This window comes from Fervidobacterium riparium (assembly GCF_025370035.1).
Taxonomy (GTDB): Bacteria; Thermotogota; Thermotogae; order Thermotogales; family Fervidobacteriaceae; genus Fervidobacterium; species Fervidobacterium gondwanense.
Window position 1 is genome coordinate 1 of the sequence record NZ_CP009277.1, and the last position, 115,343, is coordinate 115,343.

Genomic DNA, 115,343 nt, shown 5'->3' on the forward strand with positions numbered 1-115,343 from the left:
CTTGATTATGCTCAAGTATGCAATTGTATGCTCTGCTTTGCCTGACTTTATATCGTAAATCGAATACGCTATAATTATCTAAGGGGTGGGGTGTATGAAAAGGATTTATATCTCTTTCGATTTCGAAGGACTTGCTGGTATAACAAGCTGGAGCGATGTCGATAAGAGGAGCCCTGATTACAAGAGAAAAGAAATGCTAACTCAATTACGCGCATTTTTAAGTGGGCTTGGTGACTGTGAGATAACGCTTGTAGATTCTCATGCCAGTGGTGACAACATCCCTTGGGAAATAACAGATGAGTTTCCAAATGTAAATCTTGTAAGTGGTGGTATTAGACCTTACTATATGATGTACGGAATTGATAGTTCTTTTGATTTTGCCGTTTTCTTCGGCTATCACGCCGGAATTGGAACGTTGAATGCAAATATGGATCACACTTATTCAAGTTCTTCCATACACAACATATGGATCAACGGAATAGCGATGAACGAAGCTTTAATAAATGCAGCATACGCTGGGCTTTATGGTGTGCCTGTTGGATGTATTGTTGGGGATGACAAAGTTGTTGAGCAAACCAAACCATTGCTGAATAAGACGATTTATATTCAAACCAAGACATCTATTGGACGACACAGCGCTATTATGAAGCCTATGAAGAATCTTCTTCAAGAAATAGAAGAAACAGCAAAGGTACTTTCAAAGAAAGAACGAAGCAACTTTGAGATTTTCACATTCAAATCGCCAGTAGAAATGCTTGTAGAGTTTTCTGACACGCTGAGAGCAGATTTAGTTTCATCAATGCCACTTGTGGAAAGGTTAGATGGCAGAAGAGTAAGAATTATGAATGATGACTACAAGGTAATCTTTGAAGCGCTTCTCGCAATGACGTACATATGTGCTGCTGCTCGAATACTCATTTAACGAAATTATTTGCTAAGACTATACAACTTGGAGGTGTTGTTGAATGCTTAGGAGCCTAAACGACATCATTGAGATGGCAAAGGGCAAGAATAAGGTAATTGCGATCGCTGGTGCTGAAGACAAAGAAGCTATAAAAGCTGTACATGAAGCTAGTGAGCTCGGCGTTTCCGCACTGTTGTTTGGTAAGAAGGAGATTATAGAGAAGAACCTGGCAGAAGTCGGCGCCGATTTTCCAATAATAGACTGCAGAACAGACGAGGAATCTTCAAAAGAAGCTGTGAAAGCTGTTGTCGAAGGAAGAGCGCACATAGTAATGAAAGGGCTCGTAAAGACTTCAACGCTTTTGAAAGCTGTTCTTGACAAAGAATGTGGCTTGAGAACTGATAGGTTGCTCTCACACGTTGCAGTCGTTGAAGTGCCTGGTGTGAATAGGTTGATCTTCATAACCGATGGCGGAATGGTTATTAAACCAACTTTGGAGCAGAAAGTTCAAATCATTGAAAATGCAGTTTCAGTGGCAAAAAAACTTGGATACGAGATGCCGAAAGTCGGGCTCATCGCTGCTGTTGAGACTGTAAACCCAGATATGCCTGAGACACTCGAAGCATCTGTAATTGCGAAGATGAATGAAAGGGGCCAGATTAAGAATTGTAAGATAGATGGGCCTCTCGGAATCGACAACGCTTTGAGTGTCTACGCTGCGGAAGTAAAAGGTGTTAAGGGTGATGTTGCGGGACATGCTGATATATTGGTTGTTCCTGATATACACAGCGGAAACTTCCTCGGAAAATCCGCTGTATATTTTGCAAACGGCAGAATTGCAGGTATAATAGCTGGAGCCAAAGCACCTGTAATCGTCATATCAAGAGCTGATACAAGCGATTCAAAGTTTGCTTCCATAGCTCTTGCTATCGCTCTTTCGTGAACTGATATAATAATCTGATTGATAACCACAGAGTACACGGAGGTGTTTCGATGAAAAAGTTGGCAGTTGTTGCAATAGGTGGTAACGCGGTAAACAGACCTGGTGAAGAAGCTACGGCGGAAAACATGATGAAGAATCTTTCAGAAACGGCGCACTTCTTGGTGTCGATGTTAGATGAATACGATATCGTAATAACTCATGGCAACGGTCCTCAAGTTGGCAATATACTCGTACAACAAGACCTCGCAAAACATGTTATACCACCATTCCCACTTGACGTTAATGATGCGCAAACACAAGGAAGTCTTGGTTACATGATAGCACTGACATTGGGCAACGAGCTTAGGAAAAAGAATATCGAAAGGCAGATTGCTGCAGTAGTAACGCAAATCGTTGTTGACAAGAACGACCCAGGTTTCCAAAAACCAAGTAAGCCGGTGGGACCGTTCTATTCAAAAGAAGAGGCGGAGAAACTCCATCAAGAGAAAGGATGGATAATGAAAGAGGACGCTGGTCGTGGTTGGAGAAGAGTTGTTCCATCTCCAATTCCTCTTGATATAGTAGAGAAAGATGTCATAAAAACGTTGGTCGAAAAAGATGTTATCGTCATCGCAGCTGGTGGCGGAGGTATACCAGTCATTCAAGAAAATGGCGCGCTTAAGGGTGTCGAAGCGGTTATAGACAAAGACAGAGCAAGTGCACTTTTGGCAAAAGAGATCGAAGCGGATATATTGATAATACTTACAGGCGTTGAAAAGGTATGCGTAAACTTCAAAAAGCCAGATCAAAGAGAACTCGACCATCTGACAGTTGAAGAAGCAAAGAAATATCTTGATGAAGGACAGTTCCCATCTGGAAGCATGGGTCCAAAGGTTGAAGCAGCTATCGATTTTGTGACCTCTACAGGTAGAGAATGTCTTATTACCGATATGGCTGTTCTCGATAAGGCTTTGAAAGGTCTTACAGGAACAAGAATAACAAAATAGTATGCTTAAGTAGACATTTTACAACTAAAAGCAGGGCAGGTTAGCACCTCCCTGCTTTTTTGTTTTGTTCATCAAAATACCGTTAATCTCAAATGTAAACATTATGTTAAATTATACTATACTTCAGTATATATCTCATAAATGTCTGAAAATAGCATAAATACTATATTTTCGAACGTATACTCAAATATATGAAAATTGCAATTTGCACACGATTTGTTCTACAATGTAGATAGGTTTTTTCTAATTAGCGGAGCGGAGTTGAGTACAGAAGATATGAATAGGCTGTATAGTGAGCGTCACATCCCGGTTTTGTTGAACGAAGTTGTTGACAACTTAGTGTGGAAGCCGGACGGGGTGTACGTAGATTGTACGGTAGGAGAAGGGGGACACACCCAAGCGATAGCGGAGCGGATAGCAGCAAGTGGTGGTAAAGTTATTGGTTTAGACGTTGATAGCGAAGTGTTGCAGATAGCGGAGCGAAATCTGGAAGCCCACCCGAATGTCCAGCTCTTTAAATTCTCCTACGTTGAATTGCCCGTCTTGCTGAACCTATTGCAAGTCCATAAAGTTGATGGACTTCTTGTTGATTTAGGGGTGTCTACCTACCAGCTTAAAGCAGAAGGTAGAGGTTTTTCGTTTAACCAAGACGAACCTCTCGATATGAGGATGAACCTCGAAAATGACTTGACCGCCTATGATGTTGTTAATACCTACCCGGAAGAAAAATTAGCCGATATTATATATTCATATGGCGAAGAGAATTTTGCGCGCAGGATCGCACGCTCCATTGTGCAGAGTAGGCCTATACATACCACTCGAGAACTTGTTGAAGCGATAAGACGCGCTTTGCCATACAAGGAAATTCATGGTAGAAAAAGGCATTTTGCAACAAAAACATTCCAAGCAATTCGAATAGAAGTGAATAAAGAACTGGAAAATATAACGAAGTTTTTGTCTTTTGCTCCAGACTTTTTGTCACACGGAGGAAAGCTTGCAATAATATCGTTCCATTCACTTGAAGATAGGCTTGTTAAGCATGCGTTTAAGGATGATCCGAGACTAAAACCATTGGGAGATTTCATTGCACCAAGCTTGGAAGAAATATCAGTTAATCCAAGATCCAGGAGTGCAAAACTCAGAATAGCGGAGAGGGTATAGAGGATTATTTCTTAGAAAGCTTTTTGTTTTCTTTTGTTTATTGAGTGTTTAAGATTAAAAAAGAACTTTCAGCGGAGAGGGTGTTTCTGCCATCTTTGTTTTTCGGCAGAGATTTTGGGTACTTAATTAAGGAACATATCAGCGGAGCGAAGGGGGATATGTAGTATGACACTTGTCAGGAGCAAGCGGAGAGAAGAAGCTCTGGAAGGTTTGCGTGAGGAGCGAAGGGTTCTCGTAACTTTCAAACTTGTTTTACCATGGGTTTTACTACTTTCACTTATTGTCGTAACTTATGCTCTAAACGTCAAGACAGCCGAACTTTCGAGGCAGGTTGAGATGTACAGGAAGAACTTAGGCGTTTTAGAAGAACAGACAGAGGCACTTGATGTACAGATCTCGAAATTAATCTTAGGACGTGATGTGGTAAATTGAGCAGACTTCGCTACAAACTCGTATTAGTCTTACTAACAGCATTTATATCGTTCTTAAATCTAAAGGTATATATTAATATCTCGACTAATCAGTATGCCGTTAAGAGCGTTACGCCTGCTCTACGCGGGAGCATTTATGACTCACGTGGCCGATTGTTAGCCACTAGTGAGATAGTGTACACCGCATACCTTGATTTAGATTATCTAAGAAGTTTTGCCGGTAATGGTTTCAAAAAGGATCCGGATTTTGTAAAGATGCTCATGAATTTTGGAATTGCTGAAAAGATTTCCGAACTCGACAGCAGAAAGATCTTGCGCCTTGGAAGTGTCCAAAAAAGGGAAGAGGCTATCAAAAAGATTCCAACCATATATTTAAAATTCGTCTCGATAGAGCCGGAAGAAAGGCGGAACAGTATTTCAGATTTTGGGCTTTCAATGATTATCGGAAAGACAGATCAAAGATATGGAATATCTGGAGTTGAAGCGTACTTTGACAAGATATTGAGACCTGTAAGAAACGGTATAGTCCAGATGAATTACTCAGGTTTCTTGGGTAGAAGAATAAACACTTTGTCCATCGATCCTCAAAATGGAAAGAATGTGCGGATTACAATAGATAGTGGTCTCCAACGCGAACTGTACAAGCTCGCCAGTGATTACAAGGAAAAGAAGAAAGCAACAGAAGTTGGAATACTCATAATGGAAAGTAAGACAGGTAAACTCCGCGTAGCACTCACCACTCAAAGTTGGCCCACATACTACATGGGTTATATAGAACCGGGTTCTACGATAAAACCTATCCTCTTCGCATCAGCTATAGAGCTCGGATTGGTCAGTAGTGATAGTCAGTTCTACTGTCCGGGTTACGTCCAGCCAATTGAAGGTCTTGATCTGAAAATAAAAGACCTCGAAGTGCATAAGGACATTAACCTCTACGATGGTTTAGTCCATTCTTGTAATGTTGCCTCCGTTTTAACGGTTAAGAAGATAGTCGATACGTTTGGTACCGAAAAACTGTACGAAATCCTCTCATCATTCGGCTTTGGAAAAGAAACAGGAATAGAGCTTTCAGGAGAGATACCTGGCAAACTGAATCCACCCGACAAGTGGTACAGAGCTGACTGGGCATTTATTGGTATAGGTCAATCCATAGGTGTTACACCAATTCAGCTGCTCGCAGCTTTTAATACGATCGTAAACGATGGCGAATATGTCCAGCCAACGTTAGACGATGAGAAGGTCCCAAACAAGAAAAGACTCCTTTCGAAAAACACCACTGACATAGTTAAAAATATGCTTTTTGATGTCGTAGAGAAAGGTACAGGTATCAATGCGAGAATTGAGGGAGTCAAGATATTGGGAAAGACGGGAACAGCTCAGAAGAATCAGAAGAAAGACGTTACAGCGATCTTTGTCGGGCAAGTGTATTTAGATATACCCTATACTGTAATGGTATGGGTTGATTCACCGCAGAGCGAAAAGCTAAGCAGTATAGTCGCTGCACCGTTTTTCAAAGATGTGGTACTGAAAATCAAAGAATTTCAGGATAAATATGAGAAGAAAAACATCAGCGATTTTTCCTCTCTTCCGGATATGAAAGGCTGGACACTTAAACATGTAAATGAATTTTTGAAGTCAAGCACAACAACGGACATAGCAGTTCGAATTCATTCGCGTGGCCTATATGTTTCCAACTATACATTATCAACCACGAACGAAGCAACGGTTATCGACCTGTGGTTAACACCCACCCCACCAATAGATTAATAATGACTTCTTGTTCATCAATATCTACGATTTACAAAATAGTTACACAATTTTCACCATGAAAATTCCTTATTTGATAAAATATCCAATGTATATTGCCGTAGATTGCAGGTAAAATAAAGTCCACTAAGGACGCCTGCAGGAGGCACAGAAGGTTGGAACTGCTCAGCACTTCATATAGTGTGGCAGTTTTTGTATCCTTCTGTATGCCTCGAAAAGAGGCATTTTTTATTTCTATGGGAGGTGAAGATGTGCTTAGAAGACCTGAAAAGGAGCAGTTAGTTAGTGAATTGACAGAAGAGTTTAAAGGTGCTTCCTTGGTTCTTTTTACCGATTTCACAGGACTGAGCGTTGCACAGATGACCAAACTTAGAAGAGCTTTAAGAGAGAGGTTCGGAAACGACGCGAGGCTCACAGTTGTAAAGAACACACTTTTGAGAATGGCTCTTAAGGATGCAGAGTACGATGTTGAACACGAAAAAGTATTCTTCGGACCAACAGCTGTACTCTACGTCAAAGCCGGTGACCCCGTTGAAGCTATAAAAGTTTTCTACAACTTCGTAAAAGAGAACAAGGGTACACCTGTCTGCAAGGGATTGTATCTCGAGAAGAAGTTCTTCGCGGGCGAACAGCTTGAAGACCTTTCAAAGCTTCCTTCAAGAGAGCAGCTCCTCGCAATGGTCGTTGGTGGTATCCAAGGTCCAATCAGAGGGCTTGTCAATTCTCTCGCAGGTGTGCTTAGAAGTGTGCTTTACGCTCTTAACGCAATTAAGGAAAAGAAAGAAAATCAGTAAGTGGTAAGAAAAATCAAACCTTAAGGAAGGTTCAAAACTTATAGGAGGTGTATATTATGACATTGGAAGAACTCGTAAAAGCTATTGAGTCTTTGACGGTTGCAGAACTTGCGGAACTCGTTAAGATGCTCGAAGAAAGATTTGGCGTAAGCGCAGCAGCTCCAGTAATGGCAGCAATGCCAGTGGCAGCAGCGGCAGCACCAGCAGCGGCAGTAGAAGAAAAGGATACATTTGACGTTCTCCTCAAGAGCTTCGGTGCAAAGAAAGTCGAAGTCATCAAAGTTGTAAGAGAAATCACAGGACTTGGCCTTAAGGAAGCAAAAGACCTTGTTGAAAAAGCAGGCGCAGCAGATGCATTCATTAAACAGGGTGTAAAGAAGGAAGAAGCAGAAGACATCAAGAAGAAGATTACAGAAGTCGGCGGAGAAGTTGAAATAAAGTAACAGATTTTTCTAAACAAAGAATATTATGTATCAAACCCCGCACAAGACTGTACAGTGCGGGGTTTTTGTGTTTTAATATATAATTGGCATATTATTGACCTCATAATCTGTGATTTCTGCCACAAGTAGTTCAGATATCGCTTAAAAACACAATCCTTGAAATTTGCCGTTCATAAGTAAGGCATTTTTTCTGACGGCTTTTTATTTTTTGAGCAATTCTTTTCCCCCTCAAAATGTAATTGCCAACCACTTACGTATCGACACTAAGGAAGAGGTGATCGTGTTGAAAACCTATCAAGTTGGTAAGAGAACAAGGTATTCCTTCGGCAGGGTAGATGAGATTATTGAAGTCCCCGACCTCGTGGAAATCCAGCACAAATCCTTCAAGGAGCTCTTAGACAAGGGCATTTTGCGCATTCTCAAGAAGTTCAGTCCCATCACATCAGCAAAGACAGAAGGTCGACGCGAAAAAGGTTTTAGTCTCGAATTCGTTGGATTTCGTGTGGGAGAACCACTTCACTCTGTTGAGGAATGTAAACAGAGACTTTTAACATATGTTGCCCCATTCTATGCAACAGTCCGCGTGACAGATCTTTCAACCGGTGAAATGCGTGAAGAGGAAGTTAGTCTCGGTAATTATCCAATCATGACCCAAAACCAAACATTTGTTATAAATGGTGTTGAAAGAGTTGTGGTGAGCCAGCTCGTCAGGAGTCCTGGCGTGTACTTTGTAGAAGAGCCTACAAAGAACATCGGTTCGAAACCAATATATTTAGCTCACTTCTTGCCGGTAAGAGGTGTTTGGCTCGAAATATTACTCAACCTCAACGATGAAACGCTATACGCTCGAATAGATAGAAGAAAGAAACTGAATCTTTTCTTGGTTTTGAAGACCTTAGGTTACCAAAATGACTTGGATATTCTTTCGTTGTTCCCAAGCTACATAGATGTTGAAGATGACTATACTTTAAAACATTCCGAAGGAATAATCATTTTGGAAAATGTTGTTTCCAAATCAGGTGACATCCTTGCGGAAAAAGGTTCTATACTTACCCCTACACTTATAGATGTGTTGCGTGAACATGGAATAGATAAGATAAAAGTTGTTAACAAGTACATTTTTAAGACATATGCGAAACTGAAAGAACGCCTGAAAATGCCGTTAGAGGAAAATATAAGCGAGCTGAGGGCGTATATGGAAATATACAAGGAACTGCGCCCTGGCGAAGTATTCAGATACAATGCAGCCAAGTCTTACTGGAACAACCTTTACTTCAACGATGAGCGCTTTGAGTTGACAGAAGTCGGACGTTATAAGATGAACAAGAAACTTACAAATAGCTACAGAAAGTTCCTTGTAGAAATTGAAAATAGATCCCCGAAGAGCGTTGAGAATATAGAGTACAACGAGAACTCCAATGCCTTGACACCGATGGATATAGTACTCGTTGTAAGAATGCTTCTTGATGTAGAGAAACATCCAGAAACTCTTGATACGAAAGACCATTTGGCAAATAAGAGAGTTAAAGATGTCGGTGAACTGATAGGCTCTGAATTTGAAAGAGCGTTCTCTAAGTCGGTCCACCAGATACAAGAAAAGCTTGCAACTTACACAAGCTTAGATAAGATTTCTATTCCAAGTCTTATAAACCTTAGAAATGTAATCGCTTCTTTGAACAGTTTCTTTGCCACGAATCCGCTGTCTCAGTTCATGGACCAAGTAAACCCGATCGCTGAATTGACACACAAAAGAAGGCTTACGGCTGTTGGTCCTGGCGGTTTGAAGAGAGAAAGGGCGAGGTTCGAAGTTCGTGACGTTCACCACTCGCATTATGGAAGAATGTGTCCGATCGAAACGCCAGAAGGTGGAAATATAGGTCTTATTACATCGCTTTCTGTTTATGCGACAACCGATAAGTTTGGTTTCTTGGTAACACCGTACAGACGCGTTGTGAACGGTAAGATTACAAATGAAGTTGTCTATCTCGCAGCGGACGAAGAAGAAAATTACAAAATTGCATCATCAACAATTGCAAGAAATGATGAAGGCAACATTCTCCAAGAGAGAGTGCCGGTCAGGTACCTCGAAAAGATTGTCTACGTGCATAGAGACGAGGTTGAATTCGTCGATATTTCACCAAAACAAATCGTCAGCGTCACAACTGCTCTTATTCCGTTCCTTGAACACGATGACGCTAACCGTGCCCTTATGGGTTCAAACATGCAAAGGCAGGCTGTTCCTCTCATAAAACCGCAAGCACCTCTCGTAGGAACTGGAATGGAATATCCTGCAGCTATCTACTCAGGACATGTGGTACTGGCGAAAAACGATGGAATAGTTAAAAAAGTCGACGGAAGGAAAATAATTGTCCACAGAACGGATGAAAACGGTAACCCAATGTACGATAGAAACGGTAACCCGGTTATAGATGAGTACACATTGTTGAAGTACGTGAGATCTAACCAAGACACATGCATCAACCAAAAACCTATAGTAGACGCTGGAGAGTTCGTCAAGAAGGGCACGCCGATAGCCGATGGCCCAGCGACAGATAACGGAGAACTTGCACTCGGTAGGAACGTGTTAGTCGCGTTCTTGCCATGGGAAGGCTACAACTTTGAAGACGCTATACTCGTAAGCGAAGAGCTCCTTGAAGACGATGCATTCACATCTGTACACGTTGAAGTTTACGAAACAACGGCACGCGAAACGCGAGTCGGTCCAGAGGAAATAACCTCAGAAATACCCAACGTTTCAAAAGAAAACCTCAGAAATCTCGATGAGAACGGAATAATAAGGATAGGTGCTTACGTTGGTAAGCAGAAATACTTTACATCGCAAGACATCCTTGTTGGTAAAGTAACACCAAAAGGTGAAAGCGACGCAAGTCCTGAAGAAAAGATAATGAGATCCGTCTTCGGTGAAAAAGGTAAAGACGTTAAAGATTCTTCATTGAGAGTCCCACACGGCGTTGAAGGAAGAATCATTGGCGTTCACGTGTTCCATAAGGAAGAAGTTGGAGACTTAGGACCTGGTGTGAATACGCTTGTTAGAGTCTATCTGGCAACTAGGAAACCGCTTGACGTTGGTGATAAGCTCGCAGGTAGGCACGGTAACAAAGGTGTTGTATCGATGATATTACCGAAAGAAGACATGCCGTTCTTACCAGACGGAACTCCGGTCCAAATAGTGCTCAGTCCACTTGGCGTTCCATCACGTATGAACATCGGTCAGGTGCTTGAGACATCTCTCGGTTGGCTTGCCAAGTTGACGAACAGGCACTTCGCGACGCCAGTGTTTGACGGTGCAAAAGAAGATCAAATTTTGCCTGAACTGTACAAAGTAAGGGAACAGCTCAACTTGCACCATGGTGATGATCCAGCAAATCCTACGGGTAAGGTGATTTTGAGAGATGGAAGGACGGGTAAAGAATTCGATTCACCTGTGCTCGTCGGCTATATGTACATTATGAAGCTCATACACATAGCAAGAGACAAGATACACGCACGCGCAACAGGTCCATACTCACTTATTCACCAACAACCACTCGGTGGTAAGGCTCAATTCGGTGGTCAAAGGTTCGGTGAAATGGAAGTTTGGGCACTTGAAGCTTACGGAGCATCCTACACGCTGAATGAAATGCTCACGGTAAAAAGTGATGATATCAGAGGTCGTACAGAAGTTTACAAGGCAATCATGAAAGGCAAGAACTTGCCAGAACCAGGATTGCCAGAAAGCTTCAAAGTTCTTGTCAGAGAATTGAAAGGTCTTGCTTTGGATGTGCGTGTCTACGATGAGCATGGAAATGAAATAGATGTCGAAAAGCTATAATATATTGTTCAAAACACGAGTCTTTTAAAAGGCGCTTGTAAATAGTAACTTCTTAATCGGAAAGCGAACCGTTTAACTTTTTTACCCGACGTTAAGAGGAGGGAAAATGAATGAGTTCTTCTTTTAAGAGAAAAATCGCAAAAGTGAAAGTTTCCGTAGCATCGCCCGATGTTGTCAGGATATGGTCAAGCGGAGAAGTTAAGAAAGCCGAGACGATCAATTACCGTACCTTTAAGCCAGAAAAAGAAGGTTTGTTCTGTGAAAGGATATTCGGACCTGTAAAAGACTACGAATGTGCTTGTGGAAAGTACAGCGGAAAGAAGTACGAAGGTACGGTTTGTGAAAAGTGTGGTGTAAGGGTCGAGTCAAAAGAAGCAAGAAGGAGAAGATTCGGTCATATAGAGCTTGCTGCACCTGTTACACACGTTTGGTATCTTAAAAACACCCCAAGTGTCATAGCGACACTTTTGGATATGACCGTAAAAGATATTGAAAACATAGTCTACTTTGGCAGCAGGCGTGTGAATGAAAGGGTCGTCATCGTAACCGATCCAAAAAATACGTTATTTGTCAAAGGTTCCATACTGAACCAAACGGAATACGAAATATATGCTAAAAAGTGGGATTTTGAAGTCTCGCCAGCATATATTGTCAAAGAACCAAGGACACCGCTTATCTCTGATATAGACGGGGAAGTCCACCTCAAGCACGTAAGAACGCACACAGACAGGGATTTAACTTGGATCACAGTCAAGAACGTTATGCGAACTGAACTCAGGCTTTACACTGGTATGGAATTGAAAGTAAAAGACGGGGATTTTGTAAACCAAGGTGACGAGATAGTTCCAGAAAAGCACGTTAACGCAATATTTGCACCATTCGACGGAACAGTTGAAGTGGATCAGTTCTCAGAAAGTGTAACGATTAATCCTTTGCCAACGAGTAAGAATACACCAATAACGTTCTCTTTACCTTATGGCGTAAGAGCTCTTGTCAAAAACGGAGATAAGGTAAAGAAAGGGCAGCAATTGACAACGGAAACGATACTGCCAAGGTTGATAGCACCTGTTTCCGGTACTATTAGATACAGTAAGCAACTCAATTTGAGGCCACTGGAAAATGGCTCGTATGAAGTTATAACCACTGGTGAGCTGTACATAGAAAACGTTCAGCATACAAAGACCTATCCCGTCTTTGAAGGTGCTCTTGTCTACGTACAAGACGGTGAAACAGTAAGAGCTGGCGATGTACTGGCTGATAGATTCTTATTTGAAGATGAAAAATTAACGGCAGAGGAGTACAAGCTTTTCAGCCAGCACTACCATGGAATGTTCGTTGTTGAAGAGCAAATCGAAAACGATAAACCAATAATGGTAATTACACAAATAGACTCAGACGTTGCACAAGAAACAGGATTAACGAAAGGGCAGATAATTACTCAACAGGACTACGAAGCATACAGCATGATATACCCTGGGAAGATAGAAGCAGAGACAGGTGCTGCCGCAATTAAGAAATTACTCCAACAGCTCGATCTCGAAGTGATGAAGGCAGAGATAGAGAACGAACTCAACAACATACCAAAGAGCAGTGTTAGGGCTAAGAAGTTATTGAAGAAATTGAAGATAGTGAAGGATCTTATCGACAGTGAAACGAAACCTGAATGGATGGTCCTCGAAGTCTTGCCAGTCGTTCCACCGGAAATCCGTCCGATGATTCAGATCGACGGTGGAAGGTTTGCAACGACTGACCTAAATGACCTTTACAGAAGAGTACTGATGAGAAACAACAGGCTCAGTAGATTGTATGAAATGAACGCACCTGAAGTTATAGTAAGAAACGAAAAGCGTATGCTTCAAGAAGCTGTCGATAATTTGATCTTCAATGGAAAGATAGGTAAGGCTTACGCAGATAGAAATGGCAGACCTTTAAAATCGCTCACAGACTTGATAAGAGGTAAGAAAGGTAGATTCAGAAGAAATCTCTTAGGTAAGCGTGTCGACTACTCCGGACGTGCTGTCATAGTCGTCGGTCCGCACCTCAAGATACATGAGTGTGGTTTGCCAAAGAAGATGGCACTCGAGCTCTTTGAGCCATTTGTGATCGCAGAACTTTCAAAAGAAGAAAACGTTGAAGCAACACAGACAAAAGTCAAGAAATACAGAAAAGAGCTCCAAAGAGAAGACCCGAAGGCTTGGGAAAAGCTCGAAAAAGTTATCCAAGGTAAGGTCGTCCTTCTCAACCGTGCTCCAACACTTCATAGAATGTCAATACAAGCCTTCGAACCGAAATTAATTGAAGGCAATGCTATACAGCTGCATCCGCTTGTATGTCCACCGTTTAACGCAGACTTCGATGGTGACCAGATGGCAGTCCACCTACCACTTTCACCTGCTGCACAAGCGGAAGCAAGGTTATTGATGCTTTCAAGGTACAACATAATCTCTCCAGCGCACGGAAAACCGATATCGATGCCAGGTAAGGATATCGTAGCTGGTGTTTACTACTTAACGATGGTCGGAAAAGACTACGACAAAATTCAACCAGAAGAGATCAAATGGAAATTCGCAAGCTCCGAAGAAGCGGAAATAGCTTATGAATTTGGATATATAAAACTACACGAACCTTTACTAATTAACATCGATGGCAAAGTAATAAAAACAACGTTTGGAAGGGTCATATTCAACGCCATATTGCCAGAAGAACTCAGAGACTACAACAAGACGATTGGTAAGAACGGAATCAAGGATGTCGTGTACAAAACATTCAAAACGCACGGAATCGATAGAACAGCGGACTTGCTCGATGACATAAAAACTCTTGGTTTCCACTACGCAACAGTATCCGGTCTTACTATAAGTTTGAAAGACTTCTTGATTTCGCCTAAGAAAGACGAAATAATAGGCGAAGCTATGAAGAAGATAGAAGAAATAGAAAGGCTCTACGAAGAAGGTCTTCTTAGCGATGATGAAAGATACAAGGAAACGATCAAGATTTGGACGAAGACTACGGATCTTGTCCAGGAAGAAACATACAAATACCTCGGTGAGAATCCGTTCAACCCAGTATACATAATGGTCGATTCTGGAGCAAGAGGTAACAAAGACCAGCTTAAGCAGCTTTCAGGTATGCGCGGTCTTATGGCTGACCCATCAGGAAGAACGATCGAGATTCCAATTATCTCTAACTTCCGCGAAGGATTGTCAGTTCTTGAGTTCTTCATCAGTACGCACGGTGCAAGAAAGGGATCCGCAGACACGGCATTGAGGACAAGTTCTGCAGGATATCTTACAAGAAGGCTCGTGGATGTTGTTCAAAGTGTCGTCGTCTCACAACCTGACTGTGGTACTCACGAAGGCGTTAGAGCTTCCAAGATGAAGAGCTCTGACAACTTCGTAGTTGAAAAGATCGAAGACTTCATATTCGGCAGATTACTCGCAAAACCTGTTTATGATCCAGGTACGGGTGACGTACTCGTTAATCCTGAAACAGGAAAAGTGTATGTCAAAGATACTGTTATCTATGATGAAGATGCTAAGTTCCTTTCAAATTACAAGAAGCGCGTGCCAGTTGCTGAAGAAAGAATCTTAGATTTGACAAAGGTAGAATTGCCTGAGGTATATGCTGAGCTCGCAGAAGATGTCGATCTGGGTTCTGAAACGTTAGTTAGCGAAACAGAAATTGACTGGGAAGTAATAAAGAAACTTAGAGAAGCGAATGTAAAATCCGTAAAGATAAGACTCTATCCAATCGTTGGAAACGTCGTTGCAGAAGAAATCATATGGGATAAAGATAGAAAGAGACAATTAGCTGTTGAAGAGGAACAAATCGATTCGAACCTTGCAAAATTGCTCGCAGAAAACAACATCGAAAGCATAGTTGTTAGGCCGGAGATATACGTCAGGTCACCACTTACATGTGAGTCAGAGCATGGCATTTGTGCTAAGTGTTACGGATTGGACCTTTCAAACCACAAAGTTGTGAACGTTGGCGAATCAGTAGGTATCATCGCTGCACAATCAATCGGTGAACCAGGTACACAGCTCACAATGAGAACTTTCCACACTGGTGGTATCGCAACAACAGCAGACATCACGCAAGGTTTGCCAAGGGTCGAAGAGCTATTCGAAGCTCGAAAGAAGACAAAGGATCCAGAAGGTATATTCTCCAAAGTAAAAGGTACAGTTGTCGACATCTCTCAAGACGAACCAAAGAAGATATACGTACAAGACGAACTTGGATCCATACATGAATACGTTGTACCTTCAAGAGTGAGAATTAACGTAACCGTTGGGCAAAAAGTTCTCCCTGGTCAGTCACTTACAAGCGGCTCACTCAAGGTGAGAAGGATACTTGAAGAACTTGGTGTTGAAGACACAGCAACGTATCTGCTTAAAGAAATCAAGAAGGTTTACGTACAACAAGGTGTCGATATTCACGACAAACACTTTGAGCTTATAATCAAACAGATGCTCAACAAGGTCGAAGTCATCGAGTCCGGTGACACCGACTTCTTGCCAGGTGATCTTGTGCCAATCGCTCTGATCAACAAAGTGAACAAGGAAATCATGGAAAACAACGCAAAGATAGAGCTTAACAGAAAGAGACTCATTGGAAAAACTATAGCAAGGCACATATTAATAAAGAACGAAGAAGGCATTGTCGAAGAAATAGCCAAAGAAGGCGATGAGGTGACGGAAGAACTGCTCGAAAAACTCATCAACTTCGGAGTAAAAGAGGTTGTTGTACTAAACCATGACAAAGAGAAAGAAGTATACCAGATACTTCCAAAAGAAACAGCAAAATACAGAAGGAAATTGCTCAGAATCACACAAGCATCGCTTGAATACGAAGGCTGGCTGAGTGCGGCAAGTTTCCAGCAGACACAACAGGTCCTTACCGATGCGGCAATCAAAGGTGCGTTAGACACGCTAAGAGGTCTCAAAGAAAACGTCATCGTAGGACAGCTGATACCAGCAGGTACAGGATTTGAAATCTTCGCAAACGTCCAGTATGAGGAAACACCAAGACATGCAAAAGAAGAAAAGGAAAAATTAGCATGATTGACACAACAACTTTCGAAGAAATTTTAGAGCAAAAAATTAAAATTAAGCGGTACCCAGCAGGGTACCGCTTTTGCTCATTTTCTATAAATTACAAAAGAAGTTGGCGTTTCCCATAGTCTTATTTCTGAGAGTTTGTACCTTTCATTGCTCAGATGTGGTTCAAGCTTTTTCCATATCCACTCAGCAATATTCTCGGCACTTGGCTGAGGGATTATCTCATTTATGTACGCATGGTCAAGATAGTTCAGCACTTCTCTCTTAACAATTTCCTTAAGCTCGACAAAATCAATTACCATACCCTCTCTGTCTTTTTCACCACACACCATGATTTGAAGTTTGTAAGTATGCCCATGCAATTTCTCACATTTTCCGTGATACTCAACTAAATTATGTGCAGCATCGAAAGTGAATTCTTTAACCACGCACAACATAATGTCCATTCCACCCTTTCATTATGTTCGTATCGAACTCGAACGGGAATTTAACAGGTGCATTCTCAAGTGCCGATTTGTAAATTGCGAGGACTATCTCTACTGCCTTTCTTCCTTCTCTTCCCGGTATTTTCGGTTCCCTATTGTATACAATAGACTCGTAGAAGTCTCTGTAAAGCGGAACGTGTCCTGAACCGTAAACTGTGTCTGGATCGGGTAGTTCCATAAAAGGATGAGAATTTTCATCTGGGAATTTCCAGACTTGTATTCTATTTACAGCGAGCCCGCCTATAACAACGGTACCGTACTCGCCAAAGATAGACAACGTCTCTTCAAGATTGCGCGGGTAGATTGTCGATGTTCCTTCTATGATTCCAACACTGCCATTTTTGAACTTTATGATAGCACCGCCGAAGTCTTCAGCTTCAATGTACGGGTGCTGGAAGTTGCGAATAACACCGTAGACCTCTTCAATTTCACCACCGAGCATCCATTGTAGAAGGTCGATGTTGTGTGTGCATTGATTCATCAGAGAACCGCCATCAAGTTGCCAAGTCCCCCTCCAGTTAGCCTGTTCATAATAATTCTTATCTCTATTCCAGCGTATATTTGCAATACCATAGTTTATCTTCCCAAAAGACCCATTTTCGACCTTTTTCCTCAACTCTTGTATCGGAGGGTTAAACCTATTCTGGAAACACACTCCTAACTTCACATTCTTATTCTGTGCAGTTTCTATCATCTCATCGATGTGCTTTGTCGACAAAGCCATAGGTTTCTCTACAAGTACGTTTATTCCTTTTTTGAGGAACTCCATCGAAATCTCGTAGTGATAACCGCTCTCCGTTGCTATCGCGACAAAATCTATCTCTTCATTATCTAATATCTTTGTATAATCGGTGTATATTCTTGGTTCGTATCCGAGAACATTCTTAACCTTCTCAGCGCACGCTTGCGCTTTTTCGGGTACGATATCACAAAAAGCAACAGCCTCAATGATATCAGCATTTTTCACTATCGCTTCGACATGTTTCGAAGAACCTATCCTTCCGCATCCTATAAGCGCCATCTTTAGCTTTCTCATTACTCCACCTTCCTCCAGTGCATACTCTCAGTGCATCTTTTCACGTTTTTTCATTCACTGAATGAATTGATTAACTAAATTATACCACAAAAGGCGGAGCGTTCAATATTCCAAACTTTGCTTTGAATAGCTCCGCCTTCGATAATTTGTCGATTTTTATTATCTTATCGGTCTTTTTTCTGGAATTCCAACCTTCCTTGGGTATTTCTCCGGAGTCTTATCAAATTTTTCAAACACAATTAGGAATCTGTCCTTACCTTTTATAGTATATTTTCTCACTTCCGAGAGCTTGACGCCAAGTTCCTTCATTGCGTTCACAGATTGACCGAGTTCTTCCGTATACCCTGGACCTTTGTACAGCAATATCTTTCCACCGACTTTTACATACGGAGCTGTTAATTCAAGTACCGTTGCTATTTTCGAGACAGCCCTCGAAACCGCGCTGTCAAAATATTCTCTGTACGGTCCTTTGTCCTTTAGTTCCTCAGCTCTTATGCACAAGAACTCCAAGTTCTCTATCTTTAGTTCTTCACATTTATTCTTTACGTATTCTATTTTCTTGCAGACACTATCTATCAAAAAGCCGGATGCTCCGAATTCTATGGCCAAAAATACACCGGGCACCCCACCACCAGTGCCAACGTCTATGAACTTCTGTCCCAAGTCCTCCGCCTTCATGGGAAGTGTTGAATCTATGTAGAGAAAATGATAAGCCTCTTCAAAATTATCGTACCCAACAAGATTTATTGGCGAACTAATCAATGTTTCTATGTACCGTTTTACAAGCTCCTGCTTTTCCATCGAGGACCACCTTAAAGTAGAATTTCATAACGTCAACGGGAACCCTTGAACGAGAAATAGGCTCTGTGAGCCATCTATAAAACCATTCAAGTCTCATCTTCTGAAAAAAGACTGGTGCACGTTTTTTAACACCAGCAATGACATCAAAGCTTCCGCCAACACCCATTGCCAACTTAAAGGGTAGATGCATGTGCTGTGCAATCCACAATTCTTGCCTCGGTGCCCCCATACCGACGAAGAGCAAGTCTGGCTTCAACTTTTGTATTTCTTTGGCTGGTGTTTGGTCTTCAAAATATCCGTGGTGATATCCTACGATCTTAACTCCGCGCTTTTTTAATATGTCAGCAGCTTTTTTCACAACGTCAGGCTTTGCACCCAGAAGATAAACGGTCCAGTTCCTCTTAACAGCCTCATCGCAAAGGTAATCCATTGTATCTATTCCAGGAATCCTATCACTTTTTATATTGCAGTGTTTCTTAATAGCCCAAACTATTCCAGCACCGTCTGGTAAATGGAAGTCCGCTTTTCTTAAGGCTTTCATGTAATCTGGAATCTGCTCGGCTCTCAAGAATATCTGGCTGTTCAGTGTGACTATGAAGAGCTTTTTACCATTCTCAATTTGTTCAATAAGGTAGTTCCTGACTTCATCAGCTTTTCCACAAAGTATGGGATAGTTGTAGAACTTAATCTCTGTCAAGTTTTCACCACCGCTTATCTATGAAATACTGTAATTTCACAGTTTTTTTAGCCTTTAATACCAGTCTAAGTTATTTTACCATAAATTGTGAATGATTAAAAGAAAAAATAAAAAAGGAGATCAGTTTGTACTGACAGAAAATGAAGCCCCGCAAGCCAATCTCCTTTAGAGGATTGGTAAGGGGCTTAATTAATGAGCAATACCTTTGGTATAATTCTTGTAGAAGGTGAGAACAAGGAATGTCGGAATGCCATGTTAGAACATACAAGTTGGCTGTTCCGTCTGAGCTAAATGCCATCTGTGAAAGACTAAACAAAGAAGCAGCAAGAATATACAACAAAACCATGTCGTTAATCAGAAAAGTTAAAAATAAAAAAGGCTTTTGGCTTTCAGAAGGCACTGTTCAAAAGTATATCCTTAGATGGTACGAAGGCATCGATATGCATACTCACTCAAAGCAAGCTATAATGCAAAGGTATTTCCAAGCTTTGAGGAGCTATTTTGCAAACATCAAATCAAATCCAAATGCTAAACCACCTTACAAACGAAGAAGATACGTTCCATTCGTTTGGAAGTCGACAGCAATCAAGCTATTAGAAGATGGAACACTCAGACTGTCTATGGGCGGGAAAGCTGAGCCATTGGAGATTAAAACAAACCTGTTGCCAAGCACAATTATCAAACAAGCAACGCTTGTGTACGATTCTTGTAGGTATTATCTCCACCTTGCGATAGAGGTGGAGAAGCAAGAGCAGGCAGGCTCGAAGGTAATGGCTGTAGACCTTGGAGTACTCCGTCCCATCACAACTTTCGATGGTGAGCAAGTTGTTATCTACAGCGGTGGTGCACTTAACAGTGTTCTGAGATATCGCAACAAAGAATATGCCAAATTTCAGCAGATGCTCAGTAAATGCAAAGAAGGTTCGAAACGATACAAGAAACTCAACAGAGCTAAAAGGAATATGCTCAGAAAGACAAGCAACCAAATAAAAGACATCATGCACAAAATCACGAGCCATTTCATAGGGATGTGTCTTAAGAAAAACGTTGGAACTATCGTACTTGGCGAATTAACAAATATACGTGAGAATGTAGAAGGAAACGACAATGCGAGGCAAAAGATTCACCAGTGGCAGTTTAGGAAACTAACGCAGATGATTGAGCATAAAGCTGAGTTATTTGGCATCTCAGTTATCAAAATCTCAGAAGCATACACAAGCAAGACATGTCCAGTTTGCGGAACACAGAATAAGCCAAATGGAAGAAACTACAGATGTCAATCTTGTGGCTTTGAATACCATCGGGACGGAGTAGGAGCGATAAATATCTACAAAAGGTATCTGGGAGACATCCCAGTAGTTGAGAGATTGGCCTCCTCCGTGGGTGTAAGATACAATCCACACCTACGTGGCCATGAGTTTAACACGAGCCCATGGAGGGTAGCCATGAGCTACTAAGAATCCCATCCCCTTCAGGGGATTGGGAGTGGGTCAACTCCTGCGCTTGTTCCTCAACTGGTGCCGAGGGCGGGATTTGAACCCGCACGGGAAACCCCACATGATCCTGAGTCATGCGCGTCTGCCAATTCCGCCACCTCGGCATAACCATCGGCATAATCAAAATCTGATTTTTGCACAAGTATTATATCACGAATATCGTTATTTTCAAGTCTTGAATGTATTAACAGCTATAACGTTGTTGATAGCTCTCTAAGGTTCGAGAAGCCCGACAATTATTTTAAAATTCCCTCCATAGTACTGACCTTCTAAGTAAAGTTTGTCTCTCATTTTCATGCCTGGTGGGTCTGGAACATAGAACCTCAACACTGCAAATATACCTTTTGAAATGTCTTGAAATTGAGTAAAATCCGTTAAATAACCAATCTGAGCGAAGATTTGTTTTGTAGTAAAGCCAATAACCGGACCGTAGATGACTGAAAAGTCATTAGCGGAAATGTTGTAAGTTCCAAAGATGAATGGACCTACTTTAAACCCGACTTCTGTGCTGAAGTAAACACCGCCTATGATATTCCATGAGTTATTTATTAGGTAGTCAGCATTTAGCGAAAATGTCTCGTCTTCAATTCCGATCCGAAGTGTCCAGCTGTTTGCCGTTCCGTACACAAAACCTGCACCAAAATTGAAGTATCCAAAACTTAGCGAAGATAGAAGTATTGCGATAAGTAGTGATATAATCTTGAAGTTTCTTACAGCTTTCAATGTTCATCCCCCCGTCAACATCAATTATGCTCCACTTAATTGCTCACGTCGAATTTTGGAAATTCCATAGTTATCTTTTCATCGCTTTTGTCGTTGACTATTTCTATCTTTTTCGGTAGAGATCTTTCTATGTAAAGTTTCACGGTTATGGGCTGGACTCCGAACCTCGCAAGGACTGCAGCGTTCTTCGGCTTGAATTCAATATGTCCTTCCTTTTGCATTGTTTCGAACAGAGGTGATGACAAGAAATCGGTAATTGATGTTAAGAGATCCCCAACTTGCTGTGAACTGAGCGATGCATCTCTCAGCTCTTCAGTCGAAGAGAATTTCTTGTATGAGTACGTGACCTTTTTCGATATGATGTCATAGTTAATTACTATGTCTTCAAATACTTTTGGGCTTTTGATATAAAATGTGAAAATCTCAAGATTTTTCACCTTCAAATCGAAGGTGATTTCAATTTTCTTCCTTTGTTGTCCGTCCTGCACATCAAATGTCAGAATAGTTGAAATGAAGTAGTTTCTGCTACCGGATATTTTCTCTATAAAATCGTAAACACTTATGGATAAATCATTCACAGAACTTTTGGAATTCGTTTGTGCAAAAGCAAACTCAACCATTACGAGAAAAGTTATTGAGATGATAAGAATAGTCACTGTCCTGATGAATTTGATACACATCGCCTAATTAACACCGCCTTATTAATCTACTTTCAGTATGCTTCTTGCACTGGCTTTTCATTTGAGTATTATCAAGAAATCGATTGGAAAGACTATTTTCTTCCCTTGTTTTGTGAGTTCTCCAATTATGGTTATGTATTTACTTACGTATTCGATATTGTTTTCCACGTAGACTACATTGAATTTTTTGTCAGGGAAGACCTGAGAAAGCATTTGGTCAATGTATTCGTCAAGGGATTCTTTTTTTGTTAGCACGAAAACCGTATCTTTTCTAATGTCAACGTCTACGCCTTCGTAGAAAATGTTATTCGGTTGGTATCCTTTTGACTTGAACAGTTCTTCTATCCTCTTGCTTTCACTTGCCGTTCTTTGGGAAGAATTGTTTATCACATAGAAACGGTATTTTTCCTCTAATTTTTTATCACCTGACGAAAAACTTGCTATGTAGTCTTTGTGCTTTGATTCATCGATGTACAAGTTGCCGTCATCACCTATGAAATACGGAAATGGCACGGTGTCTATCTTGAAGTTCGTTTTTACCTTGGAGAATATATAGACGACCTCGCCTATGTCCATGTTAAACTCAGTTCTTTTTCTGATTTCCCTGTAAAGCTCAGTTAACGAGAAAACATTTTTATTCAATGCTTTCTGAGCCAATTTTTCTATGATCACTCTTTGTTTATCTAACCTTCCGATGTCACCTTCCGCCGTTTTTCTAAATCTGAGATAGGCAAGAAGCTCTTTCCCTTTCATTTTGTAGTACCCGGGTGAAAAGTTTATTTCCAATCCTTGTGCGGCATCTTTGTAATACATCGGTCTGTCGACAAAAACCTCGATAGGTCCGAGCTCGTCACCCAGAAATTTGAATATTTCGTAATCTACGATGAAGTGTCTTTTAATTTCTAAACCTGTCAATTTCTCAATTCTTTCAGTAAACTTCTCAATTCCTTCAGATTGATAATAAGCGTTTATTTTCTTACCATCTACGATAAGGTCTCGCGGTATGCTGGACATAAGCATTTTTTTATTCTCGAGATCTATGCTTGCAACAAGTATGACATCGGTCCTTCTTGTTCTCCCAATGTCTTTGTCAAGCCCGAGAACAAGTATATTCACCGGATCTTCCGTTTGGATAAAGAAAATGCGTATGAAGACCTCTATCCAAATCGCCGATACAAAGAGAGCGGCGGCAATACCTGTGAAGATAATAAAGACATAAAGCACGTTCTTCATTTTACTTGATTTCCCCTTTTACCCACCCTATGTAAGGAAGATTTCTGTATTTTTCGTTGTAGTCGAGTCCATAACCGATAACAAATTTATCCTCAATCTCGAATCCAACAAATTCGGGTTTAACCTGCGGATTTCTTCCAAGCTTCTTTAGCAATGTTACTACTTTCAAATCGGCTGGTCTGTATCTTCTCAGGTAATCCAATATGTAAGAGAGTGTAAGTCCAGTGTCGAGGATATCTTCCACAACTATGACGTGCCTTCCTTCTATCGGCTCGTCTATCCAACTCTTCACCCTTATTCTACCCGTTGAAGAAACACCTGAATAGCTCGAAACTTGGATAAAAGAATATTCTACATTCAAGTCTATATTCTGAACAAGCTCACTGAAGAAGTGGATTGAGCCCTTAAGCACACACACTGCATGGAGTGTGTCGGTCTTATCTTTGTAGTAGTCCGTAATTTCTTTACCGAGTTGTTTGATCCGTTCGTTAAGTTGCTCTTTTGATATCATAACTTCTATCAAATAAATCCCCTCCTAAGGATTGATTGATTTCTTTCTCTTCTTTCCCTATTTTTCAATTACCCCAGCGCAGATAACTCTTGGACTATCGTAAAAAACCGCAATCTGACCAGGAGTTACAGCAAAGGCGGGTTCTTCAAATTGGACGTAAAGTTTATCATTTTCTACAGTCACAGTACATTTTATCTCATTAAATTTCTTTCTTATCTTCACCGTTGCCTCGAACTTTTCTGGCAGTTCTTCGTAGGCATTAACGTTTGAAACAACCATATCCTTTTCATAAACCTCATCTAACGGTGTGGCAAGAATAAAGTTTCCTTCCACGTTCTTTGATTTTATGTACAACCTACCCCCTGTGGCAATTCCAAATTTTCTTTGACCAATCGTGTAAAATGGCAGTCCTTCATGCTTTCCAATTATTTTACCATCCGTTGTAATTATATTTCCCGGCTGAACTCTTATACCATTGTCTTCAAAAAAGCCCTTCAAGTCGTTGTCTGGCAGGAAACACAAGTCCTGAGAGTCTATTTTCTGCGCAACATGGATGCCTTGTTCTTGCGCTATTCTTCTTATCTCATCTTTTGAGTAATTGCCATTTGGGAGCAAAATTCTTGAAAGTTTTTCTTTTCTTATAGACGCAAGGAAGTAAGACTGGTCCTTGCTTTCATCAACCGCTTTGTAAAGCTTCCCGTCGATTATCCTTGCATAGTGACCTGAGGCAACGTAGTCCATTCCGTCCGATAATGCAACATCCATCACAGCACCGAATTTTATGTAGTCGTTACAAAAAAAACATGGGTTTGGTGTCTTTCCGGCGAGATTTTCGTTGATGAAATAGTCTATGATCTTCTCTCTGAAAGTGTCCTCTATGTGAACTATCTTAAATGGCACGTTGAATTTTTTCGCAATTAACTGTGCATCGTAAGTATCGGATGGACTGCAGCAGACTTTGTGCTTAATTTGTTTAGTCAAATAGAGTTGATCGCTAACTGTTTTCATGTGGTATGCCGTAACATCAAAGCCTTCTTTTAAAAGCAAGTAGAGTGCTACAGCGCTATCTACACCACCGCTGAGAAGTATACCGACTTTTTTTCCATTGTTTATATTGTTCAAACAAGATTGCACCTCGCTTTGTAATCTTCTATTAGGTTTTTCAACTTAATGCTTTTGAGAGTCCCTTCCATCTGTTCAAGGACAACTTCCCATATTCTATTCACCGTACAAGCTTCTGGTGTTGTTTCATCTTCGTCTACGTTTACAAAACATTTTATCGCATCAGTAGGGTTGTCGACAGCAGCTACTATGTCGTAAACTGTTATATCATCTATGCTTTTCGAAAGTTCGTATCCACCGCCTCTGCCACGATAAGCACGTAATATCCCGTTCCGAGCTAAGTCTGCTAAAATCTTTTCTGCAAATTCGAGTGGCAATTTCGCTCGGCACTTTTTAACAATTTCGCGTGCGTTAACACGCTTGTTTTCAAGGCTTATCAATATCATTATCTTTATAGCGTACTCACTCTTCATTGTGATTGCCATATTCAACCTCCGTGATCACACTTTCTTATCTGTTCGTGACAGGATTAATTACATATACAGGATGTGGGGTTATTCCCTGACTCAACGCAAGTCTAACATCGCTTACGTACACGTCTATCCTATTACCCTTGATCGCACTTCCAGTATCTTCGGCTATAAATACCGTATTTGCAAGTGTCGGTATGTAAACAAGTGAACCGAGCGGTATGACAGCTGGGTCAACTGCTATCGACAAGAATTGCTGAGGTACTCGTCCGTTCCTCGCTATCCTGAACGTTGGGTGCATCGGAACTTTCCCGTCATCCCACTCAGAATAGAATGTGACGGTGAAGACACCTTTATACTCCGTGAATAGCCTTAACGGGTCTCTAGGCTCGCCTTCTATGTATAATTCAAAATGAAATACATCCAGACACTGCCCCAATGGTTTATCGTTTGATATAAATGTTCCTGTCTTGAGCGACGTGTTCACTCCACTGTACACAGCCATAATCATGTTGCCGTGGTCAACTGTCACAGTATTATTCTCAACTTTGAGAACTTTTCCAGGTAATATCGGGTATATATCCTTGCCACGTGCGTAAATGTCCATGCCTATTTGCCTTATTCCGTTCTTATCTTGTCCATGGTACGAGAGAATATCGGCTGGATTAATTTTCACAGGCACTTTCACGTACGATTTCGGATCATTTACGGGAATCTTTACCACCTGTCCAACAGCTAATTTCGATGGGTCGGCAATATTATTTAATTCTACAAGAGAACTCAAATTGACCTTGTAGGCTGATGCAATTGAACTAAGTGTATCACCAGACTTCACAATGTAGTAAATGTAGCCGGTATCAAGTTTTAAAAGTGATACGGGATCTAAGTTTTGAATTGTGGCTTTTATTTCGCTGATTTGCTGCTGGAGCTGTTTCAAAAATTCTACGTCGCTTTGATTGATCTGCGTTGGGATACTCTGCTGTACGTTCCTCAACTGCGAACTGAGAGCATCTAAATCTTTACGAACAACATCGATTTGCTTTAATTGACTCTCCAACGTCGCAACTTTGTTCTGTATCGACGTCTGGGTTTTTGAAATTTTGTCTAAATCGCTCTTTATCGATGTTAGGTTCTTTTCCAAGTCGGATACTTTCGTGCTTGTTTTTGTTAGTTCTTGGTCGTACGATTTTACCGAATTGCTAATGGAAGTCACAGTTTGCTCGAGTTTTGCAACTTTTGAATCCACATTTTTGATTTCTTGCTTAATCTCTTGCTGATCGCTGGGTTGAGGTTGTGGTTTTGTGCTTGAACGCTCGAGTTTATCGACCTTCTCCTGTATATCATCGATCCTCATCGAAAGCTCAAGATAATTCCCGATTGGAAGACAAGAGTTAAGCATCAATAAAATAGCAATTACAATAAGAAAAGAGATTTTAGTAAACAAAGAGTTTCCTATCCTTTTATTTCTTGCCATCTATCTCTCCCTGCCTTGACATAGAAAGAATTCGAGTTTTTGTATTTAGTAACCAACATTGAAAACCATTTTCGAGCTTCCTCCATCTTTCCGAACCTCGCTGAAAGCTCTCCAAGATAAAAGAGTATCATGGGTTCTTTCTCTGTATCTATGTACGAGTGCATGAAGCATTCTTCGAAACTCGCCAATGCTTTTGCAAGAGCTTTTAGTTCGTTTTCGGAATCGGAAAGTTCTCTGTAGAGCCAGCCTATTCTCAAATACAGTTCTGCAACTCTGCAGATCTGCTTCTTGGCTTTGTAAAAAAGCGTGCCGAGCGCACATGAAAGTATCGCGGTTCTGTGATCACGTTCTTTTGAAAATTGTACATCCTTTGGAACTTTCAATTCGTTTTGTATCTTCCTGATCTCTTCCATGTAAATTGGCGAGATGTTGTTTTCAAAGTCCGATTCAAGTGCAGAATAATGACAATTTTCGCAAGTTACTACTGAGTACAGCATTGGATTAATTCCTTCGTAATTCGGCTTCATATCAGGATCATAATTTTTTACCCTGACTCTGTCAGTTATTACTTTTTTGGTTGTCACGATACTTCCACAAGCTGGGCAGGTGTACTTCTTATCCCACAGCTGAGGTACCTGTGTCTGATCCATCGCTTTCATCTCCTGACATGAGAGCTTCGACAAAGTCTCTGGGGTCAAAAGGTTTCAAATCTTCAATACCTTCTCCTACGCCAATAAACTTTATCGGTATACCGAGTTCTTTAGCTATCGCAATAGCTATACCACCCTTTGCTGTTCCATCGAGTTTTGTAAGAACTATGCCTGTCACGTTTACAACCTCTTTGAAAATCTTTGCTTGCTGAAGTCCATTTTGTCCGGTTACCGCATCCATCACCAATAGAACTTCGTGTGGAGCATCTGGCACCAATTTTTGAACAACTCTGTTGACCTTTTGGAGTTCGTCCATAAGATGCTTCTTATTATGCAATCTTCCAGCCGTGTCTAAGATCACAACATCTTTTCCTTTACTAATTGCGTGATTCACAGCATCGTACGCGACAGCACCTGCGTCTGCACCTTCCATGTGTGCAATGAAAGTCGCACCACTTCTATCTGCCCAAACTTTGAGTTGATCAATAGCCGCTGCTCTGAATGTATCACAAGCCCCGACTACCACTTGCTTACCTTCGCTTTTGAATATATGCGCCAACTTACCACATGTCGTCGTCTTACCCGAACCGTTCACTCCAACCATACTTATGACGAAAGGTTTAGTCTGCGGTATGTTAAGGTTATTGTCCTTTGAAAGTATCTCAACGAGTATTTCTTTAAGTGCTCTGAATGCATCCTCAGGCTTCATTTCTTCAAGTCTTTCCAGTATATACTCCGTCGCCTCAACACCTACATCTGCTAATATCAATAACTCTTCTATTTCCTCGCGAGTTTCCTTGTCAAACTTTTTGATCTTCAAAATCTGTCCTATTTTATTAAAAAACGTATCTCTACTCTTCTTTAATCCTTCTTTCAGCTTATCAAAAAATCCCATACTTAACCTCCTTAGTTCGTTCTTTTGAACTAAACTAAATCTATACAAGCAAAGATTAAACCATTCTTCTTGCTCACTATGACTCTGTCAAAATTAATTCCCTCTTTATTTAATCGCTCCAGTAACCCATCCTTTGCAAGCGTTTTTATCACGACTCTTTTCTTAGCTATCCTTATCAATTCGTTCACTGTCGTTCCATCTATTGTATCGTAACTTGCCAAAGGACGTATGGGATTGAGTGCGGAGCTCTCAAAAACGGGATTTTCGAACATAGGATCGCAATAGACTATATCGTAACTTCTATCAGGTTGCTTTTTTACAAACTCTTTCATGTCTTCATTAAATAAGACAATCCTTTTCAACGCTCTGTTGATCCACTCTTCTTTTGATTTGTAATTTGCAATTCCGTAAGAAACGACACGGTATATATGTTCAGATACTTCCGTACCGACGACCTGACTCACGAAATTGGCTATAAACACAGCATCCATTCCGAGCCCGAATGTACCGTCGTAGACTATATCTGTACTCTCTGGTCTTAAGGCTTCGAGGAGAAAATCTCGTCCTTCCCTTTTATAATTTTCCATCCTTATTTTCGAAATCCCTGGATGAAAGAACAACTTTTGGCCATCTATAACAACACTCAGGTTCTTATTGCTGTCTACTACGTAATACATCTTTAGCGTACCATCTTTCAGTCTCTCGGATATATGACGTCTGTTGTAATACGGAACATTAAACTTTGCGGACAACTCTTTAGCAAGCTCAACAGTTTCCTTAGAGGCGTTGTGTGAAGTCGTGATTACAATACTAACGCCGTTTTCCATTACGTGATTAATTCCCTTGTGTGCTTGTTCCATCTGTTGTGTCTGTTACCTCCTTGTTCTCTTCACGGTTTCCGTTTTGGTTTTCATTCCTCTCGTTTTCCATATTATTTTCAACAATTCTTTGGAGTTTCTCTATCATTTTTTCGAGTTCCTTGTACTGCCTTCTTTCCTGTTCATACGCATTTTTCAGTGTTTCGTATTCTTTCGACAGTGCTTTGTATCGCAAATAGCTCGTCATAAAATACGACAAGAAAACAACAACAAGCACTATATACGAAATTACAAGAATGTTAATCTCTTTCTTTTTCGGTTTTTCTCTGATTTTCATACGAGGCACCCCGTCGAAAAAAGAAAAAATCTTTACTTACTGTCCCGATAAATCTACTATTTCTCCATCCTTATCAGTATTCTGCGGGACTGGTATCGTTTTTTGATTACCAGAACTTTCAAAAGTGTAGGTTTTCCCTTTCTCTCCAATAAAAACACACTGGTATTTTCCATCGATATTCTCTGATATAAGCCTGTAACCCTTTTCATTGTCAAAAACGTCTACATAATCGCGCTTTGAAGTTATAACAGTAAATTTGTATCCTTTGGAATAAGGGACAACAGTTAGCATCCCCTCATCAGAATCTGTTGAGAAATCAAAGATCATGTAAAATTTTCCTTCAGATAGTGGGAAACTTTTTTCAAACTCGAAAGATACACTAGATGAAGCAGCCGTAAAAGTCGTATCGGTGCTATAAGTTATTGTGAGGCTACTTGAGATTCCTATACTTCCAGTAGGTTGAGTAATAATATTAATATTATCCTCTATAGGTTTGTTGAACAAGTCGTTAAGATCTTTTCTTGGTACTTCTCGTTTTAGAGCTGATCCAACAAAAAATTTTGCCGAAAAAGAACCTTTGTAGCTCACTTCTGCTGCTGTTGATAAATTCAAATCTTCTACCATCTTCTTCGGCATGCCGTTTATATATACCCATACTGTGTAGGTCACATTTCCGCTGCCCGATACTATATTGCTTAGCAAAAAAGCACAACTTGAGAGGAATATAGAAATGATTACTATAACTAACAGCGTAACACTAAACATGATCGATAATCTCAATAAAATCCCCCGCCTATGTACTTAATCGCTTACTTGAAGTTGACATTAGTCACAATTACTACATAACCATTCTGTTCATGGTAATCCACTCTGACTTTTTCAGGTGGGATGTTGAACCTTCTCGAAATCGTCTCGATAACGGCGTACTTAATCTCTTCGGAATTGGCTTGGAATTCCTCTATCGGTATTCTCTGGACGAATTCTCTTCTTCTTGTAAGCATCGTCTGTAATCTTTCGGCGGCTTCTTCCTTTGGTGATTTAGTGTTCTTATGCTTTTTCTTTTTGAATATATCTACGATCCACATCACTATCACCTCTTCTTAAACATCGAAAGCAACGAAGAAATGAATCCCTTTGAGACTCCCTTTAAATCTTCATCGATGGGAATCTCTTCCCCCTTCACCCGCTTAACGATGTTTTCAAAACTTTTACCGATTACAACGCCATCTTCCAATACCGCTGGAATACCTTTGTTGGTTGCAACGATAACTTCTTCGGAATCCGGGATGACTCCTATCAACCTCATTGCCAAAGCCTTTTCAACGTCCGTCTTATCAAGCATATCTCCACGTTTTGCCATGTGAATCTTGAATTTGTTGAGAACTATGTACATTCTGTCTTCGGTAAAACCATAGTTTTCCAAGAGCCCTATAACTCTGTCAGCATCCGATATAGCAGGTAATTCCGGTGTTGTAACTATGAATGCCGCCTCCGCTGGTGCCACGGAATTTCTAAAACCTCTTTCGATACCAGCCGGTGAGTCAATAAGTATGTAATCAAAATCATCGTATAACTCTTGAACAATCCGCTTCATATCTTCTGGAGAAATCATTTCTTTAGTGGCAACTTGAGAAGCTGCTAATAAATACAGATTCTTTAGCTGCTTATGTTTTACCAGTGCTTCTTTTGCAGATACTGTCCCGTTTACAACGTCAAACGACGTGTATATAATCCTGTTTTCAAGTCCGAGTACCACATCTAAGTTTTTGAGCCCTATGTCCGCGTCGATCAGACACACCCTTTCCCCCATCTTCGCCAGTGTACAGCCGAGATTGGAGGTGAATGTGGTCTTACCAACCCCGCCCTTTCCAGATGTTACGACAAACACTTTTGGTCTCATTCCGTTCGCCACAAACCCCACCCCTTTGGATTCCTTATTCATTTATCCCAAGCTTTGCGTAGTAAACAAGTTCGCTTTCAATGAATATATCAATTTCTCCGTCCATGACAGCTTCGATGTTTCCAGTTTCAACATCGGTTCTGTGGTCCTTAACCATCGTGTACGGCTGAAACACGTAGGATCTAATCTGGTTACCCCAGCTGATGTCTCTGAGTTCTCCTTGAATCTGCTCTATCTGTTTCCTACGCTTTTCAATCTCAAGCTGATAAAGCCTTGCTTTAAGCATCTTCATAGCTGTTTCTCTATTTTGGAGCTGCGATCTTTCAGTTTGACACGTTACAACGATACCAGTTGGGATATGTGTAATTCTTATTGCGGATTCTGTTTTGTTGACGTACTGTCCGCCAGCTCCACTCGCTCTGTAAGTATCAACCCTTATGTCTTCAGGTCTGACTTCTATATCTATATCGTCCTCTATCTCAGGTAACACGTTGACAGATGCGAAAGAAGTATGCCTTCTTTTGTTCGCGTCGAATGGTGAAATTCGAACAAGCCTGTGGACACCCCGCTCATGCTTCAAATACCCGTAAGCGAAATCGCCTTTTATGTAGAGCGTCGCACTCTTTATACCAGCTTCTTCACCTTCTTGATAATCCACTATTTCAACTGAATAACCCTTCTTCTCAGCCCAGCGCATGTACATGCGCAATAGCATAGATGCCCAGTCCTGCGATTCCGTACCGCCAGCACCTGGGTGGATAGAAAGGTATGCGTTTGAACCATCGAATTTCCCATTCAGGATGAGTTCGAGTTCGAACTCTCTAATCTTTTTCGAGACTTCTTCAATAATCTCGTCCAAATGTTCTTCCATTGAAGGATCCTCTTCAGCAAGTTCTATGCCGACTTCGATATCATCAAACAAGTTCTTTATCTTCTCCATGTCTTCGATGATCTTTCTTATCCTTTGAATCTCCCTGTTGACTTGCTGTGCTTTCTTCTGGTCGCTCCAAAAGTCAGGCTTCAGGCTCTCTTCTTCCAACTCTTTGAGTTTTTCTCTCTTATCTTCCGGATGGAAGACTTCGATGATGTCATCGTACTTCTTCTTGAGTTCTTCGATTCGTTGTTTCTGCTCGTAAGTAATCACAAGTTACACCTCTCTTCAAACCGTATCTTTCTTATTTAATCATCTTTCTAATCGTACATTTAACAAACTACATACTACTCCATATCATATATCCTATGAACAACATCATTCCTATAATTGTTCCGATAACTATCTCTTTCTTGTAAGTGTAGACACTTCTGTCTAAGGATGTCTGTGCTACTCGTTCTTCTGTAGCTATACCATCTGATAACAAAACTTTGACGGTATATAGACCGTCAGCCTTACCTTGTCCGTCCCAATTAATTTGTGTTGTTCCGGCACCAACTTTTATTGATTTCTCATATACAATTATACCAGATGGATCGAGAATTTGAATACTGCCAGTTGCCGGTCTTGAAGAGTATATTTTGATAACACATTCATCTTCGTGCCAGTCGCCATTGGGTGAGAATTTATCCATTACAACCAGTTCAAGCTTGAAAGGAACAGGCTTAAACTCGAGCCAGACAGGTGTTTCTTTCGCGTAAAGCACGTTCACTGTTTGCTTCTGGTCGGCAAAGCCTGGGCAAGTAAATATCAGTTCCTGATTTCCGAGGGGTGCCAAAACCTTTTCACCGTTCTTTTCAACTGTTCCGAGCAACTTGCCACTCGTTGTGTAAACCGAAACGGGATATACATTTGAAAAGACTGTGACTTCACCCAGTCTTGTAGAAGGGACATAGACTATTCGTGGAGTCTTTTCTACACGGAAGTAGTATCTGTCATAAATCACGTATTTGTTGGAAGTAACTACCCAGACTGTGTGGTATCCTTCAGTGCTGAATCGGACAACCAATCTGCCAAACGAATCCGTTGTCCCTGCGTAAGTTCCGTCGATATACACCGCAGAAAACGGTTCGTCGGTATATATGACAACAGAGTAATCTGGCAGGTCACCCAAGGAAATAGCCGGCACATTTCCAAATCCTATTATGATTTGAAATGAAATTTCTGCGAGTCCAAAAGAAGTTACTAATAGCAACAAAAATACTAGAGATATTTTTGAAAGCCTGATTTTCATGTCAACCCCTCCTTTGAGAAACATTACTTTTCCAATCCCAGCTGGATAAAAGCAAGCACTTCAGCAACAGCTACATAAAGTTTTGTTGGTATCGGCTCGAGTACTTCGAGTTTGAAAAGTTCTTTCACAAGCTCTTCTGATTTTACGATTGGAACATTGCTCTCCTCAGCTTTCTTGATTATAAGCTCTGCTAAGTGACATTTGCCTTTTGCAACCACAAAGGGTACGTAATCCTTTCCCGGTTGATATCTCAGAGCAACAGCAAGTTTCTTGGTGCATTCTTGGTTGCTTTTCTTCGCGTCTGAATCAATAGAACCGAAAGTGTCGAAGTTATCGAAGTTATCAAACATAGGTTCCGTCATCCATCCCTTTAAGTTTTATGTGTACCTGTCGAAATACTCTCTTCAACCTTCTTTCTAACTGCTCAACTCCATCCGGTATTTTTTCAAAATACAAAGTTAGGTTCTGACCATCAGTTTTGGCAAATATGTGGTTACCAACAACAAATACTTCGAACGTTCCTAATTCGCGGTCTACGAATACCAAACCTTCATTAATAATTAGACCATATCTCCCAGACAGAATGTTCAAATACTTTTCGAACTCAGCGTACTTATCGGCCTTATCTGAATTATCAGCATGATTTCCAGGAAATAATATACCTGTTCCACCGATAACTTCTCCTGAATCACTTCTTCTGCCTATTCTTTCATTAAGTAGTGATTTGAATCTTGTCAGCAATTTCTTGTCAATGTCTCTTCTCTTAGATACCTCTTCAAGAAAAAGGCCTATTGCAATAGCTAATCTGTTTTTCACATGTTCGTTCCAAATTTCTTGACTAGCTAAGAGTTCTTCTGCCATTTGCACGAACTTCACACTTGGCAGCTCGTTGAATTCGTAAGGCTTCTTTGCGACTACCTTTGCAAAGTAGTCACCGCTTCCAAAATTTTTTAGCTCGAGCTTCGTACCCTCTTTTGGAGGTCTTTTATCACTCTTGATTATATATTCACCATCTTGGGTTCTGACCTTTACATATTTTCCATAAGATTCAAGAACGTAGCCGAATATTTTCACATAAATTCACCTTTCTGAATACAAAGGATCAATTAAGTTTTCAACACAGTACTCCGTGTATTTACTAATTCATCGATGTCCATAAAGAATATATACGTGTCTTCCTTCTCGTTGTATATGTACCTTGGCGACAGCTCTTCGAAGTGTGCTTTCTTAAATTTTACCACCAAACCAACGTCGGATATCGTTGCTTTTGAAACGTTCTTGTTCCACAACATGACTCTCAGATATGCGTACTTTATTAAATTATTAACACTTACAGGCAACTTGCCGAACCTGTCGACAAGTTCCTCTTGTATGTCAGTAAGTTCCTCTTCAGTGATTGCCGACGCTATCCTTCTGTAAAATCTCATTCTCTCAAATGGATCATATATGTAGCTCTCTGGTATGACTATACTATCAGGTATACCTTCGATTTCTGTATCGATTTTGCTTTGAATATTACCGCTCACTTCCTCGACAGCTTCATTAAGAAGGTCTAAGTAGTATTTTAAGCCGAGGTCGTTTATGTAGCCGTGCTGTTCAAGTCCGAATATCGCACCAACTCCACGAATTTCCATGTCTTTCATCGCTATCTTCATACCACTTCCTGGTCCTTGATAAGACTTTATTGCGTACAACCTTTCCAAAACCTTATCGTTGACATGTTTTGGGTGCAAAAAGTAGGCGAACGCCAATTTATCGCTCCTACCTACCCTGCCACGTAATTGGTATAGCTGAGCCAAGCCATATCTGTGCGCATCGTCTACTATCAACGTATTTGCATCAGGTACATCAATACCATTCTCAACAATAGTGGTACACAATAGAACATCAGCATGCTTGTGATAGAACGCATCTATAACCTTTTTCATTTCACTCTTTGTCTGTTGTCCATGAGCTATTACTATCGATACTTCGGGTATGAGCTCTTTAAGCTTTTCATATACGCTGTAAATCGTATTAACGCGGTTGTGGACGTATATAACTTGTCCGCCCCTTCCGACTTCCCTAAGGATTGCGAGTTTTACTATCCTCTCGTCGTAAGGACCTATATGAACTTGTATTTCTTTTCGTCCAAGCGGTGGGGTCTTTATTTCTGATAGATCTTTTAGATTGGAAAGTGCCATATGTAACGTTCTTGGAATCGGCGTTGCACTCATCGAAAGAACATTGACGTTCACGCGAAGCTTTTTGAACTTTTCCTTTTGCTCAACACCGAACTTCTGTTCTTCGTCAATGACAACAAGCCCCAAATCTGCAAATTTTATATCCTTCAAAATGCTATGAGTACCGATCAACACATCTATTCTACCTTCTTTTACACCCTTCAGTATTTCCTCTCGTTCCCTTTTAGTCGAAAATCTGTTGAGTAGTGCTACTTTTATACCAAAAGGCTCAAATCTTGCCGATATGTTGTCGTAATGCTGTTTTGCGAGAATCGTAGTTGGAGCTAAAAGAGCTGCCTGTTTTCCCGAAGCAACAGCTCTAAATATCGCTCGTATCGCAACTTCTGTCTTACCGTATCCAGCATCTCCGACAAGGAGTCTGTCCATAGGCTTTTCACTCTCGAGGTCTTCAAAAACTTCTCGTATAGCATTGAGCTGGTCAGGAGTTTCTATAAACGGGAAAGTCTTTGCGAATTCCTCTTCAAGCTCTGCTTCGCCAGGAAGTGATACGCCTGTAATTGTATTTCTAACGTGTTGGAGCAACACGAGTTCTCGGACGAGCTCTTCGATGTTCCTTTTGGCTCTTTCGACTTTTCTCGACCAAGTTCCCTTCTTTAATGAGTCAAGTTTTACGTTGATCTCATCACCTACATATTTTTCAACAAGGTCTATGCGCTCTATCGGCACGTAAAGTATGGAGTCTGCAAAATTGAGCACCAGAAATTCTCTCTGTTTTCCGTTCGCATCCACCTTTTTGATTTCGTTGAACCGTGCAATGCCGTATTTTCTGTGGACAACTAAATCACCGACTTGCAGTTCATCTTCAGAAAGAATAGGCACTGAGAGGTACTCTTCTTCGGTAGGTTTAACTTGGACTTTCTGGAGTGGTTGAGATGGATACGCCTGAGCTTTTGAAATTACTTCCTCATAATCAAATATCCCATATTTCTTGTAATTAAAGAGCCTTTCTGCATCGGAAAGTCCCTCGAGAGACTTTCTCAATTCCCTTTCGAAAGACGAGAAGTGCTCAATTACAGACCTTCTATCAGTAGTATACAGCTGAACATCATAGTCAAGAAAGGTGCCGCTGACGTATTTGCCTGTTAGTTGTTCATCGACTGGCTCGAGAGGATTTTCTCTATCTTCGTATACAAATTCTCTTGCAGGTAAAATCAGAGCTGATTCAAGGCTCACTTCACTTCTTTGCGTTTTCAGGTCAAATCTGCGTATATCTTCGATTATATTTCCGTACAATTCTATCCTTGTAGGTATGTTGTTCGGTCCAAGGTAGTCAATTATTTCTCCCCTTATTGAGAATGTCCCGCCCTCTCTGACGTTGAAGACCCGCTCATATCCAAGCCTCGAAAATAGATTCTCGAGGTCTGGCACTTCATCGCCGATTTTGAAAGTGTAGATTTCGTTTTTGAAAACTTCAGGCGGCATTATGTAATGTAATAAAGACCTCAGTGTACAGACTGCTTTCAATTTGCCTTGGAGCGCCAAGTAAAGGGCGTAAATCCGGCGAGATCTGACATACCAAGAGGGTTTGAGATTTTCGTAGGGGAGCACATCGTAGTCGGGAATGTAATAATAACCTTCTATCTCACAATCTTTTTCCGTAGGAACTATTAAGATTTCGTTCATTAAATGATTCGCACACCTCCACGAAACGCACTAAGATTTTCTACGTTTTCAAGTTATATTCTTACAGGTTGTTCAAAGTCCATACCGGCGGTTCGAGTAGATTTGTTTGGATACAAGAATGTATATATGTCACTTGCGAGTAAATCCTTTTCAAACTGCCACAGATACAGTTCGCTATCCACGTCCCACAATCTCTTCTCTTCTGTTATATCCTTTTCTACGCCTTCAAGCACTTGTTTATATAACGAAGCGGTCGATATTATCGGTATAGATGAGTTCTTCTTAATCATCTTCAAAAGTTCTCTGCCTTTTTCATTAAATCCCAGCACTCTTAAATATTGAGGACCAAGTTCATTGCTTTTTTCAACGTGCTCTTTGTCCATTTCGAAGAGAACATGCAATATAGCGCGTCTAATTCTTGAGTATGTAAATCTTTTCGCTTTTACGAGCTCAACAAATTGTTGCAAATCGCCGGTCTCCCTTGCCGATTCGTAGAACCTCAAATCAAGTCCCTCGTTAAAACTGTATATCTTTTCAAAATCTTCCCTTTTCAACTTTCTAAAGAGTGCAATCACAAATTCAAGATTCTCCCAAAAGACGGGTCCTCTTCCCGCTTGGAATTCCTCATGGATTACCTCGTACGTAAATTTCGGCATGGCTTCTTTGGAAGTTTCGAAAAGTCCCTCTTTAATTGCTTTTCGTATAGCACTTGCTGAAGAAAACTTCCCTCTGAACGTTTCGTCGTTGTAATCCGCGCCTATTCGGTTTATCACGTGAGGTGTTATATTGCTGTTGTATCTGATCAGCGCTTTGATATACTCTATTCCAAGTATATCGTTCGACTTTGAAAGTTTGTTGACATCTTTATCGAGGACATCCATTAACGCATATTTCCTCGCATTCGGATACGAATAGCCCAATTTCAATTGTTTCTTAAATGCAACTTCGAATTCCGGAGTCTGGTACGTAAGTAAATGTGCAACTCTTTTCAAAAAGTCTATATCCCCACTCTCACTTCCAAATACTATGTCCGTGACAACCCCCGTCTTGTGAAGGATACCAACTGATCCAAGCGCAAAGCCTCCGGCATCTTGGACGGCATAAATTGTCGGTAACTCGAACACGACGTCTACCCCGTGCATCAGGGCAATCTTCGCACGGGCGAATTTGTTAACTATCGCAGGTTCACCGCGCTGGCAAAAATTGCCGCTCATCACCGCGACTACGTAATCCGGATTAACAAGCCTTATCGATTCGTTCAAGTGATGAAGATGTCCGTAATGGAACGGATTGTACTCAACGACCAATCCCAAAACTTTCGGCACTATTCCTCAAACTCCTTTTTCATTATTGTGTACTGCAGTATGAAGAGTATAAGATTGTAAGCAAAATACACAGCTGATAAGTACATCATCTCAACTGTGTTTCCATGGTCTTTCAAAAGGTCCAGCCCTATCCACGTGGGACCAAAGAACGCAAGTTTGTAAACTTGGACGCCAACTGATATTCCTGATGATATGAAAGCTAAAATTATAAACAGTGAAGAATTACCACCAACCGCTTTAGAATAAGGATAAAGGCTCATAAAGAAGCCACTGACAGTGATCATAACTAATATGAAGAGTAAGAAGCGCGAACCGAGAAAAGTAAGTCCAGTCAGGTTAGAGACTATAGGGGAAATATACATCACAGCAAAATATACGGCGAGCGATATGAACCCAAAGACGAAAGTTAAGAACCCGACTAATATAACGAAATAAAATTCAAAATTATGTTCAGCACCCCTTTTCTTTTGAATGCCTGATGCCACTGGATTTTGCTTCTCCTTATGTTCAAACTGACTCTGCCTTATCAATCCAATTACCCCCTTCTTCTTTCTGTTCACTTAAATTATACCAGATTTATCCTAATCGGTCTATCAATAACAATTATTAGCTTGCTTTGATATACTCTTTCTTGCTTCCAAATACAGTACTTTATACTTTTTACAAGCGTGCTATAATTAATTTGAAACGTGAAAACTTATTTTATATTGCTTCTTCAAGAGGTGAAACAGATGCCAATATTATCAATGTTCACAGACACAACTTTCAGGGATGGACACCAGTCGCTTATAGCCACAAGAATGCGAACAGAAGATATACTCGGAATAATTGAAGAAGTTGATAGTCTCGGTTTTCAAGCGCTCGAAGTTTGGGGCGGAGCAACTTTCGATGTTTGTGTCAGGTTTTTAAACGAAGACCCTTGGGAAAGATTGAGGCTTATAAAGAAAAAGCTAAAAAACGGCAAAGCCCAAATGCTACTGCGTGGGCAGAACTTGGTTGGATACAGGCACTACGCTGATGATGTTGTCGAATTGTTTGTAAAAAAAGCGGTAGAGAATGGCGTTCAGGTAATGAGGATTTTTGATGCTCTCAACGATATTAGGAATTTGGAAAAGAGCATTGAGGTTGCCTTAAAATGTGGGGCACACGTCCAGGGTGCGATATCTTACACCGTAAGTCCATTTCACACAGTAGAGTACTTCGTAAATTATGCAGAGCAGTTGGTTGAACGTGGAGTCCATTCACTCTGTATAAAAGACATGGCTGGGCTGCTAACACCAAAAGTAGCGGGCGAACTTGTTAGCGCCCTGAAAAAGAGATTCGATTTGCCTTTGGAAGTACATTCACATGCCACTGCTGGTCTTGGAGAACTCGCCTACCTCGCGGCTATACAAGCGGGTGCGGATATCATAGACACTGCGTTTTCACCATTCGGAATGACGACAAGCCAACCTGCATTTGAGCCGATATATTATTCTTGGAATGAATACAGACCACTTCCTGAGATAGATTGGCACAAAGTGGACAGAATCGTAAAGTATCTAACAGATGTTCGAAATAAATATGATGCGTACGATGTAAAGATGTACAGCATTGATCACAGAGTGATTACTTCACAAGTTCCGGGTGGTATGTACTCTAACTTAGTTAAGCAACTGTCTGAACAGAAGATGTTAAACAAATTGGATGATGTATTAAGAGAAATTCCGCGCGTGCGTGCAGACCTTGGTTATCCGCCACTTGTAACGCCAACGAGCCAAATTGTGGGAGTTCAAGCTGTGCTCAATGTAATAACAGGTGAAAGATACGCTAAGGTCACCAGGGAAGTAAAGGATTACGTGAAAGGACTTTACGGAAAACCACCAGCGAAGATCGATGAAGATCTTGCAAAGAAAATACTCGGCGATGAAAAACCGATTGAAGGACGCCCAGCTGATTATATAGAACCAGAACTTGAAAAGAGGAAAGGTGAAATTGGGCTACTTGCAGAGAATGATGAAGAGCTTTTGATATACGCTATACTGGGCGAAGTCGGAAAGCAATATCTGAAGAAAAAATACGAAGAAAAATTATACATCGACTGGAACTTGGTTGAGAAGTTTGAAGGGGGTTACCCTGTTTGATAGTCGGTCTTGGAAACGATATAGTGGACATCTCGCGTGTTCAAGTTGACTTAGCAAAAAGAATTCTCACTCCGAGAGAGAAAGGGAACAAAAACAGAATTACTGAACAGTACGTTGCGGGTAGATTCGCATTGAAAGAAAGCTACTTTAAAGCTCTCGGAACAGGTCTTAATGGAAATTCGTTTCAAGATATTTCTTTTCTCAACAGGAATGACGGGAGCCTCTATTGTGTGATTCATAGGTATAGACATGCAAAACACGGGGCATATAATTACATACACACAACGCTGTCTCACGATAAATTCGCAGTAGCCGAAATAATATTAGAAAAGGTCGAAGGAAAAGTTTTTGTAGGCATCGGGACAAATCTTGGAGACAGAAAGAAAAACATACAAGAAGCCATCGAAAGAATTGGAAAGGTAGCGAGCGTAATCTCAACTTCCGATGTTATAGAAACCGAACCTTACGGTAAGACAGATCAACCGAATTTCCTAAATTGCGTAATAGAGATAAGCACTGCCCTATCACCGGAAGAGCTTTTAGATGCTCTGCTGAACATTGAGAAAGAGATGGGAAGAGTTAGAAATGAAAAATGGGGACCAAGAATTATAGATTTAGATATATTGTTTTACGGTAATATAATTGTGGAAAGTGAAAAATTGAGAATTCCGCACTACGATTTTGAAAACAGGATTTTCTTCGTAAAACCGATGGCCCAGATCGCTCCTGACTATATACATCCAATAAGCCTCAGGAAGGTTACGGAAATACTTGAAAGTCTTGAAAAATGGAATGTGGAGTGATACTATGGCAAACAGTGGAGAGAAGGACATATTGAATATCGAAGCTCAGATAGATGAAGCGATAGAGAAAGAAGACTACGAGAAACTGAATCAGTTACTCGATGAGAGAGAAAAGCTCCTTTCGAAGTTATCGAGCGAAGAGTTGATAGAGATATACAAGCGAGACGAGGAGCGGAAGAAAAAACTCGAGCAGAAACTCAATGAATTTAAAGAAATGGCGCTAAAGACCATCGAGGGTGAAAAAATGATGAGATCCTATCTGACGGTTGAAGATAAGGGGAGCAGCATAGACAGGAAAGGTTGAGTAAAGATTAAATTTTTTAAATCGAAGCGAAGGGGGAGTTGGAATGAACGAAAGATTTGTAAAGGCAAAAGCAAAATACGAAGATGTTGTTGCAAAATCGGTAGCAAAGGTACCTGAAAGAAAACCAACTTTTACTTCAACGTCCGGTTATGAAATCAAGAGGCTCTACACTCCAGAGGATATAGAACACATAGATTACGTGGAAGAAATCGGATTCCCCGGTGAATATCCTTACACACGCGGTGTTCAGCCAACAATGTACAGGGCAAGGCACTGGACGATGCGCCAGTATGCAGGCTTTGGAACTGCCGAAGAATCGAATAAGAGGTATAAGTACCTCCTCCAACAAGGACAGACAGGACTTTCGGTTGCATTCGATTTGCCAACTCAAATTGGATACGACTCAGATGACCCAATGGCTGAAGGTGAAGTTGGTAAAGTCGGCGTTGCAATAGACTCGCTTGAGGACATGGAGATACTGTTCGATGGTATTCCACTTGACCAAGTCAGTACTTCCATGACAATAAATAGCACGGCGATGATTCTGCTCTCAATGTACATAGCCGTCGCGGAAAAACAAGGAGTATCGCAAGACAAACTGAGCGGTACGATACAGAACGATATACTCAAAGAATACATAGCAAGGGGAACATATATTTATCCACCTGAACCATCTATGAGGCTTATAACAAACATCTTTGAATACTGCTCGAAGTACATGCCGAAGTGGAATCCGATAAGCATAAGTGGGTATCATATAAGGGAAGCCGGTTCAAGCGCAGTACAAGAAGTTGCGTTCACACTTGCTGATGCTATAGCGTACGTAGACACAGCAATAAAGGCTGGGCTTGATCCAAACGTCTTTGGAAAAAGATTGTCTTTCTTCTTTGCAGCACATAACAACTTCCTTGAAGAGATAGCAAAATTCCGTGCAGCGAGAAGACTATGGGCAAAGATAATGAAGAAAAGATTCGGTGTGACTGATCCAGAGGCATTGAAGTTGAGATTCCATACACAAACCGGCGGTTCTACACTCACAGCTCAACAACCACTTAACAATGTAATCCGCGTCACGATACAAGCACTCGCAGCCGTTTTGGGTGGCACTCAGTCGCTCCACACAAACAGCTACGACGAAGCTCTCGGACTCCCAACGGAAGAATCCGCAAGAATCGCTTTAAGAACGCAACAAATAATCGCTTACGAATCGGGTGTTGCGGACACGATCGACCCACTCGCCGGTTCTTACGTAATAGAAGCAATGACGAGCGAAATTGAAAAGAGAGCGATGGAGTATATCGAGAAGATAGATCAGATGGGTGGAATGATAAAGGCAATTGAGACTGGATACGTACAGAAAGAGATCCACGAAAGCGCTTACAAGCACCAACTTGCAGTTGAAAAAGGTGAAGAGATAATAGTTGGTGTGAACAAATTCCAAATAAACGAAGACTTGAAACAAAAAGAAGTGCTCAAGGTAGATCCAGAGCTTGAAAGAAAGCAAAAAGAACGAGTTAAGAAGCTCAAAGAGAGAAGAGACAACGAAAAAGTGAAGAAGATTCTTAACAAGATAAAAGAAGTTGCGCAGACCGATGAAAATCTCTTCCCGTACGTTCTCGAAGCTGTTAAATCGTACGCAACCGTTGGTGAGATAAGCAACGCACTGAGGGAAGTATTTGGAGAATACACAGAGACTGTAATCATCTGATAAATTGAAACACAATTGAAAAGGAGGGCGATAGATATGGAAAAAGGAACATGGGAAATCAAGAAGGGATTTGCGGAAATGTTCAAAGGTGGCGTCATTATGGACGTCACAACAGCTGAGCAGGCAAAGATCGCAGAAGAAGCAGGAGCGGTTGCCGTCATGGCACTTGAAAGAGTTCCTGCAGACATCAGAAAAGCCGGCGGCGTTGCGAGAATGGCAAGCATTGCCAAAATAAAGGAGATAATGGAAGCAGTTTCCATCCCTGTCATGGCAAAGGTAAGGATTGGACACATCGCAGAGGCACGTATCCTCGAAGCTCTCGGTGTTGACTTCATAGACGAGTCTGAAGTTCTAACGCCTGCAGATGACAAATACCACATAAACAAGCATGAATTCAAAGTCCCGTTTGTTTGCGGTGCAAGAAACCTTGGCGAGGCACTGAGAAGGATCGCAGAAGGCGCAGCGATGATAAGAACAAAAGGTGAAGCTGGTACCGGTAACGTCGTGGAAGCTGTCAAACACATGAGAACAGTGATGGCAGAGATTAGAAAAGTCCAGAACTTGCCATACGAAGAAATAGTAACGTATGCAAAAGAAATAGGCGCACCTGTAGAACTCGTGCAACAAGTGAAAGAACTCGGAAGACTACCGGTTGTGAACTTCGCAGCTGGCGGCGTCGCCACGCCTGCTGACGCTGCACTCATGATGATGCTCGGTGCAGATGGTGTTTTCGTTGGTAGCGGTATATTCAAATCAAAAGACCCAATGAAGATGGCAAAATCGATAGTTATGGCAGTCACGTACTGGAACGACCCAGAGATGCTCTTGAAGATATCAGAAGACATCGGCGAACCAATGGAAGGTTTGGAAATTGAAACGTTAGAAGTAAGGCTCCAAGAAAGAGGTTGGTAAGAAATGGTAATAGGGGTATCAGGCATACAAGGTGATTTTAGAGAACACAAATGGGCGATAGAAAAGCTCGGGGTCGAAACATACGTCGTACGAACTCCAGAAGACCTGGAGAAAGTTGATGGGCTTATCATACCAGGTGGAGAATCTACAACTATGATCCGCATAATGAAGCGCATAGGGCTTTTCGATGCACTGAAAGAAAAGATTTTGAAAGGTTTTCCAGTATACGGAACTTGTGCTGGACTTATAGTCTTGGCCAAAGAAATAGAGAATTACCCGCAAGAGTCCTTAGGGGTAATCAACATCAAAGTGAGGAGAAATGCATACGGACGGCAAGTAGACAGCTTTGACGAAATGGTAGAAATCAAAGGTTTTGACAGACCTTTCAAAGCGATATTCATCCGCGCTCCAAGGGTTGAAGAGTGGGGAAATGAAGTTGAAACATTGGCTTTCTTAGACAAGCACCCAATTATGCTCAGGCAAAAAAACGTGCTCGTCACATCGTTCCACCCAGAGCTAACAGACGACACAAGAGTACATGAATACTTCTTAAGTATGGTTAAGGAGTACAGGAAATAAGCATATTTATCGAGAATTTATAAAAAATTCACAAGGGGCGAACAATTCGCCCCTTTTTTGTTTGAAGAATACTAGATTGAACGCAATTTTGTTTTTAAAAACAATTTTGCTATAATACAGGTGGTTAGTCGCCCAAAATTTCAAGTGTTGTCTCACCATCCAGAAAAACGAATATGAACGATTTGGAGGATATTTTCGAAGATATCAATTAATTTAGATTATATTTGTCCAATTTTTCTATTTGACACATTTGTTGTGTCTGGTAGAATATTAAAGAAAAAATGGAGTATTTTTGTCTATTTTGGCACAAGAACAATAATGCAAGTCTTGCGATCTTGTTCATTTTTATATTCAATACTTTGTGAAAAAAATATCATCTATTAAAGGGAGGGATGTGCGTGAATTTTTCGGTACTCATTGTTACTTTTTTCACATGGTTGTTGTTAACGTGGTCCCTTGATGTTCAAGAGGTTATTGTTGGATTAGTGGTATCGTTTGCTATTTCCATTATTTTCAAACGCTACTACAACATCAAGTTCAACGCCAAGTTCGTACCCGGACTTTTCAAGTTTTTCTTTGTTTACATACCGGTTTTCGTTTGGGAGATGCTGAAAGCAAATTTTGACGTCGCTTCAAGAGTGTTGGACAGTAAAGTACGTGTTAAACCGGGGTTTGTTAGAGTTAAGACATCTTTGAAGGGTGATATTGCCAAATTGACGCTCGCCAATTCGATAACCCTAACACCAGGAACGATTGCTGTTGACATGAAAGATGACGAGCTTTACGTACACTGGATAGAAGTTGGAGGTACCGATGAGAACTCAAAACGCACGTTTTATGGTAGACTTGAAAGGTTCTTGAAGGGGGTGTACGAATGAGTGGCTCTCTTTTAATCGATTTAATTGTCTTTGGATTCACTGGACTCGGTATTTTCTTAACGCTCATCAGGTTCTTGCTCGGTCCAACGAGTTTCGAAAGATTGGTCGCTGTGGATATGATGAACGTCATGTTCATAGGCGTTCTAGTTATGATTGCGTACATATTCAAGAACAATATGTACATGGATATTGCTTTGCTATACGGTTTACTCACTTTTATCGAGACTTTAGTCTTTGCTCGCTATCTTGAAAATCGGGCAGCAAAGACTGCGGACGGTGATAAGAGATGACTGAGATAATAAGAGAAATCGTAGGCTATACGCTCACCGCGCTTGGTGCGTTTTTCTATTTCCTTGCAGGTTTAGGTTTGATTAGAATGCCGGATGTTTATACAAAGCTCCAAGCTTCAACAAAGGCAACGACTCTCGGAACCTTTTCTATCGCGCTTGGGATAGGTATTCTCAATCCAGAATTCTTCGGAAAGTCGATTATATTAATCGCCTTCGTAGCCCTAACAAACCCTGTTGCATCATCTGTAATGATTCGAGCAGCTTACAAAAACAACGCACCCGCATGCAAAGAGACTTGTATTGATGAAATAGCAGAACTAAAAAACAATGCGGTAGAAAAAGCTGTTACGGGTGGTGAGGGCAATGAGTAATTTGAAAGAGTTTTTAACAAGTTTAGAGCTCATCGATTATGTATCTTATTTGGTCGGCGGATTGATGGTAGTCTTTGGAATCTTTGCCGTTGAAGCAAAAAAGATATTCGATTCATTGCTTGCACTTTCTGCTTTAAGCATGTTGTCAGTATTGATATTTGTCGTATTGAAAGCACCAGATGTAGCAATCACGGAAGCGGCAGTTGGTTCAGGACTTGCAAGTGCTGTGATGATTTTTGCACTATTTAGAATTAGCAATCCGGAAAATAAACGAGGCAATAAGAACAAGGCAGGTGAGGAAGAATGAGGCGCATATGGGCAATCCTGCTTTCAGCTGTATTTTTATACTTCTTCTTCACAGTCTATGCTCCAACTCTTCCTGAGTTTGGCATGTTTGACATGTATAGGAGAGTTTCGTTTGATTATATAAGCAAATCAACGACAAAAGAGTACTCACCTGTGGAATTTAAGAAGTCATCCAACCTTGAAGAAGGCAGTGCAAATGTTGTCACTTCAATTGTTGTGAACTACCGTTCTTTCGACACGCTTGGAGAAGTCACTGTACTATTCACAGCAGCACTTGGTGTCGGTTTGCTCGCATCCTACAAGAAAAGAAGAATAGAGTTCGAAAACCACAACGTTCTTTCAACCGCAACAGGTATAGTGTTACCGATAATTTTACTCTTCGGGGCTTACATCTTTATACACGGGCACCTCACACCCGGTGGTGGATTTCCAGGCGGTACGATAATTGGGCTTGGAGTTCTGTTGTTAATTCTTGGAAGAACGGACTTCAAAGTATCCGAAGTGGCTAAGTACACAGAAGGTGTAGCAGGTGCCGGGTACGTTCTCGTTGGATTGGTAGGAATAGCTTTGGCAGGAACGTTTTTGGCAAATTTCCTCCCAACAGGTACGGTAGGATACTTGTTCAGCGCAGGCGTTGTGCCGATAGTCTATACTCTGATAGGCTTCAAGGTTGGAGCAGAGCTTTCGAATATAATTTCAGAAATGAGGGAGGGATAAGATATGCTTTACTACATCTCGTTTGTCCTCTTTGGCATAGGTCTTTATGGAATCATCTCCCAAAAGAACCTTTTTAAACAGCTTGTATCTTTGACAATAATTGATACCGCTGTCAATATTTTCATTGTCTCGCTCGGCTATCTCAAAGGTGCGGAGGCTCCTATCTACTCTGTGATAACTCCTGTCGCAAATTTCGTTGATCCTCTCCCGCAAGCGCTCGTCCTTACAGCAATAGTTATCGGCGTTGGAACTTTAGCTCTTGGTGCAATGCTTTTAGTACACATCAACGAAGAATACGGCTCTGTTGACCCAGATGAAATTCGCGCAGCAAAGGAAGTGATAGAATGATTACTTTGCTAATTGCTGTCCCTCTTGCCCTCGCTTTTGCTACGGTAGCCTTTCCAAAGGCAAGCAAGTACATCTTACCAATCGCCCTTATATTTAATCTAGTTTTGCTTTTCGGATTCTTGAAGCCAGGCACGTTGGTTCAAGTTGGTAATTGGCCCGCTGCTTATGGTATAGCACTTTTGCTTGATAATGTGAATTATCCATTCCTTTTATTCGTGAATATCCTTTTGCTTGCAATATCACTCACCGCAGATTTTAAAGAAAAGCATGGGATTTTGCTCCTTGTGCTTACAGCATCGTTAAATGGGCTGTTGCTCACAGGTGATTTCTTTAACTCATTTGTGTTCCTTGAAATCATATCCGCAATAGCTTACATACTTGCAGCTGAAAAGAAAAACTCTTATGCAGCGTTCAAGTACCTCATTTTCGGTGCTGTTGCAGGAACCCTTTATTTGATAGGTGCAGTAACAGTGTACGTCTATGCAGGTACTTTGAATATGGGATATGCAAGTTTCATCGTTGCACCACAGTATATGGAAATTGCCGGCATTTTCATGCTCTTGGCTCTATTGATAGAGTTGAAAGTCCTTCCTCTTGGACTTTGGGCACCCGATGTGTATTCAAATGGTTCTTCTCTAACACCTGTTGTGCTCGGAACGGCTGTCACCGCTTCGATTTTCTACCTTTTCGCGAGGATTTTCTTTACAATAACACTTCCTGTCAGATTTGAATTGGTCTTCATCCTTTCAACGATTTCAATCATCGTAGCTCAGTTGGCTGCCTTAAAACAGAAAAATCTTGGAAGAGCACTTGCTTACATGGCAATAGCTGGTGCAAGCACGGTAGTGGCAGCACTGTCTGCCGCAGTTCATGGAGAGGATACACTACTTTCAGCTGCTTTCTTTTATCTCTTTGCCGATGTTGTATCAGTATTCGTGCTCTTCTCAATTTTCGCTTACTTGTCACACAAGGGCTTTAAAGGAAACACCACAGTAGGTTTGGCATTTACAATCGCTTCACTTTCGATAATAGGATTACCTCTCACAGCTGGATTCTGGGCGAAAATCAACCTACTTCAATCACTCTTTGAGATGAATAATTTAATTCTTCCTGCTGTATTATTAATTTCAACAGTCATAGAGGCTGGTTATCTCATCAAGTGGAACGTCGAGCTGTGGTACAAAGACCAAGAAGAACAAGAAGATGAAAGCTACATACCATTTGGTACGCAGCTTGTTGTGCTACTCTTAGCTCTTGTACTTATCATCGTAGGTTTCATGCCACAGCTAATCACAGACAAGACTCACAGCATAGCTACGTCGTTAACAGATTTCAGAACCTACTTCGATACTCTCCTGAAAGGAGGTATGTGACAATGCAAAATCTGATACTATACTTGGCTGTCGGAGCACTCGGAAGTTACTTACTTTCCAAAATAGCTAAGCAGATAGGGCCTGTTATATTGTTCGCTCTCTCGATATTCGCTTTGTACATCCTTTGGGGTATGCCAACAGGAACGGTTGAAGGACTATTTGGCCTTGAAGGTATGTTGAAATACACCGCTTTGGCAAAATACTTCTCAATAGTGTCGCTTATAGTATTTGCATCTTTCGGTTTCTTCAATATCTCGTGGATCAGCAAGACAAAAAATCCGAGTGCATTTAACGCTCTTTCGATACTCACATTACTTGGCACACTCGGTGTTTTCTTCTCTTCTAATTTACTCGCATTATACATATTCTGGGAAATCGCCGTTCTTGGTTCGTTGTTCATAGTGCCGATGGGAAAAGAGGAATCTCGTAAGGCAACTATATGGTATATCGTGATAAGCTCGATAGGTACATACATGTTCCTTTACGGAGTGTTCATGCTGTATGCAAAATATTCAACTTTTGACATATTTGAAATCGCTCAGTACTTGCCAAACGAATCACTTGGATTCAGATGGACAGTAGTACTTCTGATGCTTGGTGCTGGTATTGCAAAGAGCGGTATATTCCCGCTCCATACATGGCTGAGGAACGTGCACGGAAACGCACCCGATACGTTCAGTGCAGTACTTTCCGGTCAGCTTGTGAAGATGGGGTCTTACTTGCTCGCTCTGGTTTTAAGCGTATTTCCAATCGCTAATATGTTCTCTGAATTTTACAATGGGATAAATATTCTCTCTTACTTGTTGGTCTGGCTTGGTAATATATCGATCCTCATAGGAACGCTTATGGCCATAAAGCAGAACGATATGAAGATGCTCATAGCGTACTCGACAGTGGCAAACGGTGGTTACATACTTATAGGTCTTGCCACGCTCCATCAAGTCGGATACGCAGGTGGACTCTTCCACGTTGTAAACCACGCCCTTGCCGCAACTATGATATTCCTTTCATTTGCGGCGGTTACATATAGAACAGGTACAACCAAGATCGACGAACTCGGTGGATTAATCCACAGGATGCCGGTCACGTTCGTTACATATTTGGTGGGAATCATCTCGCTTGCAGGTATTCCACCAACAAGCGGATTCATATCAAAATGGATGATATTCCAAAGCTTAGTGTCAAAGGGTATGTTCGTAACAGAACTTTTCGTATTCGTTGGTAGCATCGGTTCGTTCTTGTACGTTTTTAGGCCTCTTGCAGGCGTATTCCTCGGGCAATTGAAGAGTAAACACAAAGATGTTAAAGAAGTGCCAGTAATTATGCAAATTCCTATGATCATCCTCACAGCTTTAACCGTGCTCTGGGGTATATTCCCGCAACAAGTTTTGACATGGATAACCGATGTACAGAAGGAATTTGGCATGAAGCCTTTTGAATTCGAAGGCACGGTCTTAAAGACAAGTTTGGGATACTGGGACACATGGGTAGTCTTCGTGATGTTTGCAGTCGGTTTCATAATCGCAGCAATAATCTACATACTCATGCCAAAAGGCAAGAGGATACCGCTTGAAGATCAGTATACATCTGGTGAGTTCTTGCACAACTATGATCTGTACCATTATGCTGGTAAATTCTATGCCTTCCTCGAAAGAGAATACGAAGGTCATCCTTCATTCGAAGATTGGTACCTGTCTATAGTTAACGTGCTTAAGGCTATCGGAAAAGGTGTCGACTATCTTGCAAGACGCACAGCCTCGGCGTACCTTTTCTGGACTGCTTTGGTTGTTCTGTTGATAATGTGGTGGAGGTGGTAAGACATGGCTATGACGATAGCAAGAGTTGCAGGAGTATTGTTTACAGCCTTCTTCTTTGGCCTGACATTTGAGGGGCTTGGAAGAAAAATTACAGCGCGTATACAAAGAAGATACGGACCACCTTGGTATCAGAACTTTATAGACGTCTTCAAAACTTTGACAAAGCACGGATGGACTCATGGCTGGATATTTGACTTCGGCGTGCTTATGGCTCTCGGTGGAGTCATTGCAACGCTCTCATTTGTTCCACTTGGAAACTTAGTTGCGTTCCCTGGATTGGATAATTTCTTCGTCATAGCTTACTTATTCACAGTCGGTGCACTCGGTATGGCGATGGGAATGGTTGGTACTGGCAACCCGTGGGCGTCCATAGGTGTGGCAAGAGCGCTAACACTCATGCTCGGTTACGAAGTGCCATATCTTATAGTTATCACAACACTTATGTACTTCTACAAAACTGGAAACATATCAAACATCGTAGCAGCTCAGAATGGTACATGGAATCTCTTCAAATTCCCGATAGGTGCACTTGTGGCGTTCATATCGCTCCAAGGTATGCTCGGCAAAGAACCGTTCGAAGCACCGATAGCACCAGCTGAAATCGCATCCGGTCCTATGGTTGAGCTCTCAGCAAAATACATGGGATTGCTGATGCTCATGAATACATTCATGGAATTCGTCGAGATAAGCTTGTTCGTAGACTTCTTCCTTGGCGGCGGAAATTACATAGAATTCTTGCTCAAATATTTCGTAGTCTGGGCTCTTGCAGTAATGATTTCAACGGTGCTCCCAAGATTTAGGATAGAACAAGCCGTTGCGTTTTACTGGACTGTACCAATCCTGCTTGCATTCTTGCAGGTTTTCTTAGTAGTCAATGGCTGGGTGTTTTGATAATTACTGAGTAGATGTGTGCGGAGGTGAAATTGATGGCTCAGATAGATGAAAGAAGCGTGTGGGAAAAGATAGCAGACCAACTCAGAAGCAGATCCATGTGGATGCTCCATTATTGTACTGGTTGTGGTGCTGTAGAGTTGCCACCTTCCATGACCTCAAGGTTCGACATGGAAAGACTTGGCATGGGACCTATGGCAACGCCAAGACAAGCGGATATATTCTTGATAACAGGATATCTCAGCGCAAAAACACTTAGAAGGGTAATTTACACATACGAAAAGATGGCAGATCCAAAGTACGTAATCGGATTTGGCTCGTGTACTATCAACGGCGGTATATATTATGATTCTTATTCAACGATAAACAGGTTAGACTACTACCTTCCTGTCGATTTGTACATCGCAGGTTGTATGCCAAGACCGGAAGCCATTTTGAACGCATTTAACACACTTATGGAAATGATTAGAAAAGGCGAAGCGAACGGCTGGAAGAAGTACAAGGAAAATTACGAGTGGTACAAACAGAATCAACTGCGCAGTCTCGGTGAGGTGATCGTCCATGACCAATTCCACGAATAATGTGGCTAATGTTTCTGAAGTAATCGAAAAAGCAAAGAGTCTTTTCAATATCGAAGTAGAGCAGATAGATGCAAAGCAGTACAAATTTGTAGCAGCAAACGACAAAACGATACCTCTTTTGGCTCACTTAAAGGAAGCAGGATATTCGCATCTATCAATACTAACTTGCGTTGACTGGATAGAAGAAAAGAAATTCGAGCTTGTGTATATTTTATTCAACTGGTCGAATGGGGTAACTTTCCTCGTCTCAACGTTCGTTGATAGGGACAAGCCGATATTCTACACAGTCAAAGATATGTGGCCTGTAGCTGAGTACTATGAACGAGACGTGCACGAGTTCTTTGGTGTTGAGTTCGAAGGAAATGAAAGGTGCAAGTTGCCGATGATTTTAGAAGTTTGGAACGACTTACCGCCTCTCAGAAAGGATTTTGATCCATTGAAGTATTCGAAAGAACACTACCCAGACAGAATGTACGAAAAAGACGTTATTCACGAAGCAAAGATAATAAGGGAAGATATAAGAGGTGATATAAATGGGTGAAGTGAAATTATTCTTCGGTCCAAATCACCCTGGTATGCACGGTAATTTTAGCGTGCATATGTACGTTGAAGGTGACATAGTTGTAAAGGCAAGACCACTTCCAGGATTTTTGCACAGAGGTTTTGAAAAACTCATGGAAAGAAGGCTTTGGTATCAGAACCTTGCACTTATTCCAAGGATATGCGTTCCAGAGCCTGACATCAACGAAGCATGTTATGCAATGGCTATTGAGAAGATAGCAAAAGTAGAAGTACCAGAAAGGGCTCAATGGATAAGGATGTTGGTGCTTGAACTTGCAAGGATAGCAAACCATCTGTGGTCATTCGGTGGTATCGGTGGACCAACTGGCATGTACACGAGCATGTTCTGGTCTGTCAGCGACAGAGATAGAGTTCTCGATATATTTGAGGAACTTTCTGGCGCAAGGATTTACCACATGTATATAATCCCTGGCGGTGTGAGAAAAGACCTCCCACCGAGACTTGAAGAGAAGATACATCAATTGATGGATTATCTCGAAGAAAGAATGCCGGAATATGAGACGTTTATACTAAAGAACAGAATACTCCACACACGTCTAAGAGGAATAGCCAAAATTGATACGGAAACGTGTTTGAAGCTCGGTGTTACCGGTATCGGACTGCGCGCAACCGGTGTGCCGTATGATATACGAAAAATCGACCCGTACCTGTTCTACGACAAAGTGGAATTCGAAGTGCCAACGGCAACTGAAGGAGATGCGTTGGCAAGAATCAGCCTGAAACCAAAAGAAATTAGGCAGAGTATAAGAATTATCAGGCAAGTGCTTGAGAAAATGCCATCAGGACCTGTGAATACGAAGATATCTGATGGTAGTGGTTTGAGAATAAGAGTTCCAAAAGGCATGGCATACGCAAGGGTCGAATCAACACGCGGTGAATACGGCTACTTGGTTGTTTCAAATGGCGGAGAAACGCCTTACCGCGTAGCTGTTAGGGGAGCATCTTATCCTCAAGGACTGTACGGTGTTGAGCACCTATTGCCCGGTACGCGAATAGATGACGTTCCAATCTGGCTTGACACTATGGGTGTTTGCGCACCTGAAATCGATCGATAATCGGGAGGTGCTGATGATGGAAATCAAAGATAAAGGACCTCAGAAGAGCTTCTTCGCTCCACTGCTTGGTTGGAAGAACCTGTTTGAAAAGCCAGTTACAATTAAAGTGCCAAAGGTGTATAGAGAAGCAGCACCAAGGTACAGGGGTTTTCACATAAATGACTGGGAGAAATGTATCGGTTGTGGCACTTGTGCGAAGATATGTCCAACGGATGCAATAACGATGGTCGAAGTACCAGATATGAAAGAAGAATACGGAATGAAACCTCAGAGGCCATCTATAGACTATGGAAGATGTAGCTTCTGTGCGATGTGTGTCGATATATGTACAACTGGCTCGTTGCAGATGACAAGAGAATATATCTTCGTCTCTCCAAATCCAGAGGATTTCTATTATGCACCAACCGAGAAGGGTATATTGAAGAAAGAGCCTGAGGAAATAAAGGTTGGCTGGACAAGGGATGAAAATAGCGAATTGCTTGATCTTGACAGAATCGTTCCAGAGCATATGCCAGCTGAAGAGAGATCTAACTCCTTTGTAGAATTTGTAAAGGCATACAGTAAAGAACAAGCAATTGCTGAGGCTGCAAGATGTGTCGAGTGTGCGATATGTGTGGACAGGTGTCCCGAGCACATGCAGATACCGCAGTACATCAAAGCCATCTGGAAAGACGATTTGCAGGATGCACTGAAATGGCTCCTCAAAGGCGTTGAAGACCAGAAGAACTTTGGTGCAAACCCGTTCTCAGGAGTATGTGGAAGAGTTTGTACGCACAGATGTGAGGAAGTATGTTCTATCGGACACAGAGGTGAAGCAATAGCAATAAGGTGGCTGAAAAGGTACATAACAGACAACGTTCCTGCAGAAAAATGGCACGAGATTGTCAAATTTGATTCACCAAAGCAGAACAAGAAGGTAGCGATCGTTGGTAGCGGTCCTGCCGGCCTTTCGGCTGCGTACTTCCTATCATCGATGGGTTATGAGGTTGATGTTTACGAAGCGATGAACAGGCCAGGCGGCGTGATGAGATACGGAATACCAAGATACAGATTACCAGATGAAGCGCTCGATAAAGATATCGCATTTATAGAATCACTGGGTGTAAGAATACTGACAGGTGTAGCTGTTGGAAAGGACATAACATTTGAAGAGCTCAAAAACAGATACGATGCGATATTTATATCGACTGGTTTGACGCTTGGCAGATCGACAAAAATTCCAGGTTCCGACCATCCAAATGTCGTCCAAGCTCTGCCTCTTTTAAGAGAAATAAGGGACTATTTGAGAGGCGAAGGATCCGAGCCAAAGATAGCCAAGCGTGTTGTGGTCATTGGTGGTGGTAATGTCGCGATGGACATTGCAAGGAGTATGGCAAGACTCCAGAAGATGAAATTTGGAGAAGTTCATGTCACGGTCACGTGTCTTGAGAGAACACACGAAGAAATGCCAGCCGATATGGAAGAAATAGAAGAAGCAATTGAAGAAGGTGTCAAAATCTGCCCAGGCTGGGGTCCAAGAAAGGTTATCTTCGATGACAAAGACAACATCAAAGGAATTGAATGTGTGAAGTGTACAGAAGTGTTTGACGAGAACAAAAGGTTTAACCCGAAATTCGACGAATCCCAATTGCAATACTACGATGGCGACATGATAATCGAAGCGATCGGTCAGGCACCAGATTATTCGTACTTGCCAGAAGAATGGAAGCAGAAGATACAGTTCGTCGGTCCAAGAATTTTGACAAACAATTTAAGACAAACTGCTATTCCATGGCTATTCGCAGGTGGTGACATCGTAAACGGTCCTGATATAATCCACGGTGTTGCTGACGGATACTGGGCTGCACGCGGTATTGACCAGTACCTAAGAGAACAAAAATAACAAGGCACGTAAATATGAAAGGGGGGGCAGTATGTACGACATATTGAAACTCGCAGAGCAGTTTGAAATAGAGGGCTATAAATTCTACACCGCAAAAAAAGAAGAAGTGAAAAGCAAACATGTCTCAGACATCTTTGACTACCTTGCGCAGATGGAAAAAGAGCATACGGAATTCATAAGAAGACTTGTAAAGACACTTGAAGAAGGCAGGGAAGTCGAGGCAATCGAGATGCAAGACTCAAGCTATTTCAAATCAAGATACGAAGGTCAAAAGATTCAAGAAACATCACAAGAAGACGATATTGCAGATTTGGCTGTTCTCAGGATGGCTTACCTTATAGAAAAAGATTTCATGGAATTCTATAAGAAAGCTGCTGATAATGAGAAAAATGAAAGTGTCAGGAAGGTGTTGGTGCTCTTGCAAGATTGGGAAGAAGGTCATAAGAGAATTATAGAAGAGCAGATGAAGGCGATAATTGAAAGGAACAATCTTGAATTGGGATTTTATCCATTTTAGTTTAAAACTCAAAATTGATTTGTTGGGCCGAGCAAAGTTGCTCGGTCCTTTTTATTTTTCTGAAATATATAACTTCCATGCAAATTCCAACATCTAAGACGTGTCTGAAACACACCTATTTTTACAGTTACTGACAACAAATGTAACTTGTCGTTTATCATTTCACAAAGTGCAATGAAAAAATACAATAGTCATTTATTCATGACTATTCGTGAACTCCCCTTCAAAACGAATGAATTTATGCTAAAAATACAAATAACTCATATATACGTCAAAAAACGTCTAAAACTACTTATAGATGTCAAAATACAGACTTTCAAAAACCTTCCACGTTTGGTATATAATGTAAAAAAATATTCAGTAAGTTTAACAAAGGTAACACAGCACTATATTTTGCAAATGTTGTTTTTCACTCATTAAGTTTTTAGGATTGCTAAATCTTTCAACTCTTTCAAAGGGAGGGGTAGTTGTGAGGAAAGTTCTGCTGTTTGTATTGCTCATCTTAACGGTTTTCACGTTCTCAGCCATCAGGATAGGTGTTTTTGAACCACTAACAGGTGCTTTTGCTGCCGGAGGTCAGCTCACGCTCAAAGGTATTAGACTCGCCAACGAGATGTTCCCAACCGTACTCAACCAAAAGGTAGAGCTGATAGTCTTAGACAACAAGACCGACAAAGTGGAAGCAGCAAACGCTGTGACAAGGCTCATCCAAGTCTACAACGTCAGTGCGATTATCGGAAGTTACGGAAGTTCATTAGCAATCCCAGGAAGCGAAGTTGCAAACAAGATGAAAGTTCCTATGATGGGTTGTTCACCAACGAACCCACTCGTGACAAAAGATAAGGAATATGCATTCCGAGTTTGTTTCATTGACCCATTCCAAGGTACTGTGATGGCAAAATTCGCTGTTGAAACTCTCAAAGCAAAGACTGCTTACATCCTCCAAGACATCTCATCTGACTACTCTGTCGGACTTGCTCACTACTTCAGAAATGCATTCATACAATTTACTGGAAATTCAAAGTCGATACTTGGAGTAGCTTCTTACCAAGGTGGAGACCAGGACTTCACAGCTCAGCTCACGTTAGCAAAAGCTAAGAATCCAGATGTTCTATTCATACCAGCTGGTTCTTACGGAGATGCCGCACTTATAATGAAACAAGCAAGAGAAATGGGTATCAAGGCAACTTTCTTAGGTGGAGATACTTGGGAAGTTCCTGAAATCATCGAAGTTGGCGGAGACGCTGTCGAAGGCGCATATTTCAGCACGCACTTTGACGAAAAGGCTATGACAACAGAGATGACAAAGAAATTCGTTGAAGCTTACAGGAAGAAATACAACGAAGAACCAAGTGCGTTCGCAGCTCTTGGTTTTGATGCTTACCTCGTTATTCTTGACGCAATAACAAGAGCAAAATCAGCAAAACCAGAAGATATTAAGAACGCATTAGCACAGACAAAGAACTTCCAAGGTGCAACTGGCTCTATAACGTTTGACGAAAACGGAGACGCAGTTAAAGACGCAATAGTTAAGAAGATAGAAAACGGTAAGTTCAAGTTGGTAAGTATTGTAAAACCATAATAATGCTATTTAAATCCCATACTGTATAAGAGGTGATTGGCATGAGAAAATATCTGCTTTTTATCATTATGATTTTGAGTTTATCTATAGCCTTTGCAGCAAATGAAATTGTGATAGGGGTAACGCAACCGCTAACTGGGAACTACGCAATGGGTGGACAGCTTGGCATGAGGGGCATCGAGATGGCGTACGAAGAAGTCCCAACTGTTCTTGGAAGGCCTATAAAACTTGTCACGCTTGATAATAAGAGTGACAAAATCGAAGCTGCTAACGTTGTTACGAGGCTCATTGAACAGTTCAAAGTTTCAGCAATTCTTGGTACCTATTCAAGTGCACTCGGTATTCCCGGTGCAGAGATAGCCAACAAGAACAAAGTCGTTTACATCGCTCCATCGAACACAAACCCACTTGTCACAAAGGACAAACCATTTGCATTCAGAGTCTGCTTTATTGACCCGTTCCAAGGCACAGTTATGGCGAAATTCGCTGTTCAAAACCTTAAGGCAAAGACCGCTGCGGTTATATACGACGTTTCAAACGACTATTCAGTCGGCCTTGCATATTACTTCCGCGATGCTTTCGTAAAGCTTACAGGCGATTCGAAAGCGGTCAAAGTCTACATAGCTTACCAAGGTGGAGACCAAGATTTCACAGCTCAACTTACAGCAATTAAGAAGGCCAATCCGGACGTTATCTTCGTTCCAGCCGGTATCGTTGGTGATGCTGCACTTATAGCGAAACAAGCACGCGAGCTTGGACTAAAGCAGCCATTACTCGGTGGAGACACGTGGGACTTACCACAATTGATAGAAATCGGTGGAAGTGCCGTTGAAGGTGCATACTACAGCACAATGTTCGATGCAAAGGCTGCACTATCTGACAAGACGAAACCATTTGTTGAAAAGTACAGAAAGAAATACAACGAAGACCCAGGCTACTTACCAGCACTTGCTTATGACGCTTACATGGTATTAATCGACGCAATAAAGAGGGCGGGTAGCGATGATCCAGAAAAGATTAGAAGAGCATTGTTAACGACAGACTTTGTTGGTGTCTCTGGAAGAATAAGATTTGACCAAAACAGGGACGCAATTAAAGACGCAGTCATCAAAACGATAAAGAACGGAAAGTTCGAATTCGTTACGGTAATAAAGGGCGATTGATTAGCCCACATTTTAAAGATGGGAATGGCTTCTGCCATTCCCGTCTTTTAGAATTATTAGATTTCTTTCAGATTCTTTCAAAGGGTTGGAGGTGTAGTGATGGATTGGGGCCTGTTTTTGCAACATATGGTTAATGCTATCTCATTGGGGTTTGTTTTTGGGCTCGTCGCAGTAGGATATGCCCTTGTGTACGGTGTTGTTAAGCTTGTTAACTTTGCACACGGAGACGTCTTCATGATGGCGGCTTACTTCATGTTTTATACCTCTTTGATATTCGGCGCTCCTTGGCTCAGTGCGGTGATTCTCGGTATTGTCTTCACATCGCTTCTTGGCGTTGGTATTGAAAAAGTTGCATATAAACCTCTCAGAAAGTATCCAAGGATAAATTCCCTCGTGTCATCGATCGGTATGTCCTTCTTGCTCCAAAACTTCGCTGTTGTTGTTTTCGGTGGAATTCAGAGATCTTTCCCAGTTCCAGAACCGATGAAAAAAACTCTTATCTTCGGTGAAATACGAGTACAGGCTGTGTCGATTTATACGATAATTTTCTCGATAATTGTGGTGGTAATTCTCACTTTCATACTACAAAAAACAAAAATCGGTCTTGCCATGAGAATTCTCTCAAGAGACTTTGACACGGCAAGGCTTATGGGAATAAATGTAAACAGGACGATATCTTTTACCTTTGCTCTCGGTTCTGCGCTTGCTGCTGTCAGTGCTGTTTTCTGGGCGCTCAGATACCCTCAGATATTCCCGTTCATGGGGCAGTATCCAGGCAGTAGGGCTTTCATAGCCGCTGTTGTGGGTGGTATCGGTAGTCTTAAAGGAGCGCTCATAGGTGGATTCGTTCTCGGCTTGCTGACCGTGTTAATTCCTGCGATGTTCCCGGAATACTCAGGCTATCGTGAAGCGTTCATATTCTTACTCCTCGTGTTAGTCCTGATCTTCAAGCCGAATGGACTCTTCGGTCAGGAGGCAGGTGAAAAAGCATGAAACGTTCAACGAGAATTATGCTCAGCATAGTCTTTATAATAGTAATTTATATCTTTGTCTTTTTTGCTGAAAAGTACATGGACCCGTTCATAAAGAGAGTTCTCAACACAGGCTTCATATACGTCATCCTCGCAGTTAGCTTGAACCTCATAAACGGTTTCACTGGTCAATTTTCTCTGGGGCATGCCGGATTTATGGCAATAGGTGCTTATACGTCTGCTCTTTTGTACATGTCGCCTGAGAACAAATTGTCGAACTTTTTCATGGAGCCTTTGATTTCTCCATTAGATCAAATACAAATTCCTTTCTTTTGGGCACTCATTGTCGGTGGTTTGATGGCTGCATTGATGGGATTCATCGTCGGTGCGCCGAGCCTTAGAGTGCGTGGAGACTACCTTGCAATAGTTACGTACGGTTTCTCAGAAATTATCAGATCTCTTTTCAACAACTTGCAAAATATTACGAACGGGCCTCTCGGTTTGAAGGGGTTACCTACTTACACGAACCTTTGGTGGACTGTAAGCTGGGCTATCGTTACAGTGATAGTTATCAGAAGAATAGTTGACAGTTCTTACGGTAGAGCATTGAAAGCGATAAGGGACGACGAAGTGGCTGCTGAAAACTTGGGTATAAATCTCTTCAAGCACAAAGTCCTCGCGTTCGTTGTTGGTGCGTTCTTCGCAGGCGTTGCGGGAGGTCTTTTAGGAAGCTTATTGATGACGATAGACCCCAATTCCTTCAGTATACTCTTCACGTATCAGATAATTACCATAATACTCCTCGGTGGGCTCGGAAATATCACAGGCAGTGTGATTGTCGGAATAGGTTTTGCTTTCTTGATGGAAGGGCTCAGGTTCGTCGAAATGCCTATGAATATATTTGGCATAACGATACCGGGTATACTTGGTATGCGTATGCTGATATTCTCCATACTCCTTATGATAACCATCCTTTTCTTCAGACAGGGTCTCTTTGGACAGCGTGAATTCACTTGGGAAGGCTTTGTCAGGTTATTTACAAAAAGGAAGGTGAGCCAATGATGACAACGCAGATGACAGTCCCTTCAAAAGAAACGAAAGAAGTGAAAACGACTGTTTTAAAAATGGAGCACGTAACTAAAAAATTCGGTGGACTCGTTGCTGTCTCCGATTTTAACCTGGATCTAAAAGATGGCGAACTGCTCGGGTTGATAGGTCCAAACGGTGCAGGTAAGACAACGATATTCAACTTGATAACCCACGTCTTTCCTGCAACGGAAGGGAAGATAGAATTTCTCGGAAAAGATATAACAGATGAGAAAACTGATAGAATAATAAGACTTGGAATTGCGAGAACGTTTCAGAATATAAGGCTCTTTGGAAATATGACGGTACGTGAAAATATAATGACAGCGTTCCACGCTCATTTGAAATCCGATTTGTTTTCTGCCGTTGCTTTCTTGCCAAATTACCAGAAAGAAGAAGAGTATATTCAGAGCATGACAGAAGAACTTATGAAAGAACTTGGCATACACCACCTTGCAGATTATAAGTCAACGTCACTGCCTTATGGTCTTCAAAGAAAGCTTGAAATTGCAAGAGCACTGGCAACTCGGCCAAGACTATTACTTTTGGACGAACCGGCAGCAGGTATGAACCCTGATGAAACGCTTGAACTGAATGAACTGATTTTGAGAATCAGAGAGAAATTCAAATTGACAATCATAGTTATAGAGCACGATATGAAAGTTATTATGAACATCTGCGAAAGGATAGTGGTTTTAGATCACGGTGTCACAATTGCAGAAGGGACCCCAGAAGAAATCCAGAAAAATCCACTTGTCATAAAAGCTTACTTAGGTGCAGGTGATGAAGATGCTTGAGATTATGGACTTACATGTACATTATGGTGGTATACACGCACTGAAGGGTATATCCATGAAAGTCGAAGAAGGACAGATAATATCACTTATAGGTGCAAACGGAGCTGGCAAGTCGACAACGTTAAGAACAATATGCGGCTTGAAGGAAGCAACAAGAGGAAGTATTAAATACAAAGGGAAAGAACTTACGAAACTTGATACAAGCGAGATAGTGAAAATGGGAATAACAATGGTTCCAGAAGGACGTAGAGTCTTTTCGAACTTAACAGTTTATGAAAATCTCTTGGCAGGTGCGTACTTGAGAAAGGATAAAGAAGAGATAAAGAAAGACATAGAATATGTCTTCGATTTGTTCCCAAGGCTACGCGAGAGAACGAATCAGAGGGCTGGTACGCTATCAGGTGGAGAACAGCAGATGCTCGCAATCGGTAGAGCTCTCATGTCAAGGCCAAAATTACTCCTCTTCGATGAGCCGTCACTCGGACTTGCACCTGTTATCGTTAAGGAAGTCTTCCAGATGATCAAGAAAATTCACAGCGAAGGTGTCACGATATTCTTAGTCGAACAAAATGCGTACGAAGCCTTAAAACTGTCCGATTATGCGTACGTTCTGGAAACTGGAAGGATAGTTCTTGAGGGAACAGGTAAAGACTTACTGGAAGACGAAAGAGTTAGAAAAGCATATCTTGGTGGATAACATAAAGATCAAGGGATGTAAATCACTGAGGCGGAGGTTGTTCAGACCTCCGCTTTTTTATGTTAAACTATATTACGGAGATGATAAAACACATAGAATCCTAGGGGAGGAAGTTATCATTGAAGTTCACTGAGCTCTATGATGAACTAAAATCAATATACGGAGAACTTGGCAAATGGTGGCCTGGTGCAAGGGAGGAAATTATCGTATCGGCTGTCTTGACACAAAACACGAACTGGCAAAATGTTGAGAAGGCACTTGTAAACATAAGAAAATACTGCCAAGGTGACATTTTACAGTGCTTAGGAAAATTGAGCGAGCAAGAGCTCTCAGAACTTATCAGACCGGCGGGATTTTTCAATATCAAAGCGAAAAGGTTGAAGAACTTGCTCCAGTGGATAGAAACGTACGGTTATGATCTTGATAAGATTTCAACTTTAGATACGGAAAATTTGAGAAAAGAACTTCTCTCAATCAACGGCATAGGCAAGGAAACCGCAGATTCGATAATACTCTATGCCTTCGAAAAACCGATATTTGTTGTCGATGCGTATACAAAGAGGATAGTAAGAAGGATTTTCGATATCGAGTACAAAGAATATGATGAATCCAGAAAGTTATTTGAGGAAACATTCACAAAAGATGTGAAGCTATATCAAGAATTTCACGGTTTAATCGTTGAACATGCGAAAGCTCTTTGCAGAACTAAACCTCTTTGTGAGCAATGTCCAATAGCAGATTGCCTGTACAAAAGTCAAAAAAGCAAAAGCGGGGAATAACCCCCGCTTTTGTAATTCCTTAGTTATTTTAATGTGCTTATTGTTGTTTGTAAAGTTCAAAGTAGTCGTTTCCAGGCCTCATCGGGTTCGGATACCAACCTTTGACCCACGTCCTCTGTGCTCTTACTCCGACTGGCTGATATATCGGTACGCTGATGTAGTTATCTATCGCAAATTTCTGAATCTGGACATACAGTTTTGCACGTTCATCTGGATCAGAGGAGTTCCTCGCCATATCGATCAGCTCGTCTAAGCTCTTGCCACCGAGTTCCTTTCTTGGTGTACTAACGAATTTCTTAAAGTTGTCGCCTTGTCTTGGTGCGTATGTACCAGCAGAGTGGTAGAACGTGAATATGAAGTTGTCAGGATCCGGGAAGTCGGCAAGCCAGTTGAATATAGGCATGGGCAATTCGGCTTTTCTCATAGCATCGAGATAGCTCGGCCAGTTCAAAGACGCAACTTCAACCTTGATTTTTCCAGGGGCAATCATTTCGAGGTATGTCTTTATCATTTCAGCGATTCTCTGCCTCATCGCATTTCCTGTGTTGTACGCGACGGTGAACTTGATACCAACAGACAGCGCTTTACCACCCCAGGCTTGTTGCAATGCCTTTCGAGCTTCCGTAAGGTTGAACTTGTAAAGTGGAAGCGTTGGGTCAAACCCAAGCAATCCGTTTGGAAGCGCCGAAGGTATTCTGATACCGTAACCTTTAAGAACGTCCCTGATAACCGCATCGTAGTTTATTATATAAGAGACCGCTTTTCTGGCGTTTACATCACTGAAGAAATCTGGTGGCAATCCATTTCCGTCCCATTTTCCACTGCCTATGTATTTGCTGTTTGGTGAAACTGACCATGAAAATCCAACTACAACAACAGACATGGACGGAATGTTTTCAATAATTTGGATATCCTTGTTTCCTCTTATTTGATCGAGGTATTCAAGTACTATTGCAATGTCGTCAGCGTCTCCTTTTTCAAGCATCAGTTTTCTCGTACCCCATTCGCTCACAGTTGTTATAATAACTTTCTTGAGCTTAGGTTCGCCGCGCCAGTAATCTTTGTTCGCTTCCAAAACAACCTTTCTGTTCGTCCTATCCCATTCAACCAATTTGTATGGACCAGTTCCAATCGCCGTTGCGTAAAGTGGTGATTTTTCTTTGGCTATGTTCCTGTAATTCCACCAAGTATCCGGTTTCCCATCCCACAAGCCCATCTTTATAGACGTTTCCTTGTCAAGAACAGCAGACCAGCCAACTGTATGAGCCATTATCGTTAAGAACGGACCGTACGGTCTTGCAAGTTTGAAAACCACGTTGTCACCATCTACTTCTATTGCTGGGTCTATTACTTTTTGGTACATTTCAACAAGTTTGTCTTTGTATTCGGGCAGTGGTTTTCCGTCTTTGAAAACTTCCGATGCAGGCTTTCCTACGTACTTCTCAACCATCTCATTTAGAGAATTCACAGCGAATATAGCATTCCAAAGCATCCACATTGGTCCACCTGTTGGATCATACAAAAGTCCGCGTTCAAATGAGTATTCAACATCCTCAGGTGTCAGCGGATTACCGTTGTGGAATTTCACACCTTTTCTGATTGGAAAGACGTACGTCTTTCCACCATCTTTTATCAATCCGTTTTTCACGGTAGGAACTTGCGTTGAAAGCCTTGGTTCGAATTCTGTTAAGCTGCTGCCTTTGTAAGCTATAAGGCTCTCGTAGACGTTGTAGATTATCTCTCCGCTCACTGTGTCGTACGCTTGATGGATATCCAGAGTATCAGGTTCTCCAACACCAGCAGATACGTATGTCGTTGGATCAAACGCAAAAACAAATCCCGCGAGCAAAACTACCGTTACAAATACGTACTTCACATACCTCACACCAATCCCCCCTTTCAGGATGAGTCGTTTTTAAAGTTAAATTAACTTGTATAACATTATACCACTTAAAAGTTAAAATTCCAAACATTTAGTGAACTTTGTTTGTACGTTCTCCTCCATGCTCATTGCTTGTTGCAAACTACAACTCTTTGTGGTTTACTTGTATCAACATTCATAATTCCTGACTTCTTTTGAAAGCTTCATAAATCGCCGACATTATGGCACCCTTAACTCCATCTTTCTCTAATTCGTAGAGCCCACGTATTGTAACACCACCGGGTGATGAGACAAGGTACTTTAGTCTCGAAGGTTCGATGCTCATGTGTTCGAGTAACTTGACCGAACCTTCAAACGTTCTCAGCACTATATCACGCGCATAATCGGGGTTAACTCCGATATTAATCGCACCTTCTATGAAGCTTTCCAAAATGAATGCCACGAAAGCAGGTCCACTGCTGTTAAGTACGGTGAACGCATCGAACTTCTCTTCTTCAAGCTCCATAACTTCTCCAAGCGGAGAGAGAAGCTTTTCAAACTCGTGTCTTGTACTCGAATCGACATGTTTGCTGCACGCAACAGCTGTTATCCCTATTGAAATTCTCGATGTTATCGTGGGCATTATTCTGATTACGTTCTTTTTTCCCGTTGACTGAGATATCTCTTCAATCCTTTTGCCTGCAGCGGTGCTCACCAAAACACCATGTTCCTCATGAATTTCGAATAGAGTATCATACACTTGTTTGGTTTGTTGTGGTTTTACGCAAAGGAAAGTGCAGTCTGACTGCACGTAGACTTCCTTTACATTGCTGCATATCTTCACATTCTCAAATACTTCGTACTTTCTCACCCTTTCGATGGACCTGTTGTATATGTAAAACTCATGTTCTGCCTTATCGTTCAGCACTTCCAAAATCATACTTCCAATGTTACCAACACCGATTATGCCAACTCTCACATCAATTCACCTCGCTGATTTCTAATATAATATTATCCGCATGAATCGCCTCATCGTAGGTGTATATCTCTTCTGAAATCTCTGAACTCTTTTTTCCCTTTATTTGCCTTAACTCCTCGCTTCCGTAATTTGTAATACCTTTTCCGATGACTTTGGAATTGTACATTATTAGAACTACGTCACCTTTGGAAAATTCTCCTTCGATATCAGTTATACCAACAGGTAAGAGACTTTTTCTTTCTATCAACGCTTTGAACGCACCATCGTTGATGTAAACAGTACCTTTAGGTTTGCTAATATATTTCACCCAAGATTCCTTTTTCGTAAGTCTTCTCTTTCCGGATACTGAGAAATGCGTTCCACATCGTTTTCCAGCAAGTACTTCTTTAACACATTCAAGACGCCTTCCGTTAATTATGTAACTCTCCACACCACTTTCTGCAGCAATCTTTGCAGCATTGATCTTCGTTGCTATACCACCTGTTCCGTGCGATGTCTTTTCCAAATTTGCAAGGACAGGCTCTTTACTACCAATGTGATATTCGTCTAAGACTCTTCCATCTGAGCCAATTACACCGTCAACGGAGGTCATCAAAAATAGATAATCCGCGTTCCAGCATACCGAGAACATAGCAGAGAGAGTATCGTTGTCTCCAAGTTTTATCTCATCGACTGAAACTGTATCGTTCTCGTTGACAATCGGAATCACTCCGACTTTTTCCAGTCCTATTAACGTATTTCTAAGATTCAAAAATCTCTGCCTGTTTGTGAAGTCGTCTCTCGTAACCAATATCTGGCCAACTGTACGATTGTAAAACGAGAACGCCACCTGGTAAATTTCCATCAGTTTCGGTTGACCAACAGCGCAGAGAGCTTGTTTTGAAACTATATCCTTAACACTTTCAAGATTCGGAATCAGCACTCTACCTGCAGCTGCTGCACCGGAAGTTACGATTGCCACTTCATGCCCTGCGTTAAGTAAATCATTCGCCAGAGACGCGATTGTTATAATATACGTCTTATCTATTTGTCCACCTTTCACAAGTAAGTTGCTTCCAAACTTCATGACTATCTTTGCCATATAGATTCCTCCGCTGTATCTTTATTTTCTAACGTTATAGTTACCAAAAACCACGAACTTGGTCGTAGTCAGTTCTCTAAGTCCGACAGGTCCTCTTGCATGGAATTTCTGCGTGCTTATACCTATCTCCGCTCCCATACCAAATTGTCCGCCGTCTGTAAATCTTGTAGATGCATTTATATATACGGTCGATGAATCTACCGAATTCAAAAATTTCATCGCATTTGAATAGTTTTCTGTAAGGATAGCTTCTGAGTGCTTCGTAGAATATTTCTTGATATGTTCAATCGCATCGTCGAGCGATGAAACAACCTTTATAGATATGATCAAATCCAAGTATTCAGTTGACCAATCTTCCTCGGTAGCTTCATTACAATCAATTATTTTTCTTGTCTCCTCACATCCGCGGATTTCAACCCTTTTCGTATCAAAGAGCTCTTTTAATTTCGGCAATAATTTAGAAGCGATATTCTTGTGAACCAAGAGCGTCTCGACTGCGTTACAAGTCCCTGGCCTTTGCGTTTTCGCATTATCGATAACAGAGATCGACTTATCTATATCGGCGCTCTCATCGACAAATATATGGCAAACACCGGCACCAGTTTCCAAAACCGGCATTCTTGAATTGCTCACAACATAATCGATCAAAGCTTTACCGCCTCTTGGTATGACAAGGTCAATGTACTCTCTCTGTTTAAGCATATAATCTACCACAGACCTATCGGTATGTTCAACTAATTCAACAGCATTTCTTGGCAGACCCACGTCATCTAATGCTTCTTTTATAATCCCAACCAACGCCCTGTTAGAATTCAAAGCATCGGAACCGCCTTTGAGTAGAATCGTGTTTCCGGATTTCAAAGCTAAGATAGCAGTCTCAATTGTCACATTTGGCCTTGATTCATAAATAATCGCTATAACACCTATTGGAACACGAATTTTGTAGATTTTAAGCCCGTCTTCACGCACAAATGAATCGACAACTTCACCAACCGGGTCTCGCAAGTTCTCAACGATGCGACAACTTTCTATCATCTCATTTATCCTTTTGTCATTCAGTACCAGCCTATCTACCAACGACTCTTTGACCTTCAATTCTCGAGCTCTTTGAACATCTTTGTTGTTTTCACTTATAATGTAATCTCGGCTTTCATCGAGTCTCTGAGCGAGCTTTCTCAGGAATTTGTTCTTCTTTTCGGAATTCTCTCGACTTAGAATGTCAAATGCGTTTTTCAAATTCTCCAAAGAAATTTTCACATCTTCATACATCGTAACTCCCTCCTATCGTTTCCGAACTAAAACTTTTCGGATATTATAACACAGATAAGCACAAAGTCATCCATTTCCGATAAACTTGATTTTTTGCAAGGCTTGTGCTAAAATTGTTTTGCTGCACAAGAGTCGGGGTGTAGCGCAGGTGGCTAGCGCGCTTGCATGGGGCGCAAGAGGTCGCTGGTTCAAGTCCAGTCACCCCGACCAGTCTAATAAATTGAAAAGGGTACCAACAAGGTACCCTTTTTTGTTTTTAAATATGTTTGTTGTATAATAACGATAATTAATCCCCAAAATCTTCAAGGAGGTGAAAAAGTATGTTATGGCTTTTGGTTGTCCCAATTGCTGCACTACTTGTGGTTGTCTTCAACTTCAGATCTATGATAAGACAACCTGAGGGAAGCGAAAAGATGAGAGAGATTTCCCTGCGGATTAGGCAAGGAGCGGATGCTTTTATAAACCACGAATACAGAGCTGTAGCAATTTACGTAGTTATCATCGCTTTTGCTTTGGCTTTTCTCACAGCTTGGTATGTTGGAATAGCTTTTGTTGTAGGTGCAACGATGAGTTCCTTAGCCGGATATTTCGGCATGAAAGCTGCAACAAGGGCTAACGTCCGTGTCTCTGAGGCAGCAAGGTCAACTAAGAAGCTGGGGACTGCATTGAAGATTGCATTCCAAGGTGGTTCAGTGATGGGACTTTCAGTCGGAGCCTTAGCACTCACCGGTTTGGTGATAGTTGCATACATTTTTAGAAGGCAACTGAACGTTGAGAACTTGATAATTTTTGAGAATCACATTGGTGTGAATTTCATACCATTTGCTATGACACTCTCCGGATATTCCTTAGGTTGTTCTATAGTTGCAATGTTCGACAGGGTCGGAGGTGGTGTTTACACGAAGGCAGCAGATATGGCCGCTGATTTGGTTGGTAAAACCGAGTTGAAATTGCCAGAAGATGACCCGAGGAATCCAGCAACGATCGCTGATAACGTTGGGGATAACGTAGGAGATGTGGCTGGTCTTGGCGCTGACCTTCTGGAAAGCTATATAGGTGCTATATTATCAGCTATTGTGTTAGCTGCATACAGTTATGTACTCTCTGGAAAATATTACGATACGGCTGTGAAACTCATCTTCTATCCTGTCGTCTTTGTAACTGTCGGTGTCGCCGCTTGTATAGTTGGCATTCTTTTCGTGGTCTTTAAGAAAGTCTCTGACAAGCCACATCAAGAGTTGAATTTAGCTCTAATCATCTCAGCTCTCCTCACAGGTCTTGGAAACGTTGTTTCTACAAATCTGATGTTAAACAATGTTCCCATAGAAGAACTACAAGCATACGGTTTCAGATACGGCATTTTCTCTGCATACTACTCGGCAATAATAGGTATCGTTGCGGGGATAATTATAGGACTTTTGGCTGAGTACTACACATCTGATAATTTTACACCTACCCGTAACTTGAGTTATAAATCTCTTCAAGGCACAGGAATGGTAATCAGCGGCGGACTCTCTTTGGGCATGAAAAGTGCTTTGTTACCGTCGTTTGTGTTGTTTCTTGCAATATTCCTTGCGGATCATTTCGCCGGTCTCTATGGAGTGGCGATGGGTGCAGTTGGAATGTTATCTTTTGTCGCAACTTCAGTAACGATAGATTCATACGGCCCAATCGCAGACAATGCAGGTGGCATAAGCGAAATGGCTGAGCTTGAACCGGAAGTGAGGCATATAACTGACAGGTTGGATATGGTAGGAAATACGACAGCTGCGATAGGAAAAGGCTTTGCAATTGGTTCAGCCTCATTGGCTGCACTATCTCTCTTTGCCTCATACATCTACTCTCAAACCTCACCAGGTGAATACGTTACGAGCGTAAAAGAACTGTTGAACTTGAACATAATCAATGCAAGAACGCTCGGAGGTGCTATACTCGGAGCTGCATTGCCGTATTTCTTCAGCGGAATATTAATAGAAGCCGTTGTGAAATCTGCTTCTAAGATGGTAGACGAAATTAGAAGGCAAGTTAAAGAAAAGCCAGGAATATTGGATGGAAGTGAGTTGCCAGATTACGAAAGGTGTATCACGATAAGTGCTGATGGAGCTTTAAGAGAAATGGTCTTACCTGCAATGATTTCAATTGTAACACCTCTTATCTCAGGTTTTTTGCTCGGAGTGGATTTTGTTGGGGGATTACTCATAGGAACTACACTGAGTGGTATTATGTTAGCTTTATTCACAGCGAACGCAGGAGGGGCATGGGACAACGCTAAGAAGCATCTTGAACAAGGAAAGATAGAAGGGCTTTCAAAAGGCTCAATTGAGCACGCAGCATTGGTAATCGGAGACACCGTTGGAGATCCTTTAAAAGATACAGTGGGACCGAGTTTGGATATACTCATAAAAATCATGGCAGTTATATCACTAATATTCGCACCGCTTTTCGAAAAGTTTCATATTTTCTAAAATTCTGCAAAAAAAATACTCCCTAACGGGAGTATTTTTTAGATTATATTATTCCTGAATTATCTTCGCAATTTCTGGAACAATATCAATATGGACCTCTTTACCTTCGCTGAGCGTAGTATCAAACGGTGGGAGAACTTTGACCATGACTTCCCCAAATTCTGTGTCTATATAGTACTCTGAGAAGTTACCAAGATATACTATCGTTTTGATAACACCTTTTACAGGACCTTTCGACGCTATCTTCAACCCTTCTGGTCTACACCCAAGTACATACTTTTCACTCTTAGAAGTTGGCAGCGAAGGTATCGTATAAACTTGACCATTTAACTTGATAACTGTTCTATCTTCCAGTCTTTCTACAATCTCAACCGGGAAGAAGTTGATTTTACCCATGAATTCCGCTGCAAATTTGCTCACTGGCTTTTCGTAAATTTCTTCAGGCGAGCCTATTTGCTCTATTTTTCCACCCTTCATCAGTACTATCTTGTCTGAAAGCGTAAGTGCCTCTGTTCTGTCGTGTGTAACGTATATAGCCGTTATTCCTACTTCCTTTTGTATCCTCTTAATCTCGATTCTCATTTGTTCTCTCAGTAAAACGTCAAGGTTCGAAAGCGGTTCGTCGAATAGTAGAACGGAAGGTTCTACGACCAAAGCCCTTGCAAGCGCCACCCTTTGCTGCTGACCTCCAGATAAGCTCGAAGGTGGTCTATCACCATAGCCTTCCAGACCAACGACTTTCAGTATATTTTTTACCTTCTTTTCTATATCACTTGGAGGAACTTTTCTCATTTTCAGTCCATATGCTATGTTCTCCGCAACGTTCATGTGCGGGAAGAGTCCATAGCTTTGAAAAACCATCGCTGTATCTCTCTTCCAAGGTGGAATCTCAACGACATTGACGTTGTTGATGAGAATCATCCCATCGGTTGGTTTCTCAAAACCGGCAATCATACGCAAAGTTGTCGTCTTGCCACAGCCCGATGGACCGAGCAATGTGACGAACTCTCCCGGCTGAACGTCGAAACTGACATTATCAACCGCCCTCACTTCGTTACCTTTAAAGTCTTTAAATACTTTACTTACGTTTATCAACTTCAACGAAACTTGCTTCACACTTATCCCTCACTTTTATTGTTGAACGATATTCTTTTCTAAGTACTCACTCTTCCTAACTAGCAATCTCAAAAGGCCAAAGACAACTAAGATTATTATTATCAGAACGGATGATAACACACTTGCAAACCCGAAACGGAGATTTTCAGAGAAGTTGTATATCTGCATCGTGATATGGTACCACTTCGCCGATATCAAGAAGACAACAGCACTGACTGCGGTCATAGCCCTGACAAATGTGTAAGACAAGCTTGATATAAACGCCGGTCTTATCAGAGGCAATATAATCGTCGAAAATACTGTCTGCGGATTTGCTCCAAGATTCTGAGCAGCTTCCTCTATCGATGGATCTATCTGCTTGAGCGTTGCAATTCCACCTTCAACGCCAACTGGCAATTCTCTTATCACGTAGTTGATGACTATTATCGCGGCCGTACCAACTAAAATAAGCGGTGGTTTGTTAAACGCTATGACATAGCTTATACCTATCAACGTTCCTGGAATCGCGAACGGCAACAAAACTGCACCTTGTAAAAGCTTCTTACCCGGGAATTTCTTTCTCGCGAAGAGAAACGCAACGATCATCGAGAAGACGCCGGCGATAGGCATAGCCACACCTGCAAGGAATGTAGTATCTGTAAGTGCCTTCCTGCCCCTCTGCAATGCTTCTATAATGTTCGCCGTTGTGAAGGTATAATCGACACCCCAATTTTTCACAAAACAACCCATGAATATCGTTGAATAGAGACCTATGAGAAAGATTATCATAGCGTATACAAACACAGTTAAGACTCTCCGAGTGCCCGGGCTCACTATCTCGACAATCCTTCCACTTGGCTTACCTGTCACGGTAACGTACGATTTCCTGTTAACTACGTACCTTTGGAGATAGAAAGCTGTTAGTGCTGGCAACAGCAGGAGTAAAGATAGGGCAGCACCCCTGTCAAGACGATTCATTCCAGTAACTTCAAGGTACGCTGTGACTGAGAGCACGTTGAACTTTCCACCGAGCATCAATGGATTGGCAAAATCCGCTATTGAATTTGTAAAGACCAAAAGCCATGAGCTGAGAAGACCTGGTAAAGAAAGAGATAAAGTAACTGTCGTAAAAACTTTCCATCTACTTGCACCAAGGTTCATAGATGCTTCTTCCAATGTGCTATCTATCGCTTCAAGTACCCCTACCATCGTCAAATAAGCTATCGGGAACATACCCATCGTCTGTGCAATAACCAATCCGTCGAGACCGTATATGTCCCAATTCAGTTTCAGCAATTGCTTGGTAATAAGTCCATTTGAGCCAAAAAGAAGGATTATCGAAAGAGTCAAAGAGAATGGTGGCGAAATTACCGGCAACGTTGCAAACGTGGAGATGAACTTCTTGCCCTTTATAGATGTCCTTGTCACTAAGAATGCGAAGATGAAACCTATAAATGTTGACACGGTAGCTGTTATGCTTCCGAGAAGGACGCTGTTCGCAAAGGCTTTCAGATAACCTTTTTCAGTCAGTATAACCTTCCAGACGTCAAAACTGAACGTGCCTGTTCTTACGAATGTCAATCGTACTGCTTCGTAGAGTGGATAGACTATAAAGACTATAACAATCGCAAAGGTTACTATTATTGCGTATGTCGTTACAGGGTCTATAGAAAAGGTCGCGACGCCAAATCCAACTGCGAAGAGGGCAAAAAGTATCAAGAACATGTTATCTAAAGTCCTGAGCAATTTTACGTAGTCTTGAGCACTATGTAGCTGGACCATTATGCCAACGACTTGATAATCTTCAATAACAGGCGTGAAGACTACGTTGTAATCCTTTCCTTCGTACTTCACAGAATAAGATGAAATGTAAGTTTCTTCGTACAGAGCGTGTTCTTCCCCATATGCGAAGTCTTCTAATTCTCTTACCAAATCTTTCAAACCGCTTCCAGACTCGTATTCATTGCCATCAAAATCGTACTTGTAAATAAGGACATCTGGGAATTTTCCAGAAATTGCCACAGTATCTGTCATCGAGATGGAGTTTGACAACCTTAAAAGGTTCTCCCGCATCGAGCGGGAGAACTCATTTCTTACAGTTGTCCGTACCCAGAAAAGTAAACCTGCGATTACTGAAAGAATAACCAAATACTTTATTATTTTCCAATTTCTTTGTTCCATCTGTCTATTAACCTCTCTCTGTTCTGCGCTTCCCAAAGTAGGTCTTGCTGTATCAAGTTTATATCTTCAAGCTTGTAGACAACCTTATTTTTCGGAGCTTTTGGTGAAAGCGGAATGACATACCAGCTGGCTATTATACCTTGCGCTTTATCGCCGAGTATCCAGTTGTAGAGTTTCTTAGCCTCCAGTGGCTCTTTTCCGCCCTTGATAAGTGACATCGCTGCGATTTCGTAACCACTTCCGTCTGCTGGCAACGTAATTATTATAGGTGCTCCTTCTTTTTGAAGTTTTACAAGGTCGTGGAGATAGCCAATTGCTATCGTAGTTTCACCAATTGCACAATCTTTACCTGGTGCAGAACCAGATTTTGTATACATGTTTACGTTTGCGTCTAATTTCTTCAGATAATCAAATACCTTGTTTTCGTCTCTCTTGTAAATGTTAACCATCGTTGTAATAACGTTGTAAGCCGTACCAGATGTATTTGGATTTGCCATTCTTATAAGTCCCTTGTACTCTGGTTTTAGTAGATCAGCCCAGCTCTTTGGTGGGTTGATTCCGAGTTCCTTTGCCTTGTTCTTGTTCGTCGCAAATGCAAGAGGACCAACGTAAAGGCCTATCCAGTATCCGTCTGGGTCTTTGAATTTCGGGTCTATGAACTGACTGTATGGTGCTTTGTAGGGCGTTGTAAAGCCTTTGAGTTTCGCTTCTACGTGGAACACGCCAACACCGCCGACCCAGATCGATGCCTGTGGGTTGTTTTTCTCCGCTTCAAGCCTTGCAAGGACCTCGCCAGTCGACAACCTGATCCAGTTAACTTTTATTCCTGTTTCCTTTTCGAACTCTGCAAAGAGGACCTTTGCAAGCGGTTCTTCAAGCGTAGTATAAGCATTAACGTAGTTCGCTGCAAAAGAAATACTCACAAAAACAAAAAGTACTAATACCATCAATTTTTTCATGCTGCTCACCTCCTAGGATATAGTATAAGTGAATTATAACACATTCTATTTAAAATCAAACGTAATAATACGGAACGTCGACTTTGTACTTACCTCTGAACTGCGGTTCTTTCAGCATTAGCGGGCTATCCAAATCGTGGAAATCAAATGCGCCCGTTCCAAGTGCAAAGTGGACGCTCTGGTTAACGCCCAAGCTCGATTCAGCCATACAGCCAAGCATAAGCCTGAGGTTCGCAGCTCTCACCATCTCAACAATCGCAAGTGCATCGCTGATGCCCGATTTCATAAGCTTTATGTTGATATAGTCAACTGCCTCTTCTTTGATAAGTCTCATAACATCGTACTTTGTTCTCGCACTTTCATCAGCCGCAACAGGAAACGGTGAATTCCAACGTACGTACTTCAAACCGTCTATATCATGCATTCCGACAGGTTGTTCAAACACAGAAATATCAATTCCTGCCCGATAGATTTCGGTGACAAACTTCACAGCTTGTTTTGGAGTATAGCCTGTATTGGCGTCGACTATGTATTTACACCCTTTCGAGACTTCGTATATAGCCTTGATCGCTTCGATATCTTCTTCCAAATTCTCGCCTACCTTGATCTTTATGACTCTATGCCCCCGCTCAACAACACTCTTCGCATCTTCCACACGCTCTTCAAGAGTACCTATACTCACCGTATAATCAGTTTCAATTTTCGTCTTTGCTCCGCCGAGGATTTGATATACGGGCGTGCCGATTTCCTCGCTAAATGCATCGAGTACAGCGTACTGGACTGCCGCCTTTACACTCGGAGCTCCGAAGAGTTTGTCTGTCACATCGAATATCTGCCTGTAATTTCTCACATCCATCCCGACTATCATCTCGTTGACAACACTCTCAAAACCCATAAGTGCGCTGACTTTTTCGCCATTCACCCTGAACGAAGGCGATGCCTCACCGTAGCCCTTTATCCCGTTGTCTAGTTCGACAACAACCTCGATATTCTGCGTATCGTACGATACGTTATTCGTAATGTGAAACGGTTTAACGTATTCGAACCTGTTCAAAATGAACTTAACGGATTTGATTTTGCCCATGTCATCCACCCCTTGTTCTCATAGTTCTTCGAACTTTAGAACCTCTATCTTGCTTTCCAAATCGATGACGTATCCATCTTCCTCTTTGGCAATTATTTCCATCTCGCCTGTCTGGTTATCGTACGGATCAAGTCTCCAAGATTTCTTCGATGGATAAAATTCTCCTTGGAATTCCGTATTTGCGAACATCCTAAACCCATCAAGGTTGGTGAAGTAGAATATGCGCATTGGTTCCTGATCTCGCCTCGAACCGCCAAATGACAAATCAACAGGAACCCATCCGTACTTTTCTAGGTAAACAAGCGCCCAGTCGTGAGAAGATGCACCGATTGGTGTAATGCTCCAGCCGGACTGCCATCTTGCTGGAATACCAACAGCCCTACACAGAGTTATGAAAAGCAGCGCTTGGAATCCACAGTCTCCTTTGAACATAGTACCAACGTATTCAGGAATGTTATTATACATCGCGTACGGTAAGACATATGAGTAGTTGACGTTCAGCGTTACGAAATCGTATATCTTCCTTGCGATAGTTATATCATCAAGCTTCTTGTAATCCACATCGTGAAAGATAGACTCTACGAGGGATTTTATAAAAGGAGTGAAGACGATGTGAGGTGGCTTTTCTGAGGTATCTTCTTTTGTGGGTTTTTCTTTCCAAATACCTCTTGTCCCTATCCATTCACTCACTGTGTACTCGAACTCAACGCTGAAAGTATCAGAATCCTTACCTTCCATGTATACTGTTCTCTGCCCGACTGAATTATCAGCAATCTCATGTTCATGACTCGCATTTATCAGTTTAACATCTTCTTGCTGATATCCTTCTTTCGGAAACGGTAACCAAACCCGAACTTTTTCTTCTACAGGATTCTCGTGTTTCAGGCTTATCCTTGCTCTCACCCTGTACTTTTTCGGTTCACCGTACTTCAGAAGTCTTTCAACCGCTTTGTTAATCAATTCTCTTCTCTTCAAAACGTCCTTATCGACTCTTTGTTTTGCTTTATAATCCCTATCGTTAAAAGCAAGGTTTTTGTCGAATCTGCTTTCGTAGTACCTCTGACCGTCTATGTACATCCAGTCAAGTTTTCCCTGTTTTGTTAAAATCTCAAATTCCGGTTTCGTTGCACCTTTGAAGGTCTTTTTGAAAATTGAAAAAGCTTCTTTTTCGTTCCATTTGTAGGTTCTCCTTAAAAGCTTGATTCTAAACAGCTCAAACCTCAGTCTCTGCCTCATCTGCGGTGGTAATCGGTGTTCCAAAATCATCTGAATTTGCTCTTCTGCCTTTTTCAAAAAGCCCATATAGATATCCTTCTTCAATCCATCCGGAATTGGATAAGTCAAAAAGTCCATCCCTACACCCCCGATGTCAAACGATACTTTTCACTACAATTTTACAGCAAATATCGAGAAATTGAAAATCGAGAAACAGGGTGAAAAGTGTTGATAAGACTCTATATCGTTACCCAAAACTTATCAACTGATTAATATGAAATCAAAACAATATAGGGTAGCCTCTCGGCTACCCTACGGTTAGTTATATTGTATAAAATCTCAATTTCCAGCAGCTGAGACTACAGGGAATTTTATAGTAGATAATCCTGTGAGCTTTAATATAAGTTTTGGGATATCTGTGTTATCCATGAAACCGACAAAATATTGTGCACCTGGGCCGAACGCATAAACTGGAACTGGCGCAGCGGTGTGGTCCCATGTTGTCCAGCCAAATCCTACCTTTTCGCTGACAAATCTTGCAAGTTCCCTTCTCAGGTTGCTTGATGACACTTTTCTAAGAGTTTCGTATTCTGCATCCGATATCGAAATTCCATACCAATCTTTGAGTCCCTGCACGAATTTCTCTTTGTCTGAAATGTTGTACTGGCTCAGGAACATCTGTGTCGTTCCCTTGGCCTTTCTTGCAAGTTCAACATTTACAGAGTATCCACCTTTTGAAAGTGACAACCCACCTGTTTCGTGGTCCCCAGTTACTATTACCAGCGTGTTTCCATCTTTCTTAGCAAATTCAAGCGCAACCTTTACAGCATTATCAAATTCAACAGTTTCTTTCCACACACCGTAGAAATCGTTAGAATGTGCTTCCCAGTCTATCTGTGAACCTTCTACCATTAGCATGAATGGTTCACCACTTTTCGAAAGAATTTCAAGCGCCTTTGTAGTCATCAAATCGAGAGTTGGTTGAGATGAAGGTCTACTGCTTACAGGTTCCAAATGACTTGCTGCGAATAAACCTAACACCTTATCTGATGATGCAGACTTCAACCCATCGATTGAATTTACATACTCATAACCCTTCTGCTTCATTAATTCAATTAAATTCATTCCATCCGTTCTTCTCCCACCGTTTGCTGTTGGAAGGAACCACTGCCACCCGCCACCAAATACAACGTCAACCGTTCCGGATTCAGCCAATTGTTTTGCAAGAGTAAGCTCGTCGTCTCTATTGCTGACATGCCCATACACCGAAGCAGGCGTTGCATGAGTTACTCTACACGTAACTGCTAAGCCTATCTTATATCCCCCGTTCTTCGCAATTTCAAAGATAGACGTTATAGGTTCTCCGTTCGGAAAGACACCAATCGCCCTGTTGAGTGTCTTAAAACCACTGAATAGTGCAGTTCCAGCCGGTGCCGAATCTGTGACCCATGAATCGTATGAATAAGTTGTTGTAATCGCCGTGTATGGCAACGTCATCGTTGTTAGAACTCTACCTTCGAGAATACTTGCAAGCAAGAGCTGGTTGAACGACATCCCATCTCCGACTAAGTAAATGATGTTAAGCGAAAGTGCTACAACGGAAAGGAAAATGACTAAGAGAATACTCAAGAACTTAGCTCTTACTCCAAACATGCCCTACACCTCCTCTTATAGAATAAACCTCTGGCATCTGAAAAAATCTATGCCTGAACTTTACATTCTACAGTATAACTTCATTTTCTTAAAATACGATTACTCAAAATTAAGATTTGTGAAGATAAGAATCCGGCTGCTTTTCACAGCCGGATTCAAAAATCGCACAGTTTTATCAAATTTCAGAATTTCTTTATATCTTCTGGTGTTCTTGGAAGAATTTCGTACATGCCTTTGTATAAGTACATAACACCAGTTACCGAAACTTTATCGCCTACTTTTAGTGTGCTGACATTAAACGGTACTTCTTTTCTTATATAAATCAAAATTTCAAACTTATCAGTCTTTACAGTAAACTGATATTTTTCAACCGATTTCACAGTACCTACAACGTTTACAAGATTTGAAAGATATTTCTTAAAATCTCCGTCTTTAAGTTCAACCGCTGTCGGTGTTGCTGTCCCAATTATTTCGACTTTGTCAGGTATGATCTCTAGAATATCATAGTAAATCTTTGTTTTGCCGACAACTTTAATCACTTGTCCAACTTTTAAATCAGCTGGTAAGCGGTTCCCGTAGAGCATGATACCTGCAGTTTCATCTTGTATGTAAGTTGTCAACGTTCCGAGAACACCAACAGGTGCGAGCACAATACCTGTTGCCTCTACCGTTTCCCCTTCTTTAACCTTGTAGATATCCGCAATCTTCGCTGCAAAGAATGCAACACTGAGTAGAAGCAGAAGTGCGACTACGAACTTTCTCATAAACCTTCACCCTCCCTGTAAAATATGACGAACTGATTAATTGACTATCTTAATTTCGAATGGTGCGCGGAGCATGATCATGTATTTACTTGTACTCGTATCTGTCCACAGTTCTCCATAAAAGCGCACCTTTCTACCCTTTAAACCGTACAGGTTGTAACTCTCAAAAAGGTGCTTGTATTCTTCGTATCTGATTTTGACAAGTGCAAAATCGGATTCTATGTAGTAAGTGTAATTAGAGTATCTCACGTTAGAAACATCCATCTCAAGCCATATAATCTTTCCCACATACGAATTCGTAATATTTGCTCTTGTTACAACCGGTGCGGTGTCGTATTTTGAGAATATACCTTTTCTATTCTCGTACGCTCTTTTGTACGCATCGACTATCTGTTTTGTATAATTAGGTACAGATGTGTCGTCATACATTAACGGCCTTGCATATCCTATTTCAGTGACGGATGCTTCGTACAGATACTTCTTATCTCCATCGACGGCAAAAAGATAAACTAACTTTCTCCCATAACTATCTGTACCTTTTTGCTCATAAGTAAGTTCAAAATTGTTGGCAAACCAGATTAGGTAGTTCTTTGCATCAGTACCGTACTCTCCGACTGGTTTATCACCAGAGTGAATCTCCGGTGTATCAATACCTATTAGTCTGTACGACTGGCCATAGACTTTGACTGTGTCACCATCCACAACTTCGACATTCTTTAATATCTCTTGCTGCGGTGCGCAGGAAGAGAGGTAAAGTACTAATACAATGATTATGAATATTGGAAAGCTGCTGAGAATTCTTTTCACTTTGGAATCTCCTTTCATCGAATCAGTTAATCGAACAAAATGTAATACAGATTACATCGTTTCAATGTCAACTTGTGAAATTGGTTGTATCTCGTATTCTCCCTTGAAGAGTGTGAGTATACCTGTTACTTTAACCTTCTTACCCTCGGCTATACCTGTTAAGCTAATCCCTGTAGCTGACTTGATGTAGATTTTCACTTTCAAATTACCGGTATTAACTATGAAATTGTCCTTTGCTACATTCTCAACAGTTCCAACAACATACACCATGTTTGACATGTAAGCATCAGAAAGCTCTTTCAGTTCCACAGGCTGAACCTTAGCACTTCCAACAACCGTTACACTGTCCACGACTATTTCAAGTATGCCATTGTAGACTTTTGTTGAACCGCTGACGCTCACGACATCTCCAACCTTGAGTGTTGCAGGAATAGATCTTCCATACAACATTATAGCCCCTGTCTTGTCTTGAATGTACGTGGTTGAACCGCTCAAAAGTCCAACAGGAGCAAGGACTGTACCTGTAACGGTAACTTTTGAACCTTCAGGCATTTTGTATAGCTCTGCAATCGAAATTGTTTGTTCTTTTCCACCAGGCACAGAGGCGGTTTTTGGCATGAACTGCATTACAGCAGCCTGTACACCAGCAAGGAAATCTATGCTCGCTTGGTAGTTGTATGTTACTCTCAAGAGTACCGACTGGGTTCCGGTCATAGATGATGAAACGTACAAGTCACCATTAGCAAGGGATAAAGAAAAGTCCCCGGACGTTATCTTAACACCGTAGAGTGGCAACCAACCGCTTTCTGCCCATATGCTGTTGTATTTTGCAAACAACCCAACGTAGAAATTAGACAGGTTGTAGCCTATCTCGCCCATAACGTTCCAAGTGTTTGGCTGGTTCGGATTTGAAGGTTCTCCTGTTGCAAAGCTCACATCGTACTTATTGCCACCTATCCAAGCGAATTGACCTGCTGCAAATACAGGACCAGAACTAAGAGTTGCACCTATCAGGAAACTTGGCTCGTTGATAGTATTTGTCGCTGCACCGATGCCAGCCCAGTATTTCAAAGTTCCAAATGGTAAATTCTGCGTGTTTTGATAGTTCAATGAAAGTTGGTAGTACCTTGTTTCGTAATATGCCCCAAACTGTCCGAAATCGGTTCTGAGAGAACCGTACAGTGCGTAATTATTGAGCTCTAAACTGTACGCACCACCAAGTTCGTATGAATAATTTCCGAGCTTACCGGAGATGTATCCAACAATACCTCCAGGACCGATTTCTGTTGCTGAAGTTCTGTACGTATCGTACTTCAACCCACCAATCTGAACTCCCTCGTAATTGTTTGTAAGGCTACGTGATAACCTCATTCGCCCAATCGCTAAATACAATGTGTTTACGTAGTTATTATCCATTTTGAATCTTGAATCGACAAAGTAATATCTCGGAACTATGAAATTCATACCAAAAAGATTAGATGTCGTATGTGAATATGTGAGGTAATCGGTTAACTTTAACGCGAAAGAATCAAATGGACTTGGTAAAGTAAACGTCCAGTATCCTATAGGAAAATTGTCTATAGCTCCGGAATTAAGGTCGTACGTTAAATACCCCCTGAGCTGGAAATCGAGTTTGAAAGCCATAGATAGAACAGTTAAAATGACAAGCAAAGTAGCAAGGTATTTCCTCACAACAATCCCTCCCGAGATTCAATAAGATTTGATTATCCGTTATTTGTCTAAATAACCCGGGACAAACCGCCCGGGTTATTTCTATCCGCAAACATTAAATCATGTTTCACTTACGAAAAATTATCAAAATTCCCACTTTAGTCTTGGATAGTCATTGCCTTCGTCGATTTTCCAAATATTCGTGAAGTCCCAATCCACAAACGTTGTTTGCTGTTTCATCTCAGCCGTTGTCTTTCCGGTTTGGAGAGAGCTACTTGCTGAGCCAGTTGTTGTTCCAGAAACCGTTGTATCAAAGTAGTTTTTGCCACTGTCAGCCGTAACTGATACACTTGCACCACCTATAAACCCTCTCCAGTTTGTACTTGAACCATTTGGTGCAACCGCTGCGTAGGAACTCACAATTTTAATCTGACCATTGTTAGAAACAGAAGCTAACCCAATCAGACCACCGATGTTGGATGCACCATTTACAAATGTAAGAGTACCAGTAGCATAGCAGTTTTCAATTATACCGACAACATTAGTTCCCGTGCTGAAAAATCTTCCAACCAAAACACCAGTACGGCTATTTGAAAAGTTCGAAGTAACGGTAACATTGCTCGCAAAGGATTCTCTCAAAATCATCGGCTGTGTTGTTGAATCTGTAGTCACATCACCAATCAGCCCACCAGCATATGGGTAGCTGGTACCTGTTGAATATGTTGAAGTTATGCTTGAGTTTCTTACACCGACTCTTATAACGCTCGAATTTTTCGCTGCCCCAGCAAGAGCACCCACATATTGCTTTGCGGTTATATTAAAGTTTTCCAATATCAAATTCTTAACTGTTGAGCTTAAGAGATATCCGAACAATCCTGCGTTTGACCTATTGCTGTCATTATAGGCGAGGTTCTTAATCTTCTTGTTATTACCATCAAACACACCTTTGAATGCTGTATTATCCAAGTCGGTGCTGCTGAAAGTCCCAATCGGTGTCCAAGCAACTCCATTAAGATCTAAGTCTTCTAAGAGCTTAAAATAATAGCTCTTTGCTCTGTAGTTATCATCGCCCAAAAGTTTCAGCTGATTCACGGTGCCTATCAAGTATGGATCGCTTTCCGTACCATTTCCGCCTGCAAATGTGTAACCAATCTCAGCTTTTTCAACTTCCTCCTTTGGACCCTCTTCTCCGTCGACCACAGGTGCAACAGCAATAGCTTTGACGTTGTCATATTCAGATGTAGTTAAACCAAATGAGTAACTTTTATCAGACGTCGTTCCTACCAATTCATAAGCTCCGGAAACTTTCTTGTAAATCTTGAACTCCGTAGCAGAACCATGCGACCAGCTGAGGTACATTTTTCCATTGTAATCATCGTATTTTGCATTCAAATCTGTTACTGGGTCTACTGATACGATTTGAATTTCACTAATCGTCAAAACTTTACTCTTTGAAACTCCCTTAACAACCTGAATTCCTACCGATGTTGGGGTTGCTTCAACAGGCAACACAACATTTGTGAGTGTCGTCGTGGTTGCAAGAACCGTTCTAGTAGCTCCTTCGAGTGTTAAGTACACGTTGAATGATGCACCATTAACTTCAGAACTCCAACCGAGCGTTACGGTCTTTGAGTTCGGATTGTACTTAGCGCTAACACCTGTAACCTGAGGCAATTCCATTTCAACTTTGTCAGGGAATACGACAAACTCCCAAACATCGTTGTAGTATTTTGTATAACCCACGAGCGTTGCTGGAGTAGTCGTTGTCGGCTTATATATTGCATCTATATCAGCACTTTTGAAAACACTTATTGTAGCATATTCTCCATCATTTACCGGATATTTAAATTCGTAAGTGTTTGTCAATTGTCCGTTATTTCCTGTGAACTCGCCGTAGACATATGCATACCTTATGTCCCAGAGAGCTCTTGTTTCTTTTTCATTATCTAGGCTCTTATCAAGAAGTACCGGTTCGATGATGGTATCATCATTACTAAGTTCTTTTGTTCCGCTGGTAAGGTCTATTTCCAAAAACTTTGAATATGTCTTGCCTATAGTATTTCTTACGGTAAGTTTTTTTCCAAGGTCTGTCTCAGAGAGATTTGCCTTGTAAACATAGATAGCAGTAGTTGCATCAGATATTATCGCATTAGTACCTGAGACGTAAATAACTTTTCCGGAAATTTCCGGAATCGTTATTCCGGTGTCTGGATTTACTGAGTTCAATATATCGAGTTTCCATCCGTATATGTCCTTTTTTACCGTTCCGCCACCGCCGTTGCCTCCACCACCTTGGTTCTGAGGAACACATGAGAAAACCAATAGGAGAGTTGTCAAAACCGCAAGAAAAATGAAAAACTTGCTTCTACTCATGAATATACACCCCCTGTAAGTAATGTGGATAACTGATTAACTAACTATTGTTTTAGCTGATTATTATATCACAAAACGTATCTTACTTGTACCTTCTAAGTAATAAATATGAACATTTACATTAAAATTATCGCCAACTACATTTTAAAATCTCTTCTTATCTTTGATTTTCTTTGCAATTTAATACTAAACCTCTTCTATTTTATTATAGCATTAACTTTCAGAAATTAATGTAGTTCAGCTAAGTTCCATTAATTGGCATCTTAATAAAGAACAAAAAGCTCTGGCTGACTTTACGTCAGCCAGAACATTTTTGAGATTCTCAAAATTATATCGTTTAGAACGTTTAAATCGCTAAATCCTCTCGCTTATCGCCTTCGCTTGTAAGAACAATCCAAGGTAGTCCCTTCCGCCCGCTTTACTGTCTGTTCCTGACATGTTGAATCCACCAAATGGGTGCACGCCGACGAGTGCTCCGGTCGATTTTCTGTTGAAGTAAAGGTTACCTACGTGGAATTCTTCTTTTGCTCGTTCTATCCTACTTCTATCCCTTGAATAAAGTGAACCAGTCAAACCGTATTCTGTTGCGTTCGCTATTCTTAGTGCGTCGTCAAAATCTTCGGCTTCGATAATCGCAAGCACTGGTCCGAAGATTTCCTCCTGAGCTATGCGTGCGTCCCACGCTACGTCTTTGAATATAGTCGGCTCAATGAAGTATCCGCCGAGGTCTTCACGTGCGTTTCCACCAAATATCAGCTGTCCTTCTTTCTTGCCTATCTCTATATATGCCATTATCTTTTCCATCGAGCTCTTGTTGACAACTGGACCGAGCCAGTTTTCCTTGTACCTCACATCACCTATCGTTATCTTCTTTGCCCTTTCGATTACTTTTTCAACAAGTGTATCGTAAACATCTTTTACTATCACAGCACGGCTACCTGCACTGCATTTTTGACCTTGGAAACCGAATGCGCTGACGATGATGCCTTCCGCCGCCGCATCAAGGTCCGCTGTCTCGTCAACAACTACAGCATCTTTTCCGCCCATTTCAAGTACCGTTCTCTTAATCCATATCTGTCCCGGCTGAGGTTTTGCAGCGAGTTCGTGGATGCGCAATCCAACATCTTTTGAACCCGTGAAGCTTATGAACCTCGTCTTTGGGTGCTTGACTAAGAATTCTCCCGCAAGAGCTCCGCTTCCTGTCAAAAAGTTGACAACTCCATCGGGCAAGCCCACTTCTTGCAATACTTCGAAGAATTTCGCAGCTATTATAGGGCTGTCGCTTGCCGGTTTTAAAACTACTGTGTTACCCGTTACAATCGCAGCACTCGTCATTCCAACGAGTATCGCAAGTGGGAAGTTCCATGGTGGAATGACTATGCCAACGCCGAGTGGTATATACCTGAGTTCGTTGTATTCGCCTGGAATCCTGACAACCGGCTGTTCTGAAGCGTACCTTAGCATTTCCCTTGCGTAGAATTCCAAGAAATCTATCGCTTCAGATGTGTCAGCGTCTGCTTCACCCCAGTTCTTGCCAACTTCGTAGACCATAACTGCGTCGAATTCGAATTTTCTCTCTCTGATTCTTTTCGCCGCTTTGAGCAGGTACTCTGCTCGTACGTGTGCTGGTGTTCTGCTCCATGTCTTGAACGCTTCCCATGCAGCTTCGAGCGCTTTTTCTGCAAGCTCTTCGTTTGCGCTGTTCGCAATTCCGACGATTTCTTCCGGCTTGCTCGGGTTAATTGATTTGATCTTTTTTTCCGTCTTGTACGCTTTTCCTCCGATGACGATGTCGTACTCTTTTCCGAACTCCCTGTAGACTTTTTCGAGAGCTTCTTTCATCTTCGCTTCGTTTTCTGGTTTTGAAAAGTCAGTCACAGGTTCGTTTTTGAATGGTGGTATGATCGTCCAATCCGTAGCCTCGTACATCCCTGTCCCCCCTTGAATTTTTGTAAGTACCTCAAGAATGTTTTAATTTAAGTAGCACATTAATTTCCTTCTTTCTCTTTCAATCTTTTGACCATGAATGATGCAACGTGTATACCTTTTGTGCCCCTTCCGAATCCTGCATCTACGCCGTTCTCTATCGCTAAGTCGTTGTTTATCTGCGTTCCACCGACGATGATGAGCACTTTGTCCCTAATACCTTTTTCTATCGCAAGTTCGTTCAACCTGCGCATGTTTCGAATGTGGACGTCGTTATGAGTGATTATCATAGATGCGAGTATCGCATCAGCGCCAGTCTCAATTGCCGCGTCTATAAGTTTTTCAGGTGGTACGCTCGTGCCAAGGTATGTGTATTTAATACCGTATTTTTCTATACCACCGTGTTTTATGTCGAGGACTTCTCTCAATCCAACCGAGTGTTCGTCTTCTCCAACTGTTGCAGCAACTACCTTGATTGGCCTTTTTTCAACGTAGCTGAAGAGCTCTTCTTCTGGAAGTGTTTCTGGTTTCTTCGGAAGCTCAAGCTCGTCTACCTTAATTTCGAATGGAACCTTTGCTTTGAGTTCGATGTACGTTCCTTCAACTGGGTGGAGAACGGTCTTCGCAATTATCGTTGGCTCTTCAAGCCCAAGTTTTTCACACACGGCTAACGCAGCGGCTTCTGCGTATTCTTCTGGCAGTGAGAATGTCATGTCAAGCTGTATCCAGCCGTCTGCAAACCATTCAACCTCTGGCTTGATTACGTTCCTTGACCTCATGTCTTTTATCTTTTGTAGCCTGAGGTTGACGTTATCAGTCTCGTCGAGCTCATCTATGAATTGTATCTTCTCCGGTTTGTGGAACGTACAGCCTCCTATCAAGTCACAAGGCTTTTCGATACCTTCCGGCAAATTGTTGTAGCCGAAGTGTTCACATACCGGTGCCATGTAGTCGTGGTCTCTCGGAACGACCGTACCTGCCGCAAGTTCTCCGTCTTTCTTTCGAGCGATTCCATCGCCGAATCTTTCGGGATAGTATCCGTTGTCAACGAACATACCAGCTTCAAGTGCCTCGAAGTACCCACCCATTTCGATTATCTCTTCAAGCATCAGGATAGCTCTCATCTTCAATTCTCTGACCTTTTCTCTAATCGCTTCTTGGTCTATCTTGACGTATTTCTTTATCCCGTCGAGTGCAAGGAGTGTGTGCTTTGCAGTTTCAACACCTCTTATTGAGTTTATGTGCCATGGAACGTTTCTTCCTTCGTCGGGGGTTATAGTTGACTGCAAGTCCGCACTTGTAAGTCTCGAAAGCATTGCATTTATAACGTGCGCCCTTGTTGCGTCGAACAAGTCTGATTCGATGTATCTTGTGTTCATCTGTGCCCTAAACCTGTATCCTTGGAAGAGTTCTCTTAGTGCAACGGCGTATGGAAGGTCTATCCTCATTTCCGGAAGTGGTGCAATCACTGGTGGAACGGTTGACAGAGCTATGTTTTCCTTCGGCATTCCTACTTTTACAGAATACATACAGTTTATACCGTGCTGTACGAGTAGTTCGGGCATGACTGTCCATGCAAGTTTTGCGGAGGCGTTTGCGTTGTGCGCTCCGTCTATCTGCAACATATTCGCCCAAGCCATTATTTTCTTTGCAACCGCTGCATCAACAAATGACCTTACTGGGTTGACGCCCCTGTAAAGAACGTTGTACTGCGGGTCTTGGTGAGCTCCGTTCACACCTTCTTCGGCAAATAGGACAGCTATCTCTGGACCGGCAACACCGGAAACATAACTGTGGAAGTTGATAGGTCTTCCAACTTCGTCTTCTATTAAATCGAGCGCCTTTCTTGTTGCACGCACTTGCTTTCTTGTTATCGGTATACCGCCGACACCTTCTGGCGTTCCTTCAATAAGCCCGTCGAAGTGCGATTGTCCGAGCGTTCTGATAACCATTATATGATCCGCACCGTGCCATGCAGCCATGCGCATGCGCCTTATGTCGTCTTCGAATCTACCAGAGGCTATTTCACTTGTGATAACGACATCCGGCTGCGGGTCGATGTTGTTGAAGTAGTGTGCTGCTGGTAATGGAATACTCTTTTTCAGTGGTTCGCTTACCTGATAGTATTCATATCTGTCTATTTTTGTACCCTCTGGCAATTTCTTTCTCCAAGTCCAGCCTCTTCTTCTTGGGCGGTATTTATCCAAATCCTTCAATATTTCTTCAACATCGATTGGTTTCATGGGCTCGAGTTTATCCATTGTGCTTCACCCCTTTGAAGATCCTGTCTACTTCGTCCCAGTACTGCCCGTTTATCATTCTTCTTCCTGCCTCTATGTAGTCAATATTGTGCTCTTTTGCAATGCGCCAGACAATGTGACCTGCTCCTTTTCCAAGCAAGCCTCTTTCGAAAATCATATCCACAAGTTTTTTAGCTTCAAGACTGTTGAATCCCATCCTAAGCAGGACAGAGCGCTCAATTGAAGGACTCGTGTGCGTCCTTGCAAGCTCTACAAGTGGATCTACAACTTTCTCGACAAGTTGCCAAAAGTAAGCGTTGAGCTCTTCGTCAGTCATATTCTGAAGGTGCTTTGACCTTTCCTGGAAGTCATCTGGTCTTGGTCTCATCTTATTCCCTCCCCAACCTCTTCTATCCATTTAAGAATTTCTTCTCTACTTGCTCTCAAATCTTCTTCAAGGAATTTCAATTCTGTTTCGTTGAATTCTTTTCTGTTTTCGCGTTTGATCAGCTCTTTAAGATAGCTCTTTTTCATCTCTTCAACAGGATATTCGATTACACCTATCTGTGCGGGGTGTTCTGGTATTGCGATAACTTTTCCAGGCTTATCTTCTTTTATTGGATCGCCTCGTTTAACAATCATCCCCATCTTTTTTGCAAATGTGAGCTGTGCGGAAGGTAATTTTCCAGCGCCCGTGTATTCGGTTTCGTTTACAACGATAGTCTTGTCTTCGTCCATCTCAAGTGCGAGTGCTATCGCAGCCGTCAAAGATGTATTACCTGCAGGTCCTCTCTGCAAGCCTTCCAAGTGTGCAAGCATCTCTGTTACGTAGAAGACTTCTCCTTGAGTTACAAGGACGTATCTGTCCATATACCTGAGAGGTCTTGCCGCGTTCTTTGGCACGTCTGATCTATCAGGAAATACGGCGAATGGGATTCCGAAGCCCGTATGGCCTGTTGTGAAGTACTTTTTATTGAAATCGTTGTCGCTCGCCATGTGAAGACCTCTTAAGTCCACGCTTGCGCCTATTATCTTTGTTTCAGTTGCACCTGCTTTTTTCAAACCGCGTGCGGTTCCTGTGATAAGTCCACCACCTGCGTGTGTAACAACAACCGCATCAGGATACTTGCCCGTCAATTCTTTCATCTGCTGAGCGATTTCGTATCCGAGCGTCTCTATCCCTGCTATGGCGTACGGTGAGTAAAGCGAAGCGTTGAAATATCCTGTTTCTTCAAGCAATCTCAGAGTGTAATAGAAAAGCTCTGGTCCGACGGTAAGTTGGACAACCTCCGCGCCATATGCTTCACAAGCTCTGCCTTTTTCGAGGATCTCGGGCTGTCCTCTCCACTGGCTGTCGTAGCATTCCTGAACGATGATACATTTTAAACCTCTTTTTGCAGCTTGAGATGCAACCGCTGCACCATAGTTACCACTCGTTGCTGCAATGACACCTTTGTAACCGAGTTTTTGAGCATGATAAACACTGACAGCTGCTCTTCTGTCTTTAAAACTCCCTGACGGGTTTGTCGCTTCGTCTTTTAAAAATATCCTCGCGCCTTTGCCTTTTGGAGCTATCTTCTTAATCAATCTATTTATATTCTTCAATTCGACAAGCGGCGTGTTACCCACACAAGTTTCAGCCTGTATTTCCCGGACTTCTTCTATCGAATATCCGACTTCTTTCATCATTTTTTCATAATCGAACGCTATTCCGTTGATGATGAATTTTTCGTAATCTATCCCGACAGCTTTCTTCATTATCTCGGCGCGTCTTGCCATAACTGCGCTATAGGATATGTCGAGGTTATTTGCCATTTTTCTCACCACCTGAATGCTCATCACTTTCTAAGAATTCTCGTAATTCCATGCCTATGGTGATGAGCTCCGGCACTGGCTCGCCAAAGTCATGCTCATACTTTGGATTGACAGCAACCAATGTACCGGAAACAATCCTACCCGTTGGTGTTTTTATGTTCACGGTATTTCCAATTTCGGCTTTTTCATCTATCAGAAAACCTTTGACACGCATTTCAAGAGGGACTTTCTTCGTATCGTCAGGTACTTGCGGCGCTCGTTCAGTTGGTTGCAAAATCCTCACTTGAACTTGCACCCAATCGCCCTTTTTAGCAACATTTGGGAGCATTCGCTCACCTCCAGAATTTAGAAGTCAAGCTCATTTTGTGAATGAAAGTATTGACCTTGGAACCGGCAAATCTGCCATGCATTTCAGCCCCGGCTGAGCACCGATAACTATCGGTATCATGTTCGTTGCAATCGCTATCGTTGCCTTTCCTCCGGGTATCTCCGGTTTTATCGAAAGGTTTATATTTATGTCCCCGTATATCTCTATGTAATCTCCAGTATCGACACCTTCAAGGTGCGGATGAATCTGTTGCGGATGGTAGAGCTCAATCACGCATTTGTCTCCAACGTATGCCTTAGCTGAATGATTACACCCCGCAACCATGCCCGGTTGTACTTTAACGACGGGCGTTTCTCTGTATACGTTAGAAATTATCGGTTTTCGTTCTTCTTCAACTTTTGATATGTTCCATCCCAACGCTCTTGAAATCATAGCGATGCTCTGCGGGAAACCTATGTGTCCAACGATAGTACCTTTCTTCAAACCTTCTTCGAATTGCTCTGGCGTTGTTCCGACGCCTTGAGTTTCCATAACCGTCTTCCCAAACGGAGATAAATCGTTTATTCTTTTCGCTATTATCTTATCAACTCTTGTGCAAACACCAGTTAACGCTATTATGAGAGTGTCGAGCACAAAACCGGGGTTAACACCTGTTCCGAGAATCGTAACGCCATACCTTTTTGCAAGGCTGTCCATATAGAGCGATTCCTCTGGATGTGAATCAAATGGGAATGCCATCTCTTCTGCAATAGTAATGACATTGGCATGGTTTTTGACAGTGTATTCGATCTGCGGAAGTACATCTTTTACAAAAGAACTTGTTGCTATCACTACAAGGTCAGGATTAGTTTCTTCAATAACATCTATGGAATCCCTTACACGAACACCGTAATTCTCTAAACCAAGAAGCTCCCCCACGTCTCTGCCTATAAATTCCGGGTTCTTATCGATAACTCCGACGAGTTTCATGAATTTGCTCTCAACAATATTCTTTGCGATACCCCTTCCCATCGCTCCAAATCCCCAAGTGACTATTCTCATATACTTTCCCTCCTATATTCGTTATTCGAAGAATACAAAACTATTTTACAGAAAATTGACCATATACATCAACTTGACCTTTTCGTATGCTTTTATTGCTAAGTATTGAGATGCTAATCTAATCTTAATATACTCTTTTTCTCTTTCTTTTGCTTTCGTATACTTGTGCATGCAACGTGTTTTCAGAAAACGAACACAATGCTGAGCAATTCTACAATTGTTTTTCGGAGCTATTTCTCGTATTAGTTAATCTCTTGTTAACATACTTTTTTCACTAATTGCTCATTGAAAGTTACATTTAAAATGGTATAATCGCTCTTGAAAGCTGGTTTTTCAACAACTCACAAAGGAGGTTGGAGCTATGGCATCCAAGAAAGGTCTTACGGTAACACTTATCGTTATAGCTATCATTGTGGTAGCTATCATCTGGGCAGTAGCAGCAAACAAGAGCAAAGCAGCTGAAGCAACAACAGAAGAAGCAACAACAACAGAAGAAGTAACAACGGAAGAAACAACAACGGAAGAACTCCCAGCTGAAGAAGTAACAACAGAAGAAACAACAACAGAAGAAGCAACAGAAGCAACAACAGAGGAAATTCCAGTTGAAGAAACAACAACAGAAGAAGCAACAGAAGCAACATTCTAATATTGAAAACTAATAAAAGCGGGCTTTTGAAAGCCCGCTTTTTTATTTTTCAAACCTCTTGAATATTTCTTCAACATTTCTTAGATAGTAATCAGGTTCGAATAAGCTATCAAGTTTTTCTTTGGAAATATATTCTGAAATTCTTTCATCGCTTTGAATCTTTTCTTTAAACGATTCTCCACTTTCCCAACATTCAAGGGCATATTTCTGAACAACTTTGTACGCCTCTTCCCTGCTCATTCCAGACTCAACAAGTGCAAGCAGTATTCTCTGTGAGTAAACCAATCCGTTTGTAAGTTCTAAGTTCCTTCTGACGTTGTTTTCAAAAACTCTCAAATTTTCAACTAGATATCTTGTTTTCTCAAGCATGTAGTATATTGTCATCGTTGAATCTGGCAAGATGTACCTTTCAGCCGATGAGTGCGATATATCACGTTCATGCCAGAGAGCCATGTTCTCAAACCCAACTTGTGCGTAGCTTCTCATAAGCCTTGCCATGCCCGTCAGCCTTTCACAAAGAATTGGGTTCTTTTTGTGAGGCATAGCCGACGAGCCCCTTTGCCCTTCTCTAAATGGCTCCATCGCTTCGAGAACTTCTGTTCTTTGAAGATGTCTTATTTCAATAGCTATACGTTCTATCAGTCCAGCTGTAATTGCAAAAACGGAAAGAATGTGAGCAATGTAGTCTCTGCTGACAACCTGGGTGGCCACAGGAGTTGGTTTTAAACCGAGCTTTTCGAGTGCAATTTTTTCTACAACAGGCTCAATGTTTGCATAATTGCCAACCGCTCCACTCAGTTTCCCAACGGATATCTCTTCTATCGCATCGTTTAATCTTCGAATATCTCTCATAAGTTCAGCATACCAAGAGAGGAATTTCAACCCAAATGATGTTGGTTCTGCATGCACGCCATGTGTTCTTCCTATTGTTGGCAAATTCTTGTATTCAACGGCCTTTTTGTACAAGACGTTAGCAAGTTTGTTCATCGAGTCAAGGATATGTCTTGATGCTCTAACAAGTGCAAGTGAGTTGGCTGTGTCGACTATATCCGACGAGGTAAGCCCATAGTGGAAGTAACGTGCTTCATCATCCATATTTTTTGTAACAGATTTTATAAACGCTATAACGTCGTGATCAACAACTTTCTCAATCTCTAAGATATCTTCAACGTCGATAACAGCTTTCTTCCGTATCTCTTCTGATGTTCCTCTCGGTGCAATGCCAAGCTCTTCATACGCTTCAACAACGGCGAGTTCTACTTCTAGCCACCTTTCGTACTGAGCTTTTAAGGTCCATAAGCTCTTTAATGGCTCTAATGCATACCTTTCTACCACAAAACTACACCCCCCACTGCGGTGGGTCAACTATCAAATGTTTCCCACCGTTCTTTTTTCCTCTAACTACAACTAATTTCGCTTCTTTTTCAGGTGTTCCGTGCAAAAAACACATTCTTTGAACTATCAACCTCTGCTTTTCTAACAAAGTGATCATTTCCACGAGTATCTTCGGCGAGAATGCGAAAACGAATGTGCCTTTGTTTCTAATCAGGTAAGAAGCTCCATGAATAAAATCCTTTAGTAAATCGTAGTCAGCATTTCTTGAGATTTTTCTTATCTTATTCGGGCTTTCTTTACCTATATGGAACGGTAGATTCGAAACAACCATGTCAAACGTTTCCGTATTGTAGTTAGACCTTATATCTCGAACATCAATGTTTCTAAAAACAACTTTATCCTCTAAACCGTTTATCTTTATTCCATCAACCGCAAGGTCAAACAACTCTTTTTGTACTTCTATCCCCTCCACGTACAGATTATACAACTTCGCAAGTGCAAACGCAACAATCCCTGTTCCACTACCCAATTCCACAACACGCTTGACATCAGCGGTTGGTTTGCTGTACCATACTAAAAAAGCCGACGCGTGCGTCGGCCTGTGTGTAGGTAAATCTATTGTCTCTATTCCTCTTAAAATTTCTGATGAGAATCTTCTAGTCAGGAACTCGTTCATACGATTATCCACCGACAAAATCGACAAGCGATTTCTGGATAGCCATTGCAGCAGATTTTAGAGCTGCTTGCAGCACTGATTGCTGCATGTTGAGGTCTGTGAGTACTTTTGTAAGGTCTGCATCTTGTTCTTTTGATAAGTATTCAGTATTGAACATTTTTAAATCTTCTATTCTCGAAGACACCATCTCAACCATGCGAGCAGTTGAACCGACTGTTGCGAAATGCTCCATCACAGACCTTTCGAGTATTCCAATTTCTTTCAACGATATTTCAGAAAGTTTCTTTTCGTTTCCCTCATAAAGAGCTTTTATCGCATCGTCTATTGTTGAAAAAACAGTTTTGCCGTTCTCCAAAGTGAATACGTCGTACACAGTTACGCCGTATTCTATGCTGTAACCTAACGCATTTACTTTTCTCTTGACGTTCGCTTCCACAGGTGTAACGATGTTACCATTTTCATCGACCGGGCTCAGTTCAGACCTTGCACCACCAAAGATGTATTCATCACCAACGCGAGTGTTAGCAACTTCTATAAGATGCTCCTTTAAAGCCTTAAGTTCGGATGCTATAGCATTTCTTTCGTCAACTGTATTTGTACCGTTTGCACCCCTCACCATCAATTCCCTAACTCGATGGTATAGATCTGAAAGTTCCTGGAGTGTTGTATCATATGATTGTATAAAGTTATTGACATGGTCAACGTTACGCTTGAATTGTTCAAGCTCTCTCAACCTGCTTGATATATTCGATGCTCTTGTTGCAATAACAGCATCATCACTCGGATATTGAACTTCCTTTCCTGAAGAAAGTTTATCGTGCATCTTTGCTATCCTGTACAAGTTTTGCTGTATGTTGAATAGAGACCTGTCATTTATCATGTTATTTGTTATTCGCATCAAAGTCACCTCCGCATGGTACTAAATGGTGCTGATTCATTCCAAGACTATCTACCGACTAATCCGAGTTTATCGATAACCCTCGAAATCATATCATCCACAGCGGTCATTACCCTTGCAGCCGCGTTGAAAGCTTGTTGGTACTTAATCATGTTTGCCATCTCTTCGTCGAGAGATACACCCTTCACACGTTCCCTTTCGCCATCGATTTCTTTTTTCATAAGGTCCGTGTTGCTTTTGATCTTCATGGCGGTTTCACTTTCCACACCAAGTTCGGCAACCACACCACCAAGATATTCATTGAATGATTCAAGCCCATCATTCAATACCTTTTTATATTTTAGCGCAGATAATAGTTCAACTATTCCTGTATTTGCCCTTCCTGAAGGCTTGAAAACCTTTGCATCCCAGTTTGGGTTTTCCTCTGTATAACCAATATCCACAGCTATTGTTTCAGGGTTGCTCTTTATAGTTGAGTTCACTGCAAGTTTTTCGACAAATCTGTACGGCTCTTTTGGCAACTGTTTATCTATGAACAACGCATCGGCTTTTATGTATCTCATTCTCTGGTCCTGCGGCTTTTCGAACGGATTGACAAAGACAAACCCTTCATCCCAGTCGTTGAGAGGATCTCCATCAGAATCTATAAAACCAAGAGCACTCCAAAGCGCTTCAGGACCTTGGATAACCTTTTTCAGTTCAAATCCCAAAGACCTTGAACCACGCAAGACGAATTTTCCATGAGGTGTGACTTCTGCAATAATCCCAGTGTTCGCGTCGTTTATCATTTTTGCAAGGTCTTTCATGGTGTGCTTTGTTGGGTCTATCCTTATTTCTGTCGCACCTATGCGTATAGAGAAAGCTTGAGACCTGTTCAATATGTTTTCAAGTGTCTCCTTGCCCGTATCGAGTGCTTTATACGTCTCTTTGTGGATATTTGCTTGTGTAAAGAGTCCACCAGAATCTGAGAGTTTTAGGCGATTCAAATCGAATTCGTTTGCCTTCGTTGGTATTATCAGGAGCTTGTCATCATGCACATATGCTCTTATGTCGTTCCCAAAGTGAGTGTTGAGTTGGTTGGCTAAATCCTCAAGTGTTGTCGTTGCTGTAATACTCAGGATCTCTTCCTTTCCATTAATCGCAATTTTATATGACCCTTCAGAAACTTTGAAATCGTTTCTATTCACGACAAAAACATCGACGTTTTTCGTGGCAAATCCCATCGTGTTGAACATGTTACCGTTGAAATCAAGTGCAAGGGTGTTTCTTAAATTGCTATTCGCTTCAAAGTACAACCTGTAACCACCGTCACCGTGAGCACCAAGTTTTAAGTCGAACCATTTGTCAGTAATTGTCGACAAAGTGTTTTGAAAATCTTCGACCGTATCGTATGGATTGACTCTCGCTGAAAAGACTTTGTCAGTACCATCGAAAAAGACTATTGCGCCCTTTTCGATAAACGGCTTAGTTGTAATATCGGCAAAATCTTTTCTGTCGCTCATTCCTGAGATATATTTGATAGGACCATTCTCAACCCTTTTCGCACCTGCTAATCTGTAAAGTATCGAATCTTCTATCCTCTCAGCAGATATATCGTTGAAGAATTTTAAACCGGTAACGCTCCCATCTCCGTTGAATCCATCTTGGTGAACAAGGTTGAACTCATCAGTAAGTGAGAGCACAAATTCATCTAATCTGTTCATATATTTGACTAATGTCGAATCACGCAAATCAAAAAGACTTCTTAACTTTCCGTCATTTATGGAAACCATTGAATTCCCAGCGAATATTTCCTTAAAACCTTTACCGTAGGGTTTGTCAAGTGCCCTTAGTTCAACGACATCTTGACCGGTAAGGACGATTTGATTACCAAATCTCAGTGTTATCTGGCCAGCTTGGTCTTCATAATAATATATATCAGCAAGTTCAGAAAGCTCATCTAGAATTCTGTCTCGTTCATCAAGGAGGTCGTTGGGCGTATATTTTAAACTAACAGCTGTTCTCACCTTGGCATTTATGTCTGCCAATCTCTTCACCATTGCATTTATCTGCTGAGTTCTTTGCGCAATTTCGTTATCTATATCAACTCGCAATTGTTCGAGCCTCGTGTACAAATCTTGTATGTGTTCAACAAGTTCCTCCGCCCTACTCACAAGTCCTCTTTTTGCAGCTGTGTTCGTTGGGTCAGTAATCACTTCTTCTAACCCTGACCAGAAAGAATCGAAAAGATACCTGATTCCAGCCTCCGAAGGTTCTGCAAAGAGCTGTTCTACAAAATGCAAGTTTGCAGTCATTGTATCCCAGTAATTGTACTTGTTGTTCGTCTGCCTGAACTGTATGTCTAAGAACTCATCCCTTACACGCTTTATATCTCTAACGTAAACACCCGTACCTATCTGAAGTGGTATACTTGGTTGGGTTAACGATGTTAAAGGAATGGGGGGCATTGTAAGAAGTTCGGGCCTTTGACGTGAAAATCCCGGCGTATTCGCGTTCGATATATTATGTGCAACAACATTCATTGCCAACTTGCTTGCGTAAATTCCAAGTAATCCTGTGTTTAGCGTTCCGAATAGGCTTATGTCTGGCAATGCGATCACTCCTTTTGAGTCGCATGAATCTGTCCAATTTTTCGAAAGCTTTTAAAATAAATAGAAAGGCTTCTCTCAGTTACTCTCTAAAAATCGAAAATCACTTAAATCTATCGTACTTCGAGTCGTATGCAGAAGATTGAAATGTACCACTTTTTCCGTATCCAGAAGCAGAATAGGTCGGTTGTGTCGATGAACCCCTGACGAGATGGTTAAGAAGCTCAAAGTAACGGTCGTTAAATTCCATAATCTGCCTGATCGCATCCATTACTATGGAGAGCTCGTTGAGCTTCTCAACAATCTCGGCGGTCATGAGTGAGATTTCCCGCCTTTCATCAGAATTATCTTTTTCAATATATTCAACAAGTGTTGAATATCCCAGCTTTTTCAAAAATTCATCTCTCTGGGATTCTAAAAGTGATATTTCTAATGATAACTCCTCAATAGAAACCGAATATTTTGAAAGCATGTCCATTTTTCTATTCAAAACAGCACTTTCAAGCCCTCTAAAGGCTTGTATCATGCTTTCCAGTGTCCTTATTTCACTTTTAAGGTTTTCTTTTAACGTATTCATCCCTCCAGTATTTTTTTGGCTATCTTTTCAACATCAACTTTGAAAGTGCCATCCTCTATAGCCTTTTTGATCTGTTCAACCAATTCTGTCCTTACTTCCGAAGAAGTTTTGGCCATTTCAATGTACTCAGCTACCCTTTTACCCTCTTCTACTATGAGCTGGTCACTTACTTTCAAATCTTCTTTTCTCACTTTTGATTTTTCTACGTCCTTCTCAGTTTTTCCTTTGACTTCCTGCAAGTTTTGCATTCCCTGAACCCCGAGCTTGTTTATTTTGTCAATCATACGTCTTCACCACCCTTCTTTTATGCTTTTATCTATTTGTTTTATCGGAAAAACTACACTCTTCTTAAGTCTTAGTAGTGATACTTCTCGTTCCTCAAAATCTTAAAACCCCTGAATATCTGCTCGAGCAAGATAACAAGACACATCTCATGAGTGAATGTCATCTTTGAAAAAGAAATCCTCTCGGCTGCTTTTTTTCTAAGTTCTTCATCAACACCGAGAGGTCCACCTATAACGAACACTATTTCAGATGATATTTGAAAATTCCTATCTATAAGACTCGAAAATTCTTCACTTGTTAACTGTTTCCCCCACAAGTCTATTAAAATGTATCTTCTGTCTTTTAGTTTTTTGAAAATCGCTTCCGCTTCTTTGCCGAGTATCACCTTTGGATTCTCGGTGTTAACATCACCACCGAGTGGTACAAATTCCACGTTGACATCGGCAAACCTTGAAATTTTTTCCAGATAATAATTTTCTGCATCGAGTAAGTGTTTCGAAATCTTTCCCGGGACCAAAATCTCGATTCTCATAATGGTGAATAGAAGTACACGCCCCCAATCTCAGTGATCTCTCCACTGGTTATGAGAAAATTCAGGACCTTTTCAAAAAGTTTCTCATCGTTAGAAAAGACAAGTTCTTTTATGTATTCTATCTCGTGTTTAAATACAAATGTCTGAGACAAGATTCGTTTTACATAGTATGCAAAAGAACTGACTATGAAAGCCTCCAGATTACATACAACTTTCGCTGGAGTTGAGTATGAAATATAGTCACTCTCGTCCATCCCTTTAAGGCAACCGCTTCTTTTCACGGCTTCAACGTACGACTTAAATTCCGAGCTCGTTAATCTGAACTCGCTCTGTAACAACTGATTGAGCGCTTTAACTCTACCGTTTAAGAAGGCTTTATATGTCTTTTCAAGAAACTCCATGAAGTGTTGAGTTAAGATCGGATATTTTTCCAACAATACGGCAAAAAACGCCTTGTTTCTATTTAATTCGTAAACTCCATCGTTTATTTTCAGCACATCGTCGTGCAACAACATATCTAATGCTAACTTTAAGTCATCAATAGCTATTTTATGTCTTTGCGAGTACTCTGGAAGTGTCTTTTCAGAAAGTGATTCGTAAAGTATCCCTCTAATGAGTAGGAGTTTAGTATTCTTTAGCCTTTCCGGTTTTTGCACTTTGCGTTCATATATCTCTTCGGCTAGCTCCGTTATATTGTTGTAACCATATTTTGATGGGTTTATGTTAAAAGACGCGAGAAATCTTGAGAGGTTCTCTATTGTGAAGTTCTTTCCAGACCTTTTAAGGAAAATATCCATCTCCTCTCCAAGTCTGTCAATTGGGTCCGTGAGATTCTCGTTTTTCACAATATCTTCGTAGGGAATGAATTTATCAACAGCTGAGACAAGCTCATAACTCGTTGACTTCGTCCTCGCAACAGCAATTACCTGTTTACCGTAAGACTTCAGCTTGTATACTAAAGCCGTGAAGTCTGCATCTCCTGTCACAAGAAAGAAAGTGTCTATCACATCATTTTTTAGAGCTTGTTCAATACAATCTACCGCAAGCCTTATATCATTTCCCTTCTTGTTTGGTAAGAATTCTGCCTCTGGTATCTCAATGAGCTCTATACCGTAGTTGTAGAGTGCAAAAGCAGGCATTTTGTGCTTAGACCAAGAACCGTAGGCTTTGCCTCCAACTATCCTTCCATACTTTTGAGCTTCTCTGTACACCAACTGCACATCTACTGGTTGATTTTGAAAATCAAAAAGCAAGAATATGTTTAAGTGTGCGGAAGATTGAAGAAACCGGGATTCGTTAAGATTTGTAAGATTCATAATATCCCCCCTACGAGAGATGAAAAATGTGGAATGAAAAGACTCCCCCAGAAAGAAAAAAGCACAATCACAATTTACAACAGTAGCATTCTCCACATTCCTTCTTCTCTATCTGATTGTAAACAAGTTCGCCTATTGGGTTATCTATTCCAGCAAGGTAGTCTGCCAAGTGCAAGTGTAAGCATTTTAAAGTTTTCCAATTTCTTATCCCGCCAGTACCAGAAGAGGCGAGAACTGCGTCCCATTCAGAATCCTCAGGTTTGAGGAGAGACATTCGTTTTTTAATAACATCTTTGTGAGCTTGTTCTAAACGCGAGAAAAATCGTATATTATCTTCGATTAATCTCTCATACTTCTTTACGTAACCTTGCTCCTCTAACTTCGAAACCTCTTTTACTAAGTGTGGACAAGTTAAATAGTGGATAGTTGGAAAGGGCTTGCCGTTTCTTACGGGATAGCTCAAAATAACAACAGGAAAACCGAAAGAACAGTATCTTTCAACGCTTAGCACATTTTCTACGTTCCTGTCAAGCTGTTTCGCAATAATGTTTAAATCTTTATCACTAACGCGTTCCACTCATCCATCACCATTTTCTCTATAACGTTGTATTGGTCAAAGAGGTTCGATTTTTGAGTTATTATACCTGAAAGTATCAAAATCCCATCATCTTTTAAATGATTTTTTGCCTGTTTGAGCATCTCAACGAGTATCTCTGCTATTATATTCGACACAATAATATCGAACTTTCCTTCAACATTTGAGAACAAATCAGACCATTTCACATCTATATCTACACGGTTTCTTACTGCGTTTTCTTGCGCCACTTCAACAGCAAGTGGATCATTGTCGACAGCAACTACTCTATTTGCTCCAAGCTTCTTTGCCAAGATACCTAATATACCGCTCCCGCAACCCAAATCAAGTACGTCCATTCCGGGCTTAAGGTATTTTTTTAAATACATAGCAGACATCTTCGTTGTTTGATGTAAACCTGTTCCAAAAGCTAACCCCTGTGGTATTTTCAAAATTATATTTCCCTGCTCTTCCAAATTGTGATCCATTGGGTCGATTACAACACCTTCTATCATCTCGAAAGGTTCAGTGATGATGTTTTTAACCCAATCTTCCGGTCTTGTTTCTCGCATGCCAATATATTTTAATCCAATCTCGGTAAGTTTCTCCTTGACTTCATCTAATTGTTCCGGATAAAACGAAACAACAGCGAGGAATTTCCCCTCGCTGCTATCTATCGTGTAATAATCGTATTCACCGTAAAGTAAATCATCGATCTCTTCTTGCTTGCTTTCATCAAAATTAAAGACTATTTCTTTGAATACCTTGCTCAATTCACTCAGAGAGAACCCTCCTCATAACGTAAGTGTTTGTTCTCGGTAGATATGCTACAGGATCGTTTGTTTGGTCGTTTTTCCTAACTTCAAAGTGGAGATGCGGTCCTGTCGATGTTCCAGTACTACCAACGCGTGCAATGAAATCTCCTTTTTCAACGTACAGCCCAACGTAAACATTTATTTTCGACAAGTGGGCATAGTAAGTTTCTATCCCGTTTCCGTGGTCGATAATTATGAGATTGCCATATCCAGATTTCCAGCCTGCATACTTAACTTTTCCAGATCTTGATGCAAAGACCGGCGTTCCTGTATCTGCTTTTATATCAATCCCCGTATGGAACATATTCTTGTTATATATCGGATGTATTCTCCAGCCGAATTCCGAACTGATGCTTCCGTAAACGGGCCAAATGAAATCAGCAAGTTGAGTGAAGGACGTATTTACCTTCCCAACCGGAACAAAGACTTCTTTTCCTGCCGAAATAGTGCTTCCTATAGAAGGATTGACAGCCAAAATCTCTTCCGGATCAACAAAGAACAACTTCGACAAAGTTGACAAAGCTATAGTCTTAACTGGTTTATACATTATGCCTGGAACAAATGGTATCTTCAATTTCTGCCCAATCTTTAAGTTCGAAATCGAAACGTCTGGATTCCAATCAAGAAGCACAGGTATTGGAATACCGAATCCCTTAGAGATAGAGTAAATAGTATCCCCACTCTGCACCTGATAGTTTATATAAAATGAAAATACCATTCCTACCATCGCTATCATCACAAGAGCAAGTATTCTTCGCATTCTTAGACCCCCTTATTATATTTGTTACAAAAAATTCCTGTTATATTTTACCATAAAAGTTCAGTATGTCAAAATCTCCCCCTTGGTATACTTTTTATCGCCACCGTGTCCCGAAAATCTTCATTTTTTCTTGATATAGGTCAATAAAGCCAAAATATCTGCAGGCGTAACACCGGCTATCCGCATAGCCTGCCCAATTGACAAAGGTCTTATTTTTTCAAGCTTTTCACGCGCTTCAGTTGATAAATTCGGCACATCTGTAAATTTTATGTTGCCAATTTGTAAATTTTCGTATTCCTCAAAGACTCGAACTTGATCAAGCATCGACTTTATGTAGCCTTCATACTTGAGCTGAATTTCTATCTGGCTTATAATTTCTTTGTCAAGAATAGGTTCTGGATCAAGCTCTTTTATAGCCTCATAGCTCACTTCTGGTCTTCTAAGCAGTTTTGCCAATCTTGTGCCTTCGGTTAATGGTGTGGTTCCAAGTCTTGTCAATATATCATTGACTTGCGTAGATAATGGAACCTTAACGTTCTCTAATCTTTCAAGCTGTTTTTGGATTTCATTTTCCAAATTCACAACACGTTCGTAGAACCACTTCGGAATCAACCCTACTTGGTATCCGTACTTAGACAACCTCATGTGTGCGTTGTCGTGCCTCAGCAAAAGCCTGTACTCTGCACGAGAAGATAGCAATCTGTATGGTTCGTCTGTTCCTTTCGTTACAAGATCATCGATCATGACACCGATATAACTTTCTGATCTTTTCAAAACAATTTGTTGCCCACCTAACAATTTCATCGCCGCGTTTATGCCCGCAACTAATCCTTGGGCAGCCGCTTCTTCGTATCCGCTCGTTCCGTTTATTTGTCCTGCAAAGTAGAGGTTTTCAATAATTTTCGACTCTAAGGTTGGATAAAGTTGTGTGGGGTCTATATAGTCGTATTCCACAGCATACGCTGGTCTAACAATCACAACGTTCTCCAAACCCGGAATCGTCCTGAGCATCTTTATTTGCGCCGCGTATGGAAGACTTGTCGATAGGCCGTTGAGATAGTACTCTTCCGTATCCCTACCCTCTGGTTCGACAAAAACTTGGTGGCTTTCCCTATCAAATTTCACAACTTTGTCTTCAATAGAAGGGCAATAACGAGGTCCCTTCGCTTGAATCAACTTGACCTCTCCGTAAAGTGGTGAGAAAATCAGGTAGTCTCTTATTATCTTGTGAGTTTCCGGCACGGTATGTGTCAACCAGCAAGGGTAGTCTTTGTCCAATACTTTTGGCTCGTTGAAATGAGAAAACACCCAAGGAACATCGTCCGTGTCTTGCCTTGTCATTTTAGAAAAGTCTATGCTCTTCTTAAGAACACGTGCTGGCGTCCCTGTTTTAAATCGTCCAACTGTGAAGCCCAATTTGATGAGTGATTCGGTAAGCCCGTGAGCTGAGAAATCACCCATACGTCCTGCTTCCATCGTATCTCTGCCGATGAAAATCTTTCCTCTAAGGAACGTTCCTGTTGTCAGGATAACAGCTCTCGCTCTGTAATCGATACCAAAAGAGTCGACGATACCCGAAACCTTACCATCTTCCACAAGCAGTTCTTTCACAATTCCATATCTTAGCAACAAGTTGTCCTGCATTTCGAGCTTTCTTTTCATTGTTCGTGAGTAAGAATATTTGTCAATCTGCGCACGAAGTGCCTGAACAGCCGGCCCTTTGCTGGTGTTGAGCATCCTTACGTTTATCATCGTTTCATCTGTTGTCTTCGCCATCTCACCACCGAGTGCATCTATTTCACGCACAACAACGCCTTTAGCTGAGCCACCTATTGCCGGATTGCAGGAGGCCCAACCAACATTATCAGGGTTTCCGGTTATAAGCATTGTTTTCAAGCCAAGTCGAGCACATGCAAGTGAAGCTTCTATACCAGCATGACCACCGCCAACAACTATAACGTCAAACATGTAATCATCGTCAGGTCTTGAAAAGTAATTAATCTTCACTTATGGTTACCTCCTTAGAACCTCTTGCCCGTTTACAAAAATTCCGACTGGATCTCTTTCAAATGGATCTCCATCATACAAACAAAAGTCGGCGCAATACCCTATTTCTATTTTTCCACATTTAAGTCCAATAATCTTAGATCCATTTTCCGTATATAATTTTATTGCATCCTCACGCGTAAAGCCCATTTTCAGAGCAGCTTCCATAACGTACTTTGGATCAGCAGGAGACACGGGTGAGTCTGTAGAGAATGCGATATCAAGACCTGCTCTGTACATTTCCAAAAATGGGTAACCCATTTCAAATGACACATTTTCCAGTAGCGGTATGTCTTCAAAATAAAAGTGCGGTTGAATTGATAGATAATATTTCTTCAACCTTTCAAAATCCTGCCTTTTGATGAATTGCAGATGTATCAATCTATGCTTTAACCTCACTCCATTTCTTTCGAATCTTTCAAGAACTTCGTGGAGTGCTCTATCACCAATCGTGTGAACACATACTTGGAGGTTGTTATTCTCTGCATATTTTATGATATCATCGAAATTTCCAGGAAGCGTAAATACTCCATAGCCTCCTGTATCTTTATATTCTTGGAACATGTAAGCGGTCTTACCGCCAAGCGAACCATCGGCAAATACCTTTATTCCACCAATCTTCGATATTCCGAACTCACTAAATTCGTACTCCCACGGCTCTGTCGTATACAGCTTCTCGAAAATCCGAATCCTGCTTTTAGATAAGAGTACTTTTAGTTTCCCAAATGAGAGCCCATGAAAATCGTCTGAATGAACTTGAGTGACACCGTATCTCAAGAATTCATTTTCACCAGTTTCAAAAGCCATTTCATAAAAATCATCACCAAGTATGGACCAAACTTTTTCGATCTGACCTTCGTATATCAAGTTTTCTTGAAAATTTAATTTTGCCTTCAGATAATCATTTATCCATGCCACATGTCCACATTTCCTTATCAGTATAACCGGTTTAGCCATTTCATTCATTTTATTAATAAGAAGATTATCTGGCAGTTCTTCCCATCCGCGTGCGATAATGATCTCCTCAGCATCACTTTTCAAAATATCCAGAAGATTTTCTTTTGCTAAATCATGCGTCAGTAATTTCATTCCAGTACCTATTACATGCGCGTGCGAATCCACCCAGCCGGGCATTACAAATAGACCTGTGGCATCAACCACAGGTCCAGATTCTGTGAATTTAACAAATTCTCCATTTTCTACATAAAGGTCTCTCTTTTCAAACACTAATCCATTCCAAACATAGCCATTTTTTATTATCATCGATATCCGCTTCCCACCATGCAGAATACTCAAAAATGGCATTAGGATAATATTCCAGCGAGCCTCACGAGTTCCATGTCGAGTCTCTTCTTCTCTTTCAAAACCTCATCAAGCCTTACGGTCACTATCTTTCCACCCTGAAGTGCGGTCATGACATAACTTTCTCCTCTTAGCAGTGCATCGACTGCGGCAACTCCCATTCTTGAGGCTAACAACCTATCGAACGCCGTTGGTGAACCACCGCGTTGGATGTGACCAAGGATAGTTATCCTTGTCTCATAACCTATTCTATGTTCAAGGTGTCTCGCAACTGTGTAAGCACTCGCTGCGCCTTCTGCAACAACAACTATACAGTTGATCTTTCCTCTTTCTCTTTCCTCAAGCAGCTTATTCCCAAGTTCTTCGTAATTCACCGGTACTTCTGGGATTATCACGGCCTCTGCACCGGTAACCAATCCACTGACGGTTGCTATGTAACCCGAGCTTCTTCCCATAACTTCGATGATGAACGCTCTTTCGTGTGAACTTGCGGTGTCTTTCAATTTTTGAATTGCATCAACGACAGTGTTAAGACATGTATCAACACCTATGCTCATGTCAGTCATCGCAATATCGTTGTCTATAGTTCCGGGCAAACCCACCACGGGGATTTTCTGCTCTTCTTCCAAGAACATCGCACCATGCAAACTACCTTCACCACCGATAACAACAAGGCCGTCTATACCGTGCTTCTTAAGTATCTTTGCTGCCTCAGCTCTCGTTTCTTTTCTAACAAACTCAGGACAGCGGCTTGATCTCAGGATCGTTCCTCCGCGCTCCATTATTCCACCAACGGAGGCAAATGTCATAGGCTCAATATCTTCATCAAGCAGACCAGCGTAACCTCTCTTAATCCCGTAGACTTCTAAACCGGACTTGATACCATATCTAACAACTGCACGAATAGCGGCATTCATACCTGGTGAATCTCCACCGCTCGTCATAACGGCTATCCTTTTCAATCCAATCGCCTCCTCGCATCAGCATTTCAAACAAAAAAGCATTTTAAATTATATCATAACGGTAATGATTAGTCTACAAGTTATTGCTACTTGTTGCACTTTTTTTCTTATTTATGCTCTCTTTTCTTTCTTACTCTACTTGTCTTCCCTTCAGCCATATCGTGCGAGCGTTTCAGTGCCTGTACGACATGATAATTCACAGTGCCGCGTGGATATTCGTAGTTCTTTGTCATCACACCAGCAGGTTTGTCAGTCATCAATTCTATAGCTTCATCTACGTCATCCGCTGTCCATATGTGGAATTGTCCTGCTTTTATCGCTTCAATTATCTCATCACTCAAAACAAGGTTCCTTATATTCGCCCTTGGGATGATTACCCCTTGATTACCTGTAAGTCCCTTAAGTTTACATATTCTGTAGAAACCTTCAACCTTTTCAGTGACACCACCGACTGGCTGAATGTGTCCGTGCTGATTGATAGAACCTGTAACCGCTATGCTCTGTTTTAATGGTATCTTCGATATGGCTGATATTATCGCGAGAACCTCAGCCAAGGAAGCACTGTCACCTTCCACATAACCATAAACTTGTTCAAAAGATATCGAAACACCTATCGAGAAGGGAACTTTTCGAGCGTACTTGCTACCGAGATAACCTGTTAAAATCATTACTGCCTTGCTGTGTATCTGCCCGCTCAAATCAGCTTCCCTCTGAATATCCAAAATTCCAGAACTGCCGAGGTAAGTTTTTGCGGTGATTCTAACCGGAAGTCCGAATTCGAAATCACCGAAATTAACTACTGTAAGACCGTTGACTTGTCCAACTACCTTACCGCTAACATCTATTATTAAATCTTCTTTTCTGAACATATCATCGTACTTTTCAACGATAAGTTTTAACCGATCTTCTCTTTCGGTTAGTGCCTGATGTACATCAGTATACTCGATAAATTTTGAATTCCTTTTTTGAGCAAAGAAGTTCGCCTCCTCTAACAGATCAATAATAGAACCGAGCTTCATGGAAAGCTTCGTTCTATCTCCGGAAAGCCTCATCGAATACCACACAACCTTATTAAGTGCACTCCTTTTAGCGGGAAGAATTTCATTCTCTTTTGTGTAGTCGGCTATGAAAGAAACAAGATCTTTAACATTTTCAACGGTTGTGTCGAGTTCCCAGTCAAGTTCAACTTTAATCTTAAAAAGCTTTTCAAAATCTGGATCGTATTCGTACAGAAGTTCGTAAATCTCTGGAGTTCCAACTAAAATGACTTTTAATCTCAGAGGAACCGGTTCTGTCTTGAGAGTCGCTATCGTAGAATAGCCATACGCAGTGTCGATATTCTCAACCTCAAGTTGACCGGAGAAGAGCACTTTTTTGAGTCTGTCCCAGACAAACGGGTGTATCAATAGCTCACGTGCATCAATGATCAAATAACCACCATTTGCTTTGTGAATGCTCCCAGGGCGTATCATCGTAAAGTCTGTGTAGAGCATTCCTTCGCGTTCTATATATTCAATTTTTCCAAAGAGATTGTGATAAGTCGGTGTGTCTTCAAAGACAACCGGAGCTGTATTCAAACCGGAGTTATCAACAATCAAGTTAACGCTGTAAGCTCTTCTAAAGTAATACTCCAGTTCTTGCAACTTCTTTGTTGATGTCACCTTGTCGATAATATCTTCTTTAATTTTATGGATATACTCTTTCACATCACTGTATGGATATTTATTCTCTATCGCTGAGAAGAACTCTTCTGTTGCGAAGAGAAGCGCGTACCTATTTAAATCCCGCACGCGTTCTTTATAGACACTCTCGAGCTTTCTGACATTTTCAACTGCCGCATCTATGAGAAGCTGAACTTTTCTCTCGTTTTCTTCATAAAACTTCTTTTCCTCGTCGCTCAGGTTAATGTATTCCTCTTCCTTTATGACTTTTCCATCTTTCAGTGGGTAATAATTGACGCCTGTTGCAGTCAGCTTTATAAGATAACCAAGCTTTTGAGCCTTTTCAATTAGCTCTTTGGTATGTCTTTCCTGCTCAGCTTCAAATTCCTCATCTATTTCTTTTCTTCGGACTTTGTAATCTTCGCCCTCAAAGACTTTCGAAATCTTTTCCGTTAAGTTTTCGACAAGTTTTTCCATATCCTTTTTAAAATCGATACCTCTTCCAGAAGGTAGGAAGATTACCTTTGCGTGTTGCGGATCTTCGAAATCCATAACGTAAGCAACATCTGAAGGTACTGGCTTTTTTTGAGAATACTCACTAACAAAGTGTTTGACGAAGGTCTTTCTACCAGTTCCGGAAAGCCCAACAACAAAGATATTGTATCCACTCTTTTCCATATCAAGCCCAAAAATCAATGACCTAACTGCACGCTTACGCCCAATGAAAGATTGTGTCTCTTTAATCTCTTCTATTGAGTCTATATCAGGTAGTAGTTTGTTTTCAACTACAAGTTCCTCGTCCTTCAATTTCTTCAAAGGCATCTATTTCCACTCCCTTCTGTGTGAAGTGGTATTTCCCGTTACTGTTTATACAAAAATACGCACTACCGGAGCCTGTCAACGCAGCGGGGAATTCCAGTTTCAGTTTCTCTATTTTGCTCAGCAGATCGTTAGGAATTACTCTCTCAAAAATATTGTAAGTTCCTTTCTTTATCTTCTCACAATCGTTCTCTAAATATGCTCTGTAAAGTTCTAAAGGACCCATAGGTGCTAAATTAAACCATTCACTCCTGAGGTTGCCATACGCTTCTTTTGTTGAAATTGAGTACCCCGGATAGAAAATATCTATCTTGAAACTTGGTAATGGCTCTAATGGTTCTATTATCTCGCCGCGACCCGCAACGTTCGCCGTTCCACCGTACAAAAAGAATGGAACATCGCTTCCAACGGCTTTTGCAAGTTGGTAAGCATCATCTTTTGTAATTACTCCTACATATTCGAGAGCTTTCAAGAAACCTGCCGCGTTACTGCTCCCGCCACCGAGTCCAGCACCCATTGGAATTTTCTTTTCAAGTCTCACTTTAACATCGTGATCCTTATCACCCAAAAGTCTCCAAATTTTGTATAATATATTGTCTTCAATGTGCATGTTTGAATCTATCTGTATATTTCCATCGCCATTTGAAATAATTATCTCCATCTTATCAGCTAAGGATATGTTTTGGAAGAGCGACGATATCTCGTGATAACCGTTGCTTCTCTTTCTAATTATGTCAAGGCAGAGGTTCACCTTTGCGTAAGTTCTAAGTAATAAGCGACAAGTCTTGCCCATCCTTCCATCTCCCCAATGTAATTAGACAAATCTTTTGCTCTTAGTTCGATGAAATTTTCTTTTTCAACAACACCTTTGTAGTTGACATGTGCAATGTACAGAACACCGATATGGACCCTACTAACCGGATTTTCCATATCGTTTATCAAACCGACATATTCCATAGAAAGAAGTTCAACATCTACTTCTTCCTTCAGCTCTCTCCATAAACCTTTCTGAAGGCATTCCTTAGGTTCGTTCGAATCTTCAGTGTTCAGGTGACCACCAACGCCAAGGGTAATCAAATTATGCAATCTCTTCTCAGTTTGGTTTGATGTCCGCTTAAAGAAGATATATTCATCTCCATCTTTAAGCACGATATAGGGAATTATCTGCCGAATTGATTCATCGTACTCAGCTTTCGCCCTTTCAACAAAAAACCCCGTTTCTAAAACTTTCTCGAATTCTTTGTACGGAACTTCTACAACTCCTATTTTGCCATTGCATAACCTTTCGATGTCTGATGTTCGAACAACGAGTACTTTTTCCTGCATTGGATTTTCCATAATATACCTCCGTTCTTTATTTATCAATATTTATCTGTGGTTATCAGTATTCTTCGATATCTATTTCAAGTAATTGCTTTGCTATGTCTTTATCAAGCTTACTTGCGATAAGTCCAATCGCTGCGAAGATGTAATGTTTATCTCTAAGGAATTTTATACCTTCTTGAGGCAACAGCTCCATTGGGTGGATTTTGTGCAGATGTGTCAAACTTTCGAGTGCTTCTTTTGCGTATTTGGACCTCGATAAGAATCCACCGGTCCCAAAAATAGTCTTTACCGCTGTGAGGTCCTTTCCTTCAGCTATCGTCTTGCGACCCGTTGGCGTGTAAAGGTGCTTCTTATTTCCCGCGTGTCTTCTAACGCTCTGCTGTACACAGAACGTTGCGAGCTTGCTTATAAAGTACTCATCACGGTCAGAAATAGGATAAGGGCTTATCCTGGTTAAAAGCTCGTCATAATCTTCAAACTGGTTTCTTAAACTCTCTTCGCCCATCATATTAATAACGTTATGTGCGTTAACGTACAATCCAAGGTCACCCTCGACTGTTCTTTTCGCAAACGGTTCTGGAGAAACGAGCATCTCTTGTACTTCTGGCGAACCTTCAGTGACTGAATCCACATCAGTTGTAGCACCACCGATGTCTATTGTCAAACAATCGCCGAAAATTTCATACGCAAGCTCGGTCGTTGTCATAACAGCGGCTGGGGTTGGAATTATCTCGTAATCGACCATATCTTTAATCTTCTCCATTCCCGGAGCTTTCACAATGTGTTCAGCGAAAACTTCCTTGATAACATTTCTCGTAGGTTCAACGTTAAGGTAATCTATCCTCGGATAAACGTTTTCTGTTACGTACACTTTCTTGCCCGCATTCGTAAGTATGTATTCGACATGCTCAGCTGCGGCTATATTTCCAGCGTATACTATCGGTACGTCAAGCTGCAGTTTTGCGAGCATTTTTGCGTTATGTATAACAGTTTCAGTTTCCCCATAATCAACGCCACCAGCTAATAGTATCAACTTCGGTTGGATAGACATAACCTTTTGTAGGTGGAATTCGTCCATTTTGCCTGCTGTAACGTACTTAATAACTGCACCAGCTCCGAGAGCTGCTTCACGAGCTGCTCGAACGGTCATGTCATAAACAAGCCCGTGTACAGTCATCTTCAACCCACCAGCTGCACTGCTCGTTGCTGCAAACTTCTCCCATTTTATGTCTTCACCAAGAATTTCTTTCATCTTACTAAGCGCTCTCTCAATACCGATAGTTACATCTCCTTCGTTCACAGTCGTCCAATGCTCAGCTTGTGCTATTATCTTTGATTTCAAACCGAAATGGAATGCGGTCAAAACTGTCGTCGTGGATCCAATCTCTGCGAAGAGTAAATCGATTTTCATTTCAGAACCCCCCCTTTATCTTCCTGATTTCGTTTCATCTTCTACGAATAAGAATCTTGCACTCTAAAGTGTTCTCAAACTTAATTCTATTATACTACATGAAAATCCACAAAATAAGAATCTTATTACTTGAACACAAGTAATTATCTATACATGTCGTAAACATACATTCCAAGCAAATTTCGACACGTCACAGCAAAAAAATGAAGATAATCGAAGAAAACCTGAGAAAAAGTGAAAATTGTTTCAATAACCCTATTTTTTTCTTTCTGAAAGAAATATAATAAAGAGCTGATAGATTATGTTAAAGAGGCAAGATGTGTTATATTTTTGCCAAGGGGGTTAAAACCCTAAATTCTGAGAATTCATCCAAAGAGGAGGGAAAGTGTATGAAGAAGCTTTTACTCTTAGGAACTTTTTTTGTGCTTCTTATTTCTGCGGTAGTTAACTTCGCGCTTGACGTTGGTGTCGTACTCCCAACAAACGCTGAACCAAGATGGGTCCAGGATGAAACAAGATTTAGAGACGCTCTTAAAAACACAAAGTACTCAGTTGAAATTCTCTTCAGCCAAGGACTTCCAGCAAAGGAAAGAGAAAACGTTGAAGCTCTTATAGCAAAAGGTATAAAGGTTCTTATCATATGTCCACACGACGCAGTCGCAGCAGCGGCAGCGGCAGAAGCAGCAAAGAAAGCAGGAGTATACGTTATTTCTTATGACAGATTAATTATGGGAACAGATGCGGTTGATTACTATGTCACATTTGACAGTGTCGAAGTTGGTAGGGCAATGGGTAGATACCTTGTCCAGAACGTCAAAGCTGGAACAAAGAACAACCCACTTTACCTCTATGCAGGTGCACTTTCTGACAACAACTCGTTCCTCTTCTTCCAAGGTGCTTGGGAAATCCTCCAGCCAAAGATTGCAGACGGAACGTTCAGAATTATAAACTCATCCGAAGCAGAAAAAGTTAAGAACAAAAAGGATTTGACAAGAGACGAAATGGCAAAGATAATTGGACAAGTAACAACAAACTGGGACTTCAACGTTGCAAAAAGAAAAGCAGAAGATGACCTCACAAGAGCGAAAGCAGCGGACAAAGGAACAGTATACATACTTGCTCCAAACGACGGTACAGCAAGAGCTATAGCAGATGCTTTCAGAGCAGATAAGGACGTCAAAGCTTACTACATAACAGGTCAAGACGCAGAAAAAGCATCAGTACAATACATTATCGACGGTAAACAATCAATGACAGTATTCAAAGATGTAAGGCTTCTCGTCAAAGACGCAATAAACGCAGCACAGTTGTTGATTGAAGGTAAGAAACCAACGACGACAGCTACATACGACAACGGAAAGAAGAAAGTACCAGCAATTCAATCCCAGATACAGACAGTAACGAAGGATAACGTGAAAAAGATACTCATCGACTCTGGCTACTACTCAGAAAAGGACTTCAAGTGGTAATTAGTTCTGCTGTAATTAATTCATGAACAACAAACTGGGTGGTGTGAAATATCACCACCCGGTTTTTAGAATATACAATATACTGTATATTTGAAAACAAGATATGTCAACAAGGGGTGATTCGATGACGGACGATTTCATACTCGAGATGAGAGGTATAACTAAAGATTTTCCAGGAGTAAGGGCGTTGGACAATGTTGATTTCAAGGTAAGAAGAGGGGAGATTCACTGTTTAGTTGGAGAAAACGGCTCTGGAAAATCGACGATGATGAAAATACTGAGTGGTTTTTATCCATATGGAGAGTATGAAGGAACTATTATATTTGACGGAAAAGAACAGAGATTCAGAAATATCCATGACAGTGAGAGTGTGGGTATTGTAACAATATACCAAGAACTTGCACTGATTCCGGAACTCACAGTTTACGAAAATATCTTCCTCGGTCATGAAATAAAACGCGGAAGATTCATAGACTGGAAC

General features: G+C 41.3%; 105 protein-coding genes and 2 tRNA genes (1 of these 107 running past the window's edge). 43 read left to right on the plus strand and 64 right to left on the minus strand.

Annotation, left to right across the window (positions count from 1 at the left end):
- Window positions 1-94: 94 nt before the first annotated feature.
- The 10 genes from IB67_RS00005 (at window position 95) to IB67_RS00050 (ending at window position 16,324) form a co-directional block, all read left to right on the plus strand.
- Entirely contained in the window at window positions 95-922 is an 828-nt protein-coding gene (locus IB67_RS00005) for a M55 family metallopeptidase (protein ID WP_072757429.1), read from the plus strand.
- A 43-nt stretch (window positions 923-965) separates the two neighbouring features.
- On the plus strand, window positions 966-1,847 hold the full coding sequence (locus IB67_RS00010) for a bifunctional enoyl-CoA hydratase/phosphate acetyltransferase (protein ID WP_072757431.1): 882 nt from the start codon (window positions 966-968) through the stop codon (window positions 1,845-1,847).
- 50 nt (window positions 1,848-1,897) lie between these two features.
- Window positions 1,898-2,833, plus strand: a complete 936-nt coding sequence (gene arcC, locus IB67_RS00015) for a carbamate kinase (RefSeq protein WP_072757433.1) — start codon at window positions 1,898-1,900, stop codon at window positions 2,831-2,833.
- A 276-nt stretch (window positions 2,834-3,109) separates the two neighbouring features.
- Window positions 3,110-3,994 carry a 16S rRNA (cytosine(1402)-N(4))-methyltransferase RsmH gene (gene rsmH / locus IB67_RS00020; protein WP_072757435.1) on the plus strand — a complete coding sequence of 295 codons (885 nt, stop codon included), beginning with the start codon at window positions 3,110-3,112 and terminating at the stop codon, window positions 3,992-3,994.
- A gap of 165 nt (window positions 3,995-4,159) precedes the next feature.
- Window positions 4,160-4,426 (plus strand): hypothetical protein, encoded by a 267-nt coding sequence (locus IB67_RS00025; protein WP_072757437.1) that lies wholly within the window; start codon window positions 4,160-4,162, stop codon window positions 4,424-4,426.
- Window positions 4,423-6,192, plus strand: a complete 1,770-nt coding sequence (locus IB67_RS00030; protein WP_339745218.1) for a peptidoglycan D,D-transpeptidase FtsI family protein — start codon at window positions 4,423-4,425, stop codon at window positions 6,190-6,192. The genes IB67_RS00025 and IB67_RS00030 overlap by 4 nt, the downstream gene beginning before the upstream one ends.
- A gap of 251 nt (window positions 6,193-6,443) precedes the next feature.
- Complete coding sequence (gene rplJ / locus IB67_RS00035) at window positions 6,444-6,986, plus strand: 50S ribosomal protein L10 (RefSeq protein WP_072757865.1); 543 nt, start codon at window positions 6,444-6,446, stop codon at window positions 6,984-6,986.
- Window positions 6,987-7,042: 56 nt separating this feature from the next.
- The gene (rplL, locus tag IB67_RS00040; RefSeq protein ID WP_072757441.1) at window positions 7,043-7,429 is read left to right on the plus strand and encodes a 50S ribosomal protein L7/L12; all 387 of its coding nucleotides are present in this window, start codon (window positions 7,043-7,045) and stop codon (window positions 7,427-7,429) included.
- Between the two features lie 283 nt (window positions 7,430-7,712).
- Window positions 7,713-11,261, plus strand: a complete 3,549-nt coding sequence (gene rpoB, locus IB67_RS00045; RefSeq protein WP_072757443.1) for a DNA-directed RNA polymerase subunit beta — start codon at window positions 7,713-7,715, stop codon at window positions 11,259-11,261.
- Window positions 11,262-11,371: 110 nt separating this feature from the next.
- Window positions 11,372-16,324, plus strand: a complete 4,953-nt coding sequence (locus tag IB67_RS00050; RefSeq protein ID WP_498875320.1) for a DNA-directed RNA polymerase subunit beta' — start codon at window positions 11,372-11,374, stop codon at window positions 16,322-16,324.
- A 77-nt stretch (window positions 16,325-16,401) separates the two neighbouring features.
- Here IB67_RS00050 and queD read toward each other — a convergent pair whose 3' ends face one another.
- The 4 genes from queD to IB67_RS00070 all read right to left on the minus strand — a co-directional run bounded on the left by queD (window position 16,402) and on the right by IB67_RS00070 (window position 19,340).
- The gene (gene queD, locus IB67_RS00055) at window positions 16,402-16,758 is read right to left on the minus strand and encodes a 6-carboxytetrahydropterin synthase QueD (protein ID WP_072757447.1); all 357 of its coding nucleotides are present in this window, start codon (window positions 16,756-16,758) and stop codon (window positions 16,402-16,404) included.
- Window positions 16,742-17,842, minus strand: coding sequence for a Gfo/Idh/MocA family protein (locus tag IB67_RS00060; RefSeq protein WP_072757449.1), 1,101 nt, complete (start codon window positions 17,840-17,842; stop codon window positions 16,742-16,744). The genes queD and IB67_RS00060 overlap by 17 nt, the downstream gene beginning before the upstream one ends.
- A gap of 159 nt (window positions 17,843-18,001) precedes the next feature.
- The gene (rsmG, locus tag IB67_RS00065) at window positions 18,002-18,643 is read right to left on the minus strand and encodes a 16S rRNA (guanine(527)-N(7))-methyltransferase RsmG (RefSeq protein WP_072757451.1); all 642 of its coding nucleotides are present in this window, start codon (window positions 18,641-18,643) and stop codon (window positions 18,002-18,004) included.
- Window positions 18,597-19,340, minus strand: a complete 744-nt coding sequence (locus IB67_RS00070) for a WecB/TagA/CpsF family glycosyltransferase (protein WP_072757453.1) — start codon at window positions 19,338-19,340, stop codon at window positions 18,597-18,599. The genes rsmG and IB67_RS00070 overlap by 47 nt, the downstream gene beginning before the upstream one ends.
- Window positions 19,341-19,579: 239 nt before the next feature.
- Here IB67_RS00070 and IB67_RS00075 point away from each other — a divergent pair, with 239 nt between their 5' ends.
- Window positions 19,580-20,797, plus strand: a complete 1,218-nt coding sequence (locus IB67_RS00075; protein ID WP_072757455.1) for an RNA-guided endonuclease InsQ/TnpB family protein — start codon at window positions 19,580-19,582, stop codon at window positions 20,795-20,797.
- A gap of 58 nt (window positions 20,798-20,855) precedes the next feature.
- Here IB67_RS00075 and IB67_RS00080 read toward each other — a convergent pair.
- The 22 genes from IB67_RS00080 to IB67_RS00185 form a co-directional block, all read right to left on the minus strand.
- Window positions 20,856-20,940: transfer RNA gene (locus tag IB67_RS00080), tRNA-Leu, on the minus strand.
- Window positions 20,941-21,049: 109 nt separating this feature from the next.
- Entirely contained in the window at window positions 21,050-21,559 is a 510-nt protein-coding gene (locus tag IB67_RS00085; protein ID WP_072757457.1) for a hypothetical protein, read from the minus strand.
- A gap of 35 nt (window positions 21,560-21,594) precedes the next feature.
- A complete protein-coding gene (locus tag IB67_RS00090; RefSeq protein WP_072757459.1) occupies window positions 21,595-22,239 on the minus strand; it encodes a hypothetical protein in 645 nt (214 codons plus the stop codon).
- Between the two features lie 57 nt (window positions 22,240-22,296).
- Window positions 22,297-23,472 carry an LCP family protein gene (locus IB67_RS00095; RefSeq protein WP_072757461.1) on the minus strand — a complete coding sequence of 392 codons (1,176 nt, stop codon included), beginning with the start codon at window positions 23,470-23,472 and terminating at the stop codon, window positions 22,297-22,299.
- A gap of 1 nt (window position 23,473) precedes the next feature.
- Window positions 23,474-23,995 carry a hypoxanthine phosphoribosyltransferase gene (gene hpt / locus IB67_RS00100; RefSeq protein ID WP_178137731.1) on the minus strand — a complete coding sequence of 174 codons (522 nt, stop codon included), beginning with the start codon at window positions 23,993-23,995 and terminating at the stop codon, window positions 23,474-23,476.
- A gap of 45 nt (window positions 23,996-24,040) precedes the next feature.
- Window positions 24,041-25,105, minus strand: a complete 1,065-nt coding sequence (gene mnmA / locus IB67_RS00105) for a tRNA 2-thiouridine(34) synthase MnmA (protein ID WP_245789421.1) — start codon at window positions 25,103-25,105, stop codon at window positions 24,041-24,043.
- Window positions 25,102-25,530 (minus strand): RrF2 family transcriptional regulator, encoded by a 429-nt coding sequence (locus IB67_RS00110; RefSeq protein ID WP_072757463.1) that lies wholly within the window; start codon window positions 25,528-25,530, stop codon window positions 25,102-25,104. The genes mnmA and IB67_RS00110 overlap by 4 nt, the downstream gene beginning before the upstream one ends.
- A 25-nt stretch (window positions 25,531-25,555) precedes the next feature.
- Entirely contained in the window at window positions 25,556-26,989 is a 1,434-nt protein-coding gene (locus IB67_RS00115) for a 3D domain-containing protein (RefSeq protein WP_072757466.1), read from the minus strand.
- Complete coding sequence (locus IB67_RS00120; protein WP_072757468.1) at window positions 26,968-27,639, minus strand: DUF2225 domain-containing protein; 672 nt, start codon at window positions 27,637-27,639, stop codon at window positions 26,968-26,970. The genes IB67_RS00115 and IB67_RS00120 overlap by 22 nt, the downstream gene beginning before the upstream one ends.
- Window positions 27,605-28,534: a signal recognition particle-docking protein FtsY gene (ftsY, locus tag IB67_RS00125; RefSeq protein WP_072757470.1), complete on the minus strand. Its 930-nt coding sequence runs from the start codon at window positions 28,532-28,534 to the stop codon at window positions 27,605-27,607. Before ftsY ends, IB67_RS00120 begins: the two co-directional genes overlap by 35 nt.
- 29 nt (window positions 28,535-28,563) lie before the next feature.
- On the minus strand, window positions 28,564-29,394 hold the full coding sequence (locus IB67_RS00130) for a class I SAM-dependent methyltransferase (RefSeq protein WP_178137732.1): 831 nt from the start codon (window positions 29,392-29,394) through the stop codon (window positions 28,564-28,566).
- On the minus strand, window positions 29,369-29,689 hold the full coding sequence (locus IB67_RS00135) for a hypothetical protein (RefSeq protein WP_072757472.1): 321 nt from the start codon (window positions 29,687-29,689) through the stop codon (window positions 29,369-29,371). The genes IB67_RS00130 and IB67_RS00135 overlap by 26 nt, the downstream gene beginning before the upstream one ends.
- 36 nt (window positions 29,690-29,725) lie before the next feature.
- Complete coding sequence (locus IB67_RS00140) at window positions 29,726-30,469, minus strand: hypothetical protein (RefSeq protein ID WP_072757474.1); 744 nt, start codon at window positions 30,467-30,469, stop codon at window positions 29,726-29,728.
- 29 nt (window positions 30,470-30,498) lie between these two features.
- Entirely contained in the window at window positions 30,499-30,774 is a 276-nt protein-coding gene (locus IB67_RS00145; protein ID WP_072757476.1) for a cell division topological specificity factor MinE, read from the minus strand.
- A 5-nt stretch (window positions 30,775-30,779) separates the two neighbouring features.
- Window positions 30,780-31,589: a septum site-determining protein MinD gene (gene minD, locus IB67_RS00150; RefSeq protein WP_072757873.1), complete on the minus strand. Its 810-nt coding sequence runs from the start codon at window positions 31,587-31,589 to the stop codon at window positions 30,780-30,782.
- 34 nt (window positions 31,590-31,623) lie between these two features.
- Window positions 31,624-32,733 carry a peptide chain release factor 2 gene (prfB, locus tag IB67_RS00155; RefSeq protein ID WP_072757478.1) on the minus strand — a complete coding sequence of 370 codons (1,110 nt, stop codon included), beginning with the start codon at window positions 32,731-32,733 and terminating at the stop codon, window positions 31,624-31,626.
- A gap of 67 nt (window positions 32,734-32,800) precedes the next feature.
- Window positions 32,801-33,754: a T9SS type B sorting domain-containing protein gene (locus IB67_RS00160; RefSeq protein WP_245789423.1), complete on the minus strand. Its 954-nt coding sequence runs from the start codon at window positions 33,752-33,754 to the stop codon at window positions 32,801-32,803.
- 23 nt (window positions 33,755-33,777) lie between these two features.
- On the minus strand, window positions 33,778-34,104 hold the full coding sequence (locus IB67_RS00165) for an EscU/YscU/HrcU family type III secretion system export apparatus switch protein (protein WP_084634290.1): 327 nt from the start codon (window positions 34,102-34,104) through the stop codon (window positions 33,778-33,780).
- Window positions 34,097-34,828 carry a hypothetical protein gene (locus IB67_RS00170; protein WP_072757483.1) on the minus strand — a complete coding sequence of 244 codons (732 nt, stop codon included), beginning with the start codon at window positions 34,826-34,828 and terminating at the stop codon, window positions 34,097-34,099. Before IB67_RS00170 ends, IB67_RS00165 begins: the two co-directional genes overlap by 8 nt.
- Before the next feature lie 32 nt (window positions 34,829-34,860).
- Window positions 34,861-37,620 carry a transcription-repair coupling factor gene (mfd, locus tag IB67_RS00175; protein WP_072757485.1) on the minus strand — a complete coding sequence of 920 codons (2,760 nt, stop codon included), beginning with the start codon at window positions 37,618-37,620 and terminating at the stop codon, window positions 34,861-34,863.
- Between the two features lie 53 nt (window positions 37,621-37,673).
- Window positions 37,674-38,945 carry a nucleotidyltransferase gene (locus tag IB67_RS00180; RefSeq protein ID WP_072757487.1) on the minus strand — a complete coding sequence of 424 codons (1,272 nt, stop codon included), beginning with the start codon at window positions 38,943-38,945 and terminating at the stop codon, window positions 37,674-37,676.
- Window positions 38,945-39,475, minus strand: coding sequence for a hypothetical protein (locus IB67_RS00185; RefSeq protein WP_245789425.1), 531 nt, complete (start codon window positions 39,473-39,475; stop codon window positions 38,945-38,947). Before IB67_RS00185 ends, IB67_RS00180 begins: the two co-directional genes overlap by 1 nt.
- Window positions 39,476-39,691: 216 nt before the next feature.
- Here IB67_RS00185 and IB67_RS00190 point away from each other — a divergent pair, with 216 nt between their 5' ends.
- From IB67_RS00190 to IB67_RS00320, 27 genes are all read left to right on the plus strand, one after another.
- Window positions 39,692-41,068 (plus strand): pyruvate carboxylase subunit B, encoded by a 1,377-nt coding sequence (locus IB67_RS00190; protein ID WP_072757879.1) that lies wholly within the window; start codon window positions 39,692-39,694, stop codon window positions 41,066-41,068.
- The gene (gene folK, locus IB67_RS00195) at window positions 41,065-41,871 is read left to right on the plus strand and encodes a 2-amino-4-hydroxy-6-hydroxymethyldihydropteridine diphosphokinase (RefSeq protein WP_072757489.1); all 807 of its coding nucleotides are present in this window, start codon (window positions 41,065-41,067) and stop codon (window positions 41,869-41,871) included. The genes IB67_RS00190 and folK overlap by 4 nt, the downstream gene beginning before the upstream one ends.
- A gap of 4 nt (window positions 41,872-41,875) precedes the next feature.
- Window positions 41,876-42,175 carry a flagellar protein FliT gene (locus IB67_RS00200; RefSeq protein ID WP_072757490.1) on the plus strand — a complete coding sequence of 100 codons (300 nt, stop codon included), beginning with the start codon at window positions 41,876-41,878 and terminating at the stop codon, window positions 42,173-42,175.
- Between the two features lie 43 nt (window positions 42,176-42,218).
- Window positions 42,219-43,883: an acyl-CoA mutase large subunit family protein gene (locus tag IB67_RS00205; protein WP_072757492.1), complete on the plus strand. Its 1,665-nt coding sequence runs from the start codon at window positions 42,219-42,221 to the stop codon at window positions 43,881-43,883.
- A 36-nt stretch (window positions 43,884-43,919) separates the two neighbouring features.
- Window positions 43,920-44,795 carry a pyridoxal 5'-phosphate synthase lyase subunit PdxS gene (gene pdxS / locus IB67_RS00210; protein ID WP_072757494.1) on the plus strand — a complete coding sequence of 292 codons (876 nt, stop codon included), beginning with the start codon at window positions 43,920-43,922 and terminating at the stop codon, window positions 44,793-44,795.
- Between the two features lie 3 nt (window positions 44,796-44,798).
- Window positions 44,799-45,374 (plus strand): pyridoxal 5'-phosphate synthase glutaminase subunit PdxT, encoded by a 576-nt coding sequence (pdxT, locus tag IB67_RS00215; RefSeq protein WP_072757496.1) that lies wholly within the window; start codon window positions 44,799-44,801, stop codon window positions 45,372-45,374.
- A 392-nt stretch (window positions 45,375-45,766) separates the two neighbouring features.
- Window positions 45,767-46,252, plus strand: a complete 486-nt coding sequence (locus IB67_RS00220) for a Na+/H+ antiporter subunit E (protein WP_072757498.1) — start codon at window positions 45,767-45,769, stop codon at window positions 46,250-46,252.
- Window positions 46,249-46,542: a monovalent cation/H+ antiporter complex subunit F gene (locus IB67_RS00225; RefSeq protein WP_072757500.1), complete on the plus strand. Its 294-nt coding sequence runs from the start codon at window positions 46,249-46,251 to the stop codon at window positions 46,540-46,542. Before IB67_RS00220 ends, IB67_RS00225 begins: the two co-directional genes overlap by 4 nt.
- Window positions 46,539-46,913, plus strand: a complete 375-nt coding sequence (gene mnhG, locus IB67_RS00230) for a monovalent cation/H(+) antiporter subunit G (RefSeq protein WP_072757502.1) — start codon at window positions 46,539-46,541, stop codon at window positions 46,911-46,913. The genes IB67_RS00225 and mnhG overlap by 4 nt, the downstream gene beginning before the upstream one ends.
- The gene (locus IB67_RS00235; protein ID WP_084634292.1) at window positions 46,906-47,220 is read left to right on the plus strand and encodes a Na(+)/H(+) antiporter subunit B; all 315 of its coding nucleotides are present in this window, start codon (window positions 46,906-46,908) and stop codon (window positions 47,218-47,220) included. The genes mnhG and IB67_RS00235 overlap by 8 nt, the downstream gene beginning before the upstream one ends.
- The gene (gene mbhE / locus IB67_RS00240) at window positions 47,217-47,936 is read left to right on the plus strand and encodes a hydrogen gas-evolving membrane-bound hydrogenase subunit E (protein WP_072757503.1); all 720 of its coding nucleotides are present in this window, start codon (window positions 47,217-47,219) and stop codon (window positions 47,934-47,936) included. The genes IB67_RS00235 and mbhE overlap by 4 nt, the downstream gene beginning before the upstream one ends.
- 3 nt (window positions 47,937-47,939) lie before the next feature.
- Window positions 47,940-48,284: a sodium:proton antiporter gene (locus IB67_RS00245; protein WP_072757505.1), complete on the plus strand. Its 345-nt coding sequence runs from the start codon at window positions 47,940-47,942 to the stop codon at window positions 48,282-48,284.
- Window positions 48,281-49,657, plus strand: a complete 1,377-nt coding sequence (locus IB67_RS00250) for a complex I subunit 5 family protein (protein WP_072757507.1) — start codon at window positions 48,281-48,283, stop codon at window positions 49,655-49,657. The genes IB67_RS00245 and IB67_RS00250 overlap by 4 nt, the downstream gene beginning before the upstream one ends.
- Before the next feature lie 2 nt (window positions 49,658-49,659).
- A complete protein-coding gene (locus tag IB67_RS00255; RefSeq protein ID WP_072757509.1) occupies window positions 49,660-51,474 on the plus strand; it encodes a proton-conducting transporter transmembrane domain-containing protein in 1,815 nt (604 codons plus the stop codon).
- Window positions 51,475-51,477: 3 nt separating this feature from the next.
- Window positions 51,478-52,365 carry a respiratory chain complex I subunit 1 family protein gene (locus IB67_RS00260; protein ID WP_072757511.1) on the plus strand — a complete coding sequence of 296 codons (888 nt, stop codon included), beginning with the start codon at window positions 51,478-51,480 and terminating at the stop codon, window positions 52,363-52,365.
- 44 nt (window positions 52,366-52,409) lie between these two features.
- The gene (locus IB67_RS00265) at window positions 52,410-52,946 is read left to right on the plus strand and encodes a NuoB/complex I 20 kDa subunit family protein (protein ID WP_072757883.1); all 537 of its coding nucleotides are present in this window, start codon (window positions 52,410-52,412) and stop codon (window positions 52,944-52,946) included.
- The gene (locus IB67_RS00270) at window positions 52,927-53,487 is read left to right on the plus strand and encodes an NADH-quinone oxidoreductase subunit C (RefSeq protein ID WP_339745176.1); all 561 of its coding nucleotides are present in this window, start codon (window positions 52,927-52,929) and stop codon (window positions 53,485-53,487) included. Before IB67_RS00265 ends, IB67_RS00270 begins: the two co-directional genes overlap by 20 nt.
- On the plus strand, window positions 53,480-54,583 hold the full coding sequence (locus IB67_RS00275) for an NADH-quinone oxidoreductase subunit D (RefSeq protein WP_339745173.1): 1,104 nt from the start codon (window positions 53,480-53,482) through the stop codon (window positions 54,581-54,583). The genes IB67_RS00270 and IB67_RS00275 overlap by 8 nt, the downstream gene beginning before the upstream one ends.
- A 16-nt stretch (window positions 54,584-54,599) precedes the next feature.
- Entirely contained in the window at window positions 54,600-56,465 is a 1,866-nt protein-coding gene (locus tag IB67_RS00280) for an FAD-dependent oxidoreductase (protein WP_339745170.1), read from the plus strand.
- Between the two features lie 31 nt (window positions 56,466-56,496).
- A complete protein-coding gene (locus tag IB67_RS00285) occupies window positions 56,497-56,982 on the plus strand; it encodes a ferritin-like domain-containing protein (protein ID WP_072757517.1) in 486 nt (161 codons plus the stop codon).
- 469 nt (window positions 56,983-57,451) lie between these two features.
- Window positions 57,452-58,564 carry an ABC transporter substrate-binding protein gene (locus tag IB67_RS00290; RefSeq protein ID WP_072757519.1) on the plus strand — a complete coding sequence of 371 codons (1,113 nt, stop codon included), beginning with the start codon at window positions 57,452-57,454 and terminating at the stop codon, window positions 58,562-58,564.
- Window positions 58,565-58,605: 41 nt separating this feature from the next.
- Window positions 58,606-59,727, plus strand: a complete 1,122-nt coding sequence (locus tag IB67_RS00295; protein ID WP_072757521.1) for an ABC transporter substrate-binding protein — start codon at window positions 58,606-58,608, stop codon at window positions 59,725-59,727.
- A 99-nt stretch (window positions 59,728-59,826) separates the two neighbouring features.
- Window positions 59,827-60,720, plus strand: coding sequence for a branched-chain amino acid ABC transporter permease (locus IB67_RS00300; protein ID WP_072757523.1), 894 nt, complete (start codon window positions 59,827-59,829; stop codon window positions 60,718-60,720).
- Window positions 60,717-61,760: a branched-chain amino acid ABC transporter permease gene (locus IB67_RS00305; RefSeq protein WP_072757536.1), complete on the plus strand. Its 1,044-nt coding sequence runs from the start codon at window positions 60,717-60,719 to the stop codon at window positions 61,758-61,760. Before IB67_RS00300 ends, IB67_RS00305 begins: the two co-directional genes overlap by 4 nt.
- Window positions 61,757-62,581 (plus strand): ABC transporter ATP-binding protein, encoded by an 825-nt coding sequence (locus IB67_RS00310; protein WP_245789426.1) that lies wholly within the window; start codon window positions 61,757-61,759, stop codon window positions 62,579-62,581. Before IB67_RS00305 ends, IB67_RS00310 begins: the two co-directional genes overlap by 4 nt.
- Window positions 62,574-63,278 carry an ATP-binding cassette domain-containing protein gene (locus IB67_RS00315; protein ID WP_143145232.1) on the plus strand — a complete coding sequence of 235 codons (705 nt, stop codon included), beginning with the start codon at window positions 62,574-62,576 and terminating at the stop codon, window positions 63,276-63,278. Before IB67_RS00310 ends, IB67_RS00315 begins: the two co-directional genes overlap by 8 nt.
- Before the next feature lie 119 nt (window positions 63,279-63,397).
- Complete coding sequence (locus IB67_RS00320) at window positions 63,398-64,057, plus strand: endonuclease III domain-containing protein (protein WP_072757540.1); 660 nt, start codon at window positions 63,398-63,400, stop codon at window positions 64,055-64,057.
- 37 nt (window positions 64,058-64,094) lie between these two features.
- Here IB67_RS00320 and IB67_RS00325 read toward each other — a convergent pair whose 3' ends face one another.
- The 4 genes from IB67_RS00325 to IB67_RS00340 form a co-directional block, all read right to left on the minus strand.
- Window positions 64,095-65,942, minus strand: coding sequence for an ABC transporter substrate-binding protein (locus IB67_RS00325; protein ID WP_072757542.1), 1,848 nt, complete (start codon window positions 65,940-65,942; stop codon window positions 64,095-64,097).
- Between the two features lie 172 nt (window positions 65,943-66,114).
- Window positions 66,115-66,897, minus strand: coding sequence for a pyrroline-5-carboxylate reductase (gene proC / locus IB67_RS00330; RefSeq protein ID WP_072757543.1), 783 nt, complete (start codon window positions 66,895-66,897; stop codon window positions 66,115-66,117).
- A 1-nt stretch (window position 66,898) separates the two neighbouring features.
- Window positions 66,899-67,978 carry a glutamate 5-kinase gene (proB, locus tag IB67_RS00335; protein ID WP_072757545.1) on the minus strand — a complete coding sequence of 360 codons (1,080 nt, stop codon included), beginning with the start codon at window positions 67,976-67,978 and terminating at the stop codon, window positions 66,899-66,901.
- A 21-nt stretch (window positions 67,979-67,999) separates the two neighbouring features.
- Window positions 68,000-69,247, minus strand: a complete 1,248-nt coding sequence (locus tag IB67_RS00340; protein WP_072757558.1) for a glutamate-5-semialdehyde dehydrogenase — start codon at window positions 69,245-69,247, stop codon at window positions 68,000-68,002.
- Between the two features lie 133 nt (window positions 69,248-69,380).
- On the opposite strand from IB67_RS00340, the gene IB67_RS00345 reads away from it, so the two are divergent.
- Window positions 69,381-69,457, plus strand: a tRNA-Pro gene (locus IB67_RS00345).
- Window positions 69,458-69,567: 110 nt separating this feature from the next.
- Window positions 69,568-71,712, plus strand: a complete 2,145-nt coding sequence (locus IB67_RS00350; protein ID WP_072757560.1) for a sodium-translocating pyrophosphatase — start codon at window positions 69,568-69,570, stop codon at window positions 71,710-71,712.
- Window positions 71,713-71,760: 48 nt separating this feature from the next.
- Here IB67_RS00350 and IB67_RS00355 read toward each other — a convergent pair whose 3' ends face one another.
- The 16 genes from IB67_RS00355 to ord all read right to left on the minus strand — a co-directional run bounded on the left by IB67_RS00355 (window position 71,761) and on the right by ord (window position 92,864).
- A complete protein-coding gene (locus tag IB67_RS00355) occupies window positions 71,761-72,828 on the minus strand; it encodes an ABC transporter ATP-binding protein (protein WP_072757562.1) in 1,068 nt (355 codons plus the stop codon).
- 15 nt (window positions 72,829-72,843) lie between these two features.
- Window positions 72,844-74,988 carry an ABC transporter permease gene (locus IB67_RS00360; RefSeq protein WP_339745158.1) on the minus strand — a complete coding sequence of 715 codons (2,145 nt, stop codon included), beginning with the start codon at window positions 74,986-74,988 and terminating at the stop codon, window positions 72,844-72,846.
- Window positions 74,964-75,947, minus strand: coding sequence for an ABC transporter substrate-binding protein (locus IB67_RS00365; RefSeq protein ID WP_072757566.1), 984 nt, complete (start codon window positions 75,945-75,947; stop codon window positions 74,964-74,966). The genes IB67_RS00360 and IB67_RS00365 overlap by 25 nt, the downstream gene beginning before the upstream one ends.
- A gap of 55 nt (window positions 75,948-76,002) precedes the next feature.
- Complete coding sequence (locus IB67_RS00370) at window positions 76,003-77,031, minus strand: L-Ala-D/L-Glu epimerase (protein WP_072757568.1); 1,029 nt, start codon at window positions 77,029-77,031, stop codon at window positions 76,003-76,005.
- An 18-nt stretch (window positions 77,032-77,049) separates the two neighbouring features.
- Window positions 77,050-78,384 (minus strand): transglutaminase-like domain-containing protein, encoded by a 1,335-nt coding sequence (locus IB67_RS00375; protein WP_072757570.1) that lies wholly within the window; start codon window positions 78,382-78,384, stop codon window positions 77,050-77,052.
- A gap of 201 nt (window positions 78,385-78,585) precedes the next feature.
- On the minus strand, window positions 78,586-79,899 hold the full coding sequence (locus tag IB67_RS00380) for an alkaline phosphatase (protein ID WP_339745150.1): 1,314 nt from the start codon (window positions 79,897-79,899) through the stop codon (window positions 78,586-78,588).
- 182 nt (window positions 79,900-80,081) lie between these two features.
- A complete protein-coding gene (locus IB67_RS00385) occupies window positions 80,082-80,663 on the minus strand; it encodes a single stranded DNA-binding domain-containing protein (RefSeq protein WP_072757573.1) in 582 nt (193 codons plus the stop codon).
- A gap of 36 nt (window positions 80,664-80,699) precedes the next feature.
- On the minus strand, window positions 80,700-81,470 hold the full coding sequence (locus IB67_RS00390) for a thermonuclease family protein (RefSeq protein WP_178137734.1): 771 nt from the start codon (window positions 81,468-81,470) through the stop codon (window positions 80,700-80,702).
- A 51-nt stretch (window positions 81,471-81,521) separates the two neighbouring features.
- Window positions 81,522-83,162: a hypothetical protein gene (locus tag IB67_RS00395; protein WP_072757577.1), complete on the minus strand. Its 1,641-nt coding sequence runs from the start codon at window positions 83,160-83,162 to the stop codon at window positions 81,522-81,524.
- A gap of 123 nt (window positions 83,163-83,285) precedes the next feature.
- Window positions 83,286-85,514, minus strand: coding sequence for a M26 family metallopeptidase (locus IB67_RS00400; RefSeq protein ID WP_424695157.1), 2,229 nt, complete (start codon window positions 85,512-85,514; stop codon window positions 83,286-83,288).
- Between the two features lie 354 nt (window positions 85,515-85,868).
- A complete protein-coding gene (pruA, locus tag IB67_RS00405) occupies window positions 85,869-87,443 on the minus strand; it encodes an L-glutamate gamma-semialdehyde dehydrogenase (RefSeq protein WP_424696786.1) in 1,575 nt (524 codons plus the stop codon).
- 59 nt (window positions 87,444-87,502) lie between these two features.
- Window positions 87,503-89,701, minus strand: coding sequence for a D-ornithine 4,5-aminomutase subunit OraE (oraE, locus tag IB67_RS00410; protein WP_498875321.1), 2,199 nt, complete (start codon window positions 89,699-89,701; stop codon window positions 87,503-87,505).
- The gene (locus IB67_RS00415; protein ID WP_072757584.1) at window positions 89,694-90,068 is read right to left on the minus strand and encodes an ornithine aminomutase subunit alpha; all 375 of its coding nucleotides are present in this window, start codon (window positions 90,066-90,068) and stop codon (window positions 89,694-89,696) included. The genes oraE and IB67_RS00415 overlap by 8 nt, the downstream gene beginning before the upstream one ends.
- Window positions 90,065-91,495, minus strand: a complete 1,431-nt coding sequence (gene ortB / locus IB67_RS00420; protein WP_072757586.1) for a 2-amino-4-oxopentanoate thiolase subunit OrtB — start codon at window positions 91,493-91,495, stop codon at window positions 90,065-90,067. The genes IB67_RS00415 and ortB overlap by 4 nt, the downstream gene beginning before the upstream one ends.
- Window positions 91,485-91,823 carry a 2-amino-4-oxopentanoate thiolase subunit OrtA gene (gene ortA / locus IB67_RS00425; RefSeq protein ID WP_072757588.1) on the minus strand — a complete coding sequence of 113 codons (339 nt, stop codon included), beginning with the start codon at window positions 91,821-91,823 and terminating at the stop codon, window positions 91,485-91,487. The genes ortB and ortA overlap by 11 nt, the downstream gene beginning before the upstream one ends.
- Before the next feature lie 30 nt (window positions 91,824-91,853).
- Window positions 91,854-92,864 carry a 2,4-diaminopentanoate dehydrogenase gene (gene ord, locus IB67_RS00430; protein ID WP_339745133.1) on the minus strand — a complete coding sequence of 337 codons (1,011 nt, stop codon included), beginning with the start codon at window positions 92,862-92,864 and terminating at the stop codon, window positions 91,854-91,856.
- A 361-nt stretch (window positions 92,865-93,225) separates the two neighbouring features.
- On the opposite strand from ord, the gene IB67_RS00435 reads away from it, so the two are divergent.
- The gene (locus tag IB67_RS00435) at window positions 93,226-93,510 is read left to right on the plus strand and encodes a hypothetical protein (RefSeq protein WP_178137735.1); all 285 of its coding nucleotides are present in this window, start codon (window positions 93,226-93,228) and stop codon (window positions 93,508-93,510) included.
- A 42-nt stretch (window positions 93,511-93,552) separates the two neighbouring features.
- On the opposite strand, the gene purB is transcribed toward IB67_RS00435, so the two are convergent.
- From purB to IB67_RS00525, 18 genes are all read right to left on the minus strand, one after another.
- Window positions 93,553-94,845, minus strand: a complete 1,293-nt coding sequence (purB, locus tag IB67_RS00440) for an adenylosuccinate lyase (protein ID WP_339745128.1) — start codon at window positions 94,843-94,845, stop codon at window positions 93,553-93,555.
- A 4-nt stretch (window positions 94,846-94,849) separates the two neighbouring features.
- Complete coding sequence (locus IB67_RS00445; protein WP_072757594.1) at window positions 94,850-95,521, minus strand: tRNA1(Val) (adenine(37)-N6)-methyltransferase; 672 nt, start codon at window positions 95,519-95,521, stop codon at window positions 94,850-94,852.
- Window positions 95,522-95,525: 4 nt separating this feature from the next.
- Window positions 95,526-96,419, minus strand: a complete 894-nt coding sequence (gene flgL / locus IB67_RS00450; protein WP_072757596.1) for a flagellar hook-associated protein FlgL — start codon at window positions 96,417-96,419, stop codon at window positions 95,526-95,528.
- 47 nt (window positions 96,420-96,466) lie between these two features.
- Window positions 96,467-99,010 carry a flagellar hook-associated protein FlgK gene (gene flgK, locus IB67_RS00455; RefSeq protein ID WP_072757598.1) on the minus strand — a complete coding sequence of 848 codons (2,544 nt, stop codon included), beginning with the start codon at window positions 99,008-99,010 and terminating at the stop codon, window positions 96,467-96,469.
- Window positions 99,011-99,110: 100 nt separating this feature from the next.
- A complete protein-coding gene (flgN, locus tag IB67_RS00460; RefSeq protein WP_072757600.1) occupies window positions 99,111-99,584 on the minus strand; it encodes a flagellar export chaperone FlgN in 474 nt (157 codons plus the stop codon).
- Window positions 99,581-99,868 carry a flagellar biosynthesis anti-sigma factor FlgM gene (gene flgM, locus IB67_RS00465; protein ID WP_072757602.1) on the minus strand — a complete coding sequence of 96 codons (288 nt, stop codon included), beginning with the start codon at window positions 99,866-99,868 and terminating at the stop codon, window positions 99,581-99,583. The genes flgN and flgM overlap by 4 nt, the downstream gene beginning before the upstream one ends.
- A gap of 71 nt (window positions 99,869-99,939) precedes the next feature.
- Window positions 99,940-100,386 (minus strand): 23S rRNA (pseudouridine(1915)-N(3))-methyltransferase RlmH, encoded by a 447-nt coding sequence (locus IB67_RS00470; protein ID WP_245789427.1) that lies wholly within the window; start codon window positions 100,384-100,386, stop codon window positions 99,940-99,942.
- 11 nt (window positions 100,387-100,397) lie between these two features.
- The gene (locus IB67_RS00475) at window positions 100,398-101,717 is read right to left on the minus strand and encodes an NYN domain-containing protein (protein ID WP_072757606.1); all 1,320 of its coding nucleotides are present in this window, start codon (window positions 101,715-101,717) and stop codon (window positions 100,398-100,400) included.
- Between the two features lie 67 nt (window positions 101,718-101,784).
- Window positions 101,785-102,294 (minus strand): DUF501 domain-containing protein, encoded by a 510-nt coding sequence (locus tag IB67_RS00480; RefSeq protein WP_072757608.1) that lies wholly within the window; start codon window positions 102,292-102,294, stop codon window positions 101,785-101,787.
- Window positions 102,267-103,064: a 50S ribosomal protein L11 methyltransferase gene (locus IB67_RS00485; RefSeq protein ID WP_072757610.1), complete on the minus strand. Its 798-nt coding sequence runs from the start codon at window positions 103,062-103,064 to the stop codon at window positions 102,267-102,269. The genes IB67_RS00480 and IB67_RS00485 overlap by 28 nt, the downstream gene beginning before the upstream one ends.
- Window position 103,065: 1 nt before the next feature.
- Window positions 103,066-103,866 carry a LysM peptidoglycan-binding domain-containing M23 family metallopeptidase gene (locus IB67_RS00490; RefSeq protein WP_339745107.1) on the minus strand — a complete coding sequence of 267 codons (801 nt, stop codon included), beginning with the start codon at window positions 103,864-103,866 and terminating at the stop codon, window positions 103,066-103,068.
- 120 nt (window positions 103,867-103,986) lie between these two features.
- Complete coding sequence (gene mnmG, locus IB67_RS00495) at window positions 103,987-105,834, minus strand: tRNA uridine-5-carboxymethylaminomethyl(34) synthesis enzyme MnmG (RefSeq protein ID WP_072757887.1); 1,848 nt, start codon at window positions 105,832-105,834, stop codon at window positions 103,987-103,989.
- Between the two features lie 45 nt (window positions 105,835-105,879).
- Window positions 105,880-107,175 (minus strand): amidohydrolase, encoded by a 1,296-nt coding sequence (locus tag IB67_RS00500; RefSeq protein ID WP_072757614.1) that lies wholly within the window; start codon window positions 107,173-107,175, stop codon window positions 105,880-105,882.
- Window positions 107,176-107,216: 41 nt separating this feature from the next.
- Window positions 107,217-108,176, minus strand: a complete 960-nt coding sequence (gene pfkA, locus IB67_RS00505) for a 6-phosphofructokinase (RefSeq protein ID WP_072757616.1) — start codon at window positions 108,174-108,176, stop codon at window positions 107,217-107,219.
- A gap of 107 nt (window positions 108,177-108,283) precedes the next feature.
- On the minus strand, window positions 108,284-110,659 hold the full coding sequence (locus IB67_RS00510; protein WP_339745101.1) for a Lon protease family protein: 2,376 nt from the start codon (window positions 110,657-110,659) through the stop codon (window positions 108,284-108,286).
- Window positions 110,619-111,449 carry a 4-(cytidine 5'-diphospho)-2-C-methyl-D-erythritol kinase gene (gene ispE / locus IB67_RS00515; RefSeq protein WP_339745098.1) on the minus strand — a complete coding sequence of 277 codons (831 nt, stop codon included), beginning with the start codon at window positions 111,447-111,449 and terminating at the stop codon, window positions 110,619-110,621. Before ispE ends, IB67_RS00510 begins: the two co-directional genes overlap by 41 nt.
- The gene (locus IB67_RS00520) at window positions 111,404-111,994 is read right to left on the minus strand and encodes an NUDIX hydrolase (RefSeq protein ID WP_143145234.1); all 591 of its coding nucleotides are present in this window, start codon (window positions 111,992-111,994) and stop codon (window positions 111,404-111,406) included. Before IB67_RS00520 ends, ispE begins: the two co-directional genes overlap by 46 nt.
- A 43-nt stretch (window positions 111,995-112,037) precedes the next feature.
- Window positions 112,038-113,393 carry a GlmL-related ornithine degradation protein gene (locus IB67_RS00525; protein ID WP_072757620.1) on the minus strand — a complete coding sequence of 452 codons (1,356 nt, stop codon included), beginning with the start codon at window positions 113,391-113,393 and terminating at the stop codon, window positions 112,038-112,040.
- 389 nt (window positions 113,394-113,782) lie between these two features.
- Here IB67_RS00525 and IB67_RS00530 point away from each other — a divergent pair, with 389 nt between their 5' ends.
- Complete coding sequence (locus tag IB67_RS00530) at window positions 113,783-114,862, plus strand: sugar ABC transporter substrate-binding protein (RefSeq protein WP_072757622.1); 1,080 nt, start codon at window positions 113,783-113,785, stop codon at window positions 114,860-114,862.
- 124 nt (window positions 114,863-114,986) lie between these two features.
- Window positions 114,987-115,343 carry the start of an ATP-binding cassette domain-containing protein gene (locus IB67_RS00535; protein WP_339745092.1) on the plus strand. 1,170 nt of this gene lie beyond the right edge of the window, so 357 of the gene's 1,527 nt are visible here — the first part of the coding sequence; it begins with the start codon at window positions 114,987-114,989; its stop codon lies off the right edge, out of view.

Excerpts from the sequence above, each read along its gene's own strand:
- IB67_RS00095 (WP_072757461.1), bottom strand. The coding sequence starts at position 23,472 with ATGAAGAACGTGCTTTATGTCTTTATTATCTTCACAGGTATTGCCGCC.
- IB67_RS00315 (WP_143145232.1), top strand. The coding sequence starts at position 62,574 with ATGCTTGAGATTATGGACTTACATGTACATTATGGTGGTATACACGCA.
- IB67_RS00060 (WP_072757449.1), bottom strand. The coding sequence starts at position 17,842 with ATGAGAAAGCTAAAGATGGCGCTTATAGGATGCGGAAGGATAGGTTCT.
- proB (WP_072757545.1), bottom strand. The coding sequence starts at position 67,978 with ATGGCAAAGATAGTCATGAAGTTTGGAAGCAACTTACTTGTGAAAGGT.
- IB67_RS00445 (WP_072757594.1), bottom strand. The coding sequence starts at position 95,521 with ATGAACGAGTTCCTGACTAGAAGATTCTCATCAGAAATTTTAAGAGGA.
- IB67_RS00090 (WP_072757459.1), bottom strand. The coding sequence starts at position 22,239 with ATGTGTATCAAATTCATCAGGACAGTGACTATTCTTATCATCTCAATA.
- IB67_RS00295 (WP_072757521.1), top strand. The coding sequence starts at position 58,606 with ATGAGAAAATATCTGCTTTTTATCATTATGATTTTGAGTTTATCTATA.
- IB67_RS00225 (WP_072757500.1), top strand. The coding sequence starts at position 46,249 with ATGAGTGGCTCTCTTTTAATCGATTTAATTGTCTTTGGATTCACTGGA.
- IB67_RS00435 (WP_178137735.1), top strand. The coding sequence starts at position 93,226 with ATGGCATCCAAGAAAGGTCTTACGGTAACACTTATCGTTATAGCTATC.
- IB67_RS00380 (WP_339745150.1), bottom strand. The coding sequence starts at position 79,899 with ATGTTTGGAGTAAGAGCTAAGTTCTTGAGTATTCTCTTAGTCATTTTC.
- flgL (WP_072757596.1), bottom strand. The coding sequence starts at position 96,419 with ATGCGAATAACAAATAACATGATAAATGACAGGTCTCTATTCAACATA.
- ortB (WP_072757586.1), bottom strand. The coding sequence starts at position 91,495 with ATGGCAAATAACCTCGACATATCCTATAGCGCAGTTATGGCAAGACGC.
- IB67_RS00490 (WP_339745107.1), bottom strand. The coding sequence starts at position 103,866 with ATGCGAAGAATACTTGCTCTTGTGATGATAGCGATGGTAGGAATGGTA.
- IB67_RS00340 (WP_072757558.1), bottom strand. The coding sequence starts at position 69,247 with ATGTATGAAGATGTGAAAATTTCTTTGGAGAATTTGAAAAACGCATTT.
- IB67_RS00205 (WP_072757492.1), top strand. The coding sequence starts at position 42,219 with ATGAACGAAAGATTTGTAAAGGCAAAAGCAAAATACGAAGATGTTGTT.
- rplL (WP_072757441.1), top strand. The coding sequence starts at position 7,043 with ATGACATTGGAAGAACTCGTAAAAGCTATTGAGTCTTTGACGGTTGCA.
- oraE (WP_498875321.1), bottom strand. The coding sequence starts at position 89,701 with ATGGATAAACTCGAGCCCATGAAACCAATCGATGTTGAAGAAATATTG.
- IB67_RS00370 (WP_072757568.1), bottom strand. The coding sequence starts at position 77,031 with ATGGGCAAAATCAAATCCGTTAAGTTCATTTTGAACAGGTTCGAATAC.
- IB67_RS00135 (WP_072757472.1), bottom strand. The coding sequence starts at position 29,689 with ATGAAAATCAGAGAAAAACCGAAAAAGAAAGAGATTAACATTCTTGTA.
- IB67_RS00525 (WP_072757620.1), bottom strand. The coding sequence starts at position 113,393 with ATGAAAATCGATTTACTCTTCGCAGAGATTGGATCCACGACGACAGTT.
- IB67_RS00075 (WP_072757455.1), top strand. The coding sequence starts at position 19,580 with ATGTCGGAATGCCATGTTAGAACATACAAGTTGGCTGTTCCGTCTGAG.
- ispE (WP_339745098.1), bottom strand. The coding sequence starts at position 111,449 with ATGGGCAAGACTTGTCGCTTATTACTTAGAACTTACGCAAAGGTGAAC.
- pruA (WP_424696786.1), bottom strand. The coding sequence starts at position 87,443 with ATGTACGAGGCTACGGATTGGACGATCATACCACCATTCAAAAACGAA.
- IB67_RS00110 (WP_072757463.1), bottom strand. The coding sequence starts at position 25,530 with ATGGCAATCACAATGAAGAGTGAGTACGCTATAAAGATAATGATATTG.
- IB67_RS00350 (WP_072757560.1), top strand. The coding sequence starts at position 69,568 with ATGTTATGGCTTTTGGTTGTCCCAATTGCTGCACTACTTGTGGTTGTC.
- mbhE (WP_072757503.1), top strand. The coding sequence starts at position 47,217 with ATGAGGCGCATATGGGCAATCCTGCTTTCAGCTGTATTTTTATACTTC.
- rsmG (WP_072757451.1), bottom strand. The coding sequence starts at position 18,643 with ATGGAAAAGCAGGAGCTTGTAAAACGGTACATAGAAACATTGATTAGT.
- flgM (WP_072757602.1), bottom strand. The coding sequence starts at position 99,868 with ATGATTGACAAAATAAACAAGCTCGGGGTTCAGGGAATGCAAAACTTG.
- IB67_RS00145 (WP_072757476.1), bottom strand. The coding sequence starts at position 30,774 with ATGTGGATCGTAGATATATTCAAAAAGAAAAAGCATAAGAACACTAAA.
- IB67_RS00415 (WP_072757584.1), bottom strand. The coding sequence starts at position 90,068 with ATGAGACCAAGACCAGATGACTTCCAGGAAAGGTCAAAGCACCTTCAG.
- ftsY (WP_072757470.1), bottom strand. The coding sequence starts at position 28,534 with ATGGGATTTTTTGATAAGCTGAAAGAAGGATTAAAGAAGAGTAGAGAT.
- IB67_RS00190 (WP_072757879.1), top strand. The coding sequence starts at position 39,692 with ATGTTCACAGACACAACTTTCAGGGATGGACACCAGTCGCTTATAGCC.
- IB67_RS00310 (WP_245789426.1), top strand. The coding sequence starts at position 61,757 with ATGATGACAACGCAGATGACAGTCCCTTCAAAAGAAACGAAAGAAGTG.
- IB67_RS00130 (WP_178137732.1), bottom strand. The coding sequence starts at position 29,394 with ATGGAACAAGCACACAAGGGAATTAATCACGTAATGGAAAACGGCGTT.
- IB67_RS00400 (WP_424695157.1), bottom strand. The coding sequence starts at position 85,514 with ATGAGTAGAAGCAAGTTTTTCATTTTTCTTGCGGTTTTGACAACTCTC.
- IB67_RS00220 (WP_072757498.1), top strand. The coding sequence starts at position 45,767 with ATGTGCGTGAATTTTTCGGTACTCATTGTTACTTTTTTCACATGGTTG.
- IB67_RS00360 (WP_339745158.1), bottom strand. The coding sequence starts at position 74,988 with ATGGAACAAAGAAATTGGAAAATAATAAAGTATTTGGTTATTCTTTCA.
- IB67_RS00285 (WP_072757517.1), top strand. The coding sequence starts at position 56,497 with ATGTACGACATATTGAAACTCGCAGAGCAGTTTGAAATAGAGGGCTAT.
- mnhG (WP_072757502.1), top strand. The coding sequence starts at position 46,539 with ATGACTGAGATAATAAGAGAAATCGTAGGCTATACGCTCACCGCGCTT.
- mfd (WP_072757485.1), bottom strand. The coding sequence starts at position 37,620 with ATGAACGAAATCTTAATAGTTCCTACGGAAAAAGATTGTGAGATAGAA.
- IB67_RS00250 (WP_072757507.1), top strand. The coding sequence starts at position 48,281 with ATGATTACTTTGCTAATTGCTGTCCCTCTTGCCCTCGCTTTTGCTACG.
- mnmG (WP_072757887.1), bottom strand. The coding sequence starts at position 105,834 with ATGTTTGACGTTATAGTTGTTGGCGGTGGTCATGCTGGTATAGAAGCT.
- IB67_RS00520 (WP_143145234.1), bottom strand. The coding sequence starts at position 111,994 with ATGGAAAATCCAATGCAGGAAAAAGTACTCGTTGTTCGAACATCAGAC.
- IB67_RS00165 (WP_084634290.1), bottom strand. The coding sequence starts at position 34,104 with ATGTTTGATAACTTCGATAACTTCGACACTTTCGGTTCTATTGATTCA.
- IB67_RS00280 (WP_339745170.1), top strand. The coding sequence starts at position 54,600 with ATGGAAATCAAAGATAAAGGACCTCAGAAGAGCTTCTTCGCTCCACTG.
- IB67_RS00475 (WP_072757606.1), bottom strand. The coding sequence starts at position 101,717 with ATGAATCTTACAAATCTTAACGAATCCCGGTTTCTTCAATCTTCCGCA.
- IB67_RS00305 (WP_072757536.1), top strand. The coding sequence starts at position 60,717 with ATGAAACGTTCAACGAGAATTATGCTCAGCATAGTCTTTATAATAGTA.
- IB67_RS00270 (WP_339745176.1), top strand. The coding sequence starts at position 52,927 with ATGACCAATTCCACGAATAATGTGGCTAATGTTTCTGAAGTAATCGAA.
- IB67_RS00530 (WP_072757622.1), top strand. The coding sequence starts at position 113,783 with ATGAAGAAGCTTTTACTCTTAGGAACTTTTTTTGTGCTTCTTATTTCT.
- IB67_RS00365 (WP_072757566.1), bottom strand. The coding sequence starts at position 75,947 with ATGAAAAAATTGATGGTATTAGTACTTTTTGTTTTTGTGAGTATTTCT.
- IB67_RS00275 (WP_339745173.1), top strand. The coding sequence starts at position 53,480 with ATGGGTGAAGTGAAATTATTCTTCGGTCCAAATCACCCTGGTATGCAC.
- pdxS (WP_072757494.1), top strand. The coding sequence starts at position 43,920 with ATGGAAAAAGGAACATGGGAAATCAAGAAGGGATTTGCGGAAATGTTC.
- IB67_RS00500 (WP_072757614.1), bottom strand. The coding sequence starts at position 107,175 with ATGATAATAAAAAATGGCTATGTTTGGAATGGATTAGTGTTTGAAAAG.
- IB67_RS00050 (WP_498875320.1), top strand. The coding sequence starts at position 11,372 with ATGAGTTCTTCTTTTAAGAGAAAAATCGCAAAAGTGAAAGTTTCCGTA.
- IB67_RS00010 (WP_072757431.1), top strand. The coding sequence starts at position 966 with ATGCTTAGGAGCCTAAACGACATCATTGAGATGGCAAAGGGCAAGAAT.
- IB67_RS00375 (WP_072757570.1), bottom strand. The coding sequence starts at position 78,384 with ATGGACTTTTTGACTTATCCAATTCCGGATGGATTGAAGAAGGATATC.
- ord (WP_339745133.1), bottom strand. The coding sequence starts at position 92,864 with ATGAGAATAGTCACTTGGGGATTTGGAGCGATGGGAAGGGGTATCGCA.
- queD (WP_072757447.1), bottom strand. The coding sequence starts at position 16,758 with ATGTTGTGCGTGGTTAAAGAATTCACTTTCGATGCTGCACATAATTTA.
- pdxT (WP_072757496.1), top strand. The coding sequence starts at position 44,799 with ATGGTAATAGGGGTATCAGGCATACAAGGTGATTTTAGAGAACACAAA.
- IB67_RS00005 (WP_072757429.1), top strand. The coding sequence starts at position 95 with ATGAAAAGGATTTATATCTCTTTCGATTTCGAAGGACTTGCTGGTATA.
- rsmH (WP_072757435.1), top strand. The coding sequence starts at position 3,110 with ATGAATAGGCTGTATAGTGAGCGTCACATCCCGGTTTTGTTGAACGAA.
- IB67_RS00255 (WP_072757509.1), top strand. The coding sequence starts at position 49,660 with ATGCAAAATCTGATACTATACTTGGCTGTCGGAGCACTCGGAAGTTAC.
- flgN (WP_072757600.1), bottom strand. The coding sequence starts at position 99,584 with ATGAATACGTTAAAAGAAAACCTTAAAAGTGAAATAAGGACACTGGAA.
- IB67_RS00510 (WP_339745101.1), bottom strand. The coding sequence starts at position 110,659 with ATGCCTTTGAAGAAATTGAAGGACGAGGAACTTGTAGTTGAAAACAAA.
- IB67_RS00115 (WP_072757466.1), bottom strand. The coding sequence starts at position 26,989 with ATGGCAAGAAATAAAAGGATAGGAAACTCTTTGTTTACTAAAATCTCT.
- arcC (WP_072757433.1), top strand. The coding sequence starts at position 1,898 with ATGAAAAAGTTGGCAGTTGTTGCAATAGGTGGTAACGCGGTAAACAGA.
- IB67_RS00245 (WP_072757505.1), top strand. The coding sequence starts at position 47,940 with ATGCTTTACTACATCTCGTTTGTCCTCTTTGGCATAGGTCTTTATGGA.
- IB67_RS00235 (WP_084634292.1), top strand. The coding sequence starts at position 46,906 with ATGAGTAATTTGAAAGAGTTTTTAACAAGTTTAGAGCTCATCGATTAT.
- minD (WP_072757873.1), bottom strand. The coding sequence starts at position 31,589 with ATGAGACCAAAAGTGTTTGTCGTAACATCTGGAAAGGGCGGGGTTGGT.
- IB67_RS00120 (WP_072757468.1), bottom strand. The coding sequence starts at position 27,639 with ATGGATCAGACACAGGTACCTCAGCTGTGGGATAAGAAGTACACCTGC.
- ortA (WP_072757588.1), bottom strand. The coding sequence starts at position 91,823 with ATGCTCCCAAATGTTGCTAAAAAGGGCGATTGGGTGCAAGTTCAAGTG.
- IB67_RS00200 (WP_072757490.1), top strand. The coding sequence starts at position 41,876 with ATGGCAAACAGTGGAGAGAAGGACATATTGAATATCGAAGCTCAGATA.
- IB67_RS00025 (WP_072757437.1), top strand. The coding sequence starts at position 4,160 with ATGACACTTGTCAGGAGCAAGCGGAGAGAAGAAGCTCTGGAAGGTTTG.
- IB67_RS00260 (WP_072757511.1), top strand. The coding sequence starts at position 51,478 with ATGGCTATGACGATAGCAAGAGTTGCAGGAGTATTGTTTACAGCCTTC.
- IB67_RS00385 (WP_072757573.1), bottom strand. The coding sequence starts at position 80,663 with ATGAGAAAGTTCGTAGTCGCACTTCTGCTTCTACTCAGTGTTGCATTC.
- IB67_RS00300 (WP_072757523.1), top strand. The coding sequence starts at position 59,827 with ATGGATTGGGGCCTGTTTTTGCAACATATGGTTAATGCTATCTCATTG.
- IB67_RS00160 (WP_245789423.1), bottom strand. The coding sequence starts at position 33,754 with ATGAAAATCAGGCTTTCAAAAATATCTCTAGTATTTTTGTTGCTATTA.